Source organism: Paenibacillus antibioticophila (assembly GCF_000455265.1).
GTDB classification, from domain to species: Bacteria; Bacillota; Bacilli; order Paenibacillales; family Paenibacillaceae; genus Fontibacillus; species Fontibacillus antibioticophila.
This window is the reverse complement of record NZ_HG005142.1, coordinates 307,079-402,457: the sequence shown is the minus strand read 5'-3', so window position 1 is coordinate 402,457 and position 95,379 is coordinate 307,079. Positions and strand designations below refer to the sequence as shown.

91 protein-coding genes and 3 pseudogenes are annotated in these 95,379 nt (G+C 47.7%); 70 read left to right on the top strand and 24 right to left on the bottom strand.

Annotated elements, in window-relative coordinates:
* The 5 genes from TX85_RS22235 to TX85_RS22215 form a co-directional block, all read right to left on the bottom strand.
* Positions 1–936: metallophosphoesterase family protein (locus tag TX85_RS22235; protein ID WP_187375187.1), on the bottom strand; the 936-nt coding region annotated here is incomplete at its 3' end.
* A gap of 32 nt (positions 937–968) precedes the next feature.
* A complete protein-coding gene (locus tag TX85_RS22230) occupies positions 969–1,802 on the bottom strand; it encodes a carbohydrate ABC transporter permease (protein ID WP_044482044.1) in 834 nt (277 codons plus the stop codon).
* Complete coding sequence (locus TX85_RS22225; RefSeq protein ID WP_049895167.1) at positions 1,799–2,740, bottom strand: carbohydrate ABC transporter permease; 942 nt, start codon at positions 2,738–2,740, stop codon at positions 1,799–1,801. The genes TX85_RS22230 and TX85_RS22225 overlap by 4 nt, the downstream gene beginning before the upstream one ends.
* Before the next feature lie 61 nt (positions 2,741–2,801).
* Positions 2,802–4,130 (bottom strand): ABC transporter substrate-binding protein, encoded by a 1,329-nt coding sequence (locus TX85_RS22220; RefSeq protein ID WP_044482043.1) that lies wholly within the window; start codon positions 4,128–4,130, stop codon positions 2,802–2,804.
* A gap of 35 nt (positions 4,131–4,165) precedes the next feature.
* Positions 4,166–4,945, bottom strand: coding sequence for an MBL fold metallo-hydrolase (locus tag TX85_RS22215; protein WP_044482042.1), 780 nt, complete (start codon positions 4,943–4,945; stop codon positions 4,166–4,168).
* 260 nt (positions 4,946–5,205) lie between these two features.
* Here TX85_RS22215 and TX85_RS22210 point away from each other — a divergent pair, with 260 nt between their 5' ends.
* Positions 5,206–5,994 carry a DeoR/GlpR family DNA-binding transcription regulator gene (locus TX85_RS22210; RefSeq protein WP_044482041.1) on the top strand — a complete coding sequence of 263 codons (789 nt, stop codon included), beginning with the start codon at positions 5,206–5,208 and terminating at the stop codon, positions 5,992–5,994.
* A 1-nt stretch (position 5,995) separates the two neighbouring features.
* Here the strand turns inward: TX85_RS22210 and TX85_RS22205 are convergent, their stop codons facing one another.
* The 3 genes from TX85_RS22205 to TX85_RS22195 all read right to left on the bottom strand — a co-directional run bounded on the left by TX85_RS22205 (position 5,996) and on the right by TX85_RS22195 (position 8,778).
* Positions 5,996–6,490: a hypothetical protein gene (locus TX85_RS22205; protein ID WP_044482040.1), complete on the bottom strand. Its 495-nt coding sequence runs from the start codon at positions 6,488–6,490 to the stop codon at positions 5,996–5,998.
* A 206-nt stretch (positions 6,491–6,696) separates the two neighbouring features.
* The gene (locus tag TX85_RS22200) at positions 6,697–7,881 is read right to left on the bottom strand and encodes a YhgE/Pip domain-containing protein (protein WP_044482039.1); all 1,185 of its coding nucleotides are present in this window, start codon (positions 7,879–7,881) and stop codon (positions 6,697–6,699) included.
* Positions 7,882–7,998: 117 nt separating this feature from the next.
* Entirely contained in the window at positions 7,999–8,778 is a 780-nt protein-coding gene (locus tag TX85_RS22195; protein WP_044482038.1) for a nuclear transport factor 2 family protein, read from the bottom strand.
* A gap of 192 nt (positions 8,779–8,970) precedes the next feature.
* Between TX85_RS22195 and TX85_RS22190 the strand changes: the two genes are divergently transcribed.
* The 3 genes from TX85_RS22190 to TX85_RS22180 all read left to right on the top strand — a co-directional run bounded on the left by TX85_RS22190 (position 8,971) and on the right by TX85_RS22180 (position 11,344).
* Positions 8,971–9,582, top strand: a complete 612-nt coding sequence (locus TX85_RS22190; protein ID WP_044482037.1) for a TetR/AcrR family transcriptional regulator — start codon at positions 8,971–8,973, stop codon at positions 9,580–9,582.
* A gap of 112 nt (positions 9,583–9,694) precedes the next feature.
* Entirely contained in the window at positions 9,695–9,997 is a 303-nt protein-coding gene (locus TX85_RS22185) for an ArsR/SmtB family transcription factor (RefSeq protein ID WP_028538557.1), read from the top strand.
* A 135-nt stretch (positions 9,998–10,132) separates the two neighbouring features.
* On the top strand, positions 10,133–11,344 hold the full coding sequence (locus TX85_RS22180) for an MFS transporter (RefSeq protein WP_044482036.1): 1,212 nt from the start codon (positions 10,133–10,135) through the stop codon (positions 11,342–11,344).
* 444 nt (positions 11,345–11,788) lie between these two features.
* On the opposite strand, the gene TX85_RS22175 is transcribed toward TX85_RS22180, so the two are convergent.
* Entirely contained in the window at positions 11,789–13,288 is a 1,500-nt protein-coding gene (locus tag TX85_RS22175; protein WP_044482035.1) for a monooxygenase, read from the bottom strand.
* 24 nt (positions 13,289–13,312) lie between these two features.
* Positions 13,313–13,792 carry a RidA family protein gene (locus TX85_RS22170; protein WP_233500828.1) on the bottom strand — a complete coding sequence of 160 codons (480 nt, stop codon included), beginning with the start codon at positions 13,790–13,792 and terminating at the stop codon, positions 13,313–13,315.
* 211 nt (positions 13,793–14,003) lie between these two features.
* On the opposite strand from TX85_RS22170, the gene TX85_RS22165 reads away from it, so the two are divergent.
* The gene (locus TX85_RS22165) at positions 14,004–14,480 is read left to right on the top strand and encodes a MarR family transcriptional regulator (RefSeq protein ID WP_044482034.1); all 477 of its coding nucleotides are present in this window, start codon (positions 14,004–14,006) and stop codon (positions 14,478–14,480) included.
* A 200-nt stretch (positions 14,481–14,680) separates the two neighbouring features.
* On the opposite strand, the gene TX85_RS22160 is transcribed toward TX85_RS22165, so the two are convergent.
* Positions 14,681–15,613 carry an alpha/beta hydrolase family protein gene (locus tag TX85_RS22160; RefSeq protein ID WP_044482033.1) on the bottom strand — a complete coding sequence of 311 codons (933 nt, stop codon included), beginning with the start codon at positions 15,611–15,613 and terminating at the stop codon, positions 14,681–14,683.
* Positions 15,614–15,811: 198 nt separating this feature from the next.
* Between TX85_RS22160 and TX85_RS22155 the strand changes: the two are divergent.
* The 3 genes and pseudogenes from TX85_RS22155 to TX85_RS25545 form a co-directional block, all read left to right on the top strand.
* A pseudogene (locus tag TX85_RS22155) lies at positions 15,812–16,171 on the top strand (MerR family transcriptional regulator); the annotation flags it as partial.
* Positions 16,172–16,293: 122 nt separating this feature from the next.
* Entirely contained in the window at positions 16,294–16,515 is a 222-nt protein-coding gene (locus TX85_RS28245; protein ID WP_392391856.1) for an SIS domain-containing protein, read from the top strand.
* Positions 16,490–16,801, top strand: a complete 312-nt coding sequence (locus TX85_RS25545) for a phosphoheptose isomerase family protein (RefSeq protein WP_148444398.1) — start codon at positions 16,490–16,492, stop codon at positions 16,799–16,801. Before TX85_RS28245 ends, TX85_RS25545 begins: the two co-directional genes overlap by 26 nt.
* A gap of 261 nt (positions 16,802–17,062) precedes the next feature.
* Here the strand turns inward: TX85_RS25545 and TX85_RS22145 are convergent, their stop codons facing one another.
* Genes TX85_RS22145 through TX85_RS22135 form a run of 3 tightly spaced genes read right to left on the bottom strand, consistent with a single transcriptional unit; the run spans position 17,063 to position 18,743 of the window.
* Positions 17,063–17,806 carry an SDR family oxidoreductase gene (locus tag TX85_RS22145; RefSeq protein WP_044482031.1) on the bottom strand — a complete coding sequence of 248 codons (744 nt, stop codon included), beginning with the start codon at positions 17,804–17,806 and terminating at the stop codon, positions 17,063–17,065.
* Between the two features lie 41 nt (positions 17,807–17,847).
* Positions 17,848–18,150 carry a Dabb family protein gene (locus tag TX85_RS22140; RefSeq protein WP_044482030.1) on the bottom strand — a complete coding sequence of 101 codons (303 nt, stop codon included), beginning with the start codon at positions 18,148–18,150 and terminating at the stop codon, positions 17,848–17,850.
* Between the two features lie 23 nt (positions 18,151–18,173).
* Entirely contained in the window at positions 18,174–18,743 is a 570-nt protein-coding gene (locus TX85_RS22135; protein ID WP_044482029.1) for an NADPH-dependent FMN reductase, read from the bottom strand.
* 194 nt (positions 18,744–18,937) lie between these two features.
* Between TX85_RS22135 and TX85_RS27810 the strand changes: the two genes are divergently transcribed.
* The 5 genes from TX85_RS27810 to TX85_RS22115 all read left to right on the top strand — a co-directional run bounded on the left by TX85_RS27810 (position 18,938) and on the right by TX85_RS22115 (position 22,822).
* Positions 18,938–19,234 carry a helix-turn-helix domain-containing protein gene (locus TX85_RS27810; protein WP_233500827.1) on the top strand — a complete coding sequence of 99 codons (297 nt, stop codon included), beginning with the start codon at positions 18,938–18,940 and terminating at the stop codon, positions 19,232–19,234.
* Between the two features lie 6 nt (positions 19,235–19,240).
* Positions 19,241–19,816, top strand: a complete 576-nt coding sequence (locus TX85_RS27805; protein ID WP_262362706.1) for an MmyB family transcriptional regulator — start codon at positions 19,241–19,243, stop codon at positions 19,814–19,816.
* A 479-nt stretch (positions 19,817–20,295) separates the two neighbouring features.
* Positions 20,296–21,354: a fumarylacetoacetate hydrolase family protein gene (locus TX85_RS22125; RefSeq protein ID WP_044482028.1), complete on the top strand. Its 1,059-nt coding sequence runs from the start codon at positions 20,296–20,298 to the stop codon at positions 21,352–21,354.
* A gap of 21 nt (positions 21,355–21,375) precedes the next feature.
* A complete protein-coding gene (locus tag TX85_RS22120) occupies positions 21,376–22,230 on the top strand; it encodes an MBL fold metallo-hydrolase (RefSeq protein ID WP_233500839.1) in 855 nt (284 codons plus the stop codon).
* 10 nt (positions 22,231–22,240) lie between these two features.
* Complete coding sequence (locus tag TX85_RS22115; protein WP_044482026.1) at positions 22,241–22,822, top strand: TetR/AcrR family transcriptional regulator; 582 nt, start codon at positions 22,241–22,243, stop codon at positions 22,820–22,822.
* A gap of 297 nt (positions 22,823–23,119) precedes the next feature.
* Here TX85_RS22115 and TX85_RS22110 read toward each other — a convergent pair whose 3' ends face one another.
* Positions 23,120–23,758, bottom strand: a complete 639-nt coding sequence (locus TX85_RS22110) for a TetR/AcrR family transcriptional regulator (RefSeq protein ID WP_044482025.1) — start codon at positions 23,756–23,758, stop codon at positions 23,120–23,122.
* A 182-nt stretch (positions 23,759–23,940) separates the two neighbouring features.
* Here TX85_RS22110 and TX85_RS22105 point away from each other — a divergent pair, with 182 nt between their 5' ends.
* The 5 genes from TX85_RS22105 (at position 23,941) to TX85_RS22085 (ending at position 31,095) form a co-directional block, all read left to right on the top strand.
* On the top strand, positions 23,941–24,699 hold the full coding sequence (locus tag TX85_RS22105; protein ID WP_044482024.1) for an SDR family oxidoreductase: 759 nt from the start codon (positions 23,941–23,943) through the stop codon (positions 24,697–24,699).
* Between the two features lie 277 nt (positions 24,700–24,976).
* Positions 24,977–25,840, top strand: coding sequence for an SDR family NAD(P)-dependent oxidoreductase (locus tag TX85_RS22100; protein WP_044482023.1), 864 nt, complete (start codon positions 24,977–24,979; stop codon positions 25,838–25,840).
* A 243-nt stretch (positions 25,841–26,083) separates the two neighbouring features.
* Positions 26,084–28,045: a serine hydrolase gene (locus tag TX85_RS22095; protein ID WP_049895162.1), complete on the top strand. Its 1,962-nt coding sequence runs from the start codon at positions 26,084–26,086 to the stop codon at positions 28,043–28,045.
* A gap of 165 nt (positions 28,046–28,210) precedes the next feature.
* Positions 28,211–30,469 carry an ATP-binding protein gene (locus TX85_RS22090; RefSeq protein WP_158297366.1) on the top strand — a complete coding sequence of 753 codons (2,259 nt, stop codon included), beginning with the start codon at positions 28,211–28,213 and terminating at the stop codon, positions 30,467–30,469.
* Positions 30,466–31,095, top strand: a complete 630-nt coding sequence (locus TX85_RS22085) for a response regulator transcription factor (protein ID WP_044482020.1) — start codon at positions 30,466–30,468, stop codon at positions 31,093–31,095. Before TX85_RS22090 ends, TX85_RS22085 begins: the two co-directional genes overlap by 4 nt.
* 204 nt (positions 31,096–31,299) lie before the next feature.
* On the opposite strand, the gene TX85_RS25540 is transcribed toward TX85_RS22085, so the two are convergent.
* The gene (locus TX85_RS25540; protein WP_049895161.1) at positions 31,300–31,728 is read right to left on the bottom strand and encodes a helix-turn-helix domain-containing protein; all 429 of its coding nucleotides are present in this window, start codon (positions 31,726–31,728) and stop codon (positions 31,300–31,302) included.
* A gap of 354 nt (positions 31,729–32,082) precedes the next feature.
* Between TX85_RS25540 and TX85_RS22075 the strand changes: the two genes are divergently transcribed.
* The 7 genes from TX85_RS22075 to TX85_RS22045 all read left to right on the top strand — a co-directional run bounded on the left by TX85_RS22075 (position 32,083) and on the right by TX85_RS22045 (position 41,244).
* On the top strand, positions 32,083–32,298 hold the full coding sequence (locus TX85_RS22075; protein ID WP_044482019.1) for a helix-turn-helix domain-containing protein: 216 nt from the start codon (positions 32,083–32,085) through the stop codon (positions 32,296–32,298).
* Positions 32,299–32,522: 224 nt separating this feature from the next.
* Entirely contained in the window at positions 32,523–34,514 is a 1,992-nt protein-coding gene (locus TX85_RS22070; protein WP_316244903.1) for a methyl-accepting chemotaxis protein, read from the top strand.
* Positions 34,515–34,819: 305 nt separating this feature from the next.
* Positions 34,820–36,217, top strand: a complete 1,398-nt coding sequence (locus TX85_RS22065; protein ID WP_044482018.1) for a PTS transporter subunit EIIC — start codon at positions 34,820–34,822, stop codon at positions 36,215–36,217.
* Between the two features lie 125 nt (positions 36,218–36,342).
* Positions 36,343–37,377: a LacI family DNA-binding transcriptional regulator gene (locus TX85_RS22060; protein ID WP_044482017.1), complete on the top strand. Its 1,035-nt coding sequence runs from the start codon at positions 36,343–36,345 to the stop codon at positions 37,375–37,377.
* Between the two features lie 13 nt (positions 37,378–37,390).
* Positions 37,391–38,842: a 6-phospho-beta-glucosidase gene (locus TX85_RS22055; RefSeq protein ID WP_044482016.1), complete on the top strand. Its 1,452-nt coding sequence runs from the start codon at positions 37,391–37,393 to the stop codon at positions 38,840–38,842.
* Between the two features lie 5 nt (positions 38,843–38,847).
* Entirely contained in the window at positions 38,848–40,728 is a 1,881-nt protein-coding gene (locus TX85_RS22050) for an oxidoreductase (protein ID WP_044482015.1), read from the top strand.
* A 24-nt stretch (positions 40,729–40,752) separates the two neighbouring features.
* Positions 40,753–41,244, top strand: a complete 492-nt coding sequence (locus tag TX85_RS22045; RefSeq protein WP_044482014.1) for a PTS sugar transporter subunit IIA — start codon at positions 40,753–40,755, stop codon at positions 41,242–41,244.
* A gap of 195 nt (positions 41,245–41,439) precedes the next feature.
* Here TX85_RS22045 and TX85_RS22040 read toward each other — a convergent pair whose 3' ends face one another.
* Complete coding sequence (locus tag TX85_RS22040) at positions 41,440–42,378, bottom strand: NADP-dependent oxidoreductase (protein WP_049895160.1); 939 nt, start codon at positions 42,376–42,378, stop codon at positions 41,440–41,442.
* 45 nt (positions 42,379–42,423) lie between these two features.
* On the bottom strand, positions 42,424–42,576 hold the full coding sequence (locus tag TX85_RS26895; protein ID WP_158297365.1) for a hypothetical protein: 153 nt from the start codon (positions 42,574–42,576) through the stop codon (positions 42,424–42,426).
* Between the two features lie 133 nt (positions 42,577–42,709).
* Here TX85_RS26895 and TX85_RS22035 point away from each other — a divergent pair, with 133 nt between their 5' ends.
* Together TX85_RS22035 and TX85_RS22030 are read left to right on the top strand one after the other, a co-directional pair.
* The gene (locus tag TX85_RS22035) at positions 42,710–43,087 is read left to right on the top strand and encodes a MerR family transcriptional regulator (protein WP_044482013.1); all 378 of its coding nucleotides are present in this window, start codon (positions 42,710–42,712) and stop codon (positions 43,085–43,087) included.
* A gap of 285 nt (positions 43,088–43,372) precedes the next feature.
* Positions 43,373–44,116: an SDR family oxidoreductase gene (locus tag TX85_RS22030; protein WP_044482012.1), complete on the top strand. Its 744-nt coding sequence runs from the start codon at positions 43,373–43,375 to the stop codon at positions 44,114–44,116.
* A gap of 508 nt (positions 44,117–44,624) precedes the next feature.
* Here the strand turns inward: TX85_RS22030 and TX85_RS22025 are convergent.
* The gene (locus TX85_RS22025; RefSeq protein WP_044482011.1) at positions 44,625–45,497 is read right to left on the bottom strand and encodes a LysR family transcriptional regulator; all 873 of its coding nucleotides are present in this window, start codon (positions 45,495–45,497) and stop codon (positions 44,625–44,627) included.
* Between the two features lie 105 nt (positions 45,498–45,602).
* On the opposite strand from TX85_RS22025, the gene TX85_RS22020 reads away from it, so the two are divergent.
* The 6 genes and pseudogenes from TX85_RS22020 (at position 45,603) to TX85_RS21995 (ending at position 50,851) form a co-directional block, all read left to right on the top strand.
* The gene (locus TX85_RS22020; protein ID WP_044482010.1) at positions 45,603–46,547 is read left to right on the top strand and encodes a DMT family transporter; all 945 of its coding nucleotides are present in this window, start codon (positions 45,603–45,605) and stop codon (positions 46,545–46,547) included.
* A 344-nt stretch (positions 46,548–46,891) separates the two neighbouring features.
* Entirely contained in the window at positions 46,892–47,341 is a 450-nt protein-coding gene (locus tag TX85_RS22015) for a MarR family winged helix-turn-helix transcriptional regulator (RefSeq protein ID WP_044482009.1), read from the top strand.
* A gap of 31 nt (positions 47,342–47,372) precedes the next feature.
* Entirely contained in the window at positions 47,373–48,227 is an 855-nt protein-coding gene (locus TX85_RS22010; RefSeq protein ID WP_044482008.1) for a DUF6544 family protein, read from the top strand.
* Between the two features lie 109 nt (positions 48,228–48,336).
* Positions 48,337–49,305: a helix-turn-helix transcriptional regulator gene (locus tag TX85_RS22005; RefSeq protein WP_044482007.1), complete on the top strand. Its 969-nt coding sequence runs from the start codon at positions 48,337–48,339 to the stop codon at positions 49,303–49,305.
* A gap of 146 nt (positions 49,306–49,451) precedes the next feature.
* Positions 49,452–49,679 (top strand): annotated as a pseudogene (locus TX85_RS28240) (CPBP family intramembrane glutamic endopeptidase); the annotation flags it as partial.
* A 173-nt stretch (positions 49,680–49,852) separates the two neighbouring features.
* Positions 49,853–50,851, top strand: a complete 999-nt coding sequence (locus TX85_RS21995) for a MerR family transcriptional regulator (protein ID WP_044482005.1) — start codon at positions 49,853–49,855, stop codon at positions 50,849–50,851.
* Positions 50,852–50,869: 18 nt separating this feature from the next.
* On the opposite strand, the gene TX85_RS21990 is transcribed toward TX85_RS21995, so the two are convergent.
* Complete coding sequence (locus tag TX85_RS21990) at positions 50,870–51,895, bottom strand: helix-turn-helix transcriptional regulator (protein WP_044482004.1); 1,026 nt, start codon at positions 51,893–51,895, stop codon at positions 50,870–50,872.
* Positions 51,896–52,065: 170 nt separating this feature from the next.
* Between TX85_RS21990 and TX85_RS21985 the strand changes: the two genes are divergently transcribed.
* From TX85_RS21985 to TX85_RS21925, 13 genes are all read left to right on the top strand, one after another.
* Positions 52,066–53,025 (top strand): phosphotransferase family protein, encoded by a 960-nt coding sequence (locus TX85_RS21985; RefSeq protein WP_044482003.1) that lies wholly within the window; start codon positions 52,066–52,068, stop codon positions 53,023–53,025.
* 91 nt (positions 53,026–53,116) lie between these two features.
* Positions 53,117–53,836 (top strand): hypothetical protein, encoded by a 720-nt coding sequence (locus TX85_RS21980; RefSeq protein WP_199558848.1) that lies wholly within the window; start codon positions 53,117–53,119, stop codon positions 53,834–53,836.
* A 242-nt stretch (positions 53,837–54,078) separates the two neighbouring features.
* Positions 54,079–54,921, top strand: a complete 843-nt coding sequence (locus tag TX85_RS21975; protein ID WP_044482002.1) for a nucleotidyltransferase domain-containing protein — start codon at positions 54,079–54,081, stop codon at positions 54,919–54,921.
* Between the two features lie 13 nt (positions 54,922–54,934).
* Positions 54,935–55,798 (top strand): class I SAM-dependent methyltransferase, encoded by an 864-nt coding sequence (locus TX85_RS27800; protein ID WP_222860722.1) that lies wholly within the window; start codon positions 54,935–54,937, stop codon positions 55,796–55,798.
* Positions 55,758–56,636 carry a MerR family transcriptional regulator gene (locus tag TX85_RS21965; protein ID WP_199558847.1) on the top strand — a complete coding sequence of 293 codons (879 nt, stop codon included), beginning with the start codon at positions 55,758–55,760 and terminating at the stop codon, positions 56,634–56,636. Before TX85_RS27800 ends, TX85_RS21965 begins: the two co-directional genes overlap by 41 nt.
* 76 nt (positions 56,637–56,712) lie before the next feature.
* Positions 56,713–57,675 (top strand): ABC transporter ATP-binding protein, encoded by a 963-nt coding sequence (locus tag TX85_RS21960; protein WP_044482001.1) that lies wholly within the window; start codon positions 56,713–56,715, stop codon positions 57,673–57,675.
* The gene (locus TX85_RS21955; protein WP_044482000.1) at positions 57,662–58,396 is read left to right on the top strand and encodes an ABC transporter permease; all 735 of its coding nucleotides are present in this window, start codon (positions 57,662–57,664) and stop codon (positions 58,394–58,396) included. Before TX85_RS21960 ends, TX85_RS21955 begins: the two co-directional genes overlap by 14 nt.
* A gap of 20 nt (positions 58,397–58,416) precedes the next feature.
* Positions 58,417–58,830, top strand: coding sequence for an ester cyclase (locus tag TX85_RS21950; protein WP_044481999.1), 414 nt, complete (start codon positions 58,417–58,419; stop codon positions 58,828–58,830).
* A 56-nt stretch (positions 58,831–58,886) separates the two neighbouring features.
* The gene (locus TX85_RS21945; RefSeq protein ID WP_044481998.1) at positions 58,887–59,411 is read left to right on the top strand and encodes a hypothetical protein; all 525 of its coding nucleotides are present in this window, start codon (positions 58,887–58,889) and stop codon (positions 59,409–59,411) included.
* A gap of 11 nt (positions 59,412–59,422) precedes the next feature.
* Entirely contained in the window at positions 59,423–59,854 is a 432-nt protein-coding gene (locus TX85_RS21940; RefSeq protein WP_233500825.1) for a DinB family protein, read from the top strand.
* Between the two features lie 41 nt (positions 59,855–59,895).
* Positions 59,896–60,315 carry a DUF3788 domain-containing protein gene (locus TX85_RS21935; RefSeq protein WP_044481996.1) on the top strand — a complete coding sequence of 140 codons (420 nt, stop codon included), beginning with the start codon at positions 59,896–59,898 and terminating at the stop codon, positions 60,313–60,315.
* A gap of 52 nt (positions 60,316–60,367) precedes the next feature.
* Entirely contained in the window at positions 60,368–61,318 is a 951-nt protein-coding gene (locus tag TX85_RS21930) for an ABC transporter ATP-binding protein (RefSeq protein ID WP_044481995.1), read from the top strand.
* Entirely contained in the window at positions 61,315–62,457 is a 1,143-nt protein-coding gene (locus tag TX85_RS21925) for an ABC transporter permease (RefSeq protein ID WP_044481994.1), read from the top strand. The genes TX85_RS21930 and TX85_RS21925 overlap by 4 nt, the downstream gene beginning before the upstream one ends.
* A 136-nt stretch (positions 62,458–62,593) precedes the next feature.
* On the opposite strand, the gene TX85_RS21920 is transcribed toward TX85_RS21925, so the two are convergent.
* Positions 62,594–62,998, bottom strand: coding sequence for a winged helix-turn-helix transcriptional regulator (locus tag TX85_RS21920; RefSeq protein WP_044481993.1), 405 nt, complete (start codon positions 62,996–62,998; stop codon positions 62,594–62,596).
* A gap of 205 nt (positions 62,999–63,203) precedes the next feature.
* On the opposite strand from TX85_RS21920, the gene TX85_RS21915 reads away from it, so the two are divergent.
* From TX85_RS21915 to TX85_RS21840, 15 genes are all read left to right on the top strand, one after another.
* On the top strand, positions 63,204–63,782 hold the full coding sequence (locus tag TX85_RS21915; protein WP_044481992.1) for an NAD(P)H oxidoreductase: 579 nt from the start codon (positions 63,204–63,206) through the stop codon (positions 63,780–63,782).
* Positions 63,783–63,876: 94 nt separating this feature from the next.
* A complete protein-coding gene (locus tag TX85_RS28235) occupies positions 63,877–64,503 on the top strand; it encodes a TetR/AcrR family transcriptional regulator (RefSeq protein ID WP_044481991.1) in 627 nt (208 codons plus the stop codon).
* Positions 64,500–65,126 (top strand): DUF998 domain-containing protein, encoded by a 627-nt coding sequence (locus TX85_RS26090; RefSeq protein ID WP_071784239.1) that lies wholly within the window; start codon positions 64,500–64,502, stop codon positions 65,124–65,126. The genes TX85_RS28235 and TX85_RS26090 overlap by 4 nt, the downstream gene beginning before the upstream one ends.
* Positions 65,127–65,182: 56 nt before the next feature.
* Entirely contained in the window at positions 65,183–66,055 is an 873-nt protein-coding gene (locus tag TX85_RS21895) for a pentapeptide repeat-containing protein (protein ID WP_044481990.1), read from the top strand.
* A 256-nt stretch (positions 66,056–66,311) separates the two neighbouring features.
* A complete protein-coding gene (locus tag TX85_RS21890) occupies positions 66,312–66,977 on the top strand; it encodes a GntR family transcriptional regulator (RefSeq protein WP_044481989.1) in 666 nt (221 codons plus the stop codon).
* On the top strand, positions 66,974–68,155 hold the full coding sequence (locus TX85_RS21885) for an amidohydrolase (protein WP_044481988.1): 1,182 nt from the start codon (positions 66,974–66,976) through the stop codon (positions 68,153–68,155). Before TX85_RS21890 ends, TX85_RS21885 begins: the two co-directional genes overlap by 4 nt.
* A gap of 28 nt (positions 68,156–68,183) precedes the next feature.
* On the top strand, positions 68,184–69,227 hold the full coding sequence (locus TX85_RS21880) for a methionine ABC transporter ATP-binding protein (RefSeq protein ID WP_044481987.1): 1,044 nt from the start codon (positions 68,184–68,186) through the stop codon (positions 69,225–69,227).
* Positions 69,202–69,861, top strand: coding sequence for a methionine ABC transporter permease (locus TX85_RS21875; protein WP_044481986.1), 660 nt, complete (start codon positions 69,202–69,204; stop codon positions 69,859–69,861). Before TX85_RS21880 ends, TX85_RS21875 begins: the two co-directional genes overlap by 26 nt.
* Positions 69,862–70,119: 258 nt before the next feature.
* Positions 70,120–71,139, top strand: a complete 1,020-nt coding sequence (locus TX85_RS21870; RefSeq protein ID WP_044481985.1) for a uroporphyrinogen decarboxylase family protein — start codon at positions 70,120–70,122, stop codon at positions 71,137–71,139.
* Between the two features lie 11 nt (positions 71,140–71,150).
* Positions 71,151–71,981, top strand: coding sequence for a MetQ/NlpA family ABC transporter substrate-binding protein (locus tag TX85_RS21865; RefSeq protein ID WP_044481984.1), 831 nt, complete (start codon positions 71,151–71,153; stop codon positions 71,979–71,981).
* A gap of 17 nt (positions 71,982–71,998) precedes the next feature.
* Entirely contained in the window at positions 71,999–72,808 is an 810-nt protein-coding gene (proC, locus tag TX85_RS21860) for a pyrroline-5-carboxylate reductase (RefSeq protein WP_044481983.1), read from the top strand.
* Complete coding sequence (locus TX85_RS21855; protein ID WP_044481982.1) at positions 72,808–73,572, top strand: VOC family protein; 765 nt, start codon at positions 72,808–72,810, stop codon at positions 73,570–73,572. The genes proC and TX85_RS21855 overlap by 1 nt, the downstream gene beginning before the upstream one ends.
* Positions 73,573–73,739: 167 nt before the next feature.
* Positions 73,740–74,225 carry an RrF2 family transcriptional regulator gene (locus tag TX85_RS21850; RefSeq protein ID WP_044481981.1) on the top strand — a complete coding sequence of 162 codons (486 nt, stop codon included), beginning with the start codon at positions 73,740–73,742 and terminating at the stop codon, positions 74,223–74,225.
* A gap of 76 nt (positions 74,226–74,301) precedes the next feature.
* Positions 74,302–75,225, top strand: coding sequence for an NAD(P)/FAD-dependent oxidoreductase (locus tag TX85_RS21845; RefSeq protein ID WP_044481980.1), 924 nt, complete (start codon positions 74,302–74,304; stop codon positions 75,223–75,225).
* Positions 75,225–76,115, top strand: a complete 891-nt coding sequence (locus TX85_RS21840; RefSeq protein ID WP_044481979.1) for a class I SAM-dependent methyltransferase — start codon at positions 75,225–75,227, stop codon at positions 76,113–76,115. Before TX85_RS21845 ends, TX85_RS21840 begins: the two co-directional genes overlap by 1 nt.
* On the opposite strand, the gene TX85_RS21835 is transcribed toward TX85_RS21840, so the two are convergent.
* Together TX85_RS21835 and TX85_RS21830 are read right to left on the bottom strand one after the other, a co-directional pair.
* Positions 76,112–77,740, bottom strand: coding sequence for a response regulator (locus TX85_RS21835; protein WP_044481978.1), 1,629 nt, complete (start codon positions 77,738–77,740; stop codon positions 76,112–76,114). The two genes, TX85_RS21840 and TX85_RS21835, sit on opposite strands and share 4 nt — an antisense overlap.
* A gap of 28 nt (positions 77,741–77,768) precedes the next feature.
* Positions 77,769–79,547 carry a sensor histidine kinase gene (locus tag TX85_RS21830; RefSeq protein WP_233500824.1) on the bottom strand — a complete coding sequence of 593 codons (1,779 nt, stop codon included), beginning with the start codon at positions 79,545–79,547 and terminating at the stop codon, positions 77,769–77,771.
* A gap of 286 nt (positions 79,548–79,833) precedes the next feature.
* On the opposite strand from TX85_RS21830, the gene TX85_RS21825 reads away from it, so the two are divergent.
* The 7 genes and pseudogenes from TX85_RS21825 (at position 79,834) to TX85_RS21795 (ending at position 89,185) form a co-directional block, all read left to right on the top strand.
* Entirely contained in the window at positions 79,834–81,183 is a 1,350-nt protein-coding gene (locus tag TX85_RS21825; RefSeq protein ID WP_044482176.1) for an ABC transporter substrate-binding protein, read from the top strand.
* Between the two features lie 237 nt (positions 81,184–81,420).
* Positions 81,421–82,359, top strand: coding sequence for a carbohydrate ABC transporter permease (locus tag TX85_RS21820; RefSeq protein WP_044481976.1), 939 nt, complete (start codon positions 81,421–81,423; stop codon positions 82,357–82,359).
* A gap of 15 nt (positions 82,360–82,374) precedes the next feature.
* A complete protein-coding gene (locus TX85_RS21815; RefSeq protein WP_044481975.1) occupies positions 82,375–83,214 on the top strand; it encodes a carbohydrate ABC transporter permease in 840 nt (279 codons plus the stop codon).
* A 49-nt stretch (positions 83,215–83,263) separates the two neighbouring features.
* Positions 83,264–85,078, top strand: coding sequence for a heparinase II/III family protein (locus TX85_RS21810; protein ID WP_044481974.1), 1,815 nt, complete (start codon positions 83,264–83,266; stop codon positions 85,076–85,078).
* 198 nt (positions 85,079–85,276) lie between these two features.
* A pseudogene (locus TX85_RS21805) lies at positions 85,277–86,414 on the top strand (glycoside hydrolase family 88 protein).
* A 39-nt stretch (positions 86,415–86,453) separates the two neighbouring features.
* Positions 86,454–88,298: a DUF2264 domain-containing protein gene (locus TX85_RS21800; RefSeq protein WP_044481973.1), complete on the top strand. Its 1,845-nt coding sequence runs from the start codon at positions 86,454–86,456 to the stop codon at positions 88,296–88,298.
* A gap of 116 nt (positions 88,299–88,414) precedes the next feature.
* On the top strand, positions 88,415–89,185 hold the full coding sequence (locus TX85_RS21795; protein WP_044481972.1) for an inositol monophosphatase family protein: 771 nt from the start codon (positions 88,415–88,417) through the stop codon (positions 89,183–89,185).
* Between the two features lie 822 nt (positions 89,186–90,007).
* Here TX85_RS21795 and TX85_RS21790 read toward each other — a convergent pair.
* The gene (locus tag TX85_RS21790; RefSeq protein WP_233500823.1) at positions 90,008–92,122 is read right to left on the bottom strand and encodes a bacterio-opsin activator; all 2,115 of its coding nucleotides are present in this window, start codon (positions 92,120–92,122) and stop codon (positions 90,008–90,010) included.
* Positions 92,123–92,276: 154 nt separating this feature from the next.
* On the opposite strand from TX85_RS21790, the gene TX85_RS25535 reads away from it, so the two are divergent.
* Entirely contained in the window at positions 92,277–95,132 is a 2,856-nt protein-coding gene (locus TX85_RS25535; protein WP_049895157.1) for an S-layer homology domain-containing protein, read from the top strand.
* Between the two features lie 28 nt (positions 95,133–95,160).
* Positions 95,161–95,379: hypothetical protein (locus TX85_RS27790; protein ID WP_222860721.1), on the top strand; the 219-nt coding region annotated here is incomplete at its 3' end.

Sequence of the window (95,379 nt, the reverse complement as noted above, 5' to 3'; positions counted from 1 at the left end):
CCGCTTAGCGCCGTTTTGATCGGCAAAAGCCCCAGCGAGGAGCTTCTGGCTTCCGGTTCCGGAAAACGAGGAAGCCGTTTCAACGTTAAGGCCCATGAGTGTGCCCGGACTTCCTTTCCACGCAAACGTGCCTTCTTCCGTAATCCGGCGTTCGATATGGTCCAGCGTGCGTACGCTAAGGCCTGCCGGGTGAATATCAATCACGCGCGACTGCCGCTTGCCGTCCCGGGTGCAGGAGCTATGAACACCGGTCAGAAAGAAATGGGTGCCTTGTATGAGCGTATGGGAGTTAACATACCCCTGGCTAAGATGATAGTGGGCAGAGAACCACATAACGATCTCCGGAAAGCTGCGGACAAGCTCCAGCCAGCGATAAGGGTCATGGTTCTGATCCAGGTAAGCGTTCGTAGAACGCACATGAACGCGGGGGACCGTCCGCAGGCCGCTTCCGATCGGCGGCGCATGGGTAAAGAAGATCACCGGCACGCCCGGCCGTTCCTTCAATTTGGTGACCAGCGCGTCAAACTGGCGATCTGTCGCATAACATTCCTGCACATCGTAACAGGAATCGGCGGGTTGGGGCTCGGTCGAGGCGAAAAACAGCCGCCACTCGCGAAATTCCAGGACGCCGTAAGGCTCTTGCAAGCCGAAAATATCCAAAAACGCTTTTTCCATCGTACCGCTTGGCTGCACGCCGCCGGATTCCCGCTCCAGATCGTGATTGCCCATGATCGGGCGTAGGGGCGCCTGAGTCCGGTCAAGATGTTCCTTTGCTTCCCGCAAGCCTTCCGGACGGCCGATCCGTCCGTTTCTTCCGAAATCCCCCAGCGGAATCACTAAATCGGGGGCAATCATCGCCACGTCCTCCATGGCTTTTATAGTTAATTCCGGGTGTTGTCCATCGATATGGAAATCACCAAGCACAACGATTCTCAACGAAAAACCCTCCTAAACAAGTAAGCGACAAGTCAGCCCTTGATGCCGGTCAAGGCAATGCCTTGCACAAAGTATTTTTGTCCGATAAAGAACAGAATGACCGTAGGCAGCATCGCCACGCAGGCGACGGCCATCAAATAGTTCCATTGCACATCGAATTGTCCGTTAAAAAAGTTCATCCCTAACGAAATCGTAAACAGTTCCTGTTTGTTCAAATAGATCAACGGCTGAAGAAAGTCGTTCCACGCCGCATCGAACTGGAAAATCGCCACAGTGATGAGCACTGGCACCGTAACGGGCAGCATCACATGCCACAGGATGCCGAAAACGCCGGCCCCGTCGATTTTGGCTGCTTCTTCCGTATCTGGAGGGATGGTCAGGAAAAATTGCCGCAGCAAAAACACGTAAAAGGCGTTGCCGAAAAAGCTGGGCACCGTTAGCGGCAAAAACGTGTTCACCCAGCCGATCTGCGTAAACAGGAAAAACTTCGGAATCATCACCACGGTCCAGGGTATCATCATCGTGGAGATCATGATCATGAACAGCACGCCGCGCCCCGGCGCGCGATAGCGGGCAAACCCGTAAGCGGTAACCGTGCAGGACAGAAGCGTCCCGAATACGCTAAGCACCGTAATAAGGGCGGTATTTCCGAACCATAGGCCAAACGGAAGCTTGGTGAACGCTCGGGCATAGTTTTCAACCTGCAAAGGCAACGGCAGCCAGACCGGAGGCCAGGCATACAATTGTGCATCGCTCTTAAACGATGTTGACAGCATCCATACGAACGGGAACAGCATCGCAATAGAGCCGACGCCGAGCAACAGATAAAGCAGGGAGCCGAGCAGCGGATGTTTTTTTAGTGTCATTTTTTGTCTCCTCCGTAATAAACCCACCGCCCGGAAGTGGAAAATACAAGCAGCGTCAAGGCCAAGATGATCACAAACAGCAGCCAAGCGAGGGCGGAGGCGAAGCCCATTTCGAATTTCCCGAAGGCGTAATCGTACAAATGATAGTTGAAGAAACGGGTAGAGTTCAGCGGCCCGCCTTTAGTCATGACATAAGCCTCGCCGAATTTTTGCAAGGCGCCGATGATGCCGGTGATCAGATTGAAAAAAATCGTCGGCGTCAGCAGCGGCAGCGTAATATATCTGAATCGTTTCCAGGCGTTTGCGCCGTCCAGCGTCGCCGATTCGTAGAGAGAGTCGGGAATTCCCTTCAGTCCCGCCAGCCAAATGATCGTCCCGCCGCCTACCGACCACAGGTTCATAAAGACCAGGGAAGGAAGCGCCCAGTTCGGATCAAAAATCCAGCCCGGGCCTTGGATGCCAAATTGGGCAAGCAAGGTATTCAGCAATCCCAAATCCGGGTTAAAGACGAATACCCACATGACCATTACCGCGACGCCGTTGATTTGCGATGGCAAGTAATAGATGGTGCGAAACAGCCTGGTACCCGGCAAGGAGGTGTTAAGGAGCAGCGCCAGCGCCAGGCCGACGACCAAATTCAGCGGTACCGAGACGATGGCGAAGCCGAATGTAATGGCCAACGACTTCCAAAACAATGGATCTTTCGTCAACGCGTCCGCATAATTGCTAAGGCCGACCCATTCCGGAGCGGTCAGCATATTCCATTCCGTAAAGCTGAAATACAGCGAGGCCAGCATCGGACCTGCATCCAGAGCGACCAAATGGATCAGCCAGGGGGAAACCAGCAAATAAAAGATCCAGGCTTCCTTACGTTTCAACAGCGATTTTTGTTTCCGAGGTGCAGTTTTGGCCGCTTTGCGGCTCGTGATGGCTTCCATCGGCAGCCTCCCCTAGAATGGGCAGACAGGCGAGCCTATGGCCCGCCCGCGCCTGAATTTTTCACTTCTGTTTCGCCTGATCCGCAGCGGCTGCGGCTTCGTCCAAAACTTGCTTCACATCGCTCTCGGAGAGCAGGATCTTCTCCAATGCTTCCGTAAAAGCCGGCTTTCCGCTCTTTGGATAATCGACATCGATCATATCAGGCATCGTTTTGGTATTGGGAATTTCGTCCGTAAACGGCTTATAGTTCGGGTCCGAAGCTTGTCCTTTTTCTTCGGCCACCGGCTTGTAAGCTACGAATCCGAAATCGCCGAAGATTTCGGCCCCGCCCCGGCTGGTCATATATTTGATGACATCCCAGGCCGCTTCCTTGTTGGGCGACTTGGCATAAATTCCCCAGCCGCCGTAAAACACGAAATTATTGGCTCCCTTGGGGCCGACCGGGAGCGGGACGGTACCGAAGTCGAGCTGCGGATCTTCCATATATTTCTCAATTGGCCATCGGCCGTTGAAATCCATAGCCACTTTGCCGGCGGCAAACATGTCAATGCCTTTAAACGAGTCGGTATCGGTGCTGCTCGGCATGATTTTATCTTTGTGGTACGCGTCGCTTAACCACTGCAGCGCCTGAACCGTTCCCGGACTGTTCATATAACCTTGATAGGTGCTGCCGTCAGGGCTGACGATGCCGTCACCGTAAGCGAGCACAAGCGGCTGAACGCGGCGCTGGTCGGTTCCCGGCAGTTTGAAGCCCCACTGCACTGTTTTTCCATTTTCCGTCTTGGTCAACTTCTTGGCGGTTTCATACAGCTCGTCCCATGTCCATCCGGCTTTAGGGTAGGGGACGTTCGCTTCATCAAACAGCTTTTTGTTATAGAGAATCGCCATATTCGTCCAGTCTTTAGGCATGGAATACAGCTTGTCCTTGTATTTGCCGTAATCCACAATGTCCTCGTAAAACTCGTCCCGCTTAATGCCGTTTGGCCCCGCGGCCAATTCGGTCAAATCCGCCAGACCGCCGTTCTCGCTGAAAATCGGGATATGGGTTTCTCCCAACATGATGATATCGGGCGCGTCGCCGATGGCAAACTGGGCGAGCAGCTTCTGGTCATAGCCATCCGGTACGGATTCGAACGTAATCTCCACGTTGGGATGCTCTTTCATATAGTTGTCCAACACCGATTTTTGCATTTCGTAGCTGTCGGCAGTTGACCAGGTCGTCATGCGCAGCTTGATTCTTTCCGTTCCAGCCGTCCCCGTTGATGTATTTCCATTTGCCGCGGGCTCATTAGTCGCCGCCGTTCCGTTGTTCTGCTGGGCGCAGCCGGTCAAAGCAATCACACCGATAAGCAGGGCGGGCAGCCATTTCCGTAAAAACTTCTTTTTCATTGTCGTTCACCGCTTTCTTTCAAATGAATGGTCATTTAGAGCAGGATCGTTTGATCTTTCGCCGGCCACATCACCGGACCGGAATAGATCGCTTCGGCCGCTTTCACGCTGGCTTCGTTGTTGTGGCGCAGTCCGTGGATCAGGGCAAGCTGTTCAACGTTAGCCGCTTTGGCAATCTCCGCCGCATCCATCGCGCTGGAGTGCAAACCTCCGTTCTTTTGCGGATTTGCCGGGATTGCTCCATAGGTGGCTTCATGGATGAGCAGCGAGCTGCCGCGGGCCAGATCGATAATCGGTTCATGGTAGGCGGTGTCGCCGGTAAAGGTGACGGTTTTGCCAGTTTGCTTGTCCGTGTATTTATAGCAAAGAGCTTGTACCGGGTGCAGGGAAGAGGTTGTTTCCAACAAGAAGCGATCGTCTTCATGAGCTTCTCCCGGTGAAAGCGGAATAATAGTAGGGTAGTTGCGGTCGGGATAAAACTTGCGATTCAAAAACAGAAATTCCAGCGTATGGTGCATGATCGGCTGCAAATCTTCCTTGGGACCGAGGATTTTCAGACCGGACAAGTCTTTGTTGGTGATCAGGAAGTAATAGAGCAAAGAGGGGAGCGAGATGTAGTGGTCATGATGCATATGGGTGAACAGCAAATAACGGATACTGCCGGGATCGATCCCTTGTCGGCGGAGATTGTCCACGATATTCCACCCCGTATCGACCATTACCTCGTCATTGATCAAAAAGCTGGCCGTTTCACCTCCCAGTTCAGGAACGGCCGCCTCCGTTCCGAAGAACGTCACTTTTGTTTTTTCTTGCATGTTGATTTTCCTCCTATCCATGATTTGTTTCGATCAATTCATATTCATTCTAGTTGCTAAATATAAAAAATAGATTAAATCCAACGGTCTTATATGTAAATATCGATCACAATTATGCGAGATATTGATTGATAACAATCAAAATTTCCTGAATTTCTCTTTTTTCTCTTGCCTTTTTAATCGTCTGTCGGTAAAGTAGAAACAGGGAAAGGAATGGAATGGAATGAAGGAGTTCGCAGCCGGGGAGGAAGAAAGGTCAAATGAAAGCCAGACACCGCGTTATCGTAGCCTATTTGAAAGAACATACTTTTTTGCACGTCAACACACTAGCCGAGCTGCTGGAGGTATCGCTTCCAACGATCCGCAGGGATCTGCATGAAATGGAGCTCGAAGGTTATATTCAGCGGGTAAACGGAGGGGCCTTTCTTAAATCGGCAGGAGAAGGATCGGGGGAGGCTGCGGCGAAGGGTGGCGATCCGCTCGCGGCGCATAAAAAGGCGATCGCAGCCGAGGTCGTTAAATGGATCGAGCCGGGGGACACCTTGTTCATCGATTCCGGCTCGACGACCGGCCATGTGGCCGATTTGCTGACGGAACTAAAGGACATTACAATTGTGACGAACAGCATCGATATTGCCTATAAATGCATGCGCAAGCCGAACCTCTCCGTGTTTGTTTGCGGCGGGACCGCAGAGGACGTTCAGTCGGAATCCGGCATCGTCGGCCCGCTGGCCGAGCAAATGATCTCCCAATTTCGGGCCAATCTATGTATTCTCGGTACCGCTGGGCTCGATCCAAGGCAGGGCATCACGGATCCTTATTTGTCCGTTGCCCGGATTAAAGAGAAGATGTTTAGCTATTCGGCCCGGCGCATTCTGGTCACCGATCACAGCAAGTTCGGCAAAATCCATAAAGCTTTTGTCGCCCCGATCGAATCGTTTGATTGTTTGATTACCGATTGGGAAGCATCCGAACAGCAACTGGAAGGCGTTCGCCGGAGGGGAATTCAAGTGAAGCCGGTGTCCAATCCGGGTGACGTTCTCCCCTAAGCTATTCGACCGCTTCGATCTGCTTTCGCTCGGTCTCCAGTTTATAATCTTGATCTTTACCGTCTTTGCTTTGCAACGTAAATTTCGCGATGGCGGTGACTTCATAAACCCCCGGGGTTTTAAAGCGATACTGATGCTTTTCTGTAATGACCCCGTCCTGTTTCATAGGGCGCACTACACCGATGGACGTTCTTAGGATGGGATCCGCGTTCCCGTCACTGTCCTGAATCACATAATAAAATACCGGATCCCCGGTCATGATCTCGAGTGTTCGATCCGCCGTGTTTTTCAATTCCGCCTCCATGTTAAAAATCGTGTTTACCTTCACTTGTTCCGGGACCGAAAGCTGTACGGAGAAAAAGTCGTCCTGGGTGTCTGTCGTTTGAACAAGCGGAGCAGGGTCCTCCTTGGGCTGGTTGGCAGCTGGAGCCGATTCCGGTTCGGAAGATTGGCAGCCGAGCAAGGCGAGCAAGAGAACAAATACTATCTTTTTCAAAATAAACACCTCCACCCTCTAGACGATAGAGTGGAGGTGTATGTTTCAAACGAGCCTATTGCTTATAAGGCAAAATCACGATTTCATTGCTAAGTTTTTTAGACAGACGATGCGCAAGGCTGCGCAAATGGCCGCCAAAATAAGCAGGGTGGGCGGCGCGTAACGTAGTAAGTCTTGGCTGGCTGGGATCAGAAGCTTACCATATTTTACTCCCCTGTAACAGAAGTAGGGAGCGCATCTGTTGCTGCTCGACCGGCCTTAAATCCAGAAGCGAGCAGTAGGATCAAAAATCCCACGGCGACGCCCCACAAAACGCAGGCGTTCGAGCCGACCGCGTCCAGTCCTCCGAAGTACATCACTTCCCGCAGCCCTCCTGCCGCAAACTGCAGCGGCGTCCACGAATAGATCCAAACTCGCGTTGTATGCGACAAGAACTCCGGAGCCATGTTCAACAGCGGCATGGAGAAGAACATCAGGAGTACGAGCAGAGGCATAGCCCGGAATCCGATCCAATTCAGCAAGGAAGATTGCAACAAGAAGAACGCCGATCCAGCCAACCATAAGAACAACCAAGTCTCCCTCGCGTTCGCCAGCTCCATGCCGTACCACGACGAAGCCATCCATACGGTGAAGCCTGACGCTATACCAGCGGCCACAAGCCCCACGATAGCTTGCAGCGCACTTACTGCCCATCTCCTTGAACCCGCGGCGACCGCCTTCTGGCTAGCCAGGAACAACATGATCCCGGTCACCAGACTGCCGATCCACATGATCTGGATCAACAAACCCGGCGCATTCCCCGACGCATTATTCACTCCCGGTGGATGCACGACTTCCTCCTGAACGGTAATCGGTGTCATTAAAGCTGTAGCCGTTTCAACCGGAATTTGCTCCGTTTGCTGTCCAATCTGCTCAAGCAGCTGCTGCAACAGTTCCCCGCTGATCATTTTCATCGCTTGCCCCATTGCTTGTCTTATGACCATCGAGGCTTGGGTATTCATACCCTCGTTGGAGATGATCTTCACATTAGGGTGAATCGGCGAGTGAGTTGCTAATGAGAGTAAACCGCTGCTCAGATCCGCCGGAATCACCATCGCTCCGTAATATTCGCGTTTATCCAATCCTTCCCGAGCCTTTTCCTCGGAATCCACGATATGCCAGACGAACGGCATTGCCGGGTCTGACACCAACTTTTCCCGGATCATTTCCCCTACCGCAAACGTTCCTCCAGTCGGCAGCTCCGCCGGCTGGTCAAGGACAACGAGGGCGACCGGGAGCTCCTTTGGCTTCGATCCAACCACCGATCCCATCATCGCAACCCCGAATACGGTCAGCACGATCAGGACGAGCGCTAATCCAAGCCACATCATTTTTTGTGTCAATATTTTCATGATTCTCCCTGTATCCATTGGACTATAAAATTTTCCACTCCAGTACATTCGTGAAGCGAAAGACATCACCGTAATTACATTCGGCGATGTCTTTCTTGCGATTCAGCTGCACAAGCTTCAAAATCTACGGTTCGTATTTTTTCGTTTTTCTTCCGGCAGAATGGCCTCGATGACGTCCCAATGCTCAGCGATCTTTCCATCCTGTACGCGGAACAAATCGTAGAAAGCTGTAGGTTGACCATCGAATTGACCTTCACTCCCGGTAAGAACAAAATCGCCTTGCCCGATGACTTGATGGATATGAGTATATTGAAACTCAACTTTTCTCTCCTTCAGCGCCTGCAATGCAGCGTGAAGACCGGAAAGGCCGTCTGCAATATGCGGACTATGCTGAAGGTAGGTATCTCCATCAAAGTAAGAGGCAAGAAGGTCAGGGTTCTTCCCGAGCAAGATGTTCTCAACATAGCTTTTGACCAATGCTTTGTTGGCCTCCGTCTTGTCGATATCCTTAATCGTAACCGGTCCGTCAATCATCGTATGATGGCTTGGTGTCTTCTCCACCATCTCTTGCAAATTGTCCCAATGTTCAACGATGAGTCCATTCTCAAAACGGAAGATATCAAAACCGATTTTAGGGCCGTGAAAATGATATACCGAATGAAGAGCCACAACATTTCCGTCAACTAAAGCCCGCTTAACGCTTACCTTTGTCCCCATTTCCTTTAAATGATCAAGTGCGCCAAGCATGGCTTCACGACCATCGAGTAAAGCCTGGTTGTGCTGAATATATTGATCTGGATGAACGTAAGCCGTAATCGCTTCGGGATTGCCGCTCTCAAAACTTTCCAGTACGGCGACTGCCTTACGAACAAGCTCATTTTGATAATTGAATGTCATTGAAGTATCCTCCTTGGATTTTTTGGTTATTAGATAAATAATGAACAGTGTGTTGTTTATTTATCTTCTGCTTATTATAATTGAGGTTAATATAACGCTCAATATTCAATATTTTTAGTTATGATAGATAACAGACAACTCATAAAACTTTGTCGCTTAACGACCTAAATAAATTTAGGGGGAACGAAAATAATGACTAAGAAAACCGACCTAAGAATACTGCGTACGATACAATCGATTCGAAAGGCGTTTTATGAGCTTATTCCGGAAAAAGGATACGATGCGATAACGGTCCAGGATATTGCCGATCGGGCTATGATCAATCGAAACACTTTTTATCTTCACTACCAAAACAAGCCTGATTTACTGGATACATGTATGAATGAACTGTTAAGCGAATTAAGGGAGGCAGTCGTTCTTTGTCCGATCAGCATGAGTCCTTTCAGCCTTTCTTTACTCGAGACCGTCATGCAAACGGTACTGGAGCAAATTTCGCTAAATATGACCTTTTACCGTTCCATGTTAATTGAAGAGAATCGAATCTATCCGTTTCAAGCGAAAATGGAGAATATCATTAAGGATAAATTAATGGAGGGGTGGAAACCTGCTCAGGAAAACTCCGTATTAGCGATATCCAAGGAATTGCTGATCGAATACCTTGGATCGGCTTTCATGGGGATCGTAATTTGGTGGGTTAAAAATGATAAGCCCCTTCCTGCAGATGAAGTTTCATCTCAGTTTAGCAGAATCGTTGCCTATGGGCACTTAAGAACTGCCGGCATCGCCGTAGAGGAAGAAAATTAGCGATTGACTGATGATTGACGAAAGTGGCTTTCACGGAATAGGCTTAAAACTTGGTTTATGGGGCATTGAAAATCATATTGACATATCGCAAAATGTAGATATAATACAAAACATGGATCCAATTGAAGTGTTCAAGGCGTTGTCTAACGAGTCGAGATTACAGATTTTACAGTGGCTTAAGGAGCCCGAAAAACATTTTGTGCCCCATGAAGGAGTGGATATGAGGGAAATCGGGGTGTGTGTCAGTCAAGTGACGGATAAGCTGAACATGACACAGTCGACAGCGTCGCAGTATTTGTCCATTCTGCAACGGGCCGGACTGATTCGAACCGAGCGAATCGGCAAATATACGTACTACAAACGTAACGAAGAGAAAATAAGCGAATTGGCTGATTTCTTAAATCAGAAACTCTAATCTGAACTGAATACCTCAAACGTATTCAGTTTTTTTTCGGCTCAACATATCGACATATTGCGATATATAAATTTATCAAAAGGATCCTCATGTCGGTAACTATTCATACAACAAAAATAAGGAGAAGTGAACGAATTGTCTAACACGTGGAAAGTCTATTTATTGGCATTAGTTACTTTTTTGGTGGGTACTTCCGAGTACGTTATTTCCGGCATCTTGGATAAGATCTCGGATACACTGGGGATTTCGGTTACTTCTGCGGGTCAGTTGGTCACGATTTTTTCCTTTGTGTACGCCATTGGCACCCCGATCCTGATGGCGTTGACTGCCAAGGTGGAAAGACAAAAGCTGCTGGTTTGGGCGCTGGGTGTCTTCGTTATCGGAAATATTCTGTCTTTCATTTTACCTGGCTATGCAGCGTTTCTCGCAGCTCGCGTCATCATGGCTCTAGGCGCGGGAATGGTTGTGGTAACCGCATTGGACATCGCCGCGAAAATTGCCGTCCCCGGCAAACAAGCCAGCGCGATTGCTACCGTGGTGATGGGCTTTACGGCCTCCTTGATTATCGGCGTGCCTCTTGGACGTATCGTTGCAGCACAACTCGGATGGAAATCGGTTTTTGGGATATTGGCACTGGCCGGTCTGGTGGTTATGTTCGTTCTGTACGCCATCATCCCTCGAGTTCAAGGGGATAAACCGATGCCGTTGTCCAAGCAGCTTGCCTTCTTGAAAAACGGAAATGTAGCGCTGGGGCTTGCGATTACCTTTTTCTGGCTCGGCGGATACTCGATCGCCTATACCTACATTTCACCGTATCTGCTAGATGTTGCCGGATTGAAAGAAGGGATACTGAGCGGAGTGCTGTTGGCTTTCGGCATCGCCAGCCTGCTCGGATCCAAATTCGGCGGTTTCAGTGTGGATAAATGGGGGGTGTTCCCGACACTATCAGGGGGATTGCTCTTGCACGTCATCGCGCTGCTTCTCCTCTCTCTATCCGTTGCCTATACGCACTCTTGGCAGCTGATTGTCATCCTCCTGATCTTGTGGTCGTTTGCGGCTTGGTCCTCCGGTCCAACGCAACAAGTTAATCTGGTTCGGATTGAACCGAGTTATTCTGGAATCATGCTAAGCCTGAACCAATCCATGATGCAGTTGTCCATGGCTGCGGGGGCTGCAATCGGCGGCGTCATGATCGAACGGGTGTCTCTGCCATCAATTACATGGGTCGGGATGATGGGTGTCGCTATTGCAATCGTGGTGGCGTCGTTCTTGAGAATGCGAATGAGCGCCGGCAGAGAAGGTCGGAAATACCCTGAGATGAATTCTAAAAAGGTGTCCATTAAATGAATTGAAGTTGTACCTGATTGCAAACGGCATAATGCATCATCTTCTGGTTCTCGGAAGATGATGCATTATAACTAAATAACATGAGGTAACCCAAAACATAGACCAAGATCAGGTTATTAAGCTCCCCTCGATATGATTCAGTTTCCTCACTCGCACGGTATTGTGCAGTTGGGCATGGCTGTAGGGGCTGTAATCGGAGGCATCGTTGTAAAAGCATCTCGTTTGCATCCGTTGGTTTGCTTGCGGAGCTTTCGTTGCCATTGGATTGATCCCGGCTATTGTTTCATTATCCATGGGTCGCCGATCTGCAACTGCGGAACGAAACGGAGCGTAAAGTACCTTCTTCCTCAGAAATGAAAATACCGCCTAAGCGTTGTTGAATAGCGCTTGAGCGGTATTTTCATACTCATGGAGAAATTGCGTTTTTTTGAGTGCAGCACAGAATTAATAATTCGTAATATTTCCGCACCAGCGAGTGATTCCTTCATTTATGGTTTGCCTTGGATCTGGATGGGATAGAGGAATCGCCCAGGCAATATGTCCATCCGGCCGAATCAGCGCCGTGTGGACATCGTTCCAATCCGCGTCAGCCTCAGCCAAAGAAGCATGTACAACTTGAAGGTTGCTATACGTTTCCCATTGGCCGCTATTCTGTTCATTAGAATGGAAATGCAACAGAAGAAAAGCACCTTTGTGCAAGAGCGGATAGGAGTTCATCAAGTGTCCATCTTTCAGCTTTAAGCGGAGATCCTTGAACCTTTTCCCGTTTAAAGGATGGGAAGGCGCTTCGGCGTCGGGAGCATAATGTACATCCATGGCGGAAATTTGTGCAGCGATCTGATAATTAGCCTCCGGTATTTGAATCAGATTAGCCAGCATGCTTCGCAGTTCCGTGATGGAAGGAGTCACGTCCAGAAGCAGGGTTTGGACCTCGGTATTCCGGAGCAAGGCCGTATTCCATGGAAAACGTTCGGCATGATAACTGTCCAATAGCCAGTCCGGAGCCCAGCCTTTAATTGCTCCAGCAAGCTTCCAGCCTAAGTTCATCGCTTCTTGTAAGCCGACGTTCATTCCCTGTCCACCAGCGGGAAAATGAATGTGCGTCGAATCTCCCGCCAAGAACAATCGACCATTCCGATAACGTTCCGCTTGCCGCGTAGCATTTCCGAAACGGGACATCCATTTCACCTCGTTCAATCCCAGGTCGCTTCCGGTCGTACGGATGAGCGATGAACGAAACTCTTCCAATGTAACAGTCTCATCCTTAGAGATGTTACGTCTCTCCATATCGATCATCAAGACTCGATAGAGATGATCATTGATTGGCATGATGCTGACCAATCCTTGTTCTGTAATTCGGGATATGACACTCATAGGAGCCAAATCAGATAGAACGGCATCCCCCAGAATAGCCGTGAAGGTCGCATCTGTACCTTCAAAGGATATATTTGCATGTTTGCGAACCAAGCTTCTGGCTCCATCCGTACCTACCACATAAGCTGATCTTAACGTTGTTTCTCCATGCGGTCCCGCGATCTTAACGTCAACCCCATCCTCATCCTGGTGCACAGACAGAGCCTCAACCTCTCTCCAGACTTCTGCACCAAGGTTAAGCGCCCATTCCTCCAGCACCTTCTCCGTCTCACTCTGCGGTAAAAAGAGGGTGTGATTCGAAGAAGAATCCAACATCGAGAAATCCAAAGGAGTTTCTAATCCGGCGAAATGTCCTCTCGAAAGTAAGCGGCCTTGCTTGATTAATTGTGATTTCACTCCACGCATATCTAATATTTCAAGCGTGCGTGGATGTACGGTAAGCGCACGTGAATATGGGGTTGTCTCCTTTAGTCGCTCAATGACGCACACCTTTACACCGGCTAAGGCCAATTCTCCAGCCAACATCATGCCGACAGGACCGCCACCGATCAGGATGACTTCATTTTTCATATCAATAACCTCTTTTCTTATACATTATGGGAAGATCACGATAGCGTCTATTTCGATAAGCCATTCAGGATCGGCTAGTGCTTGAACGCCTATATAGGTACTTGCTGTCTTCGGCCAGTTAGGGCCAAACACATGAAATCCGGCGTCAAAAATAGTCGAAATCAAATCCGGGCTGTGGTTCACGACAAAAATATTCATTTTTGCAATGTACAAGGGATCCGCTTGCACGGCTTCCAATGCATATTTAAGATTGGTGAACACCTGAATCGCTTGCGCGTAATAGTCCCCTGAACCGACCAATGCTCCTGATTCATCTACAGAAACCTGACCTGAGATGAAGGCCAGTTTGGAGGCAGTAGTTACCACGACATGAGAAATTACAGATGTAACCTTGTCCGTCAATATCTTCGGATTCACAATTTCCATAGGCAGGTAGGCTCCATTTCCATATTTATAAATCTTCTCTAGAAAAGTGGACAAGTATTTCCAGTAAACCTCCTTCATCAATTATTGTTTCGCAGGAACCTTTTTTACTGCCTGTTAAAACAAGTGTGATGAAAATTATATACTACCTTTGTTTCATATGAAACAATGTAAGTTTACTTTATTGCTATTTGTCCTGTCAACCCCAATATCAATACGTGTATGACCATTTGTTTCGCAGATAACAATCTGTGATATAATAAAAAAAACAAGTTGAGGAGCCAGCATAATCATGGATACTGCCAGTAAGAACAAAACCGCCATTCATGAATTTTTCGTTCAGTTTCTTGAGCAAAAAGAGCAATATGAAACCCGAATAACTGCCGCATACCTGGAGGATATCCGGAAACATATTGAATTGAAATTCAGCTTGAATATGACGGAACTGCACACCATTGCGTGCATCGGAGAGCAGGAGCCGATCAATCTCACTTCCATCGCGGAGAGAATAAATTTAAGCAAAGGAAATACCTCCAAGATCGCAAATAAATTACTAAAGGCAGGTTGGGTGCGAAAAGCCCAGCTCAACGACAACAAAAAGGAAGTGTATTTTCGGTTGACGTCTGTCGGCAAAAAGCTATTTGCTGCTCATGATGAACTTCATGCGAAGGAAAAGCAGAGAATGTACGAATTTTTGGATAGATACAACGAAAGCGAGCTCGAATTTATTAAACGGCTGTTTGGAGATATGGTTGACTTCTATCGCTAACGTACCTCAACAAACCGTACATGAATACGCCGCCTTTTAGAAGGCAAGAAGCGATCCGGCAAAACGAGGCGGGAGATGGGGCCTCCGCCTTCAAAGGATCCCCGATCCGAATAGATGGGGGAATGGTACCGAGAAAAAGAGAGTGAGCTCCCTCACAGGCATTGGGCCGGCGGGGGAGCTCGCTGTCTTTCTCTAGAGCTTTATTTGGATTCAATTCGACCAATTGAATGGGTCGTCTCGGACAAAGTCTGTTTCACTGCCGACCAGTTGGTCTGCTCAATATCGAGTACATGTCGAAGGTAAGCCCATGTAACTTTCTGGATCAGGGCAACTCGTTCTGGGTTTTCGTCTGTTGTTTCTTTAACCTCGTAACCAGCGATCCCTCCAAGTGAGTGTTCTGCGCCAAAAAGGGTGAGCAGGCTTTCAGCTCCCGGGCTAAGGAAGTAAGGGTCGGTCATCCAATCCGGCCCGCGAACGGTCAGTTGATATTTGTTAGGAGTGTCGTCCTGATCCCCGACGACCACGAGGGTGGGCTTGGTCATGTGCTCGAAGCTCACGTTCAGATGCGGCATCTTCTCGGCCGCGAACGGTGTCAGGCTGTCCCCACCTTGCCCAGCGGTGGCGAATAGCACGCCTGCTTTGATGCGCGAGTCGGACAGGTCCTCTTCCTTCTTGGTCTCGGGGTTGAGGACTCGCAAGCCTAACAGGTTGCCCGCCGTTTGGCCGCCGAAGGAGTGTCCGGCTGTGGCGATGCGGCTTCGGTCAAGGCGCCCGCTGAGGCCGGGAACGGCAGATTCCAGGAAATCAAGCTGATCAAGGATGCGCTTCATGTCTTCCACTCGGAAACGCCATATCCGTGGTGTGCGGGGATCGTCCTGAGGGAGACCCAATGTCCTTGAGTCGAGATGGGTAGGTTGAATGACTACGAAGCCGTGTGCAGCCCAGAAGTCAACCAAGGGGCCGTAACCCTCCAACGATGAGCCAGAACCGTGTGAGAAAACAATGATAGGTAAGTTACGACCGGTCGTCGGCGCGGAGACTCTCACTTGCAGATTCTCGCCACGGCCCGGGGCTGAAAGCACTATCGGCTTTACCGAGACGACTGGAGAGGGTGCGGTAATCTTTAGTTCCATAATAAATGTTCCTGCCCTTCTTAAGATAGATTGTTGTCGGGAGTTTTCTCCCGCAGATCCCATAATAAAAGTTGGAGTAGAATCCAAGTCAAGGCGCGAAAATAAAAAAGTTGATTAAGGATAAATGATGGAAATAAGTTTGACTTGGAGTATGCTCCAAAATGTATAATGCTCAAAACGGCAATTTAGGGAGGAGACATAATGGAAGAACAAACTTTTACGATCAAGCAAGTCGCCGAGCAAACCGGTATTTCCGAGGATACAATCCGCTATTACGAAAAGATCATGCTGCTGCCTCAGGCAGAACGGAAGGAAAACAGGCATCGCTTTTATCGAAAAGAGGACATTTATAGGATCAAGCAAATAAACTGCCTCAAAAAAACGGGAATGTCGCTCGAGGCTATGCGGCCATTTTTGTCTGCCTCAGTCGACTCCGATTCCGTTAATTATCCTGAACTGGTGGATCAATTAAGAAGTCAACGTGAACATATTATGATTCAAATTTCCTCGCTTCAGCAGATCGTTGATTTTATTGACATAAAGCTGAAAGAAGGTAGGCCCCAATAATTAAAGCTCGATGCGGGCTTTTTTATACACGAATTGTAACCGACGCAGTTACAATTGTGGCGGTTACAACAAATCAAATATTGGAGGTAAAATGATGAAAATTGTAGTTGCAGGTGCAACATGAAAATTTGAACATTATTGTATCCGGATACGATTTACGTCCAGGAGGAACCATCATCATCGTCACTAATAGCGGAATAAATGCGGTTCCGATTGAAGTTGCATTGGAGTGTAAAAAACGCAGTCTGCATGTGTCTGCCTTGACGAACCTTAAACAAATCGGAAGAGCGTTCCTGACATTCGAGCGGTATGCGACTTTTCGAGGTGGCGGATGATGTCCTGGGTACCTGTGGTGCTCCCGGAGATGCCATGCTTCAGCATGACAAGCTTCACCCCAAAATCGGACCTACCTTAACCATAGCCGGTATTGTGATCATTCAGGCGTTAATATGCGCCATTGTGGGGAAATTGTTGGAGCGGGACGTTGTGCCTCCGGTTTTTCGAAGTGGTAATGTTTCCGGAGGAGACGAACATAATCGAGGATTGATAGACAAGTACAAGGACAGGGTCCGGTACTATCGCGCTTTGGCCGGGAGCCGGTCGATTTTTTCTGTTACGTAACAGGCAATTTGTTTCATATTCTTCTGCCCTTTTTGATAAGAGGATTCCTTCATCTGTGAGATTGATACTGTGGCTACATAAAGAGTTTTTACCTAGCTCTTGTTCAAGATCTTTTAATTTTCTAGCAGCGCAAGGTCGAGAGAAAGCCGCTCGTTTCCCTACAGGGGAACTGAGCGGCAACATGATGCAGGGTCAGGGAATGACCGCGGTCTGTGGTACTTTTCTTATTATCTGCTAGACAGTGTATTTAGATTGGATTGATTAAATGAATCCACCATTAACACGGATGGTTTGTCCCGTAACCCACTGCGATTCTTCGCTCGCAAGAAAGAGGATCACACCTGCAATGTCCTCGGTCTCTCCGAGACGTCTAAAGGCGTTCATGTTGGCTAGTCCCTGGATTTGTTCGGGTGTTTTGCCAACCGTGAAAAGCTCGGTATTTATAGGCCCTGGTGCTACAGCATTAATCGTTATATTTTTATTTCCAAGCTCCTTGGCCAATTGCCGTGTGAATTGTTCGACGGCTCCTTTGGAGCCCGCATAAAGACTGTATGCAGGGAACATCTGACCCGCCACTGAAGTGGAAAAGTTGATAATGCGGCCATTCGCGTTTAAATGCTTAGCAGCAAGCTGGCATGAAAAATAGGTCCCTTTGACATTGATCGCAAATAGCTGGTCGTAATCCGCTTCCGTAACATCGCCCACCGGTTTTGTAATGATGACCCCCGCGTTATTCACCACAATATCTAGCTTTCCGAACGTTCTTATTGTTTCTTGATAGAGTCTCTCCAACTCGCTCAATCGGCTGATATCGGCCTGAATTGCTACCGCTTCTCCGCCATTCCTTTGAATATTCTGTACAACGTCTGTCGCCTGATCTGCGTGATTCGCAAAATTGATAACTACCTTGGCGCCATGATTCGCTAAATACTCGGCAATAGTTCTGCCAATTCCTCTGGATGCTCCAGTGACCAAGGCAATTTTGCCGGCAAGCTTCTTCTCCATTTCAGCAAGCTCTCCTTTCTAATGTGTTTTAAAGGGCAATATTAAGCAAACGGGTAATCCATAACGACGATTCCTTCAACAAACGGGCCAATGGATTGCAATAATCCTTGATGCAGGGGGTGCTGAATATACTCCCGGCAAGCCTGTTGATTTTCGAAAGTGACTCTGATTCCCAGCGTAAACCCCTGTATATGCTCTATTTCCTCCGTGACGTTAATCCCTGCGCTAAGTTCCACGATCCCCGGAATGTTCCCTTTAAAGTCATGTGCGCGCTTTATTGCACTTTCTTTTACTTCAATAGAAACATCGGGCTTGAATTTCAATAGCACGATATGCTCAAACATCTTACTCCCTCCAAGGTTTCTGTTTATTTTTGACTCTGGAGCTGCTTCAATTGGGAGAGCTCCTTCATCCATTTCACGAAATTGTCGGTAACAAGATCAAGGTACTGAATTGTAGGTTCATCGGTCAGCTCACCCTTCTCGTTAAACTTCTCATGAACAAGACCAATGTACACTTCATTGCCAGGCAACAGCGGCGAGGAAATACCGGATGCGAACAGAATGTCACGCAGATGGCCCTGCGCTTTGACTGATCCCAACAATCCCATGGAAGATCCGACGATCCATGAGGGCTTCCCGATCATGACTCGATCCACGCGGGATAACCAGTCAATCGCGTTCGCCATGACGCCGGGTATAGTCGAATTATATTCCGGAGTGATCCATAACACCGCGTCGGCAGCAGCGACTTTCGCTTTAAAATCGATAACCGGCTGCGGCGGAACAGACTCGATATCCTGATCGTAAAAGGGGAGGTCCCGAATGCTCAGCACATCTAACTGAAAAAGATGCTGATAACGGTTTTGAATATAACGGGCTAGCTTCTGGTTGTATGAATCTTTGCGAATGCTTCCGACTATGGCGGCTACTTTCATTTTCATCACCTCAATGATAGGGTCTGAATGGAGTTGAGCAGGTGGGGCCGATCACACTGTCAATCCATTCTTGCTATTCCTCCTAAGGAGGTCATAAACTAGTCTATATGGACCCGAAGAGGCTAGGAAGAGATCTAGTTATCGTAGGATTGGGAATCCTACGTTCATGAATAGATAGGAGGCATGTAGAGATTATGGCAAACAGATTGGACCGTTATGAGGAATTGTCCCGTTTTTTGCGTTCGCGCCGTGAACGAATAAGCCCAGAACAAGCAGGTGTGCCGGATTCCGGACGCAGACGAACCCCCGGACTTCGCCGCAGCGAGGTAGCTCTGCTGGCAGACGTGGGGCTGGATTGGTACACCTATTTGGAACAAGGACGTCATATCAACGTATCCGCTGAGGTCCTTGATCGAATCGCGAAAGTGCTTCAGTTAGATGAGTCGGAACGCAGGCATCTGTACCATCTTGCCCGTAAGCAATTTCCTTAGACCGGTATGAAGCAACCCTCTAAGGTAACGCCGGAGCTTCAACGTTTTTTGGATAATCAGAACCTTTCCCCTGCGAATGTCATGGATGCGCGCATGAACATCATTGCCTGGAATGAAGCTTACTGCGCATTAAATGGGAATCTCGCGGTGATGTCGGAGAGGGAGCGGAATCTGGTTTGGATGACGTTTACTTCTCCCCGTTTCCGCTATCTAAAGGGAGACCAATGGGAACTGCATGCCAGGCGAATCGTTGCAAATTTTCATGCCGGATATGCTCGTCACATCGACGATCCTTGGTGGACCGGGCAGTTCGAGGCGCTTTCACAGGCTAGCAGGGAGTTTCGAGAATTTTGGGATTCCCATGAGGTTCTCGATGCGATGGATGCACCTAAGACGCTGCATTGTCCGAATCTCGGGATCTTGAATTTTGATCTGGTTTCGTTTCATTACTTGAACGATTCTAATTTGACCGTTTCCATTCATGTTCCTCATCCGGATGGCACGGTGGATAAGATGCAGCAACTGCTAATGGATTATCGGAGCCAGCATTCAGAGGAGCTTGAATCTTCTTCAAGAGTTTAGTATAAGAAGGCAATCAGAACTGTTATTAGGCATATATCAAGAATCAGGGCTCTTCCAGAAGCAGGAAAAGCCCTTTTTTACATCCTCGCTGATGCGAAATGAAAGTCTGTTACATTAAATTCTCTTGTAGTAATTTGAACATAACGGTCGTCTCCGGAAGAAATAATTCAAACGATGTTGAATGAAGTTGTTGCCTGGTCTACTGCTTTAAAAACGATAAGAAGCTGATTGGTTTTCGATAGGTGTACCTTCACTAGGGTTTAGTCATTCAAAATATCAGAGGAAACTCGTTAACTTATAATACCAAATTACTCATTGTGAAGTAATTTGGTATTTTGATGTTCACTCAAAAACACCTTTGGCAACATGAAGGAATTCTTTTACCGCAGGATCAACTATGCAAGTAATCACTTGCATTCATTAATAGGTGAATAGTAACATATCAATTAAATAGTAAATGACTACATGGAGGGTTACATATGAAACTAATATCTTTTTCCGTGAATAATTCTAAGATGGAACAGTTTGGTATTGTTATCGATGACTATGTTATTTCTTTTGAAAGGCTCCAGCATCTATCAAACCAGTTCTCTCCTTTATTAAACAATATCAATAGCTATTTACAAGGATTGCCTGAAAGTGAGCAACATGCTCGTACACTTTATTTATATGCCCAAGAGATTATTTCAGAGAACAATATAGAGCCATTTTTTACCCTAGAGGAAATCCAACTATTTTCTCCTATTCCTAATCCGCCAGCAGTTTTAGATTTTGGTCTATCGCCAAAGCATTTAATAAATTCAGGCTATACACTAATTGAACATGAATTTAAAGGGATATTAAAACCTATATTGCGAAAGATTCTTGGCAGGGCTTTGCGAAAGACAACTCAAAAATTTAGTATGCCTTATTACAAATGCAACCATTTATCGATAAGTGGACCATTTGATACATTAGTTTGGCCGTCTTATACCTCGTACTTGGATATCGAGCCAGAGCTAGGAGTTGTTATAGGCCATTCTGAAGTTGACCCTATAACTGATAACGTGAAAGTTTCTATTGCCGGGTATGTAATTATGAACGATGTATCTGCGAGAGATGTTCAGTTCCCAGATTTTCGTGTACTTTGTGGACCAGCAAGGAGTAAAGATTTTGACAAAAGTATTGGTATTGGTCCTTATTTTGTAACACCAGATGAAGTAGATAGTCCGTTATCTTTAGATGTTAGCGTGAAAATAGGTAAGAATAACCGATTGTCATGGAAAGGCAGCACATCCGACTATGTCACTCACCCACAGGAAGTTATCGACTATCTTTCCGCTATCTTCACTCCTCCACCTGGAACGATTATTGGAATGGGGACGATCCCTGGCTGCTGTGGATTGGATAACAATCAATGGCTCATTCCTGGTGATATCGTTGAGATTTCAATTCAAGGATTGGGAACGCTTAAACAATTTGTCCCCAGTGAACTAAAATTATTACAATCATCAAGATGGAAAAACCGAGAAGATTTGAAAGCGTACTATAAAAAATAACGAGGAAGGAATGGAGTGAATATGAATTTACCTCCTATAGCAGAAACAGTCCCTGAATGTAAGCTAACCATTATGAATGCAGGATTTTGTATAATTAAAAAGTCTCACTTACTAAAAGGTGCTGATCCATCCGATATATCAATTCCATCATTGTTCTTCCTAATTAAACATCCTGTACATGGTAATATATTATTTGATACGGGCTACTCAACTCGGTACTTTGAAGCTACAAAAAACTTTCCTTTTTCTCTTATGAATAAAATTACCCCAGTTAAGATAACGGAGAAGGAAAATGCTATCAGTCAATTACTTGAAAAAAATATAACGTCAAAGCAAATTCAAACAGTCATCCTATCTCATTTACACGCTGACCATGTTGGGGGTATTAGTGATTTTAACTACTCAACTATATATGTAAATAAGAAGGAATGGAGATATTGTCAACAACCTAAGCTCAAATTACTATTTAAAGGATATTTAAAGCAATTGTTTAAAAATATTAATCTATCTTCTTTGAAACAGTTAGACTTTGAGGAAAGTGGATGTTCATATGGTCCTTTTTTAAATACGATTGATTTATTCAAGGATAATTCAATCATATTAGTTCCCCTTCCTGGTCACTCAATTGGACAGTGTGGACTACTACTAAATATTTCGAATAAAGAAAGATATTTCTTAATTGCGGATAGTGTATATGTAAAAGCTAATTATCAAAAAAACAAAGGCGGATCACTTCTTAGCAGAATCGCTCATTATAATCGAAAGCAATATGAAAGTAATTTTCCAATGCTGAAACAATTGGAGATGGATAATCCTGACTTGATGATTATTCCATCACACGATCCAAATCTGTACACTCAATTTATAAGTAAGTGAGGTAATTAAATTGACACAAACATTAAATACAAGGAAGAAAATATTACAGGCTGCCATATCATTAATAAAGAAAAAAGGGTTTCAGGGCGTTACAACAAGAGAAATCGCTCGTCAAGCAAATGTTAATGAAGTAACTGTTTTTCGTCACTTCGGTAACAAAATGAACATTTTAAATACGATAATAGACGAATATTCTTATATCCCTTCTTTTGAAAAGGTGGTACACGAGGAGATCCGTTGGAACCTTAAAGAGGATTTACAAATCATTACAAAAGTATATTTTACTTTCTTTAAGGAAAATGATGATGTAATAAAAATTGCATATAAAGAATTAGGTAGCTTTCCCGAGTTGGATAAAAAAATTACCACAATCCCCTTGCAGCTAAAAGAATTGCTTGTTCAATATTTTGACAGAATGCAAAAGCTAAATAAAATAAAAGAATGCGATAGTAACGCAATTGCTATAGCTTTTATATCGATGAATTTTGGCTATTTAGTTTCATTGGTCATTCATAATCATGATTTTGGTATAAATGAGGAAAAATTCATTGATGATAGTACGCAACTTTTTACTGGAATGTTAGATTTTTGAAATTCTAGAAATGAAAAATACGCATTGTTTAATCGCTTCTAAGCTTGAAAAGTTCAATGTTATCTTGATCATCTTGATGGATAGGGCGAGCCAGAACAACTGATTCGTCTTTTATTTTTTCAATCGATAGCGCAGCCGAGATATCCTTATTTTCAAGAGACAAAGAGATTGTCACATCTTGCTTGAATGAAATATAACGCTCTGGTCGTAATAATGACCAGGGCGTTTTGTTCTTGATGCCCTTTGACCTATCCTACGTTCAGCGTAACACAGCAGAATCGGAAATCGGCTCTTCACTTATGAAATGGCTTGCAAAATATGAACGATTCTCCTTTCAATATTGGAATTGTCTATGATCTTCAGATATTCAGGTTTTAGCAATTGATACTGCTTCATGTAGTAGAAATCCATAATCGCTTGTTTCAAAGTAATATCATACTGAATCGAAAATGACGGCTCGATAAAGCGTCGCAGCACAGCGTCATCTTGAACCATAAACAACACGGCATTCAATTTATTGAAAATCTGTTGCTCCATACCGGATTCAAAAAAAGTTTGTAAGCTTTTATTCCGATTTTGTAGGGCAATGGACAGATTCTCAAAATGGTGTGGATAAAATTCCTTAAGATCTTGCAAGAACAAATCAGAGATATACGCGGCACACATCAACGATTGTAAAAATGTTAATTGAAAACGATCCAAAAAAGTGACGGAATCGTCTTTGACAACCGTGTCAGCCTTTTTCGAATAATCAATGTAATAATCTACGACTTGTTCGATGATGTCGTCTTTGGAGGAAAAATGCTTATAAAGTGTCACTTTGCTGATATCCATATATTTTGCGAGATCATCGACCTTCAGTTGACTGAATTTTGTTTTTCTTATAATGGGTTTTATTTTTTCCACATACGTATCTACACTCACAGCTTTTCTCACGGATAAGTACCTCCCTTTGATGCCTATAAAAGACATTATAACAAATTTTCTTACCTTTATGTATTGAGATTATTAAATGAACTAATTTAGTAAATTTAGTTTACTTATTAAATTCATTGCTGTATAATCGGTCCTGTACCTAATCATCCGATTACGGATTATACCAAGGGAGGACGATTTAAATGGAACCATTCAGAAAGGGGAAATTCTCTGACAAAAAGGTCGTGATCACGGGAGGCAGCAGCGGAATCGGCCTTGCGACAGCGAAGCTGCTAGTGGATGAAGGCGCACACGTTCTGATTACTGGACGTACTCAGGCGACGCTGGATGCGGCTCGTGAACAACTCGGCAACAACGCAATTGCGGTCATGAGCGATGCCGCCTCATTGAAGGACATCGCCGCGTTAGCTGATCGAGTGAAGGCTGAATTTGGAACAATAGATGCCCTGTTCGTTAACGCTGGTGTCACGGGGTTTGTCCCTTTTGAGACAATGACCGAAGAAAAGTACGACGAGATACTTACAATCAACGCCAAAGGACCGTACTTCACCGTGCAGAAACTCGCTCCGTTGCTAAGCTCAGGCAGCGGGGTAGTCCTTACCACCTCAATCGTGAACGTAGTGGGTCTCCCAATGCTCAGTGCTTATGCAGCTAGTAAGGCGGCGCTGCGGTCCATGACTCGAGGTCTGGCGCGCGAGTTATTACCTCGAAATATTCGCGTCAACGCAGTCAGTCCCGGCGTTATTGACACAGGCATCATGGAAAAAGCAATGCCAAAAGAAGCTGCCGAGCAGACAAAGGCACAGATGAGACAGCAGATCCCAATGCTGCGTTTCGGCGATCCAGTTGAGGTAGCCAAGGCTGTTGCATTCCTGGCATTTGAGGCCACCTACACCACCGGGGCTGAGTTCCCTGTCGACGGAGGCGGATCCCAGATCTAAGCTCCTCCGTCCGCACACCCGACTATTAAAGCGGTAGAAGGGGCGTAGCTTCCCCTCATGACAGAGAACACGATTTTATCAGGGACGCATTCGAGCAGGGTTCGCCTCCGGCCAGATCGCCCTCATGCGTGGTGCTCGTGTGGTTGCCACTGCTGGTGCCGCCTACGACGAAAAGCTCCGCTTCATGGGGGTGCCCGCGGCAAACTGATCCTCCTGCCCGACTCCGGCTGATGAGCACATATAACCGAATGAAATTCTGAATAAAGGAGGACATGCATTGAGTAAGAACCAACGAGAACATATTGCACTGATTACAGGCGCAAGTAACGGGATCGGATTGGCATTGACCCGGAAAATGCTGTCAGAGAACTGGCAGGTGGTTGCTTTGAACCGGTCGGATTTTCCAGCGGAGGATAGATTCCTCCAAAATCATCTCAAGGACGGCCGGATCCGAGCCTATAAAGTGAAGGATCTCACCGATTATGGCAGCTTGAGACACGCTTTGGAAGAAATAAAAAGCAAGGAACAGCGGATCGATATTTTGTTTAACAACGCCGGAGGAGGCTTAAGTGAGCTGCGCTATTCGAAACAAGGCCGCGAATTGCATTATGAATTGTTGACGGTCGTTCCTTATATTATTCTGATGGAATTGAAGGAGTTGCTCAATAACGGCAGTTTAAAAACGGTTATTAACACTTCGTCGCAGGTGTTTAGATTTATAAAGGAGTTTACGATCGAAAAATTGGAGCATCCCAAAACCTTCCGCAAAATGTATGGACCCTATGCGGCTTCAAAGCTGGCTCTTTCGTTATGGACCCAAGCCATCGCACCGCAGCTTGCCAAGGAAGGCGTCAAGATCCGCAGCGTTGACCCGGGCATTAACAACACGCTAAGAAAAGGAAAAGATTCCGGACTGACCGCAGGGTTCGAACTGTTTATGAAGTTTTTTTCCTCTCCGCCTACTCATGGAGCCAACCTATTATATGAGGGAGCTCTGGGCAAAAACAGCAATGAGACCGGCGTGTTTCTGTTCAAAGATCGGATTGCGGACTTGAAATTTGCAGAACATGCACAGCGCGTGCTGGAAAAAGTCTCCGATATCTATAGCCATGAATTTCTTGGCGGGAATGTTCAACGATAACGCAGAAAAATAGTTCGTGAGGCCACCGCAAATGAATGAGCCAGGTGGCCTCTTCCCGTACGGTTACGCTATAATCGCAGGCGATGACCATTTTCCAAGATAAGCATCTGCGCGGTCACGCAAAACAAATGCGCGGACACCCCGTCTTTCACCCCCTTCTACCGATTCCCTCCAGCCGCCCGGATGCTAATATGGAGTAGTGTATACCCACTTCAATCGTCACATCATAAAAGGAGATTAACTATGAAAAAGCTTATTCTGCTCATCCTCGCTGCCGCCCTGTTCCTCCCGTCCGGTGTAATTGCGGCAGACCCGCAAGCATCCCCTTCGGCCGTGAAGCTGGATAAAGCCGAGGCCGAAGCCTTTGCAGCGCAATTTTTTGGACAAAAGGAAGTCAAGGAACAATTGGCAGGCGCCTTGCTGGTCATCGTCAAGGACGGACAGGTGCTCCTGAACAAGGGCTACGGTTATGCTGACATTGCTGCAAAGAGGCCGGTTGACGCCGACAAAACACGGTTCCGCCTGGCCTCTGTATCCAAGCTGTTCACCTCTGCAGGCATTATGCAGCTGGCTGAAGCCGGAAAGGTTGATCTGGACAAGGATGTCCAGACCTACTTGCCGGATCTGCAAATCCCGAACAAAACGGGAGTGCCGCTTACACTGAAGCATTTGATGACCCATACAACTGGCTTCGACAATGCCGACAGCTTGGGTTCAGATAAAGCTTATATGTTAAAGGACTATCTGAAGGACATGATGCCTACCGTCGTACGCAAGCCGGGTGAAACATTCCGTTACGACAACTTTGCTTTTACTTTGCAGGGATATATTATCGAGAAGGTCTCCGGAATGTCTTTTCAGGATTATGTCGGCAAAAATATATTCAAACCGCTCGGCATGGACAGCAGCAGCTTTATGTTCAACGATGAGGTAAAGCAAGCCATTGCCACTCCCTATGACAACAATCTGGAGCCAGTTGCGCAAATCCCGAACGTGCCCGACAATTCGCCGCAAGGGGGAATGTTCTCTACGGGGACAGATATGGCCAAGTTCATGCTCGCAATGCTGAACGGCGGGCAAGCCGGAGGTGAGCGGTTCCTGACGGAAGCTTCAGTAAAAGCGATGGAGCGTACAAGCGTCACGATCCATCCGGACATCCCGGGCATCGGCTATGCCTTTGAGACGAACTATCCAAAAGACTACAACGGATATAGAGTCGTGGAAAAAGGCGGCGATTTATCGGGTTTCCATTCCAATCTATGGCTGCTGCCCGAGCAGAACACCGGTATGTTCCTCGTTTTGAACAGCGACAAAGGTAACCTGCGGCTCCCTTTCTTTGAGCAGTTCATGAGTCGTTATTTCCCCAAAACAGATGCCGGACCGGCTTTTGTGAAGCCGGCACCGGACAAGCAGCAGCTTCTCCGGTTTGAGGGACTGTACCGCCATCTGCGCACGCCCGTATTGCGTTATGACATTACTGCTGTTGATGGTGCTTTGATCGTGCGCGATGTTTTTGGCACACATACCTTGCGCCAGGCGGACGATCTGCTGTTCTATGACGAAGAAGGGACTCCTGCCGGCTTTAAACTTAATGCGGATGGAGACATTGCCTACTTTTCCTACAACATGACAGACAGCTGGGCGGAGAAGATACCCGAGCCACCTGTATTTAGCGATGTCCCGGTAGACCATCCTTATGCCAAATCTATTTATTATCTGGTTCAGCTTGGAGCCATTCCGGGCGGGACAGACGAATTCAAACCGGACAAGCCGGTTACGAGAGGCCAGTTCCTCGCACAGATCATGCCAATGGCGGGATTCCAGCTCTCTACCCAGCCATCTATATTTTCCGACACTAAAGGCAGCCCCTATGAAGCTGTAATCCAGACGGCGGTTAATTACGGGATTGTCCAGGGACTCCCCGGCGGCGTCTTTGGCCCTGACCAGCCATTAACCCGTGAGCAAGCGGCCACCTTCATCTGGCGGATGGTCAAAATCTCGATGAACGCTGATCCAGTTAAGGCTGACCTGAAGATCTCTGCCTCTCCTTGGGCATCCGAAGGGGTACAGTACATTGTAGGCCAACGGATGTTCGGCCCTGACGTTAAGGCGACTGGCGGAGCGCTGGATTACAGACCAAAGGACCCTATGCTGAACAAGGAAGCAGCGGTATTGATCTACAAGCTTGTCCAAAAGCTTTTTTAGACAATGATTTGTAGTTGAAGGCGAATAAACAAGCAGGCGGGTCAAGACGATCTGCCTGCTTTTTATTATAATAGAAGGAAACTTACCTGAAGGATTGTGAAACCTGCCATGTCTAGCCTGCTCCGGCACCGGCGTATACAATATTTGTATATCTATGTTTGCCTGGTGGTTTTTATTGCTGCTTCCTTATATATTCAAATCGAGTCGTTTACAACTCCGTATTCGGGAATCCTGGTCGAAACGAACAGTTCTTTGGAATGGATCATCGCCAAAGTCCAGAACGATTCTATCGCCGCTAACTGGGATATCGCACCCGGAGACCGCATCATATCGGTTGACGGACAGCCAACCCCCAAGATTTTCACAGCAGCCAATGAGAACATGCTGGTTGGGGCCACCAGGCTTGAGGTGCTCAGCAACACGGGATCCCCCCGCTTGTTCATTGTGGCACCGACCTTGAAGGATAAGCTGGAAAACGGGTTGGCGTTTCTTATGGAGCTGTTTCTCATCGGTGTTGGCGGATACGCCTTACGCAAGAAACCGGAGTCCCGATTAATTCGCAGGTTTTTTTTGCTGAACGTGCTGATAGCGTCTACTATTATCACCTTATTTTCAGATGAGGTGGTTGTATCCTCCTATTTATTCTCTTACTGCGCGATTTGGCTGCCCTATGTAATGCTGTCCTTTTATCTGCTATTTGCCTTCAGGAGCATTTATTCCAAGTTCCGCCTCTTGCTGACGGGTTATTTGGCTTATGCCTTCGCCTGCTCCGCGTTCACGGCGTTCTTCCTGCTCCGGCGGGAAGTATACGAATGGGTGTCCCATTTGCTGAATATCATTTTTCTCTTCACACTACTGCTGATGGCTGGAATTACAGCTTTCTATTCGAAAAGGCTCGACCGGATTGAACAAAATCAGTTGCTCCTGCTGTTTGTTGGTATATTCACCAGCCTGATGCCTTATGCCCTGCTGTATGCCCTGCCAGAACTGCTTTGGGGCAGTGCTTTGATCCCCGCCGAGTATGCGCTGATCGGACTGGTTCCGATTTCCGGAACCCTGGCCTATCTACTTGTCCAGCGGCAGATCGTGGACATGAAATTTTATATTACTCGACTGTCCGTACACAGTCTTTATTACTCCTCTGTGCTGGTGTTGTTCATGCTTGCGGCGGTGTGGGGATCGCTGCTGTATGCGACTGAACTTTTTATCCTTTTCGGACTGTTAACCTACGGTTATCGCCGCATCCTCCATCGTATGCAGCAACGGGAGAACCGCAAGAAGGAATGGCTTGAGCACCAGCAGCTCCGCATGTCGCTGCAGCTCGCCGAGAAGAGAAATATCCGCGACATTCTAAAATTATCTGCCGACCTGCTCCATGATTTAATTGAGGTGCAAGGCCTCACCCTGGTCTATTTTGATGATGACAATCTGCCCCTTGTGTACAGCACGGGCATTTACCTGGATACTTGGGCGCCCGGAGCTGCAACTCTACCGGACAACCAGGATTGGAATGACAGAAAGGAGTACGCCCAGGTCATAGAATTGTCACACAGGCCGGAAGAACCACAACTGGGTTACCTGTGCCTTGGACCAAAAACAAACCAAACCCTGCTCTCCGCCGAGGAGAACCGCCTTGTAGAGAAGTTCCGCAGCGAAGCCATTCAAATGCTGCTGAACGCCAGACAAACGTTCCGTTTAAGGCAGAAGTATGAGCAGTTGAACAAGGAGCAGGCTGCCTACCATGAACGCCGGTTCCGTGATTTACAGACATACAGCCATTTGGCGCTGGAAGCAAGAGAAGCTGAGAAGATCAGAATCTCCTATTTCCTGCATGACGACTTACTGCAAAACCTGATTTTCCTGTCCCGCGATCTGGAGGAACTGCATGACACCGGCAAATATGAACGTGAGCGCAATGCCACATGGCTAAAATGCCTATACGATACACAGCGCAGCATACGTTCACTGAGCGATCAGCTCTATCCGCATATTCTGGACAAGGGCGATCTGCAAGAAGCGCTGCACTGGTTGCTCCGCGACATGAACCGGCTAAATGAAATCGCCGTGACGCTGCAATACGAAGCACCCGGACCGGAGGCGTTCCCATCCTTTGTCAAAGCCAATCTGTTCCGCGCTGTGCGCGAGCTGATTGTTAACGTATTCAAGCATGCAGAGGCAACGGAAATGCATGTACGAGTCTGGCAGGCCAAGGACAACCTATATTGCAGTGTCAGCGATAACGGCAAAGGCTTTGCCGAAGCGGCTTCCCGTCCCCAGGCTGCCCGCGGCCCAAGCTTCGGTCTGATGTCGGTCTGTGATCAGATGGAGCATTTAGGCGGCAGCGCCGATATTGACTCCGTACCCGGACGGGGAACCACTATTACGCTAAAATTACCTCTTTTTAAGGAGACAACTGCCCCATGACTGATAACATTCGCGTTTATTTACTGGATGATCATCCGCTCGTACTCGAAGGCCTCCAACACCGCCTCGATGCCGAACCCGGCATTGAAGTGTTGCATACGTTCACCGATCCCCGCGAGTTCATCGCCCAGACTGAACAGCTCTGCCCCGACGTCGCCGTTATGGACATCTCGCTGCCGCACATGGACGGGTTCGAGCTGGCCCGGAAGCTGAAGGAGCGGTACGGGAATACCTTGAAAATCATTTTATTGTCCGGCTACACTTACGAAGAGTTCTATATCAAGGCTTATAAAGCAGGAGTCCATGCCTATCTGTCCAAGCAAGCTTCCTACACCCAGATTATTAATGCGATTAAGCAAAGCATGCTGGGCCACATTCTGATTCCGGAGAATATCGGCACCAGACACAGCTCGCAGGATGCGCTAACCTCTGCCGAGCGGAAAGTGCTCCAACTGCTGGCGAAGGAGAAGACGAACAAAGAAATTGCCCATGAATTGGCGCTCAGCCAACGAACCGTTGAATATCATCTGGCTTCGGTGAACCAGAAGCTGGGGGTGACCACCCGCATCGGGGCCATCGTGAAGGGATTTGAACTGGGGCTGTTGACTTTTTTAAAAGAGGACTAGCTGCTAGGTGAAAACGGATTTTAAGTATGCATGAAGAATGGTTTGCTCATTGGAGGCATGCCTATTGCGGCACTGGCGGGCCAAGTGCCGCACTAGGCAGGAATCATAAAGAAAACATGGACCGGGCCAGCTGTGATGGGGATGCTCCGAATATGCCCTTGGTTCAGGATCTGTTATAAGATTAATTAGTTAATCATAAAGCCATCAAAAATCAATATGCCCCGGTCTTGGAGTGAATTCTTTACTTTGATTTCCGTTATGAGAGCTCGATGATATTCTACCGGTACTTCCCTCAGTCATTCCTTCTAACATTTCATCGACATGCCCTTCAATCCTTCCTTTTTGCCTTTCCGTGAGTAGAAGAAACTTATTAAACAGTTTCAAATCTTCTGTTGAGGCGCCTGCCGGCATCCCCTTGGCTGCCTTCGGCAGGTATTCCTCGCCCCTCAGAATCCAGTCAGTAGAAACCGAAAAGAAATCAGATAGCAGAACCAAATACCTTCCTCCTGGAATACTGCCTTTTTCCCATTTGTTCACGCTCCCTCTCGATGCCCCCAGCAAATCCTCCAACTCGTTCATTGAAAGCTTTCTGGCCTCTCTTAAGCAACGAATTCTCTCACCGATCCCGTCCATACCCAGACCTCCAAGAAGATAGTTAGTTAAAAAGGGACATTTTATTATATTTTACAGATTAAAATCGGTATATTCAGTTGACGTTACTGATTTTAATCTGTAAAATAAACAAAGATCATCTTATTAATCATTTATGCATTATAACAGACATCACAGTTCGCTTACAGCGTAACTGCTTTTAGTGTTGCCCATCTTTGAGTGTCTTGAAGAGCCTGATCGATTATGCCGATGGCGAATTTTGATGCATTTTGCTGACAGAAGTCATTTTTCCTCGGAAAGGAGACGCCTATACAGGCGTGTTCAGTGAGTGCGTGCCTGAGTACGGGAACGTTATGGAAGAGGGTGTACATAACTTTGAAAAAAAGAAAACTTACTCCGCTTGGAGTAATCATCAGAAAAAGATTGCTGGATCAAGGGAAAACACAAGTGCAGTTGGCAGAAGAGGTCGGTACGACTAAAGTGTATTTAAATTATATTCTGCATGGAGAGAGGACAGGGAGCAAGTATCTTCCCCGTATCTTTGCAGCGCTGGATCTAGATCCTGAACAGATTGAACAGCACACGGCCTAAAATGAAAATTGAAAAATACTTACAATCGAGTTACAGAATATTTTCGATAAGATGTAAAGAAATCGTCGTAATTTGTCGAAGAAATAGTTAGAATATGCCTTGCGCATTTTTGATTTCGGTGTGCGTACATCGACTGGACTTAAAAGAACATCTTTCATCAAGAATATAGTGACTGTATTTTCACCGGCAAATTATTAACCCCTTGAGGGAGAGGAGAATGAATTTTGTTAGAAAGTTTAAAGCGTGTGTTGGAAGTTCGTACACTGCGGAATCGGATGCTCCTGATTTTTGCAGTTATGCTGATAGTTCCTTGCGTACTTATCACTTATTTCAGCTTTACCAGCGCAAGCGGACAGCTTCACGCAAAGATGGAGGAGAGTACCAAGTCTAATGTGGAATTGGTGAATGGATTGGTGACTAATATGGTGGAGGCGGAGATACGCAATGTAGAGGAGTTGGCAGACCAGATTGAATCTGCGCAAATTGATACCCGTTCACCAGAAGTGCAAAAATTGATTGCTTTGCACATCGAGAAGCATCCAGAATTGGAAACATTGACGTTAGGAAATAATAACGGAGCGTGGATGAAGGCTCCTAGCTCGGATGAGACCGATTACGATCCGCGAGAGCGGGATTGGTACAAGACAGCGATGGAAAGCCCAGAGGAGACAGTCATCATTGATCCGTTCGTTTCGGCTTCGACCGGGAATTTTAATTTGTATATCAGCCGTGCGCTGAAAGATGGCTCGGGAGCACTCACCGTTTCTCTGGATTTGGCGAAGCTGAATGAATCCGTAAAAGGCATCAAGCTGGGTCAGCAGGGCTATATTTATATCATTGACCGGAATAGCAAGTTTGTATCCCATCCGAGCCGTGCTGTTGGTGAGGAGGCAATGGGCGACTCGCTTATTCGAGTTCAGAACGAAGAATCGGGCTTCCAAGAGTATGTGAATCCAACGAATGGCGATCAGCAGAGCAGCTATTTTACTACTAACGTGCTGACGGGCTTTAAAGTCATCGGCGTCCTGAACGTCCAAGAATTTAGTGATGCCTCCATGCCGATTTTATGGACGGCCCTGATCGTTCTGGGCGTCGCTTTGGGAATCGCTGGAGTCCTTCTATTCTTCGTGATTCGCAGCATTACGCGTCCGATAGAGCAATTGAACCGTTCGGCTCAACGTGTGAGTGAAGGCTATTTGAATGTTGAGGATGTAGCGGTAAATCGAAAAGATGAGATCGGCCAGTTGGCCGCGAACTATAACGGTATGCTGTTTTCATTGCGTACGATGGTTAAGGAAATGTCCGAAACAGCCGGCCAGTTAGCTGCGTCAAGCGAAGAACTGACCGCCGGAACGGCGCAAAACTCCAAAGCGGTCGAATACGTCGTAGAGCTCGTTCAGGAGGCGGCCGACAACGCAGAGAGCCAAGCGGCCGTTTCGGCCGAGAGCGCTCGAACGATGGAAGATATGTCGAAGGGGATACGTAGAATCGCCGAGGCTTCGGGCACAATTGTCGAGTCGTCGTCACAGACGGTGGCGGATGTACAGCAAGGCAGCGAGAAAGTGACCGAGGTTAGTGCACAGATGGAAGAAATTCGCCGTTCGACGCAAACCTCGGCTGAACTGATGCGACAGATGAACGAACTAAGTAATGAGGTAGCCAGCATGAGCAGCGCCATCTCTGATATTGCCGTGCAAACTAATCTGTTATCACTTAATGCGGCGATTGAAGCGGCCCGAGCCGGAGAAGAGGGGCGTGGCTTTGCGGTTGTTGCCGGCGAGGTTCGGAAGCTGGCAGAGCAATCGCGGTCAACGGCAGAAATGATTCAGCAGCGCATCGGTCAAATGACCGAACTGACAGGCCGGGCCTACGAAGTGATGGACCAGGAAGTGAACGTGAACGTAGAGCGGGGAATCTCCGTCACCGATGCCGCACAAATCGCTTTCCGGGATATCGAGCGTTCTACACAGCAAATTTCCGAGCAAATCCATGAGGTGTCCGCAATTACCGAACAAATGTCGGCTAGCGCGGATGAAATCGCCAGCTCGGTTGAGCATATCGCTACTACTTCGTCCAAGAGCCTGGAAAGCTTCCAGGGGGTTACCGCGGCGACGGAGGAGCAACTCGCATCCATGGAGGAAATCTCTTCAGCTTCTGAGGGATTGTCGCGTATGGCGACGGATGTCCACACTCAAATCGACCGGTTTAAATTGTAAGTCAAAAGCGTTGTCTGCTCCTAAGCAGGCAACGCTTTTTTAACTCTGAATAGTCTATCCGCTTCTTGCAGACGAAGCAAAGAAATATTCTCGTTGATAAGATGATCAGCACGCTCATTATTTTTTGAAAACGGTTTATTGACAAGTCGAATTTTGTCACTTATACTAGGCACATACCTGCAGGGATTTATTTTTTTGAGCATTACTGAAACGTTTCAGTTTGTTCGAAATATTTTTTTGAACTTCTACTGTAACGTTTCAGTAAGGGGATTTTAGTACATGATAAAGTTACTGGGGTGACGCAAATGAGTAACAAAGAGACGGCAACAAGCATCATTAAATTCGTGGGAGGGAGCCAAAATATTTCTAGCCTGGTTCATTGCGCGACAAGACTGCGCTTTGAACTGCATGATAGCTCCAAGGCGGACCGCGAGGCACTTAAAGCTCTGCCTAAGGTGCTTGGAGTGATGGATGCGCAAGGGCAAACGATGGTCATCATCGGCCCTGCAGTCAATGAGATGCACGCTGAAATCATGCAGCAATTGGAGAGTAGCACAGTGGTGGAAGGAGCCGCGGCGGCGAGCTCGGCAAGCCCTGCTTCTGATGCCAAGGGTAACAAGAAGTCCTGGTTTGATAAGCTGCTTGCAACGATTTCTGCGATCTTTACGCCGTATATTCCTATTTTGGCGACATCGGGGATTATTAAAGGGCTTATTGATATTTTGGCGCAATCGGGTATTCTTCCGGCTACCAGCAACACCTATTTGATATTGGCTGGCACAGGGAATGCTTTGATCTATTTCTTCCCGATTTTGCTTGCCTTCACAGCGTCTCAGAAGTTTGGGGCCAACCCCTACATTGGCGCAGCCATTGGTGCGGCACTGATGGAGCCGAACATCACGGGCATCACAACGACGGGGAACGTAATCGATTTCCTGGGCATTCAGTTTACGGCGATGAACTTTTCCAGTACGGTTATTCCGATTATTTTAGCTATCTGGGCCTACTCCCATCTGGATAAGCTGCTGAGAAGATTTCTGCCCAAGATGCTGCAATTCATCTTTGTGCCGCTCTTGTCCATGCTGATTATGGTTCCCTTGACCTTGATGGTATTTGGCCCTGTCGGCGGATTGCTGGCGAATCTGGTAGCTGATGGGTACGAGTTCTTCCTGAACTCCAACGTTATTATTTTTAACGCCATATTTGGCGCTCTGTTCATTTACGTCATCATGCTGGGGATTCACTGGGTTGTGCTGCCTCTACAACTGTCTTATCTGGCTGAACACGGCATGGAATACAGCCTGGCTTCGGGCGGATTGGGGAACTACGCGTTGCTTGGAGTATGCCTCGCTGTCATGGTGATCTCCAAGAGCAAGGAAGAGAAAACGATTGCCAGCTCCTCCGCCTTCGTCAACTTCTTGTCGGGTGTGACTGAACCGGGGTTGTACGGGGTTGTCATGAAGAACAAGAAATATTTCATCTCGCTCACACTGGGCGGTTTAGTTGGCGGTATCGTCTGCGGTGTGACCAAGTCCTATATTACGAACTTTGCGTTCACAGGACTGTTCGGCCTGCCTGCCTTCCTGTCTTCGCCAACGGCAACGACTTATTTCATCGCGGTGGGTGCAACCTTGGCCGTCTCATTCTTTGCTACGATTCTATTAAGCAAGCAGAACATTCAATTCAAGAAGCAGAAGTCATAGGCTCCCATTTGCTCACCGCGCTTTTAGCCAAGCAGAAGCCATAGAGCAACCGAAACTGCAAATCCCTTGAGCGTACTCTGTAATATAAAGAAAAACGGAACAATAGGCGTGAGGTGTGAGACAACATGGCAACGATTAAGGATATTGCAAAATTGCTCGATATTTCAGTTTCGGCGGTCTCCATGGCTTTGAACGACAGTCCGGAAATTGGCGAGAAGACCAAGATCAAAGTAAGAGAAGCTGCCAAGGAGCTTAACTATATCAAGAACGGCTCGGCGATTGATTTGCAGCGGCAGAAGACCAATATCGTGCTGCTGATTACGGATAACCCGACCCGTTCCTATTTTACCGACTCATTGCAGGTCATCCAGCAGGAATTGATTGCGAAGCATATCGACTTGGTCATTATTACAGCCAATGACAAGCATAAAGGAACGGCTGAGCGGTTTATTTCCGAGAATCGGGCGGACGCGGTAATCTGTATGTCCAAATTTATCTCTGAGGAATTTATTAATCTTTATGCTAATAAGAATATGCCGGTGTTTGTGCTGGGCCGGGCAGCCAAGCTGATTACAAATGAACATGTGATCAACGTCCCCCTCGATTATAAGCGTGTCGGGGAGGATATCACCGAGTATCTCATTGCCAAGGGACATCGCAAGATTGCTTTCGTGAGGGGAAGCAGGACATCCATTGGCTCGAATTATCGGTATAAAGGGTACTTGAGAACGTTGAAGAAATATCAATTGGAGCTGGGTAAGGAGCTTGTATTTGAAGCGCGCGGCAGCGATTATGACCACGGCTACGGTATTACGGAGAGCATGGTGGAACACATTGCATCCGGGCGGGTTGACGGAATATTTTACGCTACGGATGATCTGGCTGTAGGAGGCTTGCAGAAGCTGCTGGAGAGAGGGATCTCTGTGCCTGATGATGTATCCATCGTAGGCTACAACAACTATCCGATCTCCAGAATGGTCACCCCGCCGATTACGACGGTGGACCTGCATCAGCAGCAAATTATGCGTAGAGTGGCCAAATCCTTAATCGCTATGATGGAGGGGAATAAAGCCAAGGCCGACCTGGTCCAGAAGCTGCAGCAGAGCGCTATTTTCCATTCGGAAATTATAGAAAGAAGCTCGGTGAAAAGTAGAGAGTAAGGAGAGGAACCGTATGTCAACTGAGAAGTTGCCTGATGATTTCTTATGGGGAGGGGCCATATCGGCTAACCAATCCGAAGGAGCATGGAATGTAGGAGGCAAAGGGATTAGCACCGCAGATGTCGCTACTGCCGGTAAGCACGGGCAGAAGAGAGTATATACGGACGGCATCCTGCAAGACGTGTATTACCCAAATCACGAAGCTATTGATTTTTATCATCGTTATCCGGAGGATATTGCCTTGTTTGCCGAAATGGGCTTCAAATGCTTCCGGACCAGCATTCATTGGACGAGAATCTTCCCGCAAGGGGATGAGATGGAGCCGAACGAGGAAGGACTGGCCTTCTATGACCGCTTGTTTGATGAATGCTTGAAATATGGTATTGAGCCGGTCGTTACGATTTCTCATTATGAAACCCCGCTTTATTTGGTCGAGAAATACGGCTCCTGGACAGACCGCAACATGATCGATTTTTATGTTCGCTTGTGCGAGGTGCTGTTCCGGAGATATCGTACGAAGGTGAAATACTGGATGACCTTTAACGAGATTAATGTAATTACCTTAAATCCCGTCATTGCTGCGGGGATTCGCATCGAGCAGGCGGAGCACCCCGAGCAGTTGATGTATCAAGCGGCACATTATCAGATGGTTGCCAGCGCAAGGGCTGTCCAGTTGGGCCGCGAGATTAATCCTGACTTCAAGATCGGCATGATGATGCTGTATCCGTTATCCTATGCGGAGACTTGCTCCCCGGAAGACAACCTGGAAAACATGCATAACATGGACCTCCATTATTATTTTTCCGATATCCAAGTCCGGGGGTACTACTCCCCGAAAGCAATTAAATTTCTGGAACGGCGTCAGATCTCGCTGGATATTACACCACAGGACAAACAAGACTTATTGCAAGGGACCGTTGATTATATAGGCATCAGCTATTATATGTCCCTGGTTACCAGTGCCAACCCCGAGCGGAAAATTCGGGTCAAGGGCAACATGCTGGACGGCATTGCCAATCCGTATCTGGAGAAGAGTGCTTGGGATTGGCAGATCGATGGCTTGGGGCTGCGAATCGCTTTGAATTATTTGTATGATCGTTATCAGTTGCCGATTTTTGTTGTTGAGAACGGCCTGGGGGCAGTCGATGAGAAGCGCGAAGGCGAAATGGTCCAAGATGATTATCGAATCGATTATTTGAGCAAGCATATTGCTCACATGATAGACGCGGTTGTGTTGGATGGAGTAGATGTCATGGGCTACACCGTCTGGGGTTGTATCGATTTGGTCAGCGCCTCGACCGGAGAAATGAAGAAGCGCTACGGCCTGATTTACGTGGATCGTGACGATCAAGGCAAGGGCACGCTGAACCGGGAGCGGAAGAAATCATTTTACTGGTACAAAAAAGTGATTGCATCAAACGGCGCGATGTTGGATGAACCTCAAGAAGAGCAGACAGAGGAGTGATAAGGATGAAATTTCCAAATCTATTCAAGCCGATTCGCATAAAAAATACAGTATTCAATAACCGGATTATCGCCACGCCTGCAGGGCCTTATCATGATAAAGCTATTGGCGGAGCCGGGGTCATTATTACGGGCAGTGTTAACGTCAGCCGTAAGAGAGCAAGCTATTCCCGGCCGGACGAACCCTATGCCTTCGATAAATATCAAATTGAAGCCACGAGAAATCGCGTAATTGTCGCCCATCAGGCGGGAGCAAAGGCCTCGCTGGAACTGATTCATTCGGGTCAATATGCCCGTGTAGACGATTATGCCATTGGTCCTGTTGATCTTGTTCGGGCAGACGGCACCATCGTCAAAGCGATGGACGAGCAAATGATGGACGAGGTCGCGAACGACTGGGCTGAGACTGCCAAGCGGGCCAAGGAGACTGGATTTGATCTGGTTATGCTGCATTTTGCCCATGGCTGGCTCCCTGCCGAATTCCTGTCACCGCTGTTTAATAAGCGGACGGACGAATACGGAGGTTCCTTTGAGAACCGGATTAAATTCCCGAAAATGATTATTGATCGGGTGCGCGAAGCGGTGGGTCATGATTTTATCGTGGACATGAGAATCAGCGCCTCCGAAATCGTGGACGGCTCCATTGAGTTCGAAGACGTGCTGGAGTTTATCAAAATTGTTGAAGACAAGCTGGATATGGTGCATATTTCGGCGGGGCTGGATATCAACTATGAGGGCAATGTGCATATGGCTCCAACGATCTTTAAGGAGCATATGCCTAACGTTGAGTGGGCTGCCGAGGTCAAGCGCAACGTTAAGATCCCCGTATCTGTGGTGGGCGCGATCATGAGTCCGGCGGAAGCCGAATCGATTATTGCGGAAGGCAAGGCGGACTTTGTTGCCCTGGGGCGCCCATTGATTGCCGACCCCTTCTGGCCGCAGAAGGCTAAGGAAGGCCGTGATGAAGATATCGTCCCTTGCCTGCGCTGCCAATACTGCTACCATATTTCCACGGAGCGCAAAAATGTCGGCTGCTCGGTCAACCCGCGTTATACCCGCTATGATATGGTTCCTTTGGAGTTGCCTAAGGCGAAGCAAAGGAAAAAGGTGGTTATCGTCGGGGGCGGCCCGGCGGGGATGAAAGCGGCTTTGGTTGCGGATGAGCGGGGCCATGAAGTGATTTTGCTGGAGAAGCACGAATCACTCGGCGGGGCCTTGCGTTACTCGGCATATGAAGAGCTGAAGATTGATTTGTACAATTATATGAACTATTTAATTACCCAGATCGGCAAATCAGGAGTTACGGTGAAGCTGGGCGTAGAAGCAACGCCGGAGCAGATTAAGCAGTTGTCCCCGGATGCCATTATTGTGGCTACGGGTGCGGTTCCGTTTACACCTCCGATCAAAGGCGTGGAGCAAAGCCATGTGATGGGGGCGTTGGACGTCTACACCCGTATGGATGAAGTCGGGAATGAGGTCGTGCTGGTTGGCGGCGGATCCACAGGCTGCGAGTTAGGCATCGAGCTGGCGCGGCACGGGAAGCAGGTTACCATCATGGAAGCGGGAGATCTGCTGGCCAAGAACGGGAACATCCTCTATCGTGTTGGTTTACGGCAGGCGATGGACAAGCAAGAAACGCTGCACACCAAGTTAAATGTGAAAATTGTAGAGATTAGCGCAGATGGGGTTATTTATGAGGAAGCTGGCGAGCGGAAGCAAATTTCGGCGGATACCGTGATTCTCTCCACGGGGATGAGAACCACTCCAGCGCTCATCGATTCGTTCTATGGCATCGTTCCGGACACCTTTGTCATCGGCGACGCTAACAAACCAAGAAATGTGATGGATGCCACTCGAGAAGGTTACTTCATCGCTAAAAATCTGTAGAAATCAGTGTAGGGGGAAGCAGCTGTGTTTGGTTGGAAGAAGAAACAAGCCGTTCCGGTAGTGGTCGAAATTCCGTCTCCAGTACCCGGAACGTTGGTAGCCTTGGAGCAAGTGCCTGATGAAGCTTTTGCCGCTAAAATGATGGGGGAAGGCATCGCCATTCAGCCCGCGGAGGGCAAAGTCATCGCTCCGTTTGATGGCAAGGTTGTTCACTTAATGGAGAAAAGCAAGCATGCGATTATGCTGGAGCACGCTTCTGGCGTGCAAATCCTGATCCATGTCGGAATGAATACCGTATCTCTGAAGGGTGAGGGGTTTACGGCACATGTCAAAACGGGGGATGTTATAACCCGGGGACAACTGCTGCTGGAGTTCGACATCGCCCTGATTGAGCAAGCGGGTTATCCTGTGATTACGCCTGTAATTGTACCGAATGGTCAGGAGTGTGTGAAGCAGGTGGAGGTAGCTGCAAGTCAGAGCGATCCTGCCCAAGCTGTTATAACCATTCAATGCTGAAAAGTCTGAATTTGAATATTTACTGAATGTGATAAACATAAACGGCTGCTTCCCGAAGTTACTTCGGTGAGCAGCCGTTTTGTTCGAGTTCAAGGAGAAACCGACGTAGCTCCCCCCTTCGTTAGCTTGGCCAAGGACAGTAGGGGAGCAAGAAAACAATACTTAGTGCAGAGTTCACTACGTATTGCTCTGTTGTTAGATGGAGTTTACGTTAAGCAAAATTCTTCCCCGTCCATGCCTTGCTTCGCTTTTCTCCAGCGCTTTATCCGCTTGGTTTAGCGGGAATATGGAATCAATCTTTGCTGTAATCCTACCTTCGGCAATTAAATTTGTTAAATTCTGCAAGTCTTCTCGGGTAGGGAATTTGGTATTGAATTTGGCTGTAACGCCATACTGTTCAGCGTTTTCTTGGGATGGATCCTGAGTTAAAGAGACGAGGATTCCGCCTTTTTTTATTACGGCCCAAGATCTGGTTTCTGTCTCGCCTCCAACGGAATCGACGACAAGATCTACGTCCTTTGCGACATCTTCGAATTTTGTCGTGGTATAATCAACGACCCGACCGGCACCCAATGACTTAACGAAGTCCAAGTTAGAGGTAGAAGCTGTGGCGATCACGGTTGCTCCCTTCCATTTTGCCAACTGTACTGCAAACTGTCCGACACCGCCTGCTGCCGCATGAAGGAGAAGGGGTTGCCCAGACTGGAGTTCACCGTCAGCGAACAATGCCTTCCAGGCGGTTTCCGCTCCTGCTTTAATCGTTGCAGCATCCTCAAAAGTGAGATTTTCAGGCATCGCCATTAATTCTTGTTCCTTCGCAATTCCATATTCCGCATAAGCTCCGCTTATACTACCAAAAATTCGGCCACCGGGCTTGAACTCCGTTACACTTTGTCCCACCTCTTCGACAACTCCTGAAGCATAAAAACCAGGGATGTAGGGCAATGTTACAGGAAAAACAGTTTGAAGCCAGCCATTACGAATTTTATAGTCAAGCGGAATAACCGTAGCATATACGATGCGTACTAGCACTTCATCCGTTTTGGGTTGAGGACGCTCAACCGTTTTGACCTTCAATACGTTCGGACCACCATATTCATTGACCACAATAGCTTGCATTGACTTTTTAGACATATTTTTCTCTCCTCCTGAAAACCTTGTTGTATTGTTTGCTTACACTTAGCTTTTTAGTGTAGTGGCTATTTTTTTTGCTAAGGCTACAAACTGTGCTTTTTCTTTATCATTTAAACCTTTTGTTGAAATCTCTTCCACCTTGCGCCAAGCCTGATTGACTCTGGATTCAATTTCACGCCCTGTTTGGGTGAGTGACACGACATCAACCCATTTTTCCAGGAAGTGAATTTAATATTGAATACATCTTAATCCTACAGTAAACTCTAAGCTAAAAGCTTGTTGAATCCGCCACTAAACTAGAAGATCCCGTTGATGACTGGAGGAAAAAGCGATGTCTACGATTAAAGAAATTTCGGAAAAAACTGGGATTACCCCATATACACTTCGATTTTATGAACGGGAAGGAATCCTGCCATGCGTCAAGCGCGATTCGAGTGGCAATCGATTGTATGACGAAGAGAGTAAGGAATGGTTGGATTTTATTTTGGCGCTGCGAGCGACAGGCATGCCACTTGCCGAAATCAGGAAATATGTGGATTTATACCAGGAAGGCGAGAACACACTTAAAATACGTAAACAAATGATGCTGATGCACAAGGAAAAAGTGGAGAAGGACCTCTCGGAAACGATTAAGTATTTGGAGCAAATCAATTACAAGCTGGCGCTTTATGACATGCAGGAAAAAGGATTGGCCAAGATGCTGCCCTAGATACCGTTTCGCAACATTTTCACTCTAACGTGGAGTGCGTTTCCTGGATGGAGACGCCTATTTTTTTTGCGTATATATTAGAGTAACCTCTAATGAACTTTATGTATTTATTTTCTATATTTTTCCATTAATTATCCTTCATCATCTAAAAATCTACGGATTTGTGAGGGTTTCTCCTATGCGAATTTAATTAAGTGTTGAGGCTTGACTTATAGATAACTCTAATTGATAACCTAGAATCAAGCCAGCGATGAGTGGCTTATAAAAGACAAAGGGGATGTACACATGAATACAAAAGTAGCAATCATCACAGGTGCAAGCAGCGGAATGGGAGCGGCTACGGCCAAACTTCTCGCACAACACAACATTAAAGTCATGCTTGCTGCTCGCCGGGAAAATCGATTACAGCAGCTGCAAGAAGAAATCCGTAACGCTGGAGGCGAAGCCAGCTACAAAGTGACTGACGTCACTTCGCGAGCTGACGTGGAGGCTTTGGCAGATGAAACCCTAAAAGTCTATGGACAAATAGACATTTTGATTAATAATGCTGGAATAATGCCTCTTTCGTTCTTCAAAAATTTGAAAGTTGACGAATGGGAGAGAATGATCGATGTGAACATTAAGGGCGTCCTCTATGGGATGGCGGCAGTGTACAAACATATGGAAGAACGTAATGAGGGACATATCATTAATTTTTCGTCCATTGCGGGACATATTATCTTCCCTTCAAGCTCAATTTATAGTGCGACCAAGCATGCTGTACGGGTGTTAACAGAAGGAATGCGAACCGAATTGGGAGCCATGCAAAATATTCGGACGACTCTTATCTCCCCCGGCGCAGTGGAGACCGAACTGTACGATACTATAACCGACAACTCGATTTATCCAGCCTTGGAGAAATTGGGCAGCCAGGAATGGAGTCAACTTGACCCAAGTGACATTGCGAGAACCATCCTGTTTGCTATCCAGCAGCCGACGAACGTAACCATTAATGAACTGATTGTTCGCCCCACGTCTCAAAGCTTATAAAGTTGGCAAGATAGTTCAAGCTTTGGAGCCAGCTCCCCGTATATGAGGGAGCAAGCACCTTGCAAGTTTAAGCAGCCAGTCATCGATAATTAATTGGTGACTGGCTGCTTAGATTGGTTTGAATGGGAATTGGGTTATAGTAAGGGCGTAAACGATTCGATGGTGGGCTTGCCGTTACGAACAATTTGGCTCGCCTTCGTTCTAGCCATCATGATCATATATCATCGTGTTATTATACGCACAACTAGACGCTTGAACGCATTACCGCATATGTGGATCGAGTAGGGCCCCCGCTACTCCCTCTGTGGCATTTCCAAAGTGATGGAACGTTTAAGACTCAGCTATACGAAACCGACCTGCACGCTTAGAGCGGCAGATCCAGAGAAGCAACGCGGGGATATTTAAGCAACACCGCAAACCATAACATTCATTTATCAATGACTTCTGGATCGATCAGTATAAAAATGATGAGCTATTGAAACGTAAGCGCCACGCCCAATATAGCCTGCTACAATTGGCTAGCTGAGAGTCCGGTCAAAATTTCATGAACAGCCTTCGCGGCTGGTGTCAATTCGTCGAACGACTGGGTAATAATTCCGATTTGCTGACGTATAGGGGGAGAGACAGGCTTGATGATCAGATCGTGTCGAAGAGCAAATTGAGAAATGCGGCTGATGATTCCGATACCCAAGCGATGCTGAACCATGTTCACCAGTGTTTCTGCTGTTTGCACGATCAATGGACTGCTAAGTCCCTTATGCCGACCTGCTAGTAAACTTGATAACGTGCCCTCATACCCGCTGCGGCAAAAAATCAGCTCCTCCTGATGCTTCATCATATCCAATTCCTCGGAAGAAGCCAGTTGGTGGTCCTGAGGCAGTACCGCCACCATATCATCTTCATATAACAGATGCCAGTCAAATGAGCTAAACGGTGCCAATACAATACCGATTTCAACCGCACGCTCTTCTACCCATGTCTTAATCTCGTTCGACGACCCTTCCCTAAGCTGAATACGAACGGTGCCATACCGGGATTTGAGCAAAGACATCGCAGAGGGCATCAAATGGCTGGATGCCATGGGTAGAGCACCTACCTTTACGGTGCAGTCCACAAGGCTATTTTCCCGATTAGCGATTTGACGAATCTTCTCTTCAATCATGATCATTTGTCTTGCCAGAATCAGGATCTCTTTGCCCATATCGGACAAGATTAATCCATTTCGTTTATCTCGCCAAAACAATTGAGCATTTAGTTGACCTTCCAGGCTCTTAATGGCTTTGCTGACTGCAGGCTGGGTAATAAACAGCTCTCTTGCCGCCTCAGTAATGTGCATTTTCTCCGCCACAACGGTAAAGATACGCAAATTATGCAGGTTCATAACCTTTCATTCATGCCACCTATCTTTAAAATTCATTTCAGTTATACCTCTATCTCCCTTATTATAAAACTTAGTCATTAAATATTAAAGAGCGGGGGATCAACCGTGCCATACAAAAAAGTAATTACCTATCTGATTGTCGCTAGCTTATTAATCAGTTCGCTGGAAATCACGTTGAAAATTGCCGGAAATGACTTTCATCCCGTACAACTGACGTTTCTTCGTTTTGCCATTGGCGGATTGGCGTTATTAGTTCCTTCCTTGAGCTCCATGCGTAAGAATAACATCAGCCTAGACCAAAGGGCCTGGTCACTGCTCGCGCTTAATGGATTCATGGTGGTTGTAATCAGCATGATCTTGTTCCAATTGGCGGTAGACCATGCCAAGGCATCCACTGTCGCTGTATTATTTAGCTGCAATCCCGTGTTCACTTTGCTTCTGTCCTATCTGTTCCTAAAAGAAAAGCTGTCCAAGCTGACCCTGCTGTCAATCGTTCTTTCCAGCATCGGCCTTTTTGTCATTGTCAATCCCGCCGATCTGAATGAACCGCTTGGGATCACCTTCGCGCTATTGAGTGCTGTTGCCTTTGCCGTCTACAGCATGATCTCTCGCTTGGTGAGCACTCGTACCGGTCTAAGCGGACTCGCTGTTACCGGATTTACGCTCTTGATCGGCAGCGCTGAATTGCTGGCACTGATGCTTCTCACCCATGTTCAACCGCTGGCCGCCGTCTTCTCGGGCGTTCCAGGAATGGAGACATTCGTGCATATCCCGCTATGGACGGGAGTTGCCTGGGATAATGTGGCGCTCCTGCTGCTTGCCGGCATAGGCAACAGCGCCGCTGCCTTTGCAATATATTTCCTGATTATGGAGTTGTCGAATGTATCCGTGGCCTCCATCCCGTTTTTTATAAAACCAGGACTAGCTCCTTTATTATCGTTCCTGATTTTATCAGAACAAATAACCGTTCGCTTGATCATTGGCATCGTAATTATATTGACGGGATCGCTGCTTATCATTTACAGTAGTCGCCCCCGCACTACGCCCTAATTGCCAGAATGAAATAATAAAACCTGTTACTGTAGGGGGAGCATTTTTTATGAGGTTCTGGGAATCGCCAAGGGCCGGAATTCAAGCTTGACGCCAACATCGCTGCTCTACTTGGATGAAAATGTGACGCCCTGGTCGTAAAAATGACCAGGGCGTTTTGTTACAGTTTTGACGAATGTGTTGCTTTTAGACTTGCCAAACAAAGCCCGTATTGAAGAACTTGCAGAAAACATTGGACTTACAGACAGGATTCATGACAAACAGAAAACTTATCTCCTTGACAGGAGAAATATCCTCATGCTAGATATATAATATATTACCTATTGATTCGGGAGAGGCAGGGGATGACTGTGGATGAGAATAAAGGGAATATTTTCGCCTCGCTATTCATTATCGCAAATCGACTGCAGGTACTGGGGGATCGGCTGGATCTCGAAGTAACGGTGAAGCAGTGGCTGTTGATTGCCATTATGTATAAAAGTCAGCCGCAGATACTCTCTGTGAAAGAAATTGCCGGCGTACTCAGCGTTTCTCATCAGAACGTCATGCAAATGGTCCGAAGTCTTGATAAGAAGGGCTTTGTTCAAATTTCCATCGATAACTCCGATCGCCGTATCAAACGAATCAGCCTTACTGCGAGATGTCAGGAGCATTTTGCGGGGAGAGAAGATCGGGAGTTGGCCTTTTTACACGATTTGTTCGAGTGCTTCACGGATGATGATCTCCGGCACTTCACAGCCCTTATTGATCAATTAGTATCGAACATCGTAAAGTTGGAAGCGCGTATGAATTAATTTCACTGATGGATCATAGAGGAGGCGGCGCATGCATTGGCTTCAGACTTTAGTCATTATTATCACGATTATCGGATCAGGATTACTCATAGCTGCGTTTGTTAAAAATTTCACTTTTCGGCAAAGCGTAAAAAAGGAAACAGCTCTCCTTCTGCAAGCATGCTTTCATGAGCCCGTTATCCAAATCAATGAAGATAGGTTGCAGCAGTTGCCGCCGCCGGTGTTGAGGTGGTTGCGCCTTACTCATGCATTGGACATGGAGAAGCCGATTCGATCGGTGATGATTAGGCAGGAAGGAATGCTGCGCACGAAGCCAGAGGGAAGGTGGATGCCGTTCAGCGCAAAGCAGTACTCCTTGCTTGACTGGCCTTCTTTCATCTGGAGGGCGAGAATTCGGGCGGCTCCGGGGGTTAAGATTCATGGCAGAGACTTGTACCTGAACGGTCAAGCCGATATGCTCATCAAGCTTATGGGCGTGTTAAAGGTGGGGCATGCACATGGCCGCGAGATTAATCAGGGATCGCTTGTACGATATCTGGCTGAAATGGTCTGGTATCCGACAGCGGCTTTGTCGCCGTATATTTCTTGGGAAGCGATCGGTGACGATATGGCGCGAGCCAACATCTCCTATGGAGACATCAACGCGTCAGGCACCTTTTATTTTCAAAAAACGGGCGAGCCCGTTCGTTTTGTGGCGCAACGATATAAAGAAGCTGGAGGAACCTGCACTTTGGAGGAGTGGGAGATTCGTATGGGAACCTACAAACAATTTCAGGGTATTCTCATTCCTTCGCAGGGCGAGGTTAGCTGGAACCTGCGAACGGGGCCGTTTCACTGGTTTCGATTCGAAGTGAAGGAAGCGCAGTTCGATGACGTCCCAAAATGATTCGGCGATGGGAAGCTATATCCTCGCTTTTCAGCAAGTAAAATCAAACAATGAAATTTCCATCACTCTATAATGGCTTTAGAGTCGTTGAAACGAGGTGAACAGACGAATGTACGAGTGGCACAAGCAAATCCAAATCATCGTTGATGAAATTGACGAGTGTATTCAACATCGTAACGGTGAAGCGATATCGCTCCGATTTCTTTCCCGCAAGTTAGGTTATTCCGAATTTCATATGACGAGAAAATTTAAGGAAATATCGGGTATGCAATTTAGGGATTATCTGCGGCACAGAAAACTGGCCTTTGCACTAAAAGAGGTTCGGGATAGTGACAAAAGCCTGTTGGATATTGCGTTTGAATATGGTTTTTCATCACATGAAGCTTTTACCCGAGCTTTTAAGGGAACCTATGGTGTAACTCCAAGTGAATACCGAAAACAGCCTATGCCTGTTGCCCTTCGTACAAAAATCACCCCTTTCGACCGCTACTTTTTCGGATTGGGAGAGATCGGTATGATCAAATCGGCAGACGGGGTTAACGTTTATTTTGTAACCATTCCCGCGCACAAATTTTTGCATATCAAAAACGATGAGAGTAATGGGTATTGGGATTTTTGGCAAAAGCAAAGCCTTATTCCCGGCCAGGACTGCGAAACCATATGCGGCTTGCTCGATAGTATCAAGGGTAAATTGGATGACGATGGCGGGAGTGTTACGAACAGCGGCAGCGGTCAGATTATGGCGTACATCATTGACCCGGACGGCAGACTCTGCGGTTGGGGGATTCCACGTACAGAGTGCTATGGTGTGCGACTTCCTTTGGATTATCAAGGCGAAGTCCCCCCACAAATGCTATTGATCGATGTTCCCGAAGCCGATTATCTCGTCTTTGAACATGGGCCGTTTGATTATGAGCAGGAAAATCGCAGTGTGGAGGAGAAGCTGGAACAAGCAATGGCAACTTTTGATTTTGCAGGCACCGGTTACTGTCTGGATACTTCCCCCGGCAGAATCATTTACATGTATCATGATCCGGAGCGGTTTTTTAAGTATATCAGACCGGTACGGAAGTCATAATCGTTAGAAGCACCTGACCAATCCGGCAGGTGCTTTACTACATATGATTAAGTCCTGACACCTTCCTCAACCAAGTGATAAAAGTCAAAGCGTCCATACGCTAAAATTAATATATAGTATCAATAAAAGGTGGGGATGAAGAAATCATGACGGACAAAAAGATCGCAGTACAATTTACGCTGCTGACATTTTTCATAGCCTACCTTGTGTCAGGTGCTTTGATTGCTCTTGGGCCATTCGGATATACGGTACACAATTGGGTTCACACATTCCAGCAATTCATGATGAATATTCCTTTTGCAATCTATATTTTGTCGCCCGCTATTGCTTCGTATATCGTTCTGAGGAAAAACAAACAAGTAGCTTCAATGCGGCATCCCCCATCTTCGGTACGACGACTATGACTTGGGCGGGAACCATTGCCGCAAATGCTGCGATTGTTCTTGTTTCAATTGTAACCGTTGTGATGTACGACAAGAAGCACAGGAGAACCTTGACATTGACGTCGTGTCGCACTTTATGATCTGTATGAGAAAGGAGATCAGGCATGAACAATTTAAAGACGATAACAGAGGTTACAAAATTGTTGGGTATTTCTACCCGCATGTTGCGCTATTATGAACAACTGGGTCTGATTCAAAGTCAACGAGTGCAAGGGTACTCTTACCGGGTATACGATGCAGAAGCTTGTACGCGCATAAACCAAATCCTTATTCTACGTAAACTACGCATCTCTTTGAAACAAATAGGTATGTTACTGGCTAATCCGGATGCTGTTCATGCAACAAATATCCTTATTCAGAACATTCATGCTATCAATATCGAAATCGATTCATTATCAACCATTCGTTCCATTTTAAACAAATTCGTGGATGAGCTTCGAGAAAAGTCAGGCATCTGTCTTATGACAGATATTTTGGAAAATGCCGATATAGTGCCGATCATTGCACCGCTTTCTAACATAAATCACAAAATAAAGGAGGAGAAAACATTGGAGGATTTAAACAAGGCAAGTGAAAATCTGGACAAATTAAGTGATAGGGATGTGCGGATTATTTACCTGCCGCCTGCCGCTGTGGCTGCTTATCAATATGAGGGAGATGAACCGGAAAGCACGGTCTCACGAATGATAGATAAGTTTGTGTTAGAGCATGATTTACCAAAAATCAAACCGGATTTGCGTCATTATGGATTCAATGCCCCGAATCCGGTCGACGAAACAAATCATCATGGTTACGAGATGTGGGTTACCATCCCGGAGGATATGGAAGTGCCGGAGCCTTTGGTAAAGAAACGCTTTAACGGGGGATTATATGCCGCGTACATGATCCCGTTCGGTCACTTTGAAGCATGGGATTGGCTTGCAAGATGGGTCAGAAATAGCGAAAAATACGAGTATGCTGGCAACTGGGACTCTGGAAACATGTTCGGCTGGCTTGAAGAATCCTTAAATTATGTGAATCGAGTGTATCTTCCTGACCCGGAAGGTGAAGGCTTTCAGCTTGATCTATTAATTCCAGTCAAAGAAAATTGCTTAAATTCATGACATTAGAGGCAACAAATATCATCGGTTCTTTCGAAATTCGCTTGGAGTCATATTATATTTTTCGCGGATCATTTTATAGATGATAACGGCGTTTTTATACCCTACTCGTTCAGCAATTTGTTCAATGGATAGATTCGTGTATCGGATTAATTTCTCGATTTCTCCCATCCGTATATCTCTTACTATTTTCTGAAAGCTTTCTCCAAATTCCTCGGAGATTAATCGGCTAAGATAGCACTTATTATATGAAAATTCATTAGCCAATTGGTCCAGGGTAATGGTTTGCATATTTTCTCTTACATAGTTCAGCAGTTGTTCATGTTGTAATCGTTTCGTTTTCATTTCAAAATGCATACTGTTTATGATGGATTTACTTCTGCTAAGCTCGACGAATAACAGCTTTAAATAATAGCACATGGCATCTTCAAAGTAGTCTGCCTTTTGATAGTATTCAGTAACCAATCTTTCAACAAAAGTCCTGATTAACGGATTTGACGCCGTACGAAAATGCAAATAGTGGTAGGATAAACTCCTTTTCATCACTGACTTAGTTAAAAAATCAAGAATGGAGTCCTGAAACTCCTGACGTTCGCCAAATTCAAACCCTAAGTACCTAGGGGGAATAATCATCTTGATGATGATGTCTTCTGGATTTGGCTGATACAATGCGTGCAGCACATTCTGGTTAAGAATAAATAATTCTCCTTCATTCAGAATCATGAGCTGATCTTGCGATTCAATATATTGATAACAAAGACCTTTATATACGTAGACCATTTCGATAAAGTCGTGCCGATGAAAATAAGGTGTCGTTGAATAGTGATGCTTCTTAGCGCTGATTGTATCTTGCGTTCGGATCAACATATCAGGTGTAGCATGATTCTGGTTCAACGAAGGAAATACATATTGTTGATCCTCAATAAGCTTTCTCATATTGTCATTTAATTGATACTCATCTTCCATTAATTCATCGAGTGAACGGTCAATCCGCTTTTTCTCTTCCAGATCTGACAGTTGAAGCACTTTATAAAAGGAATGATCCAAGTTGATTGCCCCTCTCAAACGTTATAAGTCAAACTATAAGTATGAAAAAGTAAACTTAAGATAGGTAAGATCTAAAGTGGGTAAATATGTTTTTCTATGCTTTGAAATTATACTGGAGCTAGGCCAGGTGAAAATGGAATAGATAACAACATGGACAAAGGGTGGGAGAAATGGCGTATTTAACTAAAAACATCCAAAGTGAATCGACACTCGCAAAATTGATTCAGCAGGCTTTCCCTGAGAGAAAACTCGAAAATTTTCGTGAACTGACGGAAGGATATTTTAATATCGCCTACGAGGTTTCTTTCGATGATGGGACAGCAAGTATTCTCAAGATAGCGCCTCACCCTACAGTCACGGTCATGACCTACGAACAGAATATCATGGAGTCCGAAGTGCGTTCAATGCGATTAGTTGCACAGAAGACCCATGTCCCCGTACCGAGGGTCGAATTTTATGATCCCTCATGTCAATGGTGTAGTGCGCCCTATTTTTTCATGGAAAAGTTAAAAGGAGAAAGCTTGTCTACCCGGAAATCAAGATTGACCCCACAGGAGGTAAACGATGTTTATTCTCTGGTGGGTTCGCTGACTAAAGAAATTAACCAAATTACAAACGCTTACTTCGGTTATCCTGGCCTAAAGAAATTTCAAGGCGAAAACTGGTATGAAGTGTTTTGTGAAATGTTGAAAGCCGTCATGATGGATGCAGAAAAGGAAAGCATTGATCTTAAAATCTCATCGCGCGAGCTGCTGGATTTACTGGATAAAGATAAAAACCTATTTCTTGAGGTTGTAACGCCTCGTTTAGTTCATTGGGATGTATGGGATGGCAATATTTTTATTGAGGACGGGAGGCTTACGGGGATCATTGATTGGGAGCGATGCCTGTGGGGCGATCCGCTTATGGAGGTTGGATTCAGATCCTATGCTCAATCGCCTGACTTTTTGAGAGGCTACGGAATTGGGCAGCTGACAGAGGAGGAGAACCGAAGAATTCTTTGGTACGATCTTTATTTGTTAATGATCGTTGCGCAAGAACATGTGTATCGGAAGTATGAAACGGCGGACTCATATGACTGGGCGACAACCTTATTAGGTAAGAAATATATCGAGTTGAACCCTAAATGATAAAAGTCATGAAGTATAGCCTATATATAAAGGAGAGAGACATGAATATAGAAATTATACTATTCCGTGAAAGCGAATATGGTGTTTTCTTATGATGAGCAATAAACCCAAGAAGGATTTATCGTTGGAACAGCGAAAAACAGACGTGGATTTATGGGCTATTGCCTTGATTTCTTTTGTGGTGCTTGGGATATACATGGTATTTCAAAATCAATTTATTGCGTTTGTAAAGGATAGCAGTATTAATATCCTTCTGCGTGTCCTTTGGAGCGCTGGCTTTCAATTTGGTCTGGCGGGATTAGGAATTGTCATGGTGTCCATGATCAGAAAAGAGAATCTGCTTACTTATGGTTTGAACAGAAAAGGGGCGGTACTATCCGTTATTTTGTGTTCCCTATGCTTTGTTCCTTATATGATTTTCATGCTATCGACGGGGCAAATAACAAGCTATTTACCATTCCAGTCGGTTTGGACAACCCGGGAGGTGTTATTGAACGATTTTCCGATAAATGTTATTGGAATACTAATAACTGCTATTGTCTGGGGGTTCTTTGAAGGTTTCAATTACGTGGTAATCAGCGATAAAATCAACCGGCGATATCCCAGTAAGAATCGATGGCTTAATTGGGGAGCTATTGCTTGCGCTGTGCTGTGCATCCTTATTCATGGTGCAATCGGTGTAACTGCTGAAGGTATTATTGAAATGTTGACGATATTTCTCATTGTCTATGGCATGGTGATGGTAAAAGAATACACCGGGAATGCCTGGGGCTGTGTGTTTATCTTTACATTTTTTTGGAATGCCTTTTAGAGATAATGTTTGTGAAAAGTATAACATTATGGAGAGTGAATAAGATGAAGTGAAAAGGGCATATGAGATGTTGAAGAAGGATGGAACGGTGCTGCTACCATTGGGTTCCCTTCCATGGAGCTCTTGTTGCGCTGATGTAGTCGACAAATACGGTGTATACTGGTATATCGCAGTATAGGAGTTCGTAATGAAGACATAGGTATTGAAGCAGATCGAAGGTCAGAACCCAAGGAGGATATGCGATGTTAAACGAACTTCAATCTGTACATAACGCATTCATAACAGCCATGAAAGCTGAACAAGGTGTGCTGGGAGCATGGTATTTTGGCTCTGCCGCTCATGGGACAACGGACGATCATTCCGATATCGACATTGTTTTTCTCGTGGAAGAAGCCGCTTATACGGCGGTGGATGAAAAACTCACGGTTATGCTTGGCGGCGTGTGTGATGAAGTCATCCTTTGTTGGCCGGAGGATTTCAACAGTCAGGCCATCAAGAACTATGGCTATATTTTGCGGCAGAAGGAGCATCTGTTTCAGTATGATGTGTTCCTCTTAAACAAGGCACGCATCAATGAGGAGATATGCCGGATTCACTACACCGAGTTGCAAGCAAAGGATATCGTCTTTGATCGGGATGGCAGTGTGCAAGCGTTGGCGGATTTGGGAGTCAAAGGGCATTTGTGGAAAGATGACATTCGGAGGCTGATTACGACTTATTGGTTTCATGTGCAGATGTCCGCCAAGTATTTTGCGCGCCAAGACTTTTTTAAGTTAAACGGGGTCCTGCGCATTTTGATGGATACGCATAGCTCTTTGCTGTTGACGGCATATGATCAAATCACCTGGGGCGGCTCGGCCAGCAAGCTGCATTATATAGATGAAACTAAACAAAAGCATTTGATGAAATATGGCTGTACAGAAGATTTGGTGATGGTCAGAGATAACCTCCTGCAAGCCATGGAATGGTTTGAGGACGATGTCAGAGAATTCGCAGTGCTGGATGAAAGCATACTCAGCCCAAGAGCCATTGAACTTATCAAGCAGGACTGGACCATAAAAACCGGATCGATTGTTAATTTGTAATGGAGGGGGAAATATGCTGGCGGCATGTTTGGATATAGAGCCTGCGGAGTTCTTCACTCCTTTCATCCTGCTTCATCCTGAGCAGGACCGCTGGACGGATGTATCGCTCAGCAGAGTGTTCTATGACAAGCTTGGCAGTGAAAAGGAGCTCCATATGCTAAAAGGCGCCGGGCATTTTCCGATTGAAGAAGAAGGGTTGCAGTTACTTGTGCGAAATAGCATTTCATTTATTGAGAGGCACCGCAGGGAAGCGGAACGGGGAAACCCGTGGGAAAAAATAAAGTTAACGGACTATGAAAACCATATGAAATCAGACTCTGTCAGACAGCTGCAAGTCCTGAACGCGATGATGAAGGAGCAATTTGCTCAGTATCCTGTCAAAAGCATCATGATTTTGGGGATTGCGGGCGGAAACGGCCTGGAGCATATCGATCCAAGGGTAATCAATCATGTAATTGGCGTAGACATTAACAGCGATTATCTGGATGCCTGCGTAAGCCGCTATCCTCAGCTGAGTGACCTGTTGGAAATGCTTTGCTTGGATTTAAGGGAGGATTATTCGCTGCTTCCTCATGCCAATCTGGTTGTAGCCAACTTGTTTATCGAATATATCGGCTGCGCCTGTTTCCAACAAGTCATCAACCAGGTTAAACCGCATTATGTATCATGTGTTATTCAAACGGATACAGAGGACGCATTTGTGTCAGCTTCTCCGTATAGTCGTGTCTTTAACGATTTGGACAGGGTGCATCACCAGATAAGCGCAAAATCTTTGATCCAGGCTATGGAAGAGATTCACTATCACAACGTATCCCAAGCGGAAGTACTTTTGCCAAATGGTAAAAAGTTGGTGCGATTGGACTTTAGGCGTTTGTAAGGAAGAGGAGGTAAAAAAACTGCTTAAAATCGGAGATTTTTCTGCCCTATCTAAAATAAGCATTTACAGGCTTCGGCACTATGATGAGATCGGGTTACTCATTCCGGCGCATATTGACGAAGGCACAGGCTATCGTTATTACAACAAAGAGCAGCTTCCTGTCGCCAACCGTATTCAGGCGTTAATAGATATGGGCCTTGGTTTGTCTCTGATCAAGAAAATATTCGCAGAATATAACAATGAAGAGAGCCTGAGGCGCTATTTAACGATCCAGGCCGCTCAAAAGCAAGAAGAAATAGAGGCGATGCAACAACAATTACGCTTGCTTCAAACAACCATTAAGGGGCTTGATCAAGGCTCCTCTCTTTCGAGGTTTAACATTGCGATTAAAAAGCTTCCCGAAAGAAGCGTAATCAGCTACCGTAGTACAATTGCCGCCTACAATCAGGAGGGACTGCTGTGGGAGAAGCTATCAGAGGCGATTGAGGAACAAAACATTCAGCTTGCCAATCCAGGTTATAACATAGCCATTTTTCATAGTGAAGGGTATGTTGAACAGGAAATAGATGTGGAAGTTCAGCGGGCTGTCATTGGAACCTATAGAAGCACAGACACCGTAAGATGTAAAAGCGAACCTGCGACGATCGCTGCTGCATTGACCTACAAGGGCGGTTATTATCAGCTTGAAGAAGCAATTGAAGCCATCGCAAACTGGATTTCCGAAAATGCTTACGAGATGAATGGCCCGATCTTCAACATTTATCATGTTTCCCCTGAAACGGAATCAGACTCGGACAATATGATTACCGAAGTATGCTTTCCCATTAGAAGTATATAACCTCATTTATTCCTGCTTGACTCTGGCACAGTGCGATACTTTACGCTTAACACAAAGAGCCAGGGAGGGATAAATATTGGAAGCCATATCAGTTAATCAATTATCAAAAGTTCATGCAAATGGTAAAAAGGCGCTGGATCAGTTGAGCATTTCCGTTTTAACAGGGGAAATATTCTCTTTGTTGGGTCCAAACGGAGCGGGGAAGTCAACATTCATTCATATTTTGACTACGTTTTTAAAGCCTACCAGCGGTCAAGTATCTGTCTTAGGTCATGATGTACAGACGGAACCCAATGCCGTTCGGGCCCTTATTGCCTGTGTCGCTCAAAACGTATCCATCGACGATCACTTGTCCCTAAGGGAGAACATGCTGTTTCAGAGCCGGCTGCATGGACTGGATCGAAGGACGGCTAACAGGCGTATGGAGGCTCTGATTGCTGCATTTGGCTTAAAGGAATATGAAAAGCATAAGCTGACCGCCTTTTCCGGCGGCATCAAACGGCGTCTGGATATCGCCATGAGTATGATTTCCTATCCCAAAATTTTATTTCTGGATGAACCAACGGTAGGCATGGATATTGAATCGCGGAAAGCGCTCTGGGAGACGGTTAAGCAAATCAAAACGGAATTCGGCACAACCGTTTTTTTGACAACCCATTACCTGGAAGAAGCAGACATGCTTACTGACAAAGTATGCATTATAAAAGACGGACATGAGCTGGTACAGGATACGCCTCAGCATTTGCGGCAGCATACTCATAAAAATATCATCCGGATTGAACTGGATGCTTCTGCAGAACCTCAGGCATGGGCAGCGAGTCTTTCCGCTCTGCCGTTTATCGAAGGAGTGCGACAAGAGAAAAACATCCTGTACGCAAATACGCATAATGCAAAAGAGGATTTTCCCGTTCTGAACCGGTTTTTAATGGACCAGGAGACTCCCTATTCCGCGATTGGAGTGGTCACGCCCAGTCTCGACGATATTTTTCTGTCTCTTACGCAGGCAGAGAAAGAGGGGGAGCTGAATGCAAGTGTATAATCTCGTTTGGCGAAGCGTTAAATGGCGCTTTCAGAATCCGGTAACCATTATCATGACTTTGGTCCAACCGCTGATATGGCTTCTATTGTTCAGCACCATGTTTAGCCACAATCGCGCGGAAGAACATTACACCTCTTTTATCCTGCCCGGCATTCTGGTTATGGGGGTGTTGTCAGGCTCCGGCGTGAGCGGCATTGCCAACTATTCTTTAAAAACCGGAGGCAGCTTTTACCGGATGATGATATCCCCTGTGAAGAGAAGCTCCATTATACTGGCTCACATTTTAGATGCGGCAGTCCTGTCCTTTATCCAAATCATCATTATGGCAAGTATAGCTTTTGCAATGTCTGTACGGATTGCGTCAGGTATAAGCGGAATGCTCCTTATGGCCGCCTTATTGTTTTTAACCATAGCGTTTGTGTCGGCTGTTTCTTACACGATCAGTTTTATCCTGCCAGATGAAAATTCCTTTATTGCGCTTATCAATACGGTTACATTGCCTTTATTTTTTGTCAGTTCCGCTTTGATACCTTACGAACAGCTTGAGGGCGGCTTCCGGATCGCAGCCATGCTCAACCCGTTCACCCATGTCATCAATAGCCTTAGAATGCTGATGCAGACCACAACGACGGATTGGTTTCAACTGCTTGCTACCGGAGGGCTTATCTTCATTCTGGGCATAGCCGCTTTTGGTATAGCTGTCCTTACTCAGCGGAAATGAATGTGAAAGGAGCAACTAATATGAACCATGTGGAAAAAGTAAGGTTTTTTTATGAGTCGATTCTATCTGAGCATTTAATGGATGAAGTTCCTCATTATGTATCAGACCAGTGTGCGATTAGAACAGGGGACAAAATCATTCCGGTTGGGATAGAGGGCATGAAGCAACACATGATTGAAGTAAGGCAGACCTATCCTGATTTAAAAATGCTCATTACGGCTCAATATTGTGACGGTGATTACGTCATTTCTGAATTTATAATGGAAGGAACACATCAAGGCGAGTGGCTCGGCATGAAACCTTCTGGCAAGAAGTTGTGTATTACCGGAGTCAATATTGACAAGGTACTAAACGGAAAAATTGTGGAGCATGGAGGGGCGGCCAATACATTTGAAGCTTTGTTTGCGGCCAAAATTATTTGCCCCGCTCCGTAACAAGGAGCTGCGGTTCCACTATCGGGCGAAACAAGCAATCGGGGGGAATTATTATTATGAGTAAGCTTCAAAATATGCGAGGCATTGAAATCAGGAAATTCCGTGCGGTTTCCTCAGGCTTGAAAACATTTGACGAGTTGTTTGGCAAAGACGGCTTTAGCGAATGGTTAGAGTCTCACCGCCATCTGGTACAAGAGCATATCTATGAACCTGCAGACTTTTTATGGCATGAGGGCGATAAAGAAACATGGGGATATGGGCTAAATATTTTGATATCAGCAATAAAGGATGATGTTACTCAAGCGGACGTAGTTCCTTACGAAATCATTGAATTTCCGGGTGGGATGTTCCTAGTTGCCACAGGGGATGAAAACAACAAGGATGACCTGAACGACACCGTGAATGAGATGATGAACTGGATAAAAAACAGCGACGTTTTTGAATATGGCGACTTTCCTAAAAGTGGAATGTGCAATATGCCAAACCCTGGCGGTGCTTTTGATCAGGCGCTTGGTGTTGCCCAACAGCAAATCTACTTACCATTAAAACTGCGTTCAAACCTAAGAAAGAGTGATAAATGATGAGTTCAATAGTGGAATTAGAAAAACTGCTTAATGAAATACCAAAGGTCATAAACCGCATTGAAGATCGTGAGTTTATGAATAAGGTTTCGGCAAACAAGTGGTCAAAGCAAGAAATATTAGGACATTTATGTGACTCGGCGGTAAATAACCATTCCGGATTTGTCCGAATCATTTTGACTGATGAACCAGTGAGTATTGATGGATATAAGCAGAATGAATGGATCAGAATTCATGATTATCAAAACAATTATAGTAAGTCAGATTTGCTTGCATTATGGATTCAACTCAACAAACAAATACTGAATGTCCTGAGAAATGCTAGTGAACTGGATTTCAATAAGCAATGTATCTTAAGCGATAAGCGCAGGGTTACCCTACGCTGGTTATTTGATGATTACTTAAGTCACATGCTGCATCATATAAAACAAATTGAAAGCTGACGATCTAGAAAATAATAAAACTTCAAGATGGAGGTGATGTAATGCTTGAAAAAATACCAACCCAAGAGGAAATGATAGGTTTGCTTGGGCAACCGTTACTCGATGTATGGGTACAGCTAACCAACCTAATAGAATCAAAATACGATATGGAACGTCTCTGGAACAGCGGCGGGAAGAGATGGACCTACGAGTATAAGTATCGCAGGGGCGGCAAATCTTTGTGTGCCTTGTACGCAAAAGAGAATGTGTTCGGCTTTATGATTATTTTCGGTAAGGATGAGAGGGCCAAATTTGAGGCTGATAGAAATAATTATTCACCAGAAGTGCAACGAGTTTACGACGAGTCTACCACCTACCATGATGGCAAATGGATGATGTTTGAGCTGACCAGCACTTCTTTATTTCCTGATATGGAAAAGCTGCTACAAATCAAACGGAAGCCCAACAAAAAGTACAAGTGATTTGAATCTGTAGCAGGTTAGGTACGGGACCATCCTTAAAAGGGGAGAGAGCATGGAGAAGGAAATATTTCTTTCTGTGGACGGATTAAGCAAATCCTACGGAAGCACACGGGTCGTGGATCAGGTAAGCTTTTCGGTATTTAGAGGAGAGGTCTTCGGATTGCTTGGCCCAAATGGCGCCGGCAAAACGACGACGATCAGTATGCTGTGCGGACTGTTGAAAGCGGATGCCGGAAACGTGGCTTATGGTGGAATCTCGATATCGGCACACTATCGTCAGGTTAAAGGGATGATCGGATTATGTCCCCAGGACATTGTGATCTGGGAGAAACTGACCTGTTCTGAACAGTTGAAATTTGCCGGGATGTCCTATGGATTAGCTCCAAAAGAGGCCGGCAAAAGGGCAGGGTGCCTGCTGGAAGCCCTTGGACTTACAGATAAAAAGAATAAGCTTGCCGGGACTCTTTCCGGAGGCATGCAAAGAAGGCTGAATATCGCGCTTGCGCTTGTCCATGATCCGGATCTGATCATTCTGGATGAACCTCAGGCCGGGCTCGATCCGCAGAGCCGTGTTCTTGTGCGAGACTTTATCAGACAACTGGCGGCCCAACAGAAAAGCGTACTTCTTACGACGCATGACATGGATGAAGCCGATAGACTGTCCAATCGAGTAGCTATCATTGACCATGGGAAAATACTCCAGATCGACACGCCTGAAAGACTTAAAGAAAAATCAGGCAAGGGAGATATTTTACAGGTCAGACTCAGCGGAATACCCGCGGGGCAAACCGATAAACTGCTGGAAGCCTTTCCGCCCGTATTCACAGAAAAAAAGCTGGTAGACGGTCTTTTATTGCTTGGCGCAAGCCATGTGGTTGAGCACATTCCAATCGTTAACCAGACATTAAAAGCATTTCGTATCCAGATGGAGGATATGACGATCCGTAAGCGGACGCTTGAAGACGCATTTATTTCTATGACAGGAAGGGGGCTTCGGGAATGAAACTGATTGCGGCTGCAATAAAGTCATGGAAAGAAAATATTCGGGACTGGAAAGTACTTGTGATGGTGCTGTTTTTTTCTCCGTTTTTTCTGCTGATCATGTACTTGTTTTATGGGGGAGAGCCGACTACATACCATATCGGAGTTCTTAATCTCGATGGCGGCAAACCGGCGACTGAGCTGGTTGAAATGATCCAAGAGAAGAAGGGACAGAATGGCGAGAATATATTCAATTTCAGCCCTATCACTGAGCTTCCTGAATTGGAGGCGCAAGTAAAAGAGAAAACAATCGATATTGGAATGGTTATTCCTAGCGATTATTCCAAAATCCATGCCGATGCCATCTCAAAGAAAGCGATTGTCCCGTCGGAAGTCCATTTTTACGGGAGCATGAATAATCTGCGATATCCCGTTGCGGCAGTCATGGCCGCTGATGAGGTGAATAAACAAGGGATCGCGGCCGTCCAAATTACACTTCCTGCTTTGATAACCGAAACCTTTTTGGAGAAACAACTTCCCTTAAATGAGTTTGACGGTTATGTTCCGGGGTTGCTGGCTTTGGCCATCTTAATGATCTTGTTTACCGCATCCGCGTCCATTGTGAAGGAGAACGATAAAAAAACACTGATCCGGCTAAAGCTAAGCCGTCTTGGAGCCGTTCATTTCCTTACGGCTATTGGTATGGTGCAAGCCGTTATCGCTGTAGGAGCGCTTGTTCTTTCTTATTGGACTGCATTGGGGTTGGGCTACAGTCCGGCAGGGAATTTCGGGCCTGTTCTTCTGATTGGCATCATTTCCAGCCTTTCGATGGTGTCCGTGAGTCTGGTAGTGGCAAGCTTCCTGAATACGGTTTTTGATGTGTTAACCGTGGGCTGTTTTCCATTTTTTATCCTCATGTTCTTTTCAGGCGCGATGTTCCCACTGCCGAAGTTGAATATGCTCTCGATCCTTGGGCATCCGTTGGGGCTGACGGACATTTTGCCGCTTACGCATACGGTGAATGCCTTTAATAAAATATTGAATTACGGAGCCGGCTTCTACGAGATCCGATTTGAGGTTTTCATGATGGTTGTGCTCACACTGATCTATTTTTTTGCAGGATTAGTTCTATATCAGAAGCGCAAGCTGTCCAAAGCGTAAATTTCGGTTGAATTCAATAGATCCAAAAACAAAAATCGTGACTTTTACGGCCATGGCATTCACGGCTATCTTGTTGGGTTGTGCGGTCTACGTTGGTGCTTACACCATACCTTTAATTACTATCCCTATGTCCAGATCATTGAGTAGAGTTCGGCATTTCCGGTAAGTTACGAAATTCTTCCAGAACCTTGGACTTATCGCCATAAATTTTTTCCAGGTGATCCTCTCCCCAATAGCATAGATGGTCAAGTGCGGGCTTTAATCCCCAGCCGTAGGATGTCAAATCATACTCTACTTTTGGAGGCACCTCATTATAAACCATCCGTGTGATGATCTTATCCTTTTCCAGGCCTCTGAGCTGAGTGGTCAGCATTTTTTGAGTAATGCCCGGAATTAGCCGGCGAAGCTCGGACGTTCGTTTTCTCCCCGTCATCAGATGGTAGATAATCAAGGGCTTCCATTTGCCCCCCATTACCTCTAAAGCCGCCTCCACGCCAACTTGATATTTCTTCCGAATGCTATTCTTCATCTGTTCAGTCATTTACAATCCTCCTTCACTTCACACTGCTGTTCGAGTCAGTTTCCAGGGAACAGGCTTGGGTACTTCCATGTTCCTAAGGTACCTGTGTCATCCTATAGAACCTAAAAGTGCGTACTTCCGGATCATTTTCCTACTGATTATAATAGCATCAGCCATTGATCATGGCTAGAAATCAGCTGCTGGAGAAAGGTAGTGAAGATGCAAGATGAAAGTATTAACCGTTGTTTCTCACCCGAGAAAAGATTCCCTTACCTTTAAGGTGGCCGATCGTTTCGTACAAGGCCTCGCCGAGGCTGGCCACAATTATGAGATATTGGATTTGCACGGGATTGGGTTTGATCCTGTCTTGGAAGGAGCGGATGAACCCAATTGGTCCGCTTCGGAGCAGACCTTTTCTCCTGAAGTAGAGCTGGAAATAAAACGGATGAAGGAGCATGATGCTCTGGCATTTATTTTTCCAGTTTGGTGGTGGCATCTGCCGGCTATGTTAAAGGGCTATATTGACCGTGTATGGAATAATGGGTTTGCGTATGGTTTAAACCACCTTCATCATCAGCATGTCTTGTGGATGGGTCTGGCGGGCGTTTCGAAAGAACAGATGAAAAAGCGCAGCTACGACGAAATGATTACTCATCTGCTGAATGTGGGCATTGCGGATTATTGCGGTGTATCCAACTCTAAGGTTGAATTCTTATATGAGACTCTGGATTCAAATCCTAGTCATTACGAGTTGCTGCTGAACCAAGCTTACCGCTTAGGTTTGAATTATAACAAGCAGGTTTGAGGATTTCGAACAAATGAGGAAATCTATTGCAAGCTAATAACCATTAGCTTACAATAAGGCTAATGAACATTAGCCAAGGAATGGATTGGTTTTGATGACAACAAAGCAACGAATCATTTACTCGGCGCTAACACTTTTAGCAGAAAAGGGATATGACGCCGTGAGTGTCAGTGAAATTGCCAAAGCTGTCGGGATTAAAGCTCCGTCCTTATACAAGCATTTTTCAAGTAAACAGGACATCTTTCATGCGATACTTACTGAGATGGCAGAGAGGTACGAACAGCGGGCAGCCCAAATGCAAATGAATGGCTTAGACGCACATGCGGATTTGGAAAGGCTGGCTCTCTTGTCGGAAAATCAGCTCGTAGAAATGGGAAAAGAGCTGTTTCTATTTTTTCTAAGAGATGAGTATGTATGTAAGTTTCGAAAAATGCTGACGGTGGAGCAATATCGAAATCGAGAGCTTGCTGCGCTCTATTCCAAGCAGTATGTAGAGGATCCCTTGACCTATCAAGGCATGCTATTTGACCTGCTGGCCCAGGCTGGTGTATTCAAGGACGAGTCTCCGCAAATAATGGCGGTTCACTTCTATGCCCCGATTTATATGCTGCTGACTTTATGTGACCGGCAGCCCGAGCGCGAGCAGGAGATGCTTCAACTGGTGGAACAGCATATAAAGCAATTCAGCAGACTTTATAAAAATGGAGGAAACTCAAAGTGAAGCGGACGCTAGTTCAATGGTGCGGATTGTTGGGAATCATCAGCTTGTTCTCCTATGCGGCAGCGGTGCTTTTTTCTCCATTAGCCTATCCCGGATATCAATGGATGTCGCAGGCGGTGAGTGATCTCAGCGCAAGCAATGCTCCTTCCAAAGTGCTGTGGGGGCGGCTTGCTTCTCTGTACGACATCTGCGGTATCACCTCTGTAATGATGGTATGCGTATTTATACAAGGAAAGCTGAATAGAACGATTCGGCTCGGAATTTATTTGTTTGCGGTGATGAATTGGGTGTCGGCTATTGGATATGCAGCTTTTCCGCTCTCTGTCCAGGGGAATGCCGGTACTGCGTTTCAAGATATCATGCATGTATATGTCGTGACAGTGCTTGTTGTCCTGCTCTCCGTTCTTTCGCTCATTCTGATTATGGCCGGAGGATATCGGGACAGACGTTATCGCTATTTAGCTGGCTGGGCAACGGCGGCTTTACTATTCATGCTCGCGGGAGCCGTTGGAACAGGGATCGTACCTGTAGCCTATTTTGGCATTCCCGAGCGCTTCAGTGTGTTTGCCGCAACTGGATTCAATGCGGTATTAGGTGTTCGCTTGTATAGAGGTTTTAACTAAGACAGCCATAGAGAGAACAGCCTTTCATTTACATAAAAATTGAAGAAGGTAATGACATGAATAGGAATACAGCCAAAAGTATAAGAAATAATTTAACAGCTGATTGCTCTAAATGCTTTGGACTTTGTTGTACAGCGCTTAATATAGTACAATCAAGTGATTTTCCCATGAGTAAACCCGCAAATACGCCCTGCGTCAATTTGAAATCGGATTATAGATGTAATATTCACACTCAATTAAGAGACAAGGGATATAAAGGCTGTACAGTATTTGATTGTCTAGGTGCCGGACAAGTTGTATCTCAAGTTACTTTCAACAACGTAAGTTGGAGAGAGAATCCGGAAGCTAGAGATCAAATGTTTAGAGTATTTCCTATAATGGATCAAATTCACGAAATGATTGCATATGCAGCAGAGGCTTTGTCGTACGATCTTCCGAGTGCGTTAACTGATACGCTAAGCAAGAAATTAGCCGAGCTGCAGAAGGTGACTGCCTGGAGTGCCAGCAAATTATTAGCTTTTGATCTAGCAACCTATCGGTTCTCACTGAATGGATTGCTTACAGAGGCTAGTGATTCAATTCGAGAAACTGCGATTGCAGAATTACCTGGTGCTAAAAAACTTAAAGACTTGGATCGTTCAAGAGTTAATTGGATGGGAAAAAAGTTGAATGGCAAAGATTTAAGGGCAGTTGATTTTAGAGGAGCATTACTAATTGCTGCCGATATGCGAAATTCAGATTTAAGAGCGGCAAGCTTTATTGGCGCCGATTTGCGTGACGCTGATTTTAGCGGCGCCAATCTTTCTACTAGTATGTTTTTAACCCAGATGCAAATGAATTCGGCTAAAGGTGATGCAAAGACGGTACTACCTTTTTATATACAGCGGCCTTCTCATTGGATACGTGTTGGATCAGGAAGGAGTAGTTAAAAAGGCACCATGTGTAGCAAGTTGACAAGTATAGAGGATTTAATACGAAACAAATCATGTTTTCCAGAGAGAGACCTGGATTTAGCCAGGTCTCTCTCTTTGTAATTGTAACATTTTTAATCCCTGAATACCCACTTGACTAGGTGGAATAATAGGAATATAGTATAAAAAAGCTTAAACATAGGGATTAAAATAAATTGTATACAATTATGCAATTTGCCTCGAGATGAATCGTGGAGGAGATGGTTAGCTAGTGATGAGATCAAGAAGGTTGTCAAAGGACAATGTTTACTATGAATTAAAACAAAAAATCATAGATAGCGAGCTGAAGCCAAACCAAGCTGTAAACGAAGAGAACTTAGCAGCATTGCTTGGGGTCAGTCGTACACCGCTAAGGGAGGCCATACAGAGGTTGGAGAATGAGGATTTTCTCGTTCGGCAGCCCAATGGAAGGCTGAAGGTAGCTTCCATAACAGTTAAAGAGGTTGAAGAAGTCTTTCTTGTTCGCAGCATGCTTGAAGGCTATATCGCGAAGAATGCGGCTAAGAATGCAACAGATAAAGATATTCAAAAATTAACGGTAATCCTTGAGAACATAAAACAATCCTTCCAGCTAGGCGATAATCAGAACTTTGTATCCTATGGCTTTGAATTTCATGATTATTTATCGGAAATGAGTGAACTCACCGTTTTCGAGAAGGTTTTGAATCAATTAAGAGACCACGCGCTTCGCTACTGTCGCTTTGTTTCCTTGCACGGAGATTGGACAAGACAGGCAGATGAAGAACATGGCTTAATCTTACAAATGATAGCTGACAGAAATGAAGACGGCGCTGAGAAAGCGATGCGAGATCATATTATTAGCAGTCTATCTATTGCACTGGAGCGAATAAGAGGGATGGAAGGAGACAAGGAGGCATGAGTGCAGTGGGGGAAAACAATTTGACTGTGCAGCCATCGGATTTGGGCAACTACTTAATTAGCGTTCGAAGAAATCTTCACAGAGAGCCTGAATTGGCATATGAAGAGTTCAAAACAACCGAGAAGCTGCGGGGCTGGCTGACAGCAGCTGATATCCAGATCATGGACCTCCCGTTGGCAACGGGATTAATTGCAGAGATTGGACAAGGCGATGGGCCCATTGTGGCTATTCGATGTGATATCGATGCACTTCCAATAGAGGAGCAAACAAAGTTGCCCTTTGCATCAGAGATTCCGGGGAAAATGCACGCCTGTGGACATGATTTTCATACCGCTACGATTTTAGGCGCTGCTTTGCTGCTAAAAGAGCGCGAAAGTGAGCTTCCCGGCAGAGTGAGAATCTTATTCCAGCCCGCAGAGGAAACCGGCCATGGGGCAGAAAGTGTCCTGGCATCTGGAGGTCTGAAGGATGTTGCTGCCATATTTGGACTTCATAATTCCCCTGATCTACCAACTGGAACCTTCGGAATGAGAACCGGAGCTTTAACAGCAAGTGTTGATCGGTTTGAAATTACGGTAAAAGGTGTCGGGGCCCATGCTGCTACACCGGAAAAAGGTGTGGATGCCATTGTGACAGCGGCTCAGATCATTACCATGCTGCAGACGATTGTTAGCCGTCAAAATAATGCGATAGAGCCGGTGGTATTAAGTGTAACGAGAATTAACGGGGGCTTTACATGGAACGTTCTCCCGGAAAAGGTGGAGCTCGAGGGAACGGTTCGAACTTACAATGAAGAGATTCGCCGCCTTATTCCTGTTCAAATGACGCGCATCATCGAAGGAGTCGCTGAAGGAGCCGGAGCTGAGGCACAGCTGCATTGGTATCCTGGGCCTCCAGCAACTATTAATCATGCGGAATGGGCTGATTTCACCAAAGAGGTCGCCTCAGAGGCCGGGTATGATGTGCATGATATTCCGCTGCAAATGGGGGGCGAGGACTTTTCATTTTATCTGCAACAGATCCCAGGCGCATTTGTAAATATCGGAACAGGACCGGCCTATGCACTCCATCATCCTCGTTTCGATGTTGATGAGGCTGCACTATTGCCTGCCGCTAAGTACTTTGCTTCATTGGCAGAGCGAGCCCTTGAGAAGCTGCAAGCGAAAGCTTCATCCTAACTCTAGAAAATGATTGAGGGGAACCAATATGATTGAATTAAAGAATGCTTCCAAAACATTCACTCGGAAAGGGATCACGATCGAAGCTCTGAAGGGAATCAATTTGAAGGTTGAAAAGGGAGATATCTTCGGGGTAATCGGCTATAGCGGTGCCGGGAAAAGCACATTAATTCGTCTAGTCAATTATCTGGAAAGACCTACAGAAGGACAGGTCTTGGTGAATGGGCGTGACTTAGGAACTTACAACGATAAAGAGCTGCGATTGGCCAAAAAGAACATAGGTATGATTTTTCAACATTTCAACCTGCTAGAATCCAAAAAAGTATTTGATAATGTAGCGATTCCCCTCGTCCTATTGAAAAAGAGTAAAAGTGAAATCCGTCAGCGGGTACAGGAGCTGCTAGAGTTTGTAGGATTAAGCGACAAAGCGGGAAGCTATCCGAGCGAGTTGTCAGGGGGACAGAAGCAGCGTGTTGGAATTGCCAGAGCGCTTGCCTCGAATCCATCGATTCTTTTGTGTGACGAAGCAACCTCTGCACTTGATCCACAGACAACACAATCTATCTTGCAGCTTTTAAAAAGAATTAATGCAGAATATAACATTACGGTGATGATTATTACACATGAAATGTCCGTCATTCAAGAGATTTGCAACAAGGTAGCTGTGATGGAAGAGGGACGAATTATAGAACAAGGGAGCGTTCTGGAGGTGTTTGGTCATCCCCAGCATGAGACCACGAAAAATTTTGTGAAGACAGTTGTTCAAAATAGCATGACACCAAGTGTTGAAAAATCATTAAAGGCCGAAAACGGAAGTCTGCTCTACAAGCTCAATTTTGTTGGCAAAAGTGCTTCCGAGCCTATTCTCTATGAGATGATCCGTTCCTTCGATATTAAGGTCAATATCCTATTTGCAAATATGACAGAGATTCAAGAAACAACCTTGGGAACAGCGATCATTCAATTGTCCGGTGATAGAAAGCTGGTAGAGGATGCCCTGGCATTTTTGACAAGGCATGGAGTCAGTGTGGAGGAGGTAGAGTCTTATGTTTTCGACCACAATAACGAATGAGCAATTTCTGAAGGCAATTATAGAGACAATTCAAATGGTAGGAGTCTCCCTTTTCGTGGGTTCCTTATTAGGGATTCCATTGGGAATATTACTCGTCATCACTCGCCCGGGCGGCGTGCTGGAGAACAAAGCGCTCTATGCCATCCTGAATCCGATCATCAACATCGTTCGCTCTCTGCCCTTTATTATTTTGCTGGTTGCCATTATTCCGTTCACAAGATTGATTGTTCACACTTCGATCGGGACAAGTGCAGCGATCGTACCGCTGATCATCTATATCGCACCCTATATTGCACGTTTAGTAGAGACTTCTCTGCTTGAAGTGAACCCGGGAATTCTTGAAGCTGCCGAGGCCATGGGGGCGACGCCCTTGCAGGTCATATGGTACTTTTTGTTGCCGGAAGCAGTAAGCTCATTGATTCTGTCACTAACCACGGCAACGATCGGCTTGATTGGAGCGACCGCAATGGCCGGAACCGTGGGTGGCGGTGGAGTCGGAGACTTGGCTATCGTGTATGGATATCAACGCTTTGACACCGTAGTCGTTGTAACCACCGTGATCATACTTGTCATTTTAGTACAGGGAATACAGTCTTTAGGCAACACGCTGGCGAGAAAAATTCGCCGTTATTAGATAACTAGATAAGTTGAACTAAATGAGCTACGCAGAAAGGGCATAAGTGTGAAGTGTTACAAGCTTTCTGCAAGAAAGCTACTTCGGAAGCATTCAGCGGAAGCGTTCGCCTTTGTGAGTGGATTTCCACCTTATGATGGCTTAGTTCAATCAGAGAAATCCGCGAACAACAGCGATCGTAAGAATACTTCACACGTTGACCTCAACGTGCGTACGTTATTAGTTCAACTTAATAGATAACACAGGGAGGAACTTCAATTGAGTGCATGGAGCAAGCAGGATCGATTCAATGCCCTATTATCCGGAGAGCGGGCAGACCGTCCCATTGTCAGCGGGTGGCGCCATTTTATTGACAAGGAACAGAATGCGGATGATTTGGCGGAAATAACGATTTCGTTTACGAAAAAACATGATTGGGATTGGGTCAAGATTAATCCGAGAGCGACTTACTTGGCAGAAGCTTGGGACAATCAATATGACTTTACCGATTATCAAACCGTATTCCCTAGGCAGAAATCAACGGTTATCCCAACGGCGGAGCGTCTTTGGGAGCTTGAAGTGAAGAAGGCAACCCAGACGCCATCACTACAGGAGCATTTGGAGGCAGTTCGAAAGATACGTCAAGGGTTACCCGATACCCCGCTGATTCAAACGGTATTTTCACCCTTAACGGTGCTGCTGTTCATTGTAGGGCGATCGGCTTATGTAACCAAAACCGTATTCGGTATTGAGCAGCCCGTTACTTTGGATTCGCTGTTCAAGGAACATAGAGCGGCGGCTCACCATGCGCTACATGTCATTTCATTAACCTTAGCTGATTATGTGCAAGAGCTGCGTCAAGCAGGCTCGGATGGTTTGTTCTACGCGGTAACCGGTACGGCGCATCCGGGTTTGTTTGATGAAGCTAGGTTTGATGAATTCTCCAGACCGTATGATTCTATTGTCCTGGAAGCTGCAGCCTATGGTAAGAATATTCTTCATACCTGCGGTGCTCATGCGAAGCCGGAAAAATTTAATGATTATCGAATTGACGGAATCAGCTGGGATACTGTAGCCGAAGGAAATCCTGGTTTGGATGCAGATCTCAAAGCTACGAAAGTAGGGGGCGTTGATCACGGATTGTTCGCAGCAAATGATATTATACAGATTCGCAAGCAAGCGAAGGATGCTTTAGCCTTTATGAAGGACCAACCGTTTATTCTCTCGCCAAATTGCGCGATTCCGTTGAACGTGACGGATGAGGCGTTGGAGCAATTTAAAAATATAATATTTGAATAGGAGATGGGTGTATGAAAAAATTAATGTTGGTAGTGTTGATAGGGGTTCTTGCAGTGCTGACGGCTTGCGGCAGTAAACAAGCGGACGATGGCGGGGATAAGAAGAAGATCACGGTTGGGTTTGGAGTCGGTACCTATGAGGAGCAATTCCGTCAATCGATCTTGCCAATCCTGGAGGAGCAAGGCTATACCGTTGAAATCAAAACCTTCTCGCAAAATATGCAGGTCAATCCCGCGATGAAGGAAGGCTCCATTGACGCGAGCGTGTTCCAGAGCACGGCCTATATGGAAGCAATCAACGAGGAGATTAATGCGGACATGGTAGGGATTGCTTATGTTCCAGGGGCTCCGCAGGGTCTGTACTCTGTAAACCATACTTCACTGGACGATGTCAAAGACGGTACAACCGTAGCTGTTCCTAACGACCCGGTAAACCAAGAGCGCGCCCTTCGTATTCTGGAGGAGCTGGGCTGGATCAAGATTAAAGAAGGAGCAGGTGTCGCTGATTTCAACATCAATAGTATGGAGCCGGACAAGTTTAATATCGATATTAAGATTTTGGACCCGGCACAAATTCTCGTATCACTTCAAGATGTTGATTATGGGGTTGTAAACGGCAATTACATTGCAAATGCGCCGGACAGAAAGATTACAGATGCGCTTAAAATTGAAAATACACCTATGCAGCATAGAATCATCGTATCCATTAACAAAAAGGATGAAGGCACTCAATGGGCAAAGGATTTGAAGGCCGCATATGAATCCAAGGAGTTTGAGGAATACATCCTCGGCCTAGAGAAATATGATGGTTTTATCCTGCCGGAAGCGTGGGAGAACAACTAACTAAGGAAGTGGCTGACATGACAAAGAGAAGGATTCATTTTATTGGCGGAGGACAGATGGCGGAAGCGATTATTCGCGCATGTATTGCCAAGGGTACGCTGCCCGCAGAGCAAATCAGTGTATCCGATATTAATGAGGCGCGCCTTCAGTTGTTAAATACAAAGTACGGCGTTAATACGGAAGGCAGACAAGAGCAGGTCCTCTCCACGGCAGCATTAATCGTAGTGGCTGTTCGGCCTCAAGATGATCTGGCAGCACTTGGACACCTTGTTCAGCAATTTGCCTCGCCGTCTGCCGCTATCGTGTCGATCGTAGCGGGGGTAACGATTGAAAAGCTGGGCAGCTACTTTGGAGTTGAACGTCCGATCATCCGGGTCATCCCGAACACGTTGACCGATACGGGATATGGATATAGCGGTGTAGCCTTGAATGCATTCGCTGCCAAGGATCAGGTTGAAGATTTCCTGCTTGGGTTCGGCAAAGTGCAATATCTCGAGGAGTCTCTGATAGACATCTTCACCGGGTTTGGAGTGGCCGGACCTAACTATATCTATTACTTCATTGAGTCTCTTGCAGACGCTGGCGTACTTGCAGGACTGCCGCGGGAGCAAGCATGGAAGGTAGCGCTGGAGAACATGCTGGGTGCAGTTGCGATGCTGCAGCAGACAGGCATGCATCCGAGACAATTGCTTGATATTAATAACTCGCCTGGCGGGGTGGGGATTCACGGCTTGTATGAGCTGAACAATAGCGACTTCGCTGCCGGGCTGCAAAGAAGCGTTCTGGCGGCTGTGAAGCGGACCACCGAACTGGGAGTGAAAGAATAATGGCAAAGCTCAAATGGGACCACTTGGTGCATTACGTGAATAATCTGGACAAGCCGGTTGAACTCTTCGAAGAGCATGGTTTGGCAGCCTTCAAAGGAGGAGCTCACAAGGCTTGGGGGACCTATAATACCTTAAGTTACTTTGGGTTAACTTATATTGAGTTTCTTGGCATTGAGAATCTGGAGTTAGCCAAGGCGACCGAGCATAATGTCGTTGTAAGGGATGCGGTTAAAGCTCTTCCAGAGCATGAGATACTAAGTAGAGTTGTACTTCGCACTGACGATATTGAAGAGGTAGCTGCTTCTCTCAAGTTGGCAGGCTTATCCCTATCCCCTATCATCGATGGCCGGCGTCTGGATCATGAAGGCAGATTAATAGAATGGCGGATGCTGACCATTGATGGCGACTTCCAAGGGCTGGTCTATCCATTTATTATTCAATGGAGCGGAAACGATGAAGAAAGGCTGGAGCGCCTATCCGCGTCTGGAGTCATACGGCCTCACCCTTCGGGTCATGCTGAAATTGTAAATGCCGTATTCCGCGTCTCCAATCCTGCGGCTGCCGCCGAACATTGGGGAGAGTTATTTCAATTGCCTGTTATAAAATCACATTCTGAATCGGCTACCCTGAAAATTGGAGATAAGTCCTTTGACTTCGTACAAGGAGACGAGAACCAATTCAAACAGGTCATCATTGAAACAGATTCAACGGAATTACAAGGAAAGACCCTTCGGATTGGTGAAGGAGAATATGTCTTCGTTTGATAGTTGATTTATGACAGGTATTCCACCAGTACCGGCTTTTCAAGCAGCTTTTTTGCTTGAGAAGCCGGTATTTTTAGGTTCAAGGTTGTAATCCACGCTCTAGTCTGTTATTATGGATACCGTAGATCCATAATTAATGATTATCAAAAGAAAAGGAAGACAGAATGATGCAGTATTCCAAAAGCACTGATTACGCGCTGCACGCCTTGCTTCATTTGGGCCATTCGGATCGCCAAAGCAATATCGGGATTAAAGAGCTGTCCTCGAAGCTTGGAGTGTCCGAAAGTTATTTGTCCAAAATTATGTCCAAGCTGCGGCAGGACGGGATTGTGCGGGCCGTTCCCGGGGTAAATGGCGGCTATGAGCTGGCGCGGCCTGCCGATCAGATTACTTTTCTGGATGTGATCCAAGTCATCGAGGGAAGACAGCGGCTATTTGAATGCTCCAATTCAGCCTCTCAGCAACATCAGCTATTAGCGAAACCGGGAAACGAGGCGGAAGGCGATTGCGACCGGACGGATGCCCCGCGAAATACTTGCTTGGTGGAACGAGTGATGTACGGCGCTGAGCAGCATCTTCACCAATACCTGCAGGAGCAGACTATTCAGTCTGTCCTGAATATGGCAGCGAAGAATTGCGAAATGAAGCCATGAGCAAGAAGTAACCCCTTCTTGCACCTCAATTATGGATATCACAGGTCTATAATAACAATGAAAGGTGGAACAAAAAATGACGAATAGCAAGAGGTACGATGTTCTGATTATTGGAGGCGGTCCTGCCGGGCTGAACGCAGCCCTAGTGCTGGGAAGAGCAAGGAAGGACGTGGCTGTGATCGATGAAGGATCCCCGCGTAACGCGGTAACACAGCATGCCCATGGCTTTCTTACCCGTGACGGAATCACGCCAGGCGAGTTCCGGCGTATTGCCCAGGAAGAGATAAGCGCCTATCCTTCCGTAACCTTTATTAAGGATAAGGCCGTAGCCGCAACGGGGGAGGATGGAGACTTCCAGATTACGACCGCACAGGGATCCGTATATATGGCCAAAAAGTTATTCTTCGCGGTAGGAATGGCTGACCGCCCGCTGAACCTTCCGGGGTTATCCGAAGTGTATGGAAAAAGCGCTTTTGTCTGCCCTTACTGCGATGGCTGGGAATTGCGGGACGAGCGGCTTGTAGTCATCAATCAAGGACCGGAGCTTATGCATTTTGCACCTGTCCTATGGGGTTGGAGCAAGAATCTTACCATCTGCACGAACGGTCCCGATGGATTAACGGAAGCTCAGCGCGAAGAGCTTCAGCAGCATGGAATCTCCTTATTTGATTCTCCGATTCGTCAGATTGATTCGGTTCAGGGGATTGCTCAGCAGGTTGTGCTGGAGGACGGAACCTCCATTCCATGCCGGGGGATCTTTTTCAAGCCGGATCTGGTGATGGGGTCCCATCTTCCGCAGGATATCGGCTGCAGAATGACGGATGAAGGAATCGTGGCAGTCGATGAGTATGGAAAGACGAGTATCCCAGGCGTATATTGCGCCGGAGACGCAGCCTCACGGATGCATCAGGCCATTGCCGCTGCCTCTAAAGGTGCGGTCACTGCTGCCGCGATAAACAATGAATTGAATACGGAAAACTGGATGAGAGAGGGAAAATAATGAAGAACGAATTTTTTAGTCTCGAGGTTTGGGAGCAGGCCTGGAAAGAGCAGGGGGATGCAGTTCTTAATAAGATGAAGCTGGCCGGCTTTTCGCCAGCCAATGCTTTTGACCATAAGGCAGAGACCTTTAACGAGCAGTCCTTCAACGAAGAAGGGAGAAAGAGAAGCAGACGTATTCTGAACTGGATTGAGGACCAGGGAGTCCGCTTTCATCAGGCCTCCGTGCTGGATATCGGGGCTGCCTCCGGCGTGTTCTCCGTTCCGTTCGCAGAGCAGGGAGCCCATGTGACTGCTGTTGAGTCCTCTTTGCCATTGGTGAAGCTGCTGGAGGAAAATACGAAGCCTTTTACCGATAACCCGGTGAAGATAGTTCCAGAGCCTTTTGAAAACATTGATGTACACGCCAGAGGCTGGAACCAAGCCTTTGATCTGGTCTTTGCCTCCATGTGTCCGGTCATCTACAACTGGGAGAGCGTAGAGAAAATAATTCAGTGTGCGAAGCAGTATTGCTACATCAGTATGCCGGCAGGTGCCGCAGAGAACAGTCTCGCAAATGAAATCTGGCCTTTGATTAGCGACAAGCCGCATGCCTCGAAGCCGGCGGAGGTTGCTTATCTCCTGCATCTCCTGTTCCTCAAGGGCTATTCGTATGAATCGCTAGTTACACGGGAGCTGAAGACGACCGAGGTCTCTGTCGAAGCAGCCATGCAGGAAATGATCAGCTGGTTCCGGGGCCAGGGGCTGGCCGAGGATACCCGGAAAATGAAAGTGGTTGCCGACTATTTGGAGCAGGCCTATCCGACCGGCGAAGTGATCATCCATCAAGGCGGGCGATTTGCTAAAGTGCTTATTCGTTTGCAAGATGAAAAGATGTATTCGAGAAATTAACGCTCAGCTTGCGATAGAGTGCCCAGGCGCTGCATGTATTCCCGCGGCGAGATCCCCTCTACCTTTTTGAACACTTTGCTGAAATAAAATGCACTCTCATATCCAAGACGCTGAGAAATTTCATATATTCGTCCTTCGCCGCGCTGCATCATTTCTTTAGCCGCCGAGATTTTGGTCTCCGTGACATACTCGACAAAATTGACCTTGGCGGTCTTGGCGAACAGATGGCTTAAGTAATTGGGACTGAAGCTGAACATATCCGCCACCTGATTCAAGGATAGCTTGCTGTCCAGATTACGCTTGATATATTCCTGGACATTTCTGACGACTTGTTCCTTATAAGTCTGCCTGCGGCCGGGCAGAATGCTGCAGCAGCCGTCGCGGAACTGGATGAGCCAATCAATGATCCCCTCCATGGAATGCTTCTGGTAAATCGCCCGGTAGCCTTCAGGCTCATGTTCGAAAATGTGCTCGACAATCTGTTCGCCATCCGCGAGCAAGGAGGTAGCCATGTAGAGCAGATTGCTTGCCGCATCTGTTGCCGAGACCAGCAGGTGCGGCTGTCCGGCAAAGCGGTCGATCAGCCGGGTGATCATCTCATGGAGAGCCTGAACATCCATCTCCTCAAAGGCCCGGCGAATGTCCGAGCGCAAGGCGGAGTAATCAAACAGGGAAGCATCCGGCTCGGAAGCTTGCGGTTCATTTGTGAAGAAGACAATGCTCTGCTCCTGGCTATTTACAGGCAGAGCTTTTCTTGCGGACTGGTAGCTTTCATATAGCAAATAGGGATCCTCAACAGCGATGCCAACGCCTGCGATCAGGATGACATTAAAGTAATTGTGCAGCAGCCTCGCCATGTCGTGCAGCCGCTTTTGCAGATCACCCAGCCATAGGTCCGTTTCTCTTCCCGGCAGAGGCAGGGTAATGGCAAAGTTTCTAAGATCCAGGCTCGTGATATGACAAGGCCCGGAGGAGGCTAAGGTCTCTCTGGCCATCTGAACCGTGCTGGTACAAAGGGCAGCGAGCTTGTCTCCGCGGGCAGGCACGGTGTCCGGACCCAGAATGCGGCATGTACAGACGACGTAAGCCGGGGCATCCAGCTCGAGCTCCAGATCATTCTTTTGCAGGAGAACCTGCTCCCTGCTCTCAAACAGATGATTAAACAAGCGGATAAAAAATTTATCCCGAAGATCCTGCAGATTTCTGCGATAATCCAGCTGGGGCTGCCCGGAAGCCGCTTCGGATTCCTCCAACATGGAAATAGCCCGCAGGACGGATTCCTCCAGCATTTTCGGAGTGAGCTCCAGCTTCACAAGGTAATCGACAGCCCTTACTTCGATCGCACCGCGGGCATATTGGAAATCTTCATAGCTCGTTAAAATAATGAATTTCGGAGCACACCCTGATTTTCTTCGCACAGATTCAGCTACTTGCAACCCCGTTTTAATAGGCATTTTAATATCGGTGATAACAATATCAGGCTGCAGACTATCGATCATTTCCTCGGCCTGCGCGCCGTTATGGGCTACGCCGACAATTTCGATCCGGTAATCCTCCCACCTCAGCATAGACTGAAGACCAACGCATACAAGCGCCTCGTCATCGGCAATCAACAATTTGATCATACGGTTCACCTCGCCTGAAGATTTGGGATTAGAGAAGATCTTTGCGAAAAGGGAGACGGAGCATCATCTTCGTATATTGGTTCGGTATGCTCTGAATGGACAAACCGTAGTTCTCTCCGAATGTCAGCCTGAGCCGTTCATGCACACTTCGAAGCCCCATGTTCTCAAGCAGCCCGTTGGCACCCTGTTCGCCGGAAGAGAAGACCTTGGCAATGCTCTCTTCACTCATCCCTATGCCGTTATCCGCGAGACTGACCTGAATATCGTTCGGCGCACAGCGTTCTATAGACAGGATGATATCTCCCTTGCCCTTTGGTTCAATGCCATGGAAGATCGCATTCTCGACCAAAGGCTGAAGCGTAAAGCGCGGAATCAGACAATGCAGCAGCTCCTCCTCCTCGATATGCTTCTCCAAGGTAATATTGCTCCCATAGCGGTATCCTTGAATTAGAAAATAATCATCCAGCAGTGCTATTTCGTCGCGAAGCGGCACCAGCTTCCGCGGGTCCTTGGCAATACTGCGAAGCAGCCTCGACAGGGAGGTCGTCATTTCGGCGATTCCTGTTGCATTCTGAAGCGTAGCCATCCATTTAATCGAATTGAGTGTATTGTATAGAAAATGGGGGTTAATCTGGCTCTGCAGCATCTGGTATTCCAGGTCTTGCTTCTGCTTCTCATCCGCCAGACGCTTCTCCATCAAGGTCACAATATCCTGGGATAAGCGATTAATCCCTCTTCCCACATCCCCCAGCTCACTGTTCCACTCAATATTGCGGTCGATCAGAAAGTTTCCTTGCGCAATCTTGTCGATGCGTTTCTTCAGCTTCTCCACCGGCAGACTGATCGTCCGGGTCAGATAATAAGTGATGATAGCGCTAAGAACAATAACCAGAATAACGACGCCGAGGACCATCAGCAGCCAGATATTCACTTGGGGCACAAACTGCTGCCTGGACAAGGTCTGTGTCAGCGTTACCCCGGTACGAACCGGGTAGGAGACGGCCACTTGGGATTTACCATCAGCAGTGAACAACAGCAGATCAGTGAGTTGCGCACTGCTATCCTCCTGCTCATAGGCGGAAATAAGGAACTCGGAGGGCGCTGGCCCGATTTTTCCTTCAGAAATAGAGTAATATTGATCTCCCAGCTTCAAAAATAACTGTGCTCCCTCCGGCAGCGCATATCCCCGAAGCTTATCCGTAACTACGCTGACATTGGCCAGCAGATAGACCGTTCCGATCCGAACCGAACGATCTCCATAGATGGGAAGCACGAAAGGAATGGTGCTTGTATTGGACAGCGGGTCGGCAATTACCCGCTCCCATTCCTCATAGGAATCCTCCGTCAGCCCTGGAAGCGTACTAATATTGTGTATATTCAAGGGAAGGGAGGTGCCTACAGCATTGTCCACCTGCAGAAATTTGCTGTTATGATCCGTGACGATAATTCTCCGTACATAGCCGTTGGATGGATTCACCCGGAAAGCCTCCTGCATGGCATTAAAGGCTTTAACCGCATCCATAGGGCTTGCCTCCGGAGAAGTGAAATATTGCTTCAGCAAAGAATTCGTAGACGAATTGGTGCTGGAGTTCATCGCCAGAACGGATAAATTCAGCAGGTCCTGCTCTATGATATGTGACACCAGTTGTAAATTGAATTCGGTTGCTTGAATAGTAGTCTTACGCTGGAAATACGAGATCAGCTCGTAGCTGACGTAGGACATCAGTGTGGCGATGAGCAGTGCAAAGCCGGCCATCAGCAGGATAATACGCGTCTTAACGGTAGACCTTCTCTTCGTAGAGCTCACCTCTTCAAATAGAGAGTAAAACGCTTTCAATCATATATTTAACATACCATGTTTCAGCTACCCCGTCACAGAAGGGAGAATAGAAACGAGAAAAATTACAGGTTTATCAACCAATTTTGCAGGTTCATCTTCCGGACATTTTATAAGACAATAGAATTTGGAAGTGTTTCGGATGAAAAATGTATGCCCTTTCATAGGGATATCCGCTACGATAATTGCAGAGTTCGAAATTTCGAATTCGATTCAGAACAAACACACTGAAGGAAGAGGGGTTAAAAGCATGGGAATGAAAAAGATATTTGGACTTACCCTGACCGTGATCCTTTCAATCGGCTTGCTTGCAGGCTGCGGCGGCAATAACAACAAGACGGTAAATTCGGCTGACCCGGCACCGAACAATTCTGCAAACGCTGTCAACAAGGCGGAGGAGGACAATAACGCAAGTCAGGAGCCTGTGACATTGAAGTGGGCGTTATGGGATTGGGAAGCGACAGCTTACTACCAGCCGCTGATTGACGCTTATAAGGAAATAAACCCGCAAGTCACCATCGAGTACGTGGATCTAGGGTCTACCGACTATATGACCATGTTGAGCACGCAGCTCTCCGGAGGCGCGGATCTGGATATCCTGACCATCAAGGATATTCCCGGGTATGCCAACCTGGTGAAGCAGAATCATCTGGAGCCGCTCAAGGGCTACATGGGTGAACAGAGCATTGATCCTGCCCAATACGGCGGGACCGTGGAGCAAATCGAAGTGGACGGTGAAGTATATGCCCTCCCGTTCCGCAGCGATTTCTGGGTAGTGTACTACAATAAGGATTTATTCGATAAAGCAGGTGTTCCTTACCCTGACAACGATATGACCTTGACCGAATACGACGAGTTGGCCAGAAAGCTAACCTCGGGAAGCGGTGCGGAGAAGGTATACGGAGGACATTATCATACGTGGCGAAGCGCGGTGCAACTGTTTGGCATCCTGGATGGTCAGAATACGATTATTGATGGTCAATACGACTTCCTGAAGCCGACCTATGAACTCATTTTGAAAGAGCAGGAAGACGGCATTGTGATGGACTATGCCACATTGAAAACCTCCAGCACCCATTATTCCGGTGTATTCTACAACAACTCGGTAGCGATGATGAACATGGGCAGCTGGTTTATTGCGACACAGATTGAAAAGGTGAAGAGCGGAGAATCCCAGGCAACCAATTGGGGAATTGTGAAATACCCTCATCCGGACGGTGTCGAAGCGGGAACAACACTGGGCACGATCACTTCCCTGGCAGTCAATCAGAAGTCCAAAAATAAGGATGCGGCGCTGGACTTCATGAAGTTTGTCACCGGAGCGAACGGGGCGGCGGTTATCGCCTCCACAGGCACGATCCCGGCTATTAAAACCGATGAGGTTGTCAATTCAATCGCTTCTATTGATGGCTTCCCTTCGGATGAGAACAGCAAGGCAGCGCTGACTACGGCGAAGACTTATCTGGAAATGCCGCTGCATGAAAAGAGTGCAGATATCGAGGTTGTGCTCAACGAGGTACATGACAGCATCATGACCAAGAACACGACCATAGATAAAGGTCTGGAGGATATGACCACCCGAGTGCAGCAGGTGCTGAATAACTAACTGGTGAGGTATGCCCCAGCTCCCCGCAAAGAAACGGATCAGGCTGAAGAGCTGTTCGCGCTTTGCGGGGTTTCTTGTCTCAAGGCAATATAGGTTGAACTGAGCAGCCGTAGCAGGCAAGAGTGTGAAATCAGAGAAATCTGCGAACAACAGCGATCGTAAGAACATTTCACACGGCTGCCCTCAACAGCACATTAATTAGTTCAACCTATATTGCCACACATAGGAGGAGGAAACATGCAGAACGAAACTGTGATTAGCACGGGCAAGCCGCCAAAGACGGGCGTCTCCAAGAGCGTGAAGGAGCACCTTGTCGCCTACAGCTTCATTGCCCCGAACTTTATCGGATTTGCCTTGTTTACATTGGTGCCCATGATTTTTGCTTTTGTGCTGGCGTTTGTCAAATGGGACGGAGCCAACCCGATGGACTACGTTGGATTGAAGAACTTTAACCGCCTGATTCAGGACCCGACATTCCACAAGGCTTTATGGAACACGATTATCTATACGATCGGCGTAGTTCCGCTCACCATGGTTTGTGCGCTTGGACTGGCTATTTTACTGAATCAGAAAATTTTGGGCCGAAATATCATGAGAACGGTCTTCTTTTTCCCGTATGTGGCTTCTCTCGTTGCCGTAGCCGCTGTATGGAACTTCATCTTCAGCCCGACGATGGGACCGATCAACAATATTTTGCATGCCATAACCGGAATTCCAATAGAGGAGCTGCCGCGGTGGGCTGCGGATAAGGATTGGGCGATGTTCACCGTAGTCCTGTTTACCGTATGGAAAAATATGGGTTACTATATGGTGATTTACCTGGCAGGTCTGCAGGGTGTGAACCCGGAGCTGTATGAAGCTGCCGAACTGGATGGGGCAAACGCGTGGAAAAGATTCCGCAATGTTACCATTCCACAGCTGGCTCCAACCACGTTCTTCGTATTGATGATCCTGATTATTAACTCCTTCAAGGTGTACGACATCTTCATCAATTTGTTTGCTGGTGCGGATAACCAGCTTAACGATTCCACCCGGGTATTGGTGTATCAGATTTATAACACCGCATTCCGTTCGCTGGACTACGGCTATGCCAGTGCGATGGCGATCGTGTTGTTCCTGCTGGTTCTGGGCATCACCATTGTTCAATTCCGCGGTGAGAAGAAATACGGACAATAGGAGGATGACAGAGACATGGTAGGATCCAACAAAACCTTAAAATTCGGCGCGCTGATGCTCGCCTATCTTTTATTAATCGTCGTCGTACTGTGCATGCTTGTTCCTTATGCCTGGATGCTGTCATCCTCGCTGAAGCTGAATAAAGACGTGTTTACCTTCCCCATGCAGTGGATCCCGGAGCTGCCGCGGTGGGCGAACTATGTGGACATCTGGACCAAAATACCGCTGGGCAGATTCATCTATAACACGGCGAAGCTTTCTATTATCGTCACGGTCCTCCAGCTGCTGACCTCCAGCTTTGCCGCTTATGCGTTCTCCAAGCTTCAGTTTAAAGGAAAGAACGTTCTGTTTCTGGGCTACATCGCGACAATTGCTATCCCTTGGCAGGCTTACATGGTGCCGCAGTTCATTCTGATGCGTTCGATGGGGCTGAACAATACGCATCTGGCTATTATATTGCTTCAGGCCTTTTCCGCTTTCGGAGTCTTCCTGATGCGCCAGTTCTATCAAAGCATCCCCGATGAACTATGTGAAGCCGCACGGATTGACGGGCTGAGCGAATATGGAATCTGGGCCAGAATCATGCTGCCTCTTTCCAAGCCGGCTTTGTCGACGTTAACCATCTTTACCTTTGTCTCTACATGGAATGACTTCCTAGGCCCGATGATCTATCTGACCAAGACGGAGCTGAAGACGATCCAGATCGGCTTGCGGATGTTCATCTCCCAATATTCTGCGGAATATGGATTAATCATGGCAGCTAGCGTCATTTCGATTATCCCGGTGCTGATCGTGTTCCTAGGCTTGCAGAAATATTTTGTACAGGGCGTCGCCTCTTCAGGGATTAAAGGTTAACAGGCTGCGAATGCAGAAATAGTTACCAAAGAGGTGAAAAACATTAGAGGTGAAAAACATTGAACTGCAGGCCATCAGTCTCGGCTTTTATTATCCCGGGGGAGATGCAGAAGCCTTCTGGAGCAAGGTGCGGAGCAGCCCGGAATATGCGGGCGATCTGGCGGAGATCAGAGCGGAGGGGAAAAGGCTGCTGGCTGCCCCTGCTCAGGAGCTGAGCTACTCGACCTTTTCCCTTTTTCATACGCAGGGCTCCCGGCTGGAATTCGAACAGATTTATTTTGAAAAAAGAAGGCGGCTGAATACCTTCGCACTCCTTAGTCTGCTTGAGCCAGAATCCGAGTGTTATCATACGGCCTTACTGGATGCGATCTGGTCGATCGGCAGTGAATTGACCTGGTGCCTTCCTGCTCATGTCAGTCTCGATAAATCGGTTAGCGCGGAGATTGATCTGTTCCTGGCGGAGACAGGCTTTACGCTGGCCGAGCTCCGGCTGCTTCTTGGTGACCGGCTGCCTGAGATTCTGCGCTCGCGGATCGCTGAATTGGTTGAAGAGCGCCTGTTCCGCCCGTTACTGGAGCAGGGACCCTATAGCTGGGAGGAGGCGGAGCATAATTGGTCTGCGGTCTGTGCGGGCTCGATCGGCTCGGCGGCGCTGCTGCTGCTGGACTCGGAGGAAGATGCCGGACGTCTGGCCCGGATCTTGGAGAAGACAGAACGGAGCATGGAGTTTTATTTGCGCGGCTTCGGAAAGGATGGGGCCTGTCTGGAAGGCTTGGGCTACTGGAATTATGGATTCGGTTATTTCATCTACTATGCCGATTTGCTGCTCAAGCGAAGCGGAGGACAGCAGGACTGGTTTCAAAGGGAGCAGGTGCGCAGTATTGCGGGTTTTCAGCAAAAATGCTTTCTCGGCGGCGATGCCGTCGCCAATTTTTCAGACGCCTTGCCGCATGCGGCCGTTCATTTAGGCCTTTCCCAGTACCTTTCCTCCAAGTATGAAGAGGTGCAGTCTCCCCCGCTCCGGTTGCGTGCGGATTATCGGGACGATCATTGCAGCCGCTGGGCCCCGGCACTCCGGAATCTATTGTGGCGGGAGGAGTGCGAGGCGAGGAGCGACTGGGGTCCGATCGATGTCTATCTTGAGGATGCGGGCTGGTTCGTGTCAAGGGTGGCCGCAGATGCGGGTGTGTTCGGATGGGCGGCGAAGGGCGGTCATAATGATGAGCCGCACAATCACCATGATCTTGGCCAGTTTATGCTGGCCCATGACGGTGAATTTTATCTCTCGGATCTTGGCTGCGGAGAATATACGAAGGATTATTTTCGTGATGAAGGCAGATATGACTACGCTTGTAACGGTGCGCAAGGACACGCTGTTCCGATCATTAACGGTGTTCTTCAGGCAGCGGGGCGTAGCAGACAGGCGCAGATCCGGGAAGCGAAAATTACCGATAAGGAAGACAAGCTGATGATGGAGCTATCCTCCGCTTATCCGCTGGATGAATTAACATCGTTTACCCGCTCCTGGAGCTGGCATAAGTCCAAGCTTCCGAACCTGGCTCTTCAGGATGAATTCCGGTTCAAGGCTGCTCCCGGCTCGTTGACGGAACGCTTTGTCACGCTTCTTCCTCCTGTCCTTGCAGCCGAGAGCGGATTGATTGTCCTGCCCGGCCGGGAGGGAAAAGCCGCGCTGGAGCTTCGTTACGATGCGGATTTGCTGCGGCCGGAGATAAGCAGGCGGACATTCCGTGATCACTTTGGCAGGGATGCGGTTTGGTACACCGTGGATTTTCATGCCCTTCAGCTGAAGCGGACCATGAGATTTCAATTTCAGTTTCAATTTGTTCTATATAAATTGAAATGAAGAAGCTACGCACAGAAAGGGCTAAGTGTAAAGAGTTCTGAAGAAGCGGCAGCGTTCGCCTTTGTGAGCGGATTTCTTCCTTTACATGGCCTAGTTCAATCTAAGAAACTCGCGAACAACAGTGATCGTAAGAACACTTTACACGTTGCCTCCAGTGCATGATCATTAGTTGAACTTATATAGAGAAAGAAACGGAGGATGTGGCGAATGACTAAGCAAGCGGCATGGATTGATGAAGCATGGGAGCGCTCCCTGAAGAAGACCGTGCAGAATGCGGCCCGAATCGGATCGGGCTTTCCCCATGCAAGTCAGGGCGGCACCTATGATCTGGCAAGTCCCGGGTGGTGGACCGCCGGCTTCTGGCCAGGCCTGCTGTGGGTGTTGCACAGCGGAAGCGGCCATGATGAGCTGAAAAAGCTGGCGGAGGAATGCGAAGCGAAGCTGGATAGTGTGCTGGATGGTTATGTGACATTGGATCATGATCTTGGCTTCATGTGGACATTGACCAGTGTGATGAATTACAAGCTGACGGGAAATGAGACCTCCCGCATTCGGGCGTTGAAGGCTGCAAACTATTTGGCGGCGCGCTTCAATCTGAAAGGGAGATATATTCGTGCATGGAATCCCTGGCAGGAAGGAGAACGTAATGAGGGAATCGCCATTATCGATTGCTGTATGAATATGCCGCTATTGTTCTGGGCTTCCCGGGTAAGCGGCGATCCTCGTTACGCCCGATATTGCCGAGGCCCATCTGGATACGGTAGTCAAGCATTTCCTCCGGGAGGATGGCTCGGTCTACCATATCGTCCGCTTTGATCCGCATACCGGAGAAAGGCTGGAAGGACTGGGAGGCCAAGGCTATGCGGCGGAGTCGGCCTGGTCACGCGGCGCGGCCTGGGCGATCTACGGTCTTGCTCTAGGCTACCATCATACCGGAAAGCAGGAGTATTTAGCAGCAGCACAGCGTGCCGCCAACTTCTTCCTCAGCCGGTTGCCGGAGGATCATGTCCCCGCATGGGACTTCAGAGCGCCTGAAGAATTGCTGAATTTGCGCGATTCATCTGCCGGCTCTTGTGCGGCCTGCGGCCTGCTGTTGCTGTCCGCCCAACTGGATGGAGCAGATGCAGCCGTCTATGAGACGGGAGCCGTGCGAATCCTGGAATCTCTCTACAAAAATTATGGAGCCTGGGAAGAGAAGGAGGAAGGTCTGCTTCTTCATGGAACCAGCAATTACCCGCAAGGGACGAACATCGATGTTCCGCTCATCTATGGCGATTACTACTTTGTAGAGGGCTTGGCGAGGCTAAAAGGCTTGAATACGCTCTGCTGGGAATAAGGCTAGGGAGATACGGAGCATGGAAAGGAGATATCCTTAATGGTGGAAATCCTGAATTCGATTGAACGGAATCCGCTGAAAACCCGGCAGGAGGTCCAGGAAGCACTGCGCCAGCTGGTTCGCCCGCTCAAGCCGCTGTATGAGCTGGGGGGAAGTCGCCTGCCGATCAAAGGCAGCAGTGCGGGATATGGAGAGAAACTCGCCGGCATGGAAGGCTTTTCGCGCATCCTATGGGGGATTGTCCCTGACCTGGCAGGAGGAGGCACGAAGGAGCTGTGGGCAGATTGTCTGCAAGGTATCCTGAACGGCACGGATCCAGAGCATGATCAATATTGGGGAGAGGTTGGCGATTATGATCAGCGTCTGGTGGAGATGGCCGTTCTCGGTCTCGCCCTTTGCCTGATCCCCGAGATAATCTGGGAGCCCCTCAATGAGCGGGAACGCCAGCATCTCTACCGATGGCTCAATCAGATGAACAGCCACCCATGTCATGATTGCAACTGGTTGTTCTTCAACGTGATGGTCAATATGGGTTTCTATAAAATCGGGGAGCCTTATGACAAAGAGCAAATGGAGCGAAACCTGTGGCGGATCGAGGAATTTGACCTTGGCGGAGGGTGGTATAGTGACGGTATCGGAGGGCACGGCGACTATTACGTGCCTTTCGCCATGCACTATTACGGGCTAGTCTACGCCAAGCTGATGGAACAGGAAGATCCTGAACGCTGTAGTCGCTTCAAGCAAAGAGCACTTGAATTTGCAGCGGATTTTATTCACTGGTTCTCACCGGATGGCTCGGCAATCGCTTATGGAAGAAGTATGACCTACCGGTTTGCCCAAGCCGCTTTCTGGAGCGCGTTGGCGTATGCGGGGGCTTATAATGAGATATTTACACCAGGTGTTGTAAAAGGATTGGTACTGCGGAATCTGCGCTGGTGGTTCAGCAAGCCCATTTTCGATGCCGGCGGAATTCTGACGGTGGGTTATGCGTATCCGAATTTGATCATGGCCGAGAATTATAATTCGCCAGGCTCCCCTTATTGGGCGTTAAAGACGTTTCTTATCCTAGCGATCGGCGAAAAGGAACTCTTCTGGAAGCAAGAAGAGCAGGAGCTGCCAAATCTTCCGGCGCTGTCTGTGCAGCCGGAGCCTCATCTGGTGCTATGCCGAGAGGAGGAGACAGGTCATGTCACAGCGTTCAATACCGGGCATCTCTCAACAAATGAGCATACGCATACCTCGGCAAAGTATGAGAAGTTTGCCTACTCGAGTGTCTTTGGCTTCAGCGTGCCGCGAGCGGAATGGGGCTTGGGACAGTCGGCAACAGATTCCATGCTGGGCTTGAGCGAGCGGGACAATCTCTATCGCGTTCGCAGAAAGAACGAGGAGACCTGGATTCAAGGTCATGTCCTGTATGCCCGGTGGCTTCCGTGGCGTGATGTTGAGGTGCGGACATGGATCCTGGCAGGATTGCCGTGGCATATTCGCATCCATCGAATTGTAACGGCGCATCCGCTGGATGCCGCAGAGGGCGGATTCGCCCTGGGGATTCAGGACCCGCCTGCTGTCGAAGAGGGTGATAAGCAGGTAACGGCAAGGAATTCTATCGGGTGCTCAGCGGTATACGGACTCGTTGGTTACAGTAGTGCCGTTGCAGTTTATCCGAATGCCGACACTAATCTGTTGCATCCCCGCACGATCTTGCCTACTTTGACTGCAATTTTAGAGCCGGGCACGCATTTATTGATATCTGCCGTCTATGGTCAAGCTGGTGAAGCGGAAATGCCGGAGCTTGCAGAAGCGCTTGAGGCATTGGGAGTTCGTATTGGAGATGGAAAGGCAGCAGTCACGCTAGCCAATGGAGAAATCCTGAACATAAGTTGAAGTGAGGAAGGTTGAAGTAACCGTATTTCGGCCTGATCCTGAAAGAAACCTTTGGTATTTGGACCACATTGACAACCGGATTGTCAGTTACCGGAATGGTGGAGGAGGCGTATAGCATGAATGACCTGGATGTATCGCGAGTGCTTGCCTGGCTGGAGACAGCGGCCCAAATGCTGCGGGATTCTTTTCAAGAAGAAAGGGAAATATCCCAGAAGACGGGCAATCTGGATTTGGTGACAGATATGGATCGCCGTATTGAACAGTTTCTGGTCAGCAACATCCGGGAGTTCTATCCCGAGGATCGTATTCTTGGTGAGGAAGGCACAGGAGACCAGGTTGTGGAAATGTCCGGTCGCGTATGGATTCTGGATCCCATTGATGGAACTATGAATTTTATCAAGCAGCAAGAGAACTTTGCCATCATGGTTGCGGTTGTGGAGAATGGGGCGGGCAAATGCGGCTTCATCTACGATTGCATGCGTGAACGTCTGATCTGGGGCGGACCGGATATGGGCTTATACTATAATGGTCAACCGCTTCAGCCGCCGCAGGATCAGGAGCTGAAGGACAGTCTGGTAGCGATCAATTGGCAGATGTTCGCAGATAATGTCTCGAATGTGCAGGCCCTGGCCTGGGGAAGCTGCGGCGTCCGGATTCAGAGCTGTGCGGGTACGGAGTTCATTCATTTGCTGCTAGGCAAGCAGTCGGTGTACGTCTCTAAGCTCGCTCCATGGGATTATGCAGCCGGACGGATTCTGTGCGAAGCGGCAGGTCTTCGCTGCTCAACCATCGAAGGAGCTCCACTGGCATGGCTGGAATCAATCAGGGGTGTGTTTGCAACGCCTCGGGCTTATGAAAGTGCGATACGCTTCCTGAATACGCAATAGCGTTTGTTTTTTAGCTGGTACCGATATTTCTTCGGTGCCAGTTGTTTTATTACGGCTTTAGCTAGTTGAGCTCGCGAAGCGGGCGAAACCGCCCGCTATGCGGGTGGAGGGAACAAAGGTTGAACCAACAGGATGACTGCTCCAGTTTATATTCAACTTATGGTAGCGGTTTAATTGTAAAAGCTACGCCTAATTTCTGAGCTTTGGCCCCTAATTTTAAAATAGCTGTATAGAGTACAGTTAGGTTCGCAAATCTCAGTCATCCTGATAAAAGAACAGACTTTTAGCTGTAGGTTGTACACTTAAACCTGTGAAATTTGGGAATGTCGAGGTTTTAGTTGTACTTCTTACAATTTTAGACGCAGTTTTGGCAACGGAGGGGACTTTGGAAGAGCTATGCTATCAGTTATTTATGTTTTATTTGCAGGATGAGGTTGTCTCGAAATTCAGAAGAATGCTAACGGTGGAGCAGTATGGAAATGTAGAGGCCTCCCAGCTTTTTAGCAACTTTTCATTGAGGAGCCGTTGGCCTATGAGGCCCGGCTATTCACCAGAGATGACAAATTAGCCAATTTTGATGCTATAGAGCAGGCCATTTCACGGTTTCAGAATTACACGCTGCTTGCTTTTGACACCGGCGGCCATATGATGGCGGGACATGAATAGGAAATTGATGCTGCATTGGATGCATTCGTTCAGAAAAATGATTGAATTGCAGATATGACGCCAAGAACCAAGGAGCTAAGCGAGAACAGATCGCTTAGCTCCTTGGCTTTTTAAGGAATACCTCATATAGATCCGATCTATTCAGTTCGTCTTGAACTAACTCTCCATTCCGGAAAGGGCCTGTGTCAGCACATGGCCCATATGCTCCAAGGCCTGCAGGCTATGGCGGTAAAACGTCGTTCGGCTCATGTGAAAATCGTCCGCCAGTTGGTTCTTGTTGCGATTCCTCTGTAGATAAACCGCTCTAAGGATACTCTGATCCAACTGGGTCAGCGGATAGGGCGTTTCGTTGGTCGTCAACATATTCTGCACGCAGTTCCGCACGTCAGAGCCGCGCAGTCCCAGCGTTTGCACAACCGGGAGCTGGTCCATTTCATCGCCGCTGAACAGCAGCTCCAAGATCTGTTTTGCCGCGCTTCCATCCACCTTCGCACGGGGCTCATTCCGGGAAATCAGCGCGGGAAGACCTGCGGGTCCGGTTTGCCGGATAATTTCTTTCACCCACTTGTCGAAGGCCTGATGCCGGAAGTCCAGTTCCCACCGGGTCAGTTCGCCCTCCGCTTCGGTACCGTTTAACTTGATGTGTCCCATCTTCTGAAAGCCAAGATTTTGGAACAGACCCTTGAGCTGCGGATCAGCTGTAATCATGATTCCCCGGAGTCCGCTGGTCATTTCAACTAACCATTGCCGCATCAGCAAAGCGCCCAATTCCTCCGGTCCATATAAGGGATGACGAACATCAACGGCAGCAAGCAGCACGCAAACTGTGTCGGTCAACTCCCGGGGGAGCGTCCGGAGAGTGACCTGCTCATCACTTAATAAAGCAAGAATGCCTGGGGCGTACCGATCCAGCATCGACAGGGTCGAACCATGCAGCCAGAATCCGGCGCAGAAGGCCAGCGGGGCCCCCGAATCATCGCGCACGACACAGATGCCTTCGGGGCTATACCGGGCGATATCGTCGAGCAATGCGGAGTACTCCTGCGCATGAACCAGCTCGGATTGCCAGTTCGTCGGCGAAATCGCCGCCGCCAGCAATTGTTGGAGGCTGTCGAGGTCTTCCGGGCGAAACGGCGTGTGGACTCCCGGGTTCAATGCAGTGGAGAAGTCAGCGTAAGCATGGGCAGACGGCAAAAACTCGCGGTACAGCTCCAGAATATGCGCAGCGATCCCCCTTTGCTGCCGGATATCCGCGAGGCGGAATTGCTCTGCCAATAGCTGGAACGCTTGCTGCCGCCGGACTTGGAACTGATCGGCATCCCTCTGGGCGAAATCGCTTCGCAGGAGCCCGGCGATCACGTGATGCAGCGTTAAGCCGCAGGCCGTTCTGCGGACGAATGACAGATTTCCAAGCGCATAGTAGCCGGCGGCCTCCAGCGGAGCATCTAGTATGCGATTTAGCGTCGCTTGATCCGCTGCCGGCAGCAGCGACAGGACCGATAAAGCCTGATACAAATCCGGAGAAGCCGCTTCCCGCAAAATATCGGCGCTCAGTCTGCCCGGAATCTCGCCAAGCCCTGCGCCGGCATCGGGATTGCTCTGCCGGGAATACAGCATATCTGCAGTCATTGCAAGGAGCAGGGGGAGCCCTTCGGTTTTCCGGGCGATTTCCGTCCGCAGCATGTCATCCAGGCCGCATCGGTGCAAATAGTCAAGCACTTCTGCGCGCGTTAATAACGATAAAGGAAATGCCTGGATGCGGTGTCCCCAATAAGGGCTGGTATGCCATTGAATGGGCAATCCGCCTCGCGAAGCCATGACGAACAGCACTTCGGCGCCGGTCAGTTTGGGAAGGAAGCTTGACATCAGCCATCCCTCAATCCCGGTTAGTCGTGAGCAATTATCGATCAACAACACGGAGCGTTGCCGGGTTAGCTCCCCGACCACGAAGGAGAGCAGGGGAAGGCCCGGCTCACGCTGTCTTCCGTACTCGATTTCCAGGCTCGCTTCGAGGCCGGATAAGAAAGCACCCGACGTCGCCAGCTCGCTTTGCCCATCCAGCCAAAGAGTGAGAATCCCGGCCTGCGCTGCGGCCTTCGTCATTTCTAACAGCAGCGTAGTTTTGCCGATTCCGCCAATTCCCGATACGTCGAACAGGCTTGTGGTCGAGTTTGAATCGGTCAGCCATTGCTTGAAGCTTGCCAGCTCCCGGGTAAAGCCGACGATGTGTCGGTGAGGGACGTACGGGCCACTCGTCGGTATCCATTCCAAGCCGATCACTCCTTATTCGTAGTTTATTAAAATTTGAAACAAAAATGAAACATCCAAAGATGGCTGCTATATTACACTATAAATTGTTTGGGCAGATGTTGTAACCATTCTTTATCCGGTAACTATTTTTTGATCATAGAAAGGGGCTTAACTCATGAAACGCTGTGTATCGTTTATTCTGGCCGTGATCCTCTTGGCGGTGCAATTCACCTCCGGGGAGACGCCTTCTGTGCATGCTGACGCTCCCTCGCCCCCGCCTGTCGTGGAAGGCTGGGTACAGGTATCAACGGCGGAGCAGCTTGTCTATATTAACCAGCATCAGCCCGACTATGTGGCTTCGAATATCCGGTTGATGAATGATATCGATTTAAGCGGGGTTGACTGGCTTCCGTTTGGCGGGAATGACAATGACGCCTTCAGTGGCACCTTTGACGGAAGGGGGCACCTGATTTCCGGGGTAGAGATCAACAGCGCCGATTGGGAGGATCCTAAACAGTACGAAAACGTCGGCTTCTTCGGAAAGGTCACCGGAACCGTGCAGCAACTGCAGCTGGCCGTTCAAATCAGCGGTGGTGCTAACACCGGCGGCGCAGCCGGCGTATTAACCGATGGGGGCAAGATTCTGCTTACGCAAGTAGCGGGCTCCGTTGCCAGCGTACCGGTGAGCGAAAACACCCATGTAACCGGAGGTCTGGTCGGTGTTGCGGTCAATTCGACCATTTCCCGCTCTTCCTCGGCAGCTGCGGTCATGGGCGGATATGCTTCAAATACCTACACAGGCGGCTTGGTCGGCTCCCAGGGCGCGGGGCTGATTGAGAATTCCTATGCCACCGGAGTCATCGAACTTCAGTCGTCAGAGGGGATGTTTATTTATTTCTCCGGCGGACTGACTGGCTTTATGATTTACGGCACGATCGTAGAAAGTTATGCTGCGGGCAAGGTGTCCATGGGTCATGGGAGTCCACACTCGGTAGTTGCCGGTGTTGTAGGGCATCTTTGGTCGGAGGCCAACGTTCTCCGCTCCCATTTTGATTCCGAAGCAACGGAGCAGTCCGTCGGCATCGCTGACGAAAGCGGCGGAACGGCCGAAGCCGCAGGACATTCTACGGCTGAGATGGTCCAAGCTGCGACCTATACCGGCTGGGACTTCGCGAATACCTGGGCGATCCATCCGGCGGTCAACGGCGGATACCCCTATCTGCGTCCGACGGTGCTTACGGAAGGCTTGGCAATGGCCCGGCAAGAGAGCGCCTATGTCCAGCAGCTTGAAGCTTATGATGGAGCAGGAGGCGGATTAGTCTGGCAAGCAACAGGTCTTCCGGAAGGACTCGCTCTTGACAGTACAGGCAAGTTGGAAGGGACGCCCCGGGAATCGGGCAGCTTTGATGTCACTGTCACGGTTACCGACGCCGGAGGTGCCTCCGCAGGGGTGACCCTTCGCTTGATGGTTGCCGAGCCTCCATCCCCGGAATTCGGCACGGTGACCGGTACGGTCTATGGTACTGGAAATATGCCGTTGCCCGGGGTAACGGTGACGGTTGACGCCTATGGGATAAGCGATACGACCCGCGCCAACGGCAGCTTTACATTGACGAACCTCCCGACCGGCCTGCAGACGGTGAAATTCCTTGCTGCGGGCTACAAGACACAGACCGCAAACGCAAACGTTGAAGCGGGAGCAAGCATTGATTTGGGCCGCATCGTCCTGGAGCCCAATGACCCGCCTGGCCCGCCTGCGGGCTCCGGAGGCTTTGGAGGTTCTGGAAGTTTAGGAGGTTCATACATTCCGGTGAAGCCTTTGGCCTCCAGTCAGCCGGATAAAGCCAAAATCAAAGCCGGGGGCCAAGAATTGCTTGTTGCCGTGACTCATGAGAAGGCAAGCGATGGCCGAGAGGTACAGCGATTTATTCTGGGTGACAGCGAACTATCTGCACTGTTCGCATCCGGAAGCGAGAGCACGCTTGAGATCGCCGCCCCCGCTCCCATCCTCAAAACCGACCTGCCGATGCAGGCGATTCGCGACATCCTGCGGCTACAGCCCGATGCTGTCCTGAGGGTCACGATGAACCGGGCAACCTACAGCTTGCCGCTGCGCCTGTGGAAGGGAGAACCCGGCACAGTCCTAACCGTTACGATCGCGGAAGCAGCGGAGCGGGATCTTTTGGAATTCGAATCGGCTTTAGCGAGATATGGCTACGAGGGACTCGCCGACCCTGTTGATTTTACGTTGGATATTGACGGGGAGGTCATCGCCGATTTTGCGGGAGCTTATGTGGAACGGGCGATTCGATTGGATACGGCGCCTGATCCGGCCCATGCAACGGTTGTTTGGGTTGATGAGGAAGAACGTCTGCATTTTGTTCCCGCCGTTTTTCGCGGGGATACTTCCAGTGCATACGTCGCTGTATTTTCGGCTCCTCACGATAGCCGATACGCCGTTGTTGGCACCGATCATGCCTTTGCCGATTTAGCGGGGCATTGGGCGGAAGCAGATGTTGAACTGCTCGCCAATAAGCTGATCTTGGACGGGAAGGGGGACGGTGCCTTTGATCCGGACGGCAGCGTAACCCGCGCCGAATTTGCAGCGATGCTGGCACGTTCACTGGGATTGGCTGCCCGGCCCGCAGTAATCGCCTTTTCCGACGTGCCTTCCGATGCATGGTATGCCGGCGAGATCAATGCCGCCGTTCAGGCAGGGCTGGCCGAAGGTTACGAGGATGGCACGTTCCGGCCGGGCGATCTGATCACCCGCGAGCAAATGGCGGTGATGCTTGCACACGCGGCGCAATTCGCAGGCGGCTTGCCGGCGGTCGAATCAGAGGCGCTGGGCCGCTTTCGCGACGCGTCGACTCTAGCCCGTTGGGCGGAAGAGCCGATGTCGGGCTTGTTGTCAGCGGGTCTGATTCAGGGAGTGGACGGAGGCCATCTCGCTCCGAAAGCAACAGCAACCCGGGCCCAAAGTGCCGTGATGCTGAGACGGCTGCTGGCTTATTTGAACTTCATCGATTAAGTGAGCGCCATGAAGTTATTTAGCTAGCGTGGGAGTTCATGCGAGGAAACAAATGCGCAAAAGCAGTTATTTAGCTGGCGTAGGAGCTCATGCGAGGAAACAAATGCGCAAAAGCAGTTATTTAGCCAGCGTGGGAGCACATGCGAGGAAACAAATGCGCAAAAGCAGTTGTTTTGCTGGCGTAAGAGCTCATGCGAGTAAACAAGTGCGCAAAAGCAGTTGTTTTGCTGGCGTAAGAGCACATGCG

Bases quoted from the DNA above. Each gene is read 5' to 3' on its own strand.
- TX85_RS21935 (WP_044481996.1), top strand. From the start codon at position 59,896: ATGCTTGAAAAAATACCAACCCAAGAGGAAATGATAGGTTTGCTTGGG.
- TX85_RS22015 (WP_044482009.1), top strand. From the start codon at position 46,892: ATGACTGTGGATGAGAATAAAGGGAATATTTTCGCCTCGCTATTCATT.
- TX85_RS21890 (WP_044481989.1), top strand. From the start codon at position 66,312: ATGAGATCAAGAAGGTTGTCAAAGGACAATGTTTACTATGAATTAAAA.
- TX85_RS22040 (WP_049895160.1), bottom strand. From the start codon at position 42,378: ATGTCTAAAAAGTCAATGCAAGCTATTGTGGTCAATGAATATGGTGGT.
- TX85_RS21895 (WP_044481990.1), top strand. From the start codon at position 65,183: ATGAATAGGAATACAGCCAAAAGTATAAGAAATAATTTAACAGCTGAT.
- TX85_RS22200 (WP_044482039.1), bottom strand. From the start codon at position 7,881: ATGAAAATATTGACACAAAAAATGATGTGGCTTGGATTAGCGCTCGTC.
- TX85_RS22085 (WP_044482020.1), top strand. From the start codon at position 30,466: ATGACTGATAACATTCGCGTTTATTTACTGGATGATCATCCGCTCGTA.
- TX85_RS22170 (WP_233500828.1), bottom strand. From the start codon at position 13,792: ATGAAGGAGGTTTACTGGAAATACTTGTCCACTTTTCTAGAGAAGATT.
- TX85_RS22230 (WP_044482044.1), bottom strand. From the start codon at position 1,802: ATGACACTAAAAAAACATCCGCTGCTCGGCTCCCTGCTTTATCTGTTG.
- TX85_RS21855 (WP_044481982.1), top strand. From the start codon at position 72,808: ATGGCAAAGCTCAAATGGGACCACTTGGTGCATTACGTGAATAATCTG.
- TX85_RS21880 (WP_044481987.1), top strand. From the start codon at position 68,184: ATGATTGAATTAAAGAATGCTTCCAAAACATTCACTCGGAAAGGGATC.
- TX85_RS22025 (WP_044482011.1), bottom strand. From the start codon at position 45,497: ATGAACCTGCATAATTTGCGTATCTTTACCGTTGTGGCGGAGAAAATG.
- TX85_RS21980 (WP_199558848.1), top strand. From the start codon at position 53,117: ATGATGAGCAATAAACCCAAGAAGGATTTATCGTTGGAACAGCGAAAA.
- TX85_RS22055 (WP_044482016.1), top strand. From the start codon at position 37,391: ATGTCAACTGAGAAGTTGCCTGATGATTTCTTATGGGGAGGGGCCATA.
- TX85_RS21825 (WP_044482176.1), top strand. From the start codon at position 79,834: ATGAAAAAGATATTTGGACTTACCCTGACCGTGATCCTTTCAATCGGC.
- TX85_RS25535 (WP_049895157.1), top strand. From the start codon at position 92,277: ATGAAACGCTGTGTATCGTTTATTCTGGCCGTGATCCTCTTGGCGGTG.
- TX85_RS22210 (WP_044482041.1), top strand. From the start codon at position 5,206: ATGAAAGCCAGACACCGCGTTATCGTAGCCTATTTGAAAGAACATACT.
- TX85_RS22030 (WP_044482012.1), top strand. From the start codon at position 43,373: ATGAATACAAAAGTAGCAATCATCACAGGTGCAAGCAGCGGAATGGGA.
- TX85_RS21820 (WP_044481976.1), top strand. From the start codon at position 81,421: ATGCAGAACGAAACTGTGATTAGCACGGGCAAGCCGCCAAAGACGGGC.
- TX85_RS22065 (WP_044482018.1), top strand. From the start codon at position 34,820: ATGAGTAACAAAGAGACGGCAACAAGCATCATTAAATTCGTGGGAGGG.
- TX85_RS21985 (WP_044482003.1), top strand. From the start codon at position 52,066: ATGGCGTATTTAACTAAAAACATCCAAAGTGAATCGACACTCGCAAAA.
- TX85_RS22125 (WP_044482028.1), top strand. From the start codon at position 20,296: ATGAAACTAATATCTTTTTCCGTGAATAATTCTAAGATGGAACAGTTT.
- TX85_RS21885 (WP_044481988.1), top strand. From the start codon at position 66,974: ATGAGTGCAGTGGGGGAAAACAATTTGACTGTGCAGCCATCGGATTTG.
- TX85_RS22135 (WP_044482029.1), bottom strand. From the start codon at position 18,743: ATGAAAGTAGCCGCCATAGTCGGAAGCATTCGCAAAGATTCATACAAC.
- TX85_RS22225 (WP_049895167.1), bottom strand. From the start codon at position 2,740: ATGGAAGCCATCACGAGCCGCAAAGCGGCCAAAACTGCACCTCGGAAA.
- TX85_RS22095 (WP_049895162.1), top strand. From the start codon at position 26,084: ATGAAAAAGCTTATTCTGCTCATCCTCGCTGCCGCCCTGTTCCTCCCG.
- TX85_RS22010 (WP_044482008.1), top strand. From the start codon at position 47,373: ATGCATTGGCTTCAGACTTTAGTCATTATTATCACGATTATCGGATCA.
- TX85_RS22005 (WP_044482007.1), top strand. From the start codon at position 48,337: ATGTACGAGTGGCACAAGCAAATCCAAATCATCGTTGATGAAATTGAC.
- TX85_RS21795 (WP_044481972.1), top strand. From the start codon at position 88,415: ATGAATGACCTGGATGTATCGCGAGTGCTTGCCTGGCTGGAGACAGCG.
- TX85_RS22190 (WP_044482037.1), top strand. From the start codon at position 8,971: ATGACTAAGAAAACCGACCTAAGAATACTGCGTACGATACAATCGATT.
- TX85_RS21930 (WP_044481995.1), top strand. From the start codon at position 60,368: ATGGAGAAGGAAATATTTCTTTCTGTGGACGGATTAAGCAAATCCTAC.
- TX85_RS22050 (WP_044482015.1), top strand. From the start codon at position 38,848: ATGAAATTTCCAAATCTATTCAAGCCGATTCGCATAAAAAATACAGTA.
- TX85_RS21965 (WP_199558847.1), top strand. From the start codon at position 55,758: ATGGTAAAAAGTTGGTGCGATTGGACTTTAGGCGTTTGTAAGGAAGAG.
- TX85_RS21955 (WP_044482000.1), top strand. From the start codon at position 57,662: ATGCAAGTGTATAATCTCGTTTGGCGAAGCGTTAAATGGCGCTTTCAG.
- TX85_RS28235 (WP_044481991.1), top strand. From the start codon at position 63,877: ATGACAACAAAGCAACGAATCATTTACTCGGCGCTAACACTTTTAGCA.
- TX85_RS27800 (WP_222860722.1), top strand. From the start codon at position 54,935: ATGCTGGCGGCATGTTTGGATATAGAGCCTGCGGAGTTCTTCACTCCT.
- TX85_RS22195 (WP_044482038.1), bottom strand. From the start codon at position 8,778: ATGACATTCAATTATCAAAATGAGCTTGTTCGTAAGGCAGTCGCCGTA.
- TX85_RS21945 (WP_044481998.1), top strand. From the start codon at position 58,887: ATGAGTAAGCTTCAAAATATGCGAGGCATTGAAATCAGGAAATTCCGT.
- TX85_RS25545 (WP_148444398.1), top strand. From the start codon at position 16,490: ATGCGACTTTTCGAGGTGGCGGATGATGTCCTGGGTACCTGTGGTGCT.
- TX85_RS22145 (WP_044482031.1), bottom strand. From the start codon at position 17,806: ATGGAGAAGAAGCTTGCCGGCAAAATTGCCTTGGTCACTGGAGCATCC.
- TX85_RS22105 (WP_044482024.1), top strand. From the start codon at position 23,941: ATGGAACCATTCAGAAAGGGGAAATTCTCTGACAAAAAGGTCGTGATC.
- TX85_RS22035 (WP_044482013.1), top strand. From the start codon at position 42,710: ATGTCTACGATTAAAGAAATTTCGGAAAAAACTGGGATTACCCCATAT.
- TX85_RS22060 (WP_044482017.1), top strand. From the start codon at position 36,343: ATGGCAACGATTAAGGATATTGCAAAATTGCTCGATATTTCAGTTTCG.
- TX85_RS21815 (WP_044481975.1), top strand. From the start codon at position 82,375: ATGGTAGGATCCAACAAAACCTTAAAATTCGGCGCGCTGATGCTCGCC.
- proC (WP_044481983.1), top strand. From the start codon at position 71,999: ATGACAAAGAGAAGGATTCATTTTATTGGCGGAGGACAGATGGCGGAA.
- TX85_RS27805 (WP_262362706.1), top strand. From the start codon at position 19,241: ATGAAGCAACCCTCTAAGGTAACGCCGGAGCTTCAACGTTTTTTGGAT.
- TX85_RS22160 (WP_044482033.1), bottom strand. From the start codon at position 15,613: ATGGAACTAAAGATTACCGCACCCTCTCCAGTCGTCTCGGTAAAGCCG.
- TX85_RS21850 (WP_044481981.1), top strand. From the start codon at position 73,740: ATGCAGTATTCCAAAAGCACTGATTACGCGCTGCACGCCTTGCTTCAT.
- TX85_RS21840 (WP_044481979.1), top strand. From the start codon at position 75,225: ATGAAGAACGAATTTTTTAGTCTCGAGGTTTGGGAGCAGGCCTGGAAA.
- TX85_RS21875 (WP_044481986.1), top strand. From the start codon at position 69,202: ATGTTTTCGACCACAATAACGAATGAGCAATTTCTGAAGGCAATTATA.
- TX85_RS22185 (WP_028538557.1), top strand. From the start codon at position 9,695: ATGGATCCAATTGAAGTGTTCAAGGCGTTGTCTAACGAGTCGAGATTA.
- TX85_RS21845 (WP_044481980.1), top strand. From the start codon at position 74,302: ATGACGAATAGCAAGAGGTACGATGTTCTGATTATTGGAGGCGGTCCT.
- TX85_RS21925 (WP_044481994.1), top strand. From the start codon at position 61,315: ATGAAACTGATTGCGGCTGCAATAAAGTCATGGAAAGAAAATATTCGG.
- TX85_RS21950 (WP_044481999.1), top strand. From the start codon at position 58,417: ATGAACCATGTGGAAAAAGTAAGGTTTTTTTATGAGTCGATTCTATCT.
- TX85_RS21995 (WP_044482005.1), top strand. From the start codon at position 49,853: ATGAACAATTTAAAGACGATAACAGAGGTTACAAAATTGTTGGGTATT.
- TX85_RS27810 (WP_233500827.1), top strand. From the start codon at position 18,938: ATGGCAAACAGATTGGACCGTTATGAGGAATTGTCCCGTTTTTTGCGT.
- TX85_RS21800 (WP_044481973.1), top strand. From the start codon at position 86,454: ATGGTGGAAATCCTGAATTCGATTGAACGGAATCCGCTGAAAACCCGG.
- TX85_RS21865 (WP_044481984.1), top strand. From the start codon at position 71,151: ATGAAAAAATTAATGTTGGTAGTGTTGATAGGGGTTCTTGCAGTGCTG.
- TX85_RS25540 (WP_049895161.1), bottom strand. From the start codon at position 31,728: ATGGACGGGATCGGTGAGAGAATTCGTTGCTTAAGAGAGGCCAGAAAG.
- TX85_RS22140 (WP_044482030.1), bottom strand. From the start codon at position 18,150: ATGTTTGAGCATATCGTGCTATTGAAATTCAAGCCCGATGTTTCTATT.
- TX85_RS21975 (WP_044482002.1), top strand. From the start codon at position 54,079: ATGTTAAACGAACTTCAATCTGTACATAACGCATTCATAACAGCCATG.
- TX85_RS21915 (WP_044481992.1), top strand. From the start codon at position 63,204: ATGAAAGTATTAACCGTTGTTTCTCACCCGAGAAAAGATTCCCTTACC.
- TX85_RS22220 (WP_044482043.1), bottom strand. From the start codon at position 4,130: ATGAAAAAGAAGTTTTTACGGAAATGGCTGCCCGCCCTGCTTATCGGT.
- TX85_RS22120 (WP_233500839.1), top strand. From the start codon at position 21,376: ATGAATTTACCTCCTATAGCAGAAACAGTCCCTGAATGTAAGCTAACC.
- TX85_RS21835 (WP_044481978.1), bottom strand. From the start codon at position 77,740: ATGATCAAATTGTTGATTGCCGATGACGAGGCGCTTGTATGCGTTGGT.
- TX85_RS21920 (WP_044481993.1), bottom strand. From the start codon at position 62,998: ATGACTGAACAGATGAAGAATAGCATTCGGAAGAAATATCAAGTTGGC.
- TX85_RS22215 (WP_044482042.1), bottom strand. From the start codon at position 4,945: ATGCAAGAAAAAACAAAAGTGACGTTCTTCGGAACGGAGGCGGCCGTT.
- TX85_RS22175 (WP_044482035.1), bottom strand. From the start codon at position 13,288: ATGAAAAATGAAGTCATCCTGATCGGTGGCGGTCCTGTCGGCATGATG.
- TX85_RS22165 (WP_044482034.1), top strand. From the start codon at position 14,004: ATGGATACTGCCAGTAAGAACAAAACCGCCATTCATGAATTTTTCGTT.